The sequence below is a fragment of the Ramlibacter alkalitolerans genome, from assembly GCF_016722765.1.
In the GTDB taxonomy this organism is placed as follows: domain Bacteria; phylum Pseudomonadota; class Gammaproteobacteria; order Burkholderiales; family Burkholderiaceae_C; genus Ramlibacter; species Ramlibacter alkalitolerans.
This window is the reverse complement of the sequence record NZ_JAEQND010000010.1, coordinates 120,001-233,853: the sequence shown is the minus strand read 5'-3', so window position 1 is coordinate 233,853 and position 113,853 is coordinate 120,001. Positions and strand designations below refer to the sequence as shown.

Sequence of the window (113,853 nt, the reverse complement as noted above, 5' to 3'; positions counted from 1 at the left end):
TGTCCGACCAGGATGCCGAAGCGCTGCTCTCCGGCCTCGCCCCGGGCTGCTGGGTGGACCTGCACGCGCGCCACCAATGGCGCCGCGCGCACCTGAAGTGGGCTTCCGACAAGCGCACGCTGTTCCTGTTCGTCAGCCACGGCGGCCAGCCCCACTCGATGACGCGGCGCAGCCTGCACAAGCTGGTGAAGGACCGCCTGGTGCGCCCGGTCGACAGCCAGGCGGTGGTGCCGCGCGCGCTGGCGCAGCTCGTCGTCCCCTCGGGCAGGGTGCCGCTGGCCTGAGCGGCGCCGCCCGCGGCGCACCGAACCCGCTACGATGCGCCGGTGAACGACGCCCCCGCCTTCGCCGCAACGCTCTGCCCCCTGTGCGGCCAGCCGAACCGCTGCGCCATGGAACTTGAACGGGAAACCGGCGTGAAGCAGCCGGCCTGCTGGTGCACGCAGCTGCACTTCAGCGCCGAACTGCTGGCGCGCGTGCCTGCGCAGGCGCAGCGCCGCGCCTGCCTGTGTCCCGCCTGCGCGCGCAGCGGCGCCGTGGCGTGACGGATCCGGGATCGAGCACGGCCCTGCGCGAGCGGCACGGCCCGCGCTACCGCTGGCTGCTGATGATGGCGCTGATGGTCGGCGTGATGGCCTCCATCATGTCGTCGACCGTCGTGAACGTCGCGATCCCCGGCATGAGCCACTACTTCACGCTCACCCAGGAGCGCGCGCAGTGGGTCAGCTCCGGCTTCATGGTGGCGATGACGATCTCCATGCTCACCACCCCGTGGCTGCTGTCGCGCTTCGGCTACCGGCGCACCTACGTCGGCACCATGATCCTGCTGATGGCCGGCGGCATCGGTGGCGGCGTGGCCATGCAGTTCCCGCTGGTGCTCGCCGCGCGCGTGGCCGAGGGCCTCGCCGCCGGCGTGGTGCAGCCGATTCCCGCCATCATCATGCTGCGCGCCTTCGAGCCGCACGAACAGGGGCGCGCCAGCGGCATGTTCGGCATGGGCGTGGTGCTGGCACCGGCGCTCGGGCCCAGCATCGGTGGCCTGCTGGTGGATGCCTTCGGCTGGCGCTCGATCTTCTTCATGGTGGTGCCGTTCTGCCTGGTGTCGATCTGGCTCGCCTACCGCTACGTGCCCACCTCGGCGCCGGGCGGTGCCAGCGCGGCGGGCGGCGGTCCGCGCCTGGACTGGCGCGGCCTCGTGCTGGGGAGCGTCGGCACGCTGTGCCTGCTCAATGGCCTGCTGGAGGTGCGCGGCGGCGACCCGCGCCTGGCCGGCGGCCTGCTGCTCGCGGCGCTGGCGGCGCTCGGCGTGCTCATCGCGTGGCTGCGGCGCGCCCGCCGCACCGGCCGCGAGGCACTGATCAACCTGGACCTGTTCGGCTACCGCACCTACACCATGGGGACGCTGGTGGCGTTCATCTACGGCATCGCGCTGTTCGGTTCCACCTACCTGCTGCCGGTGTACATGCAGATGGCGCTGGAACTGCCGGCATCGCACGTGGGCACCATCCTGCTGCCCTCGGGCATCGTGCTGGCGATCACCATCGGCCTGGCCGGCCGGCTCACGACACGCCTGCCCACCCGCGTGCTGGTGGGCGGCGGCCTCGTGCTGCTGGCCCTTTCCTTCGCGCTGATGCCGACGGTCGGATTGCACACCGGCCTGTGGGTGCTGGTGGCCTGGGCGACGCTGGGGCGCATCGGGCTGGGCTTCATCCTGCCCTCGCTGAACCTAGGCGCCATGCGGCCGCTGGCCAAGGCGCTGATTCCGCAGGGCGCCAGCGCGATCAACTTCCTCCGCATGCTCGGGGGTGCGGCCGGCGTGAGCCTGTGCGCCATCGTGCTGGAATGGCGGCTCGCCGTGCACGGCGACGCGCTCACGCGCCCCGGCACCAGCCTGGCACGCCTGGCGGCCTTCAACGAATCCTTCCTGCTGCTGGCCGCCATCTGCGGCATTGCGGTGATCGCGGCCTGGCAGTTGCGCGATCCCCCCGGCCACGTGCCTGTTGACCAATAATCGCCGCATGTGCCAGTTGCTGGGGATGAACTGCAACACGCCGACCGACGTGACCTTCAGCTTCGCCGGCTTCGCCCAGCGCGGGGGCCGCACCGACGAGCATGTCGACGGCTGGGGCATCGCCTTCTTCGAGGGGCTGGGGCTGCGCCATTTCGTCGATCACCAGCCGGCGGCCGATTCGCCCGTCGCCGAGCTGATCCGGCGCTACCCGATCAAGAGCCGCAACGTCATCGCGCACATCCGCAAGGCCACGCAGGGACAGGTGGCGCTGGAGAACTGCCATCCCTTCGTGCGCGAGCTGTGGGGCCGCTACTGGGTGTTCGCGCACAACGGCGACCTGCAGGACTTCCATCCGCGCCTGCATGCCAGCTTCCGCCCCGTCGGCACCACGGACAGCGAGCGTGCCTTCTGCTGGCTGCTGCAGGAACTGGCGAAGTCGCATGCAGGCGTGCCGAGCGTGGCGGAACTGACGCTGACGCTGCGCGAGCTGACGCCGCCGATCGCCAGGCATGGCCGCTTCAACTACCTGCTGTCCAACGGCGACGCGTTGTGGGCGCACTGCTCCACCAACCTCTGGTACGTGGAACGCAAGCACCCCTTCGCCCATGCCCACCTGGCCGACGAAGACCTGAGCGTCGACTTCGCCCAGCACACGACGCCGGACGACAAGGTCGCCGTGATCGTCACCGCGCCACTGACGCTGAACGAGTCCTGGGTGCAGTTCGCGCCTGGGGAACTGAAGGTGTTCGTGGATGGACAGGCAGTCTGAAAATTCCCGACAACCGAACGCAAAGGCCGCAAAGGTTTCGCAAAAGCCGCAAAAGGGGGCAAGAAAATCAAGGATTTCCTTTTCCCCGAAGGATGTCCTTTCGCGGCTTTTGCGTTGCTTTTGCGGCTTCTGCGTTAGGGGTATCTACAGCACCGTCCGATCCCGATCCACGGCCTCTTCAAGCGCATCGACGAACATCGCCGGGACGTCGAAGCCGGTCTGCTGCGTGATTTCCTGGAAGCAGGTGGGGGACGTGACGTTGATTTCGGTGAGGCAGTCGCCGATCACGTCCAGGCCGATCAGCAGCAGGCCGCGTTCGGCCAGGCGCGGGCCGATGGTTTCGGCGATCTCGCGGTCGCGCTCCGAGATCGGCTGCGCCACGCCCTTGCCGCCGGCCGCCAGGTTGCCGCGGATCTCGCTGCCTTGCGGGATGCGCGCCAGGCAATAAGGCACCACCTGCCCCCCGATCACCAGCACGCGCTTGTCGCCCTGCGAGATCTCCGGCACGAAGCGCTGCACCATGATGGTCGTCGTGCCCTGCTGGTTGAGCGTCTCGATGATCGAGCCCAGGTTCATGCCGTCCGGCCCGACCCGGAAGATGCCCATGCCGCCCATGCCATCCAGTGGCTTGAGGATGATGTCGCCATGCTCCTCGTGGAAGCGCCGCACCTCGTCGGCCGAGCGCGTGACGAGCGTGGCGCTCACGAACTGCGGGAACTCCATGATCGCCAGCTTTTCCGGATGATCGCGCAGGGCCGCCGGCCGGTTGAAGACCCGGGCACCCTCGCGCTCGGCCTGCTCCAGCAGGTGCGTGGCGTAGAAGTACTCGCTGTCGAAGGGCGGGTCCTTGCGCATGACCACCGCGTCGAAGTCCTTCAGCGGCTTCACGCTCGTCTGGCGCACCTGGAACCACTCCTCCTCGACGCCCGTGAGCGCGATCTCGCGGATGTCGGCATGCACCCGGTCGCCGGAGCGCCAGGTGAGGTGGCGCGGCTCGCAGGCCGCGATGCGGTGGCCGCGCCGCTGCGCCTCGCGCATCATGGAGAAGGTGGTGTCCTTGTAGATCCGGAAGACCTCGAGCGGGTCGGCGACGAAGAGGATGTTCATCGCCGGCTACTTTGGCACAAAAGCCCGCGGGGAGCCCGGCGCCCGCCGGAAAGCCTCAGATCTCGACCTTGGAACCCAGCTCCACCACCGAGTTGTTCGGCAGGTTCAGGAAGTCCGCCGCGGCGCTGGCGTTGTGGTGCATCTGCGCGAACAGCTTCTCGCGCCAGCGGGCCATGCCGCCGCCGATGGTGGGCACCACGTTGTCGCGCGAGAGGAAGTAGCTGGTTCGCATCGGGTCGAGTTCGCAGCCGCGGTTGCGGATCTGGTCCAGCGCCCGGGGCACGTCGGGGTCGTTCTTGAAGCCGTAGTGCAGCGTCACCTGCCAGCAGTCGTGCCCCAGCGGCTCGATCTCCGCCCGCCGGTCGAGGCCGATCCACGGGACTTCGTGGTTGCGCACGGTGACGAACAGGTTGTGCTCGTGCAGCACCTTGTTGTGCTTGAGGTTGTGCAGCATCGCATTCGGCACCGTTCCGGGCTCCGCGGTCAGGAACACGGCGGTGCCGGGCACGCGCACCGGCGGCTGCGAGAACACCGATTCCAGGAAGCTCTTGAGGTCGATCGCGTCCGTCTTGAGCTTGTCGTTCAGGATGTTGCGGCCGCGCTTCCAGGTCGTCATCAGCGTGAAGATGCAGCTGCCGATCAGCAGCGGGAACCAGCCGCCTTCCAGCAGCTTGAGCAGGTTGGAGCTGAAGAAGGCGAAATCCACCAGGAAGAAGGAGCCGGTCGCCGCGATGCACAACGGCAGCGGATAGCCCCAGCCATAGCGGATCACGAAGAAGGTCAGCGTCGTCGTGATCAGCATGTCCAGCGTCACCGCGATGCCGTAGGCCGAGGCCAGCGCGCTGGAGGAGCGGAACATCACGACCGCCACCACGATGGCGACGAACAGGCCCCAGTTCACTGCTGGAACATAGATCTGGCCGGTGTCGCGCACGCTCGTGTGCTGCACGTTCAGGCGCGGCAGGTAGCCCAGCTGCACGACCTGCTTGGTCACGCTGAAGGCGCCGGTGATCAGCGCCTGCGAGGCGATCACGGTGGCCATGGTGGCCAGCAGCACCAGCGGCAGCAGCGCCCACTCGGGGGCCATGCGGAAGAAGGGGTTCTTGACCGCCTCCGGGGTGGCCAGCAGCAGCGCGCCCTGGCCGAAGTAGTTGAGCGTGAGCGCCGGCATCACGGCGCTGAACCACGCCAGCCGGATCGGCTTCTTGCCGAAGTGGCCCAGGTCGGCGTAGAGCGCCTCGGCGCCGGTCACGCACAGCACCACCGCCCCCAGGATGATGAAGGTGGTGCCCGGGTGGTGCCACATGAAGGACAGCGCGTAGCCCGGCCACAGCGCCTTGAGGATCTCCGGGTGGCGCACGATGTGCGAGACGCCGAGCACCGCGATGGTCATGAACCACACCAGCGTGATCGGCCCGAAGAAGCGCCCGATGCCGCCGGTGCCGCGCTTCTGCACGGCGAACAGCATCAGCAGGATCACCAGCGTGAGCGGGATCACGTACTGCTTGAAGCGCGGCGAGACCACCTCCAGGCCCTCGACGGCCGACAGCACCGAAATGGCCGGCGTGATCACGCCGTCGCCGTAGAACAGCGAGGTGCCGAAGATCCCGATGATCAGCAGCCGGTGGCGCAGCTGGGGCTTGTCCTTCACGGCCTGCGAGGCCAGGGCCAGCATCGCGATCAGGCCGCCTTCGCCGTTGTTGTCCGCCCGCAGCACGAGCACGACGTACTTGAGCGAGACGATGACCGTCAGCGTCCAGAAGAAGATGGACAGCACGCCATAGACGTTGTCGGGCGTGAAGGGAACGTGGTGGCCGCCGAAGACTTCCTTGACGGCATAGAGCACGCTGGTTCCGATGTCACCGTAGACGACACCGATGGCGCCGAGCGTGAGCGCCGCAAGCGAGGATTTCGAGGTCTGCACGACAGCCCCGTCCCGGACGCGGGGTCCGGCAGGGTCTTGAACTTGGGACCGCTATTGTGCGCCCGAGCGCGCTTGCGGATGGGCGCATGTCGCCGGCCGGCGACTCGTCCGGGCGCATCCGTCAGTCATAGGTTTCCGCTTCGGGATCGGTCGCTTCCAGTTCGTAGCTCGCGGCCAGCATGGCCAGCCGGCCGATCACGCCGTACATGTAGAAGCGGTTCGGCGCACTCGCGCCCGGCTTCTGCGCGGGCTGAGGTAAGTGCGTACTCTCGGCGAACGCCAGTGGCACGAAAGTGGCGCCGGGCGCGTTGAGGTTCTCGTCGATGCCGCGGTCGGCATGCACGCGGTAGAAGCCGCCGACCACGTAGCGGTCCATCGTGTAGACCACCGGTTCCGCCACCGCCTCGTGGATCCGTTCGGCCGTGAGCACCCCTTCCTGGATGATCACGTCGGTGATGGCCTTGCCGCCCTTGACCACCGGCGGCTTGTTCTTCGGCCGCTGCCGGATCTGGTCGAGGTCCTTGACGTCGCGCACCGTCATGATGCCCATGCCCTCGCTACCGTAGTCGGCCTTGACGATGACGAAGGGCTTCTCGTTGATGCCGTATTCCTTGTACTTCTTGCGGATCTTGGCCATCAGCGCATCGACGTTGGTGCGCAGGCACTCCAGGCCCTCTTCCTTGCCGAATTCGAGCTCGCCGCAGCGGTTGAACAGCGGATTGACCAGCCAGGGGTCGATGCCCAGCATCTTGCCGAAGCGCTTGGCGACGTCCTCGTAGCTCTGGAAGTGGCGGCTCTTGCGCCGTACCGACCAGCCGGCGTGCAGCGGCGGCAGCAGGTACTGCTCGTGCAGGTCCTCCAGGATGCCGGGCGGGCCGGCCGTGAGGTCGTTGTTCAGCAGGATCGTGCAGGGGTCGAAGTTCTTCAGGCCCAGGCGCCGCTTGCTGCGCACCACCGGTTCCAGCGTGATCGGGTCGTCGTGCGGCAGCGCGATCGTGGTCGGCTTCTTGATGTCGGGGTCGATCGAGCCCACCCGCACGTTGAGGCCGGCCATGCGGAAGATGCGCTGCAGCTGCGCGATGTTGCTCAGGTAGGAACTGCTGCGCTTCTCGTTCTCCGGCACGATCAGCAGGTTCTTGGCCTCGGGGCAGATCTTCTCCACCGCGGCCATGGCGGCCTGCACCGCGAGCGGCAGCATCTCCTCGGTCAGGTGGTTCCAGCCGCCGGGATAGAGGTTGGTGTCGACCGGGGCCAGCTTGAAGCCGGCGTTGCGGATGTCCACCGAGCAGTAGAACGGCGGCGTGTGCTCCATCCATTCGAGGCGGAACCAGCGTTCCACCGCCGGCATGGATTCGAGGATGCGCTGCTCGAGCTCGTTGATCGGGCCGGTCAGGGCCGTGATGAGATGCGGAACCATGCGGCCTGGGCCTCGTTCTTCTGTGTCTCCGGGCGGACGCCCACCCGGGGGATTCTAGGAGCTGAGGGCAGGCGACCGGGTTGCAAGAGGCACGGCCGTCAGGTCCGCACCTCGCCGTTGCCCAGGACGATCCACTTCAGCGAGGTCAGGCCCTCGAGGCCCACCGGCCCGCGCGCGTGGAACTTGTCGGTGCTGATGCCGATCTCCGCGCCCAGGCCGTACTCGAAGCCGTCGGCGAAGCGCGTGCTGGTGTTGACCATCACGCTGGCCGAGTCCACCTCGCGCAGGAAGCGCTGCGCATGCACGTGGTCGCGCGTGAGGATCGCGTCGGTGTGGTGCGAGGAGTAGCGGTTGATGTGGGCGATGGCCTCGTCGATGCCGGCCACCACCTTCACGCTGATGATGGGCGCCAGGTATTCCTCCGACCAGTCCTGCTCGGTCGCCTCCTGCACGTTCGCGTCCGCCACCTCCCGCAGGATCGCCCCGGCCTCGGCGTCGCAGCGCATCTCCACGCCCTTGGCCGCGAACACGGCGCCGATCTGCGGCAGGAAGGCACGCGCCACGCCGCGTGCGACCAGCAGGCCTTCGCTCGCGTTGCAGGGGCTGTATTTCTGCGTCTTGGCGTTGTCGGTGACGCGCACGGCGAGCGCGAGGTCGCAGGGATCGTCGACGTAGGTGTGGCAGTTGCCATCGAGGTGCTTGATGACGGGCACCTTCGCCTCGCGGCTGATGCGCTCGATCAGGCCCTTGCCGCCGCGCGGGATGATCACGTCCACCGATTCGGGCATGGCGATCAGGTGCCCGACCGCTTCCCGGTCGGTGGTCTGCACCAGTTGCACCGCCTCGGACGGCAGGCCCGCGTCGGCCAGCGCCTGCTGCACCAGGCGGGCCAGCGCCTTGTTCGATTCGATCGCCTCGGAGCCGCCGCGCAGGATGCAGGCATTGCCGCTCTTGATCGACAGGCTCGCGGCCTCGATCGTCACGTTGGGGCGGCTCTCGAAGATCATGCCGAACACGCCGAGCGGCACGCGCATCTGGCCGACGCGGATGCCGCTGGGCTGCTGCTTCATGCCGATCACCTCGCCGATGATGTCCGGCATGGTGGCGAGCTGCTCGCAGCCGACGGCGAGGGTCTCGATGATCTTGGGCGTGAGCTTGAGGCGGTCCACCATGGGCGCGGTCAAGCCCGCCGCGGTGGCGCGCTCGATGTCCTTCGCGTTGTCGGATTGCAGGCTGGCGACGTTGGCGCGCAGCAGCGCCGCCAGGGCGCGCAGCGCGCTGCTCTTCTCGGCCGCCGACGCCGAAGCCATGCGCGCGGACGCCTGCCGGGCCTGCAGGCCCAGGGTGTGCATGTATTCGGCGACGTTCAGGGCGTTCATGGGTGGATTATCCCCGTTTGTCTTTTTCCCTCCCCCTCCGGGGGAGGGCAGGGTGGGGGCGCTCCCACTCCCCTCTCCTCTCCCGCTTGCGGGAGAGGGCCGGCGTGAGGGCTGCCTCGCCCCGGCGCAGCTCAGGTGCGAGCGCCCGGGCGCCCCCACCCCGGCCCTCCCCCGGAGGGGGAGGAAGGAACCACCGCGACAGCCAGGCAGAGGTCCATCGCCAGCCGGTGCAGCGCCTGCCACGCATCCGTCGGCCACTCCGGCTGCTTCAAGCCCTTCACGATGCCGTCCACCAGGTGCGCCGCATGCAGCAGCCGCTCCATGACTTTCGCGTCCAGCCGCGGCAGCACCCGCTCGAACAGCTTTTCCCTGGGGCCCCACACCCGCTGCTCCCGCAGCGCCATCGGCAGCGGCCGGCCGGCCGCCATCGCGTCCTTCACGCGCTTCAACGCCCGGATGTCCTCAGCCAGCGTGTAGTGCACCAGCACCGCCGCCTCGCCTTCCGCCTCCAGGCCTTCGAGCATGCGCTGCACGCGTGCCGCATTGCCGGCCAGCACCGCCTCCGACAGCTTGAACACGTCGTAGCGCGCCACGTTCAGCACCGCCGACTCGACCTGCTCGAAGCGCAGTTCGCCGGCCGGATGCAGCAGCGCGAGCTTCTGGATCTCCTGGTGCGCGGCCAGCAGGTTGCCTTCGACGCGATCGGCGAAGAACTGCAGCGTGCGCTGCCCTTCCTCGCCGGCGGCCACGCGCTGGCCCTGCTGCGCCAGGCGCTGCGCGATCCATTGCGGCAGCGCGCCGCGTTCCACCGGGGGCAGTTCGATGGCCACGCCGTTGCCTTCGAGGGCGGCGAACCATGCGGTCTTGCGGGTCTGGAAATCGAGCTTAGGCAGCAGCACCAGGGTGAGCGTGCTGTCGTTGCCGGCGGCGCCTTCGGCGATCTGCTGCAGGGCCGCCCCGCCCTCCTTGCCGGGCTTGCCGGAAGGAATGCGGATCTCCACGACCTGCTTGTCGGCGAACAGGCTCAGCGAGCCGCCCGCGGCCAGCACGGCACTCCAGTCGAAATGCGCGCCCGCCACCGTGTGGACGGTGCGCTCCGCGAAGCCCTGCGCCCGCGCCGCCGCCCGGATCGCATCGGCAGCCTCCTGCACCAGCAGCGGCTCGTCGCCGTGCAGCATGTACAGCGGCCGAAGTCCCCGCTGCAGGTGTTGCGTGAGTTGCGCGGGGCCGAGTTGCATGGCGGCAAGTTTAAGCGTCGCAGGGGACGGACAACCGAACGCAAAAGCCGCAAAGGTTATGCAAAAGCCGCAAAAGGGAACCCACTCAGGATGGATGTTCTTCTGCGGCTTTTGCGTAACTTTTGCGGCTTCTGTGTTCGGCTGTCTGGCTGTTACACCGTGGCCTTCGCCCCATTCGACGACGACGCCCTCCTCCCCAGCCCCAGCTCCTGGTACTTCTCGCGGGCGACGCGGTGGAAGATGTCGACGGCGCGGTCCATCAGGTCGAAGGGGATCGTGAGCGGGGGCGCGAAGCGGATCACGGTGTCGTGCGTCTCCTTGGACAGCACGCCATGCGCGGCCAGGCGCTCCACCAGGTCGCGCGCGGTGGTGCAGGAGGGCTCGATGTCGACGCCGATCCACAGTCCGCGGCCGCGCACGTCGCGGATCAGGGGGGCGAGTTCCGCCTGCACCTCGCGCAGGCGCCGGAACAGGTACTCGCCCTTCTCCGCGCAGTGCGCGACCAGGCCCTCCTCCTGCAGCACCTTCAGCCCCTCCAGGGCCACCGCCGCCGCCAGTGCGTTGCCGCCGAAGGTCGATCCGTGGCTGTTCGGCACGAACACCTGCATCACCGCGTCGTCGGCACAGAAGGCGCTCACGGGCAGCAGGCCGCCGCCCAGCGCCTTGCCCAGGATCAGTGCGTCGGGCCGGATGCCTTCATGCTCGAAGGCGAACCACTTGCCCGTGCGCCCCAGGCCCGCCTGCACCTCGTCGTCGATCAGCAGCACCTGGTTGCGCGTGCACCAGGCCCGCAGTTGCTGGAAGAACCCGGGCGGAGGCACGATCACGCCGGCTTCGCCCTGGATCGGCTCGATCAGCACCGCGCAGGTGTCCCCGGTGGCCGCAGCCTTCACGCTTTCCATGTCGCCGTAGTCGAAGGGCTGGAAGCCGCCGTCGAAGGGGCCGAAGCCGCTGCGGTAGTCCTCCTCGCTCGAGAACCCGATGATGGTGGTGGTGCGGCCGTGGAAGTTGCCGCGCGCCACCAGGATCTTCTGCTGGCCGTCGGGAATGCCCTTGACGCGATGGCCCCAGCGGCGCGCGCACTTGATCGCCGTCTCCACCGCCTCGGCGCCGGTGTTCATCGGCAACGCGCGCTCGAAGCCGGTGACCTCGCTCAGTTTCTCCAGCAACGGGCCGAGCGTGGTGCCGTAGTAGGCGCGGGACATCACGGCCACCTTCTGAAGCTGGCGCTGCGCCGCGGCGACGATGCGCGGATGCAGGTGGCCGTGGCTGACCGAGGAGTACGCGCTCATCATGTCGATGTACTCCTTGCCATCGACATCCCAGACCAGGCAGTCCTTCGCATGGTCCACCACCACCGGCACCGGCGCATAGTTGCGCGCACCGTAGCGCGCCTCCTTCTGGATGAAGTCCTGCGAAGCAGGCGATCCGATGGCATCCATGCGACAGCTCCCGACGACGTTCCTGTCCGAGATGGGCCGCGGCACGGCGCGCACGCAAGCGCGTCGGCACGGCAACGTACACGCAAGGTTCCCACCGCCGGGGCAGCGCGGGCGTAGGAGGCGCCGGGCACGCCGTGCAGGCGCCCGGCGACAGCCGTCCGGAGGTGTCTTACAGGGTGCGGATGGCCGCGAGCCGCCGCATGAGCTGCTGCACGAGGTCGGCCTGCATGTCGCGGTACAGGAGCGCCTCCTCGGCTTCCTTGGCCAGCACCGCCGACTCGTTGAAGCTGATGTCGCGCTGCTGCAGCAGTTCCGTGTCGGGGATCAGCTCCTTGCCCCGGCCGGTGCGCACGCGGAAGTGGATGCGCGTGCGCAGCTGGAATTCGCGCACCTGCCCGCTCGCGTTGAGGCCCACCACCACCTTCTCGCGCAACTCGGTGGGCACCTCCAGCACCACGTTCGCCTGCGCGGCGTCCGTGCCCGCGGGCAGCACGCGCACGCGGCCGTCGGCGGCCAGGCTGCGCCGCAGTTCGTTCGCGAGGGGCGAGGTGGACGGGGCATTGATCGCGATCGAATCGAACACGAAGTCCGGCGCCTGGCGCAACTGGAAGCCGCAGCCGGCCAGCAGCGCCGCGGCGACCGCGGCAAGAAGCAGCCGGCGCTTCATACGACGACGTTGACCAGCCGTCCCGGCACCACGATCACCTTCTTCGCCGCCGCGCCGTTGGCGAACTTCTGGAACGGCTCGCTGGCCAGCGCGATCTTCTCGATCTGCGCCTTGTCCGCGCCCGCCGGCACCAGGATGGAGCCGCGCATCTTGCCGTTCACCTGCAGCACGAGTTCGACCTCGTCCTGCTTCAGCGCGCCCTCGTCGACCTGCGGCCACGGCGCGTCGAGCAGCTCGCCCTGCGTGCCGGCGTAACCCAGCTCCTTCCACAGCGCGTGCGTGACGTGCGGCGTGACCGGATACAGCACCCGCAGCAGGATGCCGAAGCCTTCCCGCAGCGCGGCATCGGCGCCGGGCTCGTCGGCCCCCTTGAAGTCCTCCAGCGCGTTGAGCATCTTCATCGCGCCGGAGACGACCGTGTTGTATTGCATGCGCTGGTAGTCGTAGTCGACCTGGCGCAGCACCATGTGGATCTCGCGCCGCAGGGCCTGCGACTGCTTGCCGGCCGCCCCCGCCTGCGACTCGCCCGGCGCCCCCAGCCGCAACCCGAAGTTCCACACCCGGCGCAGGAAGCGATAACTGCCTTCCAGCGCGGCGTCGTTCCACTCCAGCGTCGCTTCCGGCGGGGCCGTGAACATCGTGTACAGGCGCGCCGTGTCGGCGCCGTACTTCTCGATCAGGTCCTGCGGGTCGACGCCGTTGTTCTTGGACTTGGACATGGTCGTCCAGCCCTCGTACAGGACCGGCTGGCCGTCCGCCTTGGCGGTGGCGGAGATCACGTTGGCGTGCTCGTCGCGCGCGATGTCGAGTTCGTGGGCCCAGAAGTACTGCTTGCCGGTGGCGGTGCGCGAGAACGCCTCGTTCAGCACCATGCCCTGCGTCAGCAGCTTCGTGAAGGGCTCGGCGATCTGCACCAGGCCGACGTCGCGCATCACCTTGGTCCAGAAGCGCGCGTACAGCAGGTGCAGGATGGCGTGCTCGATGCCGCCGATGTACTGGTCCATCGGCATCCAGTACTGCGTGCCTTCGGCGACCATCTTCGCGTCGTTCCTCGGGTCGCAGTAGCGCATGAAGTACCACGACGAATCGACGAAGGTGTCCATCGTGTCGGTCTCGCGGCGCGCCGGCTTGCCGCACACCGGGCAGCTGCAGGCCAGGAAGTCCTCGCGCTTGTTCAGCGGGTTGCCGGTGCCGTCGGGCACACAGTCCTGCGGCAGCACCACGGGCAGATCCCGTTCCGGCACGGGCACGGCGCCGTGCTCGTCGCAGTGGATGATCGGGATCGGCGTGCCCCAGTAGCGCTGGCGGCTGATGCCCCAGTCGCGCAGGCGCCAGGTCGTCTTCTTCTCGCCCAGCCCCTTCTGCTCCAGGTGGTGCGCCACCGCCTTCACGGCGTCCTTGTAGTTGAAGCCGCTGAAGATGTCGGAGTTGATGGTGACGCCGTTCTCCTTGTCGGCATACCACTCCTGCCAGCGCTTGTAGTCGTAGGCCTGGCCGTCGACGTGGATCACCTGGATGATGGGCAGGCCGTACTTCAGCGCGAAGGCGAAGTCGCGCTCGTCGTGGCCCGGCACGCCCATCACGGCGCCGTCGCCGTAGCCCATGAGGACGTAGTTGCCGACCCAGACCTCCACCTTCTCGCCGGAGATCGGGTGCATCACCTTCAGGCCGGTGGGCATGCCCTCCTTCTCGCGCAGCGCGAGTTCGGCCTCGGTGGTGCCGCCCTTCTTGCACTCCTCGATGAACTGCGCGAGTTTCGGATTGGTTTTCGCGGCATGCAGCGCGAGCGGGTGTTCCGGTGCCACGGCGCAGAAGGTCACGCCCATGATCGTGTCGGCGCGCGTGGTGAACACGTACATGCGGCCGTCGCCGATCAACTGGCCGTCGTCACCGCGGATGTCGTGCGGGAACGCGAAGCGCACGCCCTCGCTGCGGCCGATCCAGTTCTCCTGCATCAGCTTGACGCGCTCGGGCCAGCCCTCCAGGTCCTTCTGCACGTAATCGAGCAGTTCCTGCGCGTAGTCGGTGATCTTCAGGTAGTAGCCGGGGATCTCGCGTTTTTCCACCACCGCGCCGGTGCGCCAGCCCTTGCCATCGATCACCTGCTCGTTGGCCAGCACCGTCTGGTCCACCGGGTCCCAGTTGACGACCTGGGTCTTGCGGTAGGCGATGCCCTTTTCCAGCATCTTGAGGAACAGCCACTGGTTCCACTTGTAGTAGGACGGGTCGCAGGTGGCGATCTCGCGCGACCAGTCGATCGCCAGGCCCATGGCCTGCATCTGGCCCTTCATGTACGCGATGTTCTCGTACGTCCACTTCGCCGGGGGCACGCCGTTCTTCAGCGCCGCGTTCTCCGCCGGCAGGCCGAAGGCGTCCCAGCCCATGGGCATCAGCACGTTGTAGCCGTTCATGCGCAGGTAGCGCGTCAACATGTCGTTGATCGTGTAGTTGCGCACGTGGCCCATGTGCAGCTTGCCGGAGGGATAGGGCAGCATGGAACAGGCGTAGAACTTCTTCTTGCGCGGGTCCTCGGTCACGCGGTAGGCATCCCGCGCGGTCCATTCGTCCTGCGCGGCCTTTTCGACGGCGAGGTGGTTGTACTTTTCGTCCATGGTCGGGGAATTCTAGGGGTTCGTCCCCGTCATGCCCGGCGCCAGCCGGGCGTCATTTCGCCGGTTCCGCGACGAAGCCGATGCGGCTCAGGCCCGCCTTGTGGGCCACGCCCATCACCTCGACCACCCGGCCGTAGGCGACGGTCTGGTCGGCGCGCAGCTGGATCTCGGTTTCGGGGTTCTGCTTCGCCGCCGCGGCGAGCTGGTCGGCCAGTTGCGCGGGATTCACCGGCTTGTCGTTGAGGAAGACCTGGCCCGAGCGGTCCAGCACCACCGTGACGAAGCGCGGCGCGTCGCCCGGCTGCGTGCCTTCGGCGCGCGGCAGGTCGAGGCGGATGGAGCTGGCCAGCAGCGGCGCCGTGATGATGAAGATCACCACCAGCACCAGCATGACGTCGACCAGCGGCGTGACGTTGATGTCGCTCATGGGCGGCTCGCCCTGCGTGCGCTCCAGTCGCCCGAATGCCATGCCGGCCCCCTCAGGCCGCCGCGGCGGCCACCGCCGGGTGGACCAGCAGTTCGCGCAGGTCGCGCGCGAAGCCTTCCAGGTCGGCCTCGATCCGGCCGATGAGCCGGCCGAAGATGTTGTAGCCGAGGACGGCGGGAATGGCGACCGCCAGGCCGGCGGCGGTCATGATCAGCGCCTCGCCGACCGGGCCCGAGACCTTGTCGATCGTGATCTGGCCCGCATTGGCGATGCCGGTGAGCGCGTGGTAGATGCCCCAGACCGTGCCCAGCAGCCCGACGAAGGGCGCCGTGGAGCCCACGGTGGCCAGCAGGACCTGGCCGAACTGCAGCTTGAACAGCACCGCATGCAGCGCATTGCGCAGCACGCGCGTGAGCTGCTGCGACTTGTCGCCGGCCGAGGCGAGCGAGCCCGGCGCCGGCACTTCCGCGGCCGTGATCAGGGGCAGCACCAGGCGCTCGCGGTCGAAGGCCTCGACCTTCTGCCGGCCTTCGCCGACCGAACCGGCCTGCCAGAAGGCCGCCGTGCTGCGGGCGACGTCGGAGCCGGCCCGGTGCAGGACCCAGCCCTTCCAGAGGATGACCACCCAGCTCGACACCGACATGGCCAGCAGGAGGATCGCCACCACCTGGGTGACGGCGTCGCCCTGGCGGAAGAGATCGAGGAAGCTCATTGGTCCCGGTCCCGCAATCCCAGCACGTCGAACATGTCGAACAGGCCGTTGGGCTGTTCCGCCAGGAAACGCACCGCCCGCAGGCTGCCTTGTGCGTAGGTCGCGCGGCTGGCCGACTTGTGGGTGATCTCGATGCGCTCGCCGGTGCCGGCGAACAGCACGGTGTGGTCGCCCACGATGTCGCCGCCGCGGATGGCGGAAAAGCCGATGGTCGACGGGTCGCGCTCGCCCGTCACGCCTTCGCGCGCGAACACCCCGCACTGCTTCAGGTCGCGGCCGATCGCCTGGGCGATCACTTCGCCCATCTTCAGTGCCGTGCCCGAGGGCGCGTCCACCTTGTGGCGGTGGTGGGCCTCGATGATCTCGATGTCGTAGCCGGTGGCCAGGGCCTTGGCCGCCAGCTCGAGCAGCTTGAGCGTGACGTTGACGCCCACGCTCATGTTGGGCGCCATCACGATCGCGATGTCCTTCGCGGCCGCGGCGATCTGCGCCTTCTGCGCCTCGCTGAAGCCGGTGGTGCCGATCACCAGCTTCACACCGCGCTCGCGGCAGACCTGCAGGTGCGCCAGCGTGCCTTCCGGGCGGGTGAAGTCGATCAGCACCTCGGCGTGCTCCAGGCCCTTGGCGATGTCGGCGGTGACCGGCACCCCGCTCGCATGGCCCAGGAAGGCCGCGGCGTCGTTGCCGATGGCGGGGCTGGTGGCGACGTCGAGGGCGCCGGCCAGCCGGCAGTCCTCGGAGGCGCGGATCGCCTCGATCAGCATGTGGCCCATGCGGCCGGAGGCGCCGGCGACGGCGACGCGGTGTTCGGTGCTGCCCTGCGGCGGCCGCTGCACGGCGCCCGCCACGGCCACGTTCTTCAGTGCCTGCGTGCCCTTGGTCATGCGGTCCTCAGCGGGCAGGGGCTTCCAGCGGCGGGTAGTTCGTGGCCGCCGCCGGGGCGGCCGGCGTGGCGGCAGGCTGGGGCGCGGGCGCTGCCGGGGCCTGCCTGGCGCTGGCGGCGCGCAACTCCTCTTCGGTCGCCTCCAGCCTGGGCACCTTGCCGGACTTGCGCTTGTCGAGAGTGGAGACGAACTCGGCCTCGCTGGGCATGGTCTCGCCGCCCTCGACGCGCTCCATGGCATCGCCCTTGAAGAACACGGCCAGGTGGCGCTGCTGCGGCTCCACTCCCTGGCGGCGCAGGGTGAAGACGTAGTCCCAGCGGTCGGCGTGGAACAGGCTGCTCACCAGCGGGGTGCCCAGGGCCTGCCGGACCTGCTCGCGGCTCATCCCGGGCTGCAGCGACTGCACCTGCTCGCGCGAGACGAAGTTGCCCTGCACCACCTCGGCGCGGTAGGGCGTCAGCGCGGTGCTGACGCGGCGGCCGATGTTGTCGTAGGAGCCGCAGCCGGCCAGTAGTGCGAGGGCCACAGTGGCGAACGGGATTCGCGACTGGCGCAAAGTCTTGACGAGCATGAGACAGGCGGGGGGAAGGCCAGGCGATATGATCGGGGCATTGTAGCGGCAGCACCATGTCCAACATCGACGAACTCAAGAGCACCGGGCTCAAGGCCACGCTGCCACGGCTGAAGATCCTGGACGTGTTCCAGAAGGGCGAACAGCGGCACATGACGGCGGAAGACGTCTTCCGCGTGCTGCTGGAGGAACGCTCGGACATCGGGCTGGCCACGGTCTACCGGGTGCTCACGCAGTTCGAGCAGGCCGGCATCCTGACGCGCAGCCACTTCGAGAGCGGCAAGGCGGTCTACGAGCTCAACGAAGGCACCCACCACGACCACCTGGTGTGCCTGGACTGCGGCCGGGTGGAGGAGTTCTACGACGCCGAGATCGAGAAGCGCCAGCACGCGGTCGCCAAGACCAAGGGCTTCCAGATCGCGGAGCACGCCTTGAGCCTGTACGCGCATTGCACCAAGGTGAATTGCCCGAACAAGGGCAAATGACCGCCCGGCGCTGCCGGGCATGACCTTGCCGCTGCGCGGCTGCGATGATTCCTCGGCTTCGCCTCGATGACAAAATGAAGAAAGGAGCGGACGGGCCCTTTCTTTCTCCTGTCATTCCGTCATCGACGCCGCGCCAGCGGCGAGGTCATGCCGGCGCAGCCGGCGTCATCCGCCCTTTTCCATCGCCCGCCGGTGCCGCTCCACGAACTCCTGGTACGTGTCCACCCCGCGCAGCTGCAGGATCGTGTTGCGCACGGCCGCCTCCACCAGCACGGCCATGTTGCGGCCGGCCACGACCGGGATCACGGCCTTGCGCACCGGCACGCCCAGCACGTCCTGCGTGAGCGGCTCGTAGGGCAGGCGCTCGTACTCGCGCTCCATCGTCTCGCGCCGCACCAGGTGCACGATCAGCCGCAGCCGCATCTTGCGCCGCACCGCCGTCTCGCCGAAGATGGCCCGGATGTCCAGCAGGCCGATGCCGCGCACCTCCAGCAGGTTCTGCAGCAGCTCGGGGCAGCGGCCCTCGATGGTGGTCTGGTTCACCCGGTACAGGTCCACCGCGTCGTCGGCCACCAGGCCGCTGCTGCGGGTGATCAGTTCCAGCCCCAGTTCGCTCTTGCCCAGGCCCGACTCGCCCGTGATCAGCACGCCCAGGCCCAGGATGTCCATGAACACGCCGTGCATCGAGGTGCGCTCGGCGAAGTGCTTGGACAGGTAGGCCCGCAGCACGTCGATCACGAAGGCCGAGGGCTCGTGGGTGGCGAACATCGGGATCTGGGCCCGCTCGCACATCGACAGCAGGGCCTCGGGCGCGGTCTGGTTGTCCGTCAGCACCAGCACCGGCGGCTCCAGCGTGACGATGCGGGCGATGCGGCGGGCGCAGTCCTCCGCCGTGGCGTTGGTCAGGTAGGCGACTTCGCGCGCGCCCAGGATCTGCACCCGGTACGGATGGATGTAATTCAGGTAGCCGACCAGGTCGGCGCCGGAGCGGGCGGCGCGCACGGCCACTTCGTCGAAGCGCCGTTCGGACGCACCGAGGCCGGCCACCCATTCCCATTTCAGGTGGGCACGATGGTCCTCGAACAGGACGTCGGCACTGACGACGGTCGGCTTCAAGCCTGGGCGAACCTCTTTACTGCGACTGCGCGGATTGCCAGGTCGCGATGAGCTGGTGGAGCTGCGAAGCCTCCATGCTGGTCTTCATCTTCTCGCGCAGCGGGGCGTCGCTCAACAGCTCCGCGATCTCGGACAGGATTTCCAGGTGCTTCTGGGTGGCCGCTTCGGGCACCAGCAGGAAGATCAGGACGTTCACGGGCTGTTCGTCCGGGGCGTCGAAGCCGATCGGGTGCGCCAGCTGGAACAGGGCCGCCATCGGCGCCTTCAGGCCCTTGATGCGGCCGTGCGGGATCGCCACGCCGTGGCCGAGACCCGTCGACCCGAGACGCTCGCGGGCGAACAGGCTGTCGGTGATCAGCGCGCGCGACAGGCCGTGGAGGTTTTCGAACAGGAGCCCGGCTTCCTCGAAAGCCCGCTTCTTGCTGGTGGCGTCGACGCCGACCAGGACCTGGGCGGGCGGCAGGATGGACGCAAGGCGGTTCATGATAACTGGACCGGATTATGCACGCGGGATGTAACCGGCCCTAGAAACGAAGGTGCCGCGTCAATCGCCCCAACGGACGAGGCCCGCAGGGAGCGGGCCTCGTCGGGGTGGTCATGAGCGGCGGGATCCCTGCGTCACATGACGCGTTTGGCCGCTTCGTGGTGGTGGGCCTGCACCAGGGTCTTGTGGCGGCAGACCTGCCGATCCAGCTTGTCGACCAGTTCGTCGAGGGCGGCGTACAGGTCGTGGTGGGCGCTCTCGGCAAAGATGTCGTTGCCCTTCACGTGGATCCTGCATTCGGCGCGTTGCCTTCGTTCCTTCTCCTTCTGCTTCTCGACGGTCAGTAGGACCTTGATATCGACGACTTGCTCAAAGTGACGGGTGATGCGATCGAGCTTGGTGGTCACGTAGTTCCGCAGGGCGGGGGTTACTTCGAGGTGGTGACCGCTGATCGTCAGGTTCATGGAGCCTCCTGTTGCACTTCGCTCGGATGGGTGGCGCCGGTGCTTGGCGCCCGGAAGGATGCTTCGAATCTGCAATAGCTTGCGATTCACTATGCCCCTCGTTCTTCCAAAAGGCAATTGATTTCCCTCAAGGCCGAGGCGTGAATGGAAACCGCTTGAAATGCACTACGCAAGTGCGCGGACTTGCTCGTGTTTTCTTCCGATGTACGAGGGAAATCGCGCGCCGCGGGAGGAAATGAAAAGCGGCCCCCGAGGGGGCCGCGCAAAGTTCGCAGGGCGGCCTTCAGCCCACCCCTTGACAGGAATTCAGGTGGTGCTCAACGCAGGCGCCACAGGGCGGCGGCATCGAGGCGGTTCCAGCCGCCGACGGCGGCCTTCGGGTGCGCCTGGGCGCCGGGGCGATCCAGGTTGGCGTGCTCCACGCGCTCCGCCTGCGGCTTGTCGCGCGGGGTATCGTTGTAGCGGTTGGTCGACTTGGCTTCCTTGAACATATCGGGCTCCTGGCCGTGACTTCAGCTGCCGCTCTCGGTGCTGGTGGGGGTACGTTTGTGATCCTGCGAAGCGTTGCTGCGCTCGGCGTGCCGCACGATGAAAGGCCACGCGTGGCTGCGGGGCCGGCGGGCCGCCACGGTGCTTTCCCTGGCATCGCCGGAGGGACGCCAATTCGAGCGGCTGGCGTTCGGGTCGGTCGCTAGCTGGATCATCTCGGCTCCTTGCAGGTACATGGGCGGGGCCTGGCAGCCCTGCGATGAAGTCAATGTAGGGCCGGCTCCTGAGCTGTGGTGTCGGACGTTCTGGCCCAGCCGTGTAGGACTTGTCCTGCGAAAGTGCCTCATCCATTAAGGGTCGCACCCGATGGACAACGAGCGCTGGCGACTCCTCCGCAAGGCCGAGTTCACGCCGGCAGCGGCACCGCGCGGCATAATCGCCCATCCTTTTTCCTGGAGAGCGTTCCCTTGGAAACCAGCCCTGGTCGGCGGCTTCTGGGGTGACTGGCGGCGGTTCCGGTCGCCCGGAAGCTGACCCCCTCGCCTCAGCCCGATTCGACCCATTGGATCCGTAGCCCGATGCTCAATATCTTCACGCTCGCCAACGGCCGCCTCTTCCAGGAAGAGATCGAGTCCCTGGAAGAGCTTTCCCGGTTCCAGCCGGTCTGGGTCGACCTCGAGGCGCCGACGCCCGAGGAGAAGCGCTGGATCAAGCAGTACTACGACCTGTCCATCCCGGAAGACGCGATGGACGAGGACATCGAGGAGTCGGCCCGCTTCTATGAGGAAGACAACGGCGACCTCCACATCCGCAGCGACTTCCTGATCGCCGGCGACGACGAGCCCCGCACCGTGCGCGTGGCGTTCATCCTGAACCTGATGAACCAGTCGCTCAAGAGCCATGGCGTGCTGTTCTCCATCCACGACGAGGACGTTCCGGTGTTCCGCCTGCTGCGCCTGCGGGCGCGCCGCGCCCCCGGCCTGATCGAGGACGCCAAGGAAGTGCTGCTCAAGCTGTTCGACGCCGATGCCGAATACTCCGCCGACACGCTGGAAGGCATCTACGACGAGCTGGAGAAGGTCAGCCGCCAGGTGCTGGCCGGCGAAGTGACCGACACGCTGGCCGGCGAGGCCCTGGAAGCCATCGCCCTGCAGGAAGACCTGAACGGCCGCATCCGCCGCAACGTGATGGACACGCGGCGCGCGGTCAGCTTCATGATGCGCAGCCGCATGCTCAGCGCCAGCCAGTTCGAGGAAGCGCGCCAGATCCTGCGCGACATCGAATCGCTGGACAGCCACACCGCCTTCCTGTTCGACAAGATCAACTTCCTGATGGACGCCACCGTCGGCTTCATCAACATCAACCAGAACAAGATCATCAAGATCTTCTCGGTGGCCAGTGTGGCGCTGCTGCCGCCGACGCTGGTGGCCAGCCTGTACGGCATGAACCTGCAGTTCCCGGAGCTGCAGTTCCTGGGCCGCGCCTCCTATCCGTATGTGCTGGTGGTGATGGCCGCGAGCGCGCTGGTGCCGATGTGGTACTTCCGTAAGCGCGGCTGGCTGCGCTGAGGCCGCGCCTAGGGTTTGACCTAGCTCGGCGGCCGCGCTCGCGCCGGAAGAATCGTTGCCAACTACAACGACCGGGGCGCAACCCATGGGACGGACAACGAGATCAGGGTGGATCGCGTGCGTGCTGCCTTTGCTGGGGGGGCCCGCGGTCGCGCAGGGCCAGGGCGAACGCGAAAGCACGCTGCCCGAGGTGCGCGTGATCCCGCGCACGCCGCTGCCCGGCTTCGAGACGCCGCGGGCGCTCTATCCCGGCAACGCGCAGCAGGCGAGCGACCTCGAGATCGAGCGCGCCGGCGCACCCAACCTGCCCGAGTTCATGAACCGGCGCCTGCCGGGCGTGATCGTCAACGAGGTGCAGGGCAGCCCCTACCAGGTGGACCTCACCTACCGCGGCCAGCGCCTGTCGCCCCTGCTGGGAACGGCCCAGGGCCTGTCGCTGTGGCTGGATGGCGTGCGCCTGAACCAGCCCTTCGGCGACGTGGCGAACTGGGACCTGCTGCCGGAGTCGGCGATCGCCGGGCTGGCGCTGGTGCCCGGCTCCAATCCGCTGTACGGGCTCAACACGCTGGGCGGCGCCCTGGTGCTGACCACCAAGTCGGGGCTCACGCACGAAGGCACCGAGGCGGACGTGTCGGTCGGCAGCGCAGGGCGGCACCGCATCGGGGTGGGGCATGGTCGCCGGTTCGCCGACGGCTGGCACGCCTACGTGGCCGCGAGCGCCTTCGAGGAGCGCGGCTGGCGCGACTTCTCGCGCGGCTCGCTGGCCAACCTGTTCGTGAAGGCGGGCCGGCAGCAGGGCGAGGACGGCTGGAGCGCCACCCTGCTCGATGCCGGCAGCCGCCTGAACGGCAACGGCCTGGTGCCGGAGCCGCTGTTCCAGGCCGATCGCTCCGCCATCTACACCGCGCCCGACGCGAGCCGCAACCACGACACGCTGGTGTCGCTGCAGGCCACCCGCGGACTGCCCGGCGCCGCACGCCTGGTCGTGCAGGGCTGGTGGCGCCATGGCCGGCGCCACGGCAGCACCGGCGACGTGAGCGACGAGGAAGATGCCGACGCGCTGGAGGCGGCGATCAACACCACCCGTTCGCGCCAGAGCGAAGCGGGCCTGGGCGTGCAATGGTCGCAGCGGCGCGGCGCGCACCAGTGGGTGCTGGGCGCCGACGCCGCCGTGGCGCGCATCTCGCACGACCAGTTCGACCAGCCGGGCACCTTCGACGCCCGCCGCTTCGCGATCGCGTCGCCCGCCGACGAGCCCGAACACGAGGTGGCCCTGCGCGGGCGCACGCGCCGCTTCGGCCTGTTCGCCGGCGACACCTACGAGATCCGGCCCGGAACGCAGCTGTCGCTGTCGGCCCGCTGGGGCAGCACCCGGGTGCGCAACGCGCTCGGCCAGCCCGAGCCGCTGCTGCCGGAGTCTTTCACCTACCGCAAGCTCAATCCGGCCCTGGGCATCACCCACGCGCTCGATGCGCGCACGACGCTGTTCGCCAGCGCCTCCCAGGGCAACCGCGTGCCGACCGCGCTGGAACTGGGCTGCGCCGACGCCGAGCGCCCCTGCGTGCTGCCGACCGGCCTGCAGGCCGATCCCTTCCTGCAGCAGGTGGTGGCGCGCACGTACGAGATCGGCGCGCGGGTGCAGCCCGCCGGCGGGCCGAGCTTCAGCGGCGCCCTGTTCCGCACCGACACCCGCAACGACATCGTGTTCCTGCGCTCCGGCCTGTCGCAGGCCGGCTTCTTCGCCAACGTCGACCGCACCCGGCGCCAGGGAGCGGAGCTGTCGGCGCAGGGCCGCAACGGCGCGCTGGAATGGCAGGCGGCCTATACCTTCCTCGATGCCACCTACCGCTCACCGCTGGTGCTCTCGGGCCCGCTCTCCACCGAGGAGCAGCCGAACGCCGTGCGCAGCGGCGACCGCATCGCCGGCCTGCCGCGCCAGGTGCTGAAGCTCTCGGCCGACTGGACGGTGCGCCCGCGCCTCACCGTGGGGGCGGACTGGCTGGTCGCCGCGTCGCAGACCGTGGCCGGCAACGAGGGCGGCAGCCGGCCCGAGCTCGGGCGCCTGGGCGGCTACGCGGTGCTGCATGCGCGGCTGCGCTGGCAGTTCACCGAGCGCTGGCAGGCCTACCTGCGGGTGCACAACGTGTTCGACCGCCGCTATGCCACCTTCGCCGCCGGCAGCCTCGACCTGTTCCCGGGCGGCGCGCCGCTGGCGCCCGGGGCCGAGGCGGCGCCGGAGCGCTTCCTGGCGCCCGGCGCGCCGCGGCTGGCGGTGGTCGGCCTGCGCTACGTCTGGGACTGAAGCGCCCCGCGCTCAGGCGCTCGCCGGTGCGAGTTCGACCTGCTCGGCTTCCTCGTCGCGCAGGTGGGCCCACCGGTACAGGATCGGCAGCACCAGCAGGGTCAGCACGGTGGACGACAGGATCCCGCCGATCACCACGGTGGCCAGCGGACGCTGCACCTCCGCCCCCGTGCCGGTGGCCAGCGCCATGGGCACGAAGCCGAGCGAGGCCACCAGCGCCGTCATGAGCACCGGCCGCAGGCGGCTGAGGGCCCCCTCCTCCACCGCCTGTTGCAGCGGCCGCCCTTCCTCGCGCAACTTGCGCACGAAGGTGATCATCACGAGTCCGTTGAGGACGGCCACACCCGAGAGCGCGATGAAACCGACCGCGGCGGAGATCGACAGCGGAATCCCGCGCGCCCACAGCGCCAGCACCCCGCCGGTGAGGGCGAACGGGATGCCGGTGAACACCAGCAGGCCGTCCTTGAGGTTGCCGAACACGGCGAACAGCAGCACGAACACCAGCAGCAGCGCCACCGGGATCACCAGTTGCAGCCGCTGCGTGGCGGACTGCAATTGCTCGAAGGTGCCGCCCCAGGTGATCCAGTAGCCGGCCGGCACCTTCACCCAGCCCTCGATCGCCGCCTGTGCGTCGGCCACGAAGGAGCCCAGGTCGCGCCCGGTCACGTTGGCGCTGACCACGACGCGGCGCTTGCCGTCCTCGCGCGAGACCTGGTTGGGGCCGGGGGCCAGGTCCAGCGTGGCCACCTCCGCCAGCGGGATGTAGCTGGTGCGGCCGGATTCGCCGCTGCGCGGCAGCGGCACCGGCAGCCGGCCGAGCGCCTGCAGGTCGCCCCGCACGGCTTCCGGCAGCCGGACCAGCAGCCCGAAGCGCCGGTCGCCCTGGAACACGGTGCCGGCTTCGCGCCCGCCCACCGCGGTGGCCACCACGTCCTGCACGTCGCTCATGTTGAGGCCGTAGCGCGTCGCCTTGACGCGGTCGATCTGCACCGTGAGCATCGGCAGGCCGGTGGTCTGCTCCACCTTCACCTCGGTGGCCCCGGGCACGCGCTCCAGGACTTCGGCGATCCGGCCGGCAGTCGTGCCCAGGACCGCCTCGTCGTCGCCGAACACCTTGACCGCGACGTCGGAGCGCACGCCGGAAATCAGTTCGTTGAAGCGCAGCTGGATCGGCTGCGAGAACTCGTACAGGTTGCCCGGGATGGTGGCCGTCTCGTCGCGGATCGCCTCGATCAGTTCCTCGCGCGTCTTGCGCGGCGCGGGCCATTGGTCCAGGGGCTTGAGCATGATGTAGCCGTCCGAGATGTTGGGCGGCATCGGGTCGGCCGCGATCTCCGCCGTCCCGGTGCGGGCGAACACGCGCTCGATCTCGGGGAACTTCGCCTTCAGCCGCGTCTCGAGCTGCTTTTGCATCTCCACCGACTGCGTCAGGCTGGTGCCCGGGATGCGCAAGGCCTGGATCGCGAAGTCGCCTTCGTTCAGGTTCGGCACGAATTCGCTGCCCAGGCGCGTGCCCACCGCGAGGCAGAAGAGGACCAGCACGCCGGCGAAGGTCAGGACCACCGGCGCATTGGCCAGGGTGGACTTGAGCAGCGGCTGGTAATGCCGCTGCGCCCACGCCATTGGCCGGCTCTGCTTTTCCGACACCTTGCCGCCCATGAACAGCGCCACGGCGGCCGGCACGAAGGTGATCGACAGAAGCATCGCCCCCAGCAGCGCGAGCAGCACCGTGTACGCCATGGGATGGAACATCTTGCCCTCCACGCCCGTGAGCGCCAGGATGGGGACGTACACCACCATGATGATCAGCTGGCCGTAGAGGAGCGGCCGCCGTGCCTCGCGCGCGGCGGCGAACACCTCGTGCAGGCGCTCGGCCCGGTTCAGCGGCCGGCCATGGTGGGCCTGCGCATGCGCCAGGCGCCGCACGCAGTTCTCCACGATCACCACCGCGCCGTCGACGATGATCCCGAAGTCGAGCGCGCCCAGGCTCATGAGGTTGGCGCTGATGCCGCCCTTGACCATGCCGGTGAACGTGAACAGCATGGCCAGCGGGATCACCATCGCGGTGATCACCGCCGCGCGGATGTTGCCGAGGAACAGGAACAGCACCGCGATCACGAGGGCGGCGCCTTCCAGCAGGTTCTTCTGCACGGTGGCGATCGCCTTGTCCACCAGCACGGTGCGGTCGTACACGGTGACCGCCTTGACGCCGGCCGGCAGGCTCTTGTTGATCGCCAGCATTTGGCGGTCGACGGCGCGCGAGACCGCGCGGCTGTTCTCCCCCATCAGCATGAACACCGTCCCCAGCACCACCTCCTGCCCGTTCTCGGTGGCCGCGCCGGTGCGCAGCTCGCGCCCGAGGTCGACGTCGGCGATGTCGCGGATGCGCACCGGCTGCCCCTGTGCCTTGCCGACGATCACCTCGCGGATGTCGTCGATCGAGCGCACCTGGCCGGGCGCGCGCACCAGGTACTGCTCGCCGCGGCGCTCGATGTAGCCGGCGCCCTGGTTGGCGTTGTTCTTCTCCAGCGCGCCGACCACGTCGGCCAGGCTCAGGCCGTGCGCCGACAGGCGCTCCAGGTTCGGCGCCACCACGTACTGCTTCTCGAAGCCGCCGATCGAGTTGATCTCGGTGACGCCGGCCACGTTGCGCAGCTGCGGCTTGATCACCCAGTCCTGGATCTCGCGCAGGTCCATCGGGGTGTAGGCGGTGCCGTCGGCCTTGCGCGCGCCGGGTTCCGCCTCGACGGTCCAGAGATAGATCTCGCCCAGGCCGGTCGAGATCGGTCCCATCACCGGCGTCACGCCGGGCGGTAGCCGGTCGCGCGCCTCCTGGATGCGCTGGTTCACCAGCTGGCGCGCGAAGTAGATGTCGGTGCCGTCGCGGAAGATCGCGGTCACCTGCGACAGGCCGTAGCGGGAGAGCGAGCGGGTCTGCTCCAGGCCCGGCAGGCCGGCCAGCACCGTCTCCACCGGGTAGGTCACGCGCTGCTCGATCTCCAGCGGCGAGTAGCCGGCGGCCTGCGTGTTGATCACGACCTGCACGTTGGAGATGTCGGCCACGGCATCGACAGGCAACCTGGAGTAGCTGTAGACGCCGAGCGCCGCCATGGCCAGCACGGACAGCATGACGAGCCAGCGCTGCTCGATGCAGAAGCGGATGATGCGTTCGAACATGGCGGGCTTCAGTGGGTGTGTTCGGCGCTGCCCTTGCCGATTTCGGCCTTGAGCACGAACGCGTTGGTGGTGGCGACCTTCTCGCCGGCCTGCAGGCCGCCGAGGATTTCCACCGTGCGGCCATCGGAGCGCCCCGGCTGCACCGGCACTGCCTGGAAGCCGCCCCGCACCGAGCGGAACACCATGGGCAGGTTGTCGATGTTCTGCAGGGCCTCGGCGGGCACCGTCAGCGGCACCGGCTGGTCGGCGCCGAGCACGCTGACGGTGACGAACAGGCCCGGTCGCCATGCCCCTTGCGGGTTGGCCAGCGTCACCCGCGCCCGCGCCGTGCGGGTCTGCTCGCCGAGCAGCGCGCCCACATAGGAGATCACGCCCTGCGCCTTGGTCGGCGAGGCGGTGGAGGAGACCACCACCCGCTGGCCGACGCGCACGACATCGAGGTCCCGCGGCCCGACGGCGAACTCCGCCCAGACCGAATTCAGGTCCGAGAGCGTGAACACGTTGGCGTCCTCCTTGACGGACTCGCCCAGCGTGAGGTGCTTGTCGACCACCGTGCCGTCGAAGGGCGCACGCAGCTCGAAGCGGTTCAGGGCGGCGGACTTGCCGGAGGCGCCCACGGCAGCGAGCTTCTGCTGCGCGTTGGCGTGCGCGATTTCCGCGTCGCGCAAGGCGCTCTGGGCCTGCAGGTAATCCTGTTCGGCGGAGATCTTCTGCTGCCACAGCTTGCGTTCGCGCTCGTACGTGACGCGCGCCGCCTCCAGCCGGCGTTCGGCGGCGAGGAATTCGCTGCGCTGCTCGGACACGGTGGTGCTCGCGAACACCGCCAGCACCTGGCCCCGGCGGACGAACTGCCCCAGGTTGGCCGGCACGCTCTCGGCCACGCCGGCGACGCGCGGCACGACATGCGCCGTGCGGTCTTCGTTGAAGCGGATCTCGCCCTGGTAGGCCTGCGCCGACTGCAGCGTGCCCGGCCCGGCCGGCGACACGCCGACGGCCGCCGCCTTGGCCTGGGCTTCATTGAGCTTCACGAGCCGCGGCGCCGCGTGCGGCTCGCCCGTGTGCTCGTGCCCGGCGTGGGCTTCGCCCTTGTGTTCGTCCTTGTGTTCGTGCGCGGCGCCGGCGTGCGCTTCGTCCTTGTGCTCGTGCCCCGCGTGGGCTTCGTCCTTGCCTTCGCCCTCGTGTTCGTGGGCGTCGCCGGCGTGCGCTTCGTCCTTGTGCTCGTGCTCGTGCCCGTGCCCCTCTTCGTGCTCGTGCTCGTCGCCGTGGCCATGGCCGTGCGCGTGTTCCTCGCCGACCGGGGCGCGCCGCTCCGTCATCAGCACGGCGCCGCCGGCGGACAGGCCCAGTGCCACGATCGCGGCCATGAGAAGGCCCTGCTTCCTCGAGATGTTCATTGCGTTCCCCTCACTCGCCGACGATGCGGTCAATGGATGCAGCGGCCTGCCAGGCCGCGGACAAGGCGTTCAGGTGGCGTGCGCGCGCCGCCAGCAGCGAGCGCTGCGCGTCCAGGACTTCCATGAAGCTGAACTTGCCGGCCTCGAATCCGATGGTGGCGGCCTGGTGGGCCGCCGTCGCTGCCGGCAGCACCGCGTCCTGCAGCGTGGTCGCGGAGGCCCGGGCCACGGCCAGGCGGCTCGCGGCCTGCTGCAACTCGGAGGCCAGCCGCAGCCGCGCGGCCTGCAGTTCATCGCCCGCCCGCTCGGCAAGCTGCGCGGCCTCGTAGATCGCCCCTTCGTTGCGATCGACCAGCGGCAGCGGCACGGAGATTCCCACCACCGCCTGGGTGCGCCCGAGTGCGTTGTCCCGTTTGGCTCCGACGCTGAGGGTGAGGTCGGCGTGCCTGCGCGCACGCTCCACGTCCACCAGCGCCCGCCGTCGTTCGATTTCGAGCCGGGCGGCCTGCAGGGCCGGCGCGGCATCGAGCCTGGCCAGCAGCTCGGGCACCGCGCCACGCTGCGGCATGCCGGCCGCGATGGCAGCGACTTCGTTGAAATCGGGCGCCAGCTCCCCCAGCGCCGCGGCCAGCACCAGCCGGGCGGCCTGCAACTCCGCCGCCGCTTCGGCGGCTTCGAGCCGCGCGTTCGCCAGGTCGACCGCCGCCCGCGTCTCTTCGACCGGAGAGACCTTGCCGGCGGCGACCCGCTTGCTGGCCGCCTCGGCCCCCCGCGCGGCCAGCTCGACCGAGCTGCCCGCGATGCGGGTGCGCTCCTGCGCGACCAGCACCTGGAAATAGGCGGCGATCACGCCGGCGCGTACCTGCGCCCGGGCGTTGGCTGCCTCGGCCTGCGCCACGTCGCGGGCGCGCTCGGCGGCGGCGATGCGGGCCGATCTCCTGGCGCCCGATTCCAGCGGCAGGTCGAGCGTCGCCGTGGTCGTCCGCGCGTCGCGCCGGAAGTCCTCGACCGAGGCGTTCAGGGTCGGATTAGGCCGGGCACCGGCCTGCCGGACCGCGCCCTCGGCGGCCTCGACACCCCGGCGTGCGGCGGCGATCTCCGGGCTGCGCGCCGCGGCGCGTTCCAGCGCGCGCTCCAGCGTGAGCGCAGGCAGGACGGCCTGGGCGGGTGCGGCCAGGGGCTGGAGGAATGCGGCTGCCCCTGCGAGCAGCAAGACGAGTCTTCTCATCGAATCTCATGGTTGGAACCGAGGATTCGGCGAGACGAGAGTGACGCTTCAGGTCAGTCGCCCCGCCGGCCAGGCGAGGCGTGCCCACTGCGGGCGTTCGGGAGGTTCCTGTTCGGGCGCGGCCGCGGGGTGCGCCATCGCGGCGATGGGTGCGGCGTGCAGGAAAGCGGGCGCCGCGCTGGGCACCGCGCCGGTCAGCGCCGCCAGGGCGGCGGCGTGGCAGATGCCGCAGTCGTTGTCCTGCGCCCACTTGCCGCTGTCCGCCTTCTTGACGGTCTGCGCGTTGTGGACGTGCTCGTGATGGCCGAAATGCGCGCTGGCCGGACCTTCCTCGTGCTGGCAATAGGCGGTCACCGCTCCCCACGCGAACTGCAGCGGGAGCAGGAGGGTGACGAGCAGGAGGACGAATCGGCGCATCGAAACGTCTTTTTACAGATGAGGACGCAAGTCTGCAATGGGTTCATGCATCCGGCCGCCGCTTGGCGCCCGGATCGGTGAAGAAAGCGACAGTCGGTGTCGCATTCGCGTAGTGTTGCGCGGGGGAGTGCAACGGGCGCCGCCCGTCCTGGGCTGCCGCCCGCCGGTCGCGCCTCACGCGGCCACATGTGACATTTCGTTTCAGTATCGCCATCATTTTCCCATGACCCGAGCCAGAGCCTCCCGCACCGCAGCGCTGCTGATCGCGGCTTCGGCCGTCTCGTGCAGCACCTGGGCCGCCGGGGGGCACCACGGCGTCGACGACGCCACCATCCTGCCCCAGGGCGAGTGCGAGCAGGAAACCTGGTTCACCCGGCAGGTGGGCGGCGATCGCCTGCTGCACGCCGGCTTCAACTGCCGCGTCGGCCCCGTGGAACTGGGGATCGCCGCGGAGCACCCCCGGGCCGTCGCCGACTCGGGCACCGGCTGGAACGCAGAAGCGAAATGGGCCGCCGAAGTCGCGGCTGGCGTCAGCGTCGGCATCGACCTGCAGCCCGTGTGGCAGCCGGGGCAGCGGCCCCGCTTCGTGGGGACCCGCGCCGTGGCGATCGCCACCTGGGTGGCCAGGCCGGAGCTGGCCCTGCACCTCAATGTGGGGCGCGACTTCCTTCGCTCGGCGACCAACGTGCCGCGGCATGGCGTCGGCGCGGACTGGACGCCCCTGGAACGCTGGACCTTCACCGCCGAACGCTACCTGCAGGACCGCACGCAGCAGCTTCGCGCGGGGGTGCGCTGGGAGGCCGGGCGCCTGTGGAAGGTGGACTTCAGCCGCGCGCAGCGCCTGCACGGGCCTGCGCCCTCGAACTGGACGATCGGGCTGACCCTGGACTTCGGCGAGGAATGAATCAGGCGGCTTCGAGCAGCGCCTGCACGATGGCCGCCGAATGGCGGCTCGCGACCTGGTCGATGAAGCTGAGGAAGTCACCGTGCGCTGCGTCGTCGGCGCGGTCGGACACGGTGCGCACCGCGGCGAACGGCACGCCGTAGTCGCGGCAGACCTGCGCGAACGCCGCGCCCTCCATCTCCACGGCCAGCGCTTGCGGCAAGGCGCGCTGCAGCGCCTGGCTCTCCAGCGCGCTGGCCACGAAGCGGTCCCCGCTCACCACCAGCCCGCGGTGCACGTGCGCGCCGTGCAGGGCCTTGCGGACCGCGGCGGCCAGTTGCTCCGTGAGCGTCGGATCTGTCGCGAAGCGGTCGGTGCCATAGAGGGGCACTTCGTAGCGCGGGAACAGCGGCGAGGCATCGAGGTCGTGCTGCAGGAAGTCCTCCGCGATCACCACGTCGCCCCGGTTCACGCCGGCCGCGAGGCCGCCGGCGACACCGGTGAACACGATGCGGTCCACGCGGAAGCGTTCGATCAGCGCCGTGGCCGTGGTGGCTGCCGCCACCTTGCCGATGCGCGAGAGCACCGCCACCACTTCCTGTCCGTGCAGGTGGCCGACCCAGTAGTCACGCCCCCCGGCCGCCTGCTTCTGCTCGTCGGGCAACAGCGCAAGGACGGCGGAGAGTTCCTCCTGCATGGCGGAGACGATGGCGGTGCGCATGGCGGGATTGTGGCACCCTCTCGCGTCGTTCTCCGTACGCATCCCGCGTCATCCGCAGCGCCCTCACGTCATCCCCCGCTCCCCCTCACGTCATCCCCCGCTCCCCCTATGTCATCCCCCGCGAAGGCGGGGGACCCAGAAAGAAGGGCCGCTGCGCGGCCCTTCTCATGGGAAGCCCTGGGCCCCCGCCTGCGCGGGGGTGACGGTCCTTACTCCTTGATGTCCACCCCGTAGAACACATGCCGCCCGAACGGGCTCAGCTTGAAGTCGACGACTTCCTTGCGCACCGGCTTGAGCTGCACGGCGTGGGCGATCGTCAGCCACGGCTCCTGCTGCTTGAAGATCACCTGCGCCTGCTTGTACAGCGCGTCGCGCTCGGCGGGCTTGGTCACCGTCTTGGCCTTCAGCACCAGGTCCTCGAAGGGCTGGTAGCAGAACTTCGCGACGTTGGAGCCGTTGCTCTTGGCCGAATCGCATCCGAGCAGGGTGTGCAGGAAGTTGTCGGGGTCGCCGTTGTCGCCCGTCCAGCCCAGCATGCCCATCTGGTGCTCGCCGTTCTGCATCCGCTTGCGGTACTCGCCCCACTCGAAGGTCTTGATCTCCGCCTTCACGCCCACCTTGGCCAGGTCGGCCTGCATCAGTTCGGCGATGCGCTTGGCGTTCGGGTTGTAGGGACGCTGCACCGGCATGGCCCACAGGTCGGTGCTGAAGCCGTCCTTGTAGCCGGCCTGCGCCAGCAGCTTCTTCGCGCCTTCCGGATCGAAGGGATCGTCCTTGATCGCGTCGTTGTACGCCGACATCGTCGGCGGGATCGGGTTCTTGGCGATCACGCCCGTGCCCAGGTACACGCCGTCGAGGATCGCCTTGCGGTTGATCGCCATGCTCACGGCCTTGCGCACGCGCACGTCGTCGAAGGGCTTCTTCGTCACGTTGTAGGCGAGGTAGCCGATGTTGAGGCCCGGCTGCTCCAGCACCGTCACCTTCGCGTCCTTGCGGATCGCGTCGAGGTCGGCCGGGTTCGGGTAGGGCATCACGTGACACTCGCCCTTCTGCAGCTTGGCCCAGCGCACGGAGGCGTCGGGCGTGATCGAGAACACCAGGTCGTCGATCTTCGCCTTGCCGCCCCAGTACTGCGGGAAGGCCTTGTAGCGGATCACCGCGTCCTTCTGGTACTGGATCAGGAAGAACGGGCCGGTGCCGATCGGCTCCTGGTCGATCTTCTCCGGCGTGCCGGCCTTGAGCATGGCGTCCGCGTATTCCTTCGACTGGATCGCGGCGTAGGGCATCGCCAGGTTGGCCAGGAAGGGCGCCTCGGGCTTGTTCAGCGTGATGCGGATCGTGGAGTCGTCGACTTTCTCCACCGACTTCAGCAGCTTGGGCAGGCCCATGTCGTTGAAGTACGAGTGGTTGGAACTCGTCACCTTGAAGAAGGGATGGTCCTCCTTCCACTGGCGGTCGAACGCGAACATCACGTCGTCGGCGTTGAAGTCGCGCGTCGGCTTGAAGGCGCGGTGGCTGTGCCACTTCACGCCCTTGCGCAGGTGGAAGGTGTAGACCAGGCCGTCGGGCGAGATGTCCCACCGCTCGGCCAGCCCCGGCACGACCTTGGTGCCGCCCCGCTCGAATTCGACGATGCGGTTGTAGACCGGTTCGGCGGCATCGAAGGACGTGCCGGTGGTGTTGACGCCGGGATAGAAGTTCTCGGGGCTGCCTTCGGAGCAGAACACCAGGGTCTTGGCGTGGGCGCCGGCCGCGGCGGCGAGTGCGAGGGCGGCGATGGCAAAGTGCTTGCGCAAGGGGATTCTCTTCATACGGACTCCTTGATTCGATTCCGGCCGTGCCGGAAGGTCCACATTCTCAGGCGGCCACTGCCGCGCTTGCCGCATCCTGCTCCTCGGGGAAACCCTTGGCGAGCCAGTCTTCAGCGAAGTGACAGGCGACCAGGCGCTCGTCGACGGGACGCGCCGGCGGCCGCTGCGCATGGCACACCTCCTGCGCGTAGGGGCATCGGCTCGAGAACACGCAGCCGGCCGGCGGATGCAGCGGCGAGGGCAGCTCGCCCTGCAGCACGATGCGCTTGCGGCTGCGCGAGCCGATGCCGGGCGTGGACGCCAGCAGCGCGTGCGTGTACGGATGCAGCGGCTGCGCGAAGATCTTCTCGCGCGGGCCCTGCTCCATCACGTGGCCCAGGTACATCACCAGCACCTCGTGCGCGATGTAGCGCACCACCGCGAGGTCGTGCGAGATGAACAGGTAGGCGAGCTTGAACTCCTGCTGCAGGTCGGACAGCAGGTTGAGCACCTGGGCCTGGATCGACACGTCGAGCGCGGACACGGGCTCGTCGGCCACCACCAGCTTCGGCCCGGGCATCAGCGCCCGGGCGATCGCGATGCGCTGGCGCTGGCCGCCGGAGAACATGTGCGGATAGCGGTTGGCGACCTCGGGCCGCAGGCCCACCTGGGCCAGCATCGCGCGGGCGCGTTCTGCGCGTTCGGCGGGCTTGAGGTCGGTGTTGATCGCCAGCGGCGCCTCGAGCACGGCGCTGATCTTCTTGCGCGGATTCAGCGAGCCGTAGGGGTTCTGGAACACCAGCTGCACCGCCTGCCGCAGCCGCCTGCGCTCGCTGGCGGGCGTGTCGACCGCGTCGGTGCCATCGAGCATCAGCGTGCCTTCGGTGGGCTTCTCGATCAGCGACACCATGCGCGCCAGCGTCGACTTGCCGCAGCCGGACTCGCCGACCACCGCCAGCGTGCGGCCCGCCTCGAGCGTGAACGACACGCCGCCCACCGCCTGCAGTTGCGCCGGCTCCTTGAACATGCCGCGCCGGATGGGATAGAGCTTGCGCAGGTTCTTCGCTTCGACGACGACCTTGCTGCCGTCGTCCCCGCGGAGGCGGGGACCCAGGGCGTTCTGGATCCCCGCCGGCCCGGGAATGACACGCTCTGCACTCATGCCACGACCTCCATCTTCAGCGGCTGATCCTGTTCGATGCGCGCCTGCCGCTGCGGATCCCCCAGCGGATAGTGGCAGCGCACCTCGCCGCCGTTCCACGCGCGCAGCTCGGGGCGCACGTTGCGGGAGTGCGCGGTGGCATAGGCGCAGCGCGGCGCGAACAGGCAGCCGGCGGGGCGGTCGAACACCCCCGGCACCACGCCGGGAATGGTGGCCAGCCGCTGGCCGGCCTCGCCCTGCTCCGGCAGCGCCGCCAGCAGGGCCTCGGTGTAAGGGTGCTGCGGGTGCGCGAACAGCTGGTCCACCCGCTGCTGCTCCATCACCTGGCCGGCGTACATCACGGCGACGCGCTGCGCCATCTCGCTCACCACGCCCATGTTGTGCGTGATCAGCACCAGGGCCATGCCGCGGTCCTTCTGCAGTTGCCGCAGCAGGTCGAGGATCTGCGCCTGGATGGTGACGTCGAGCGCGGTGGTGGGTTCGTCGGCGATCAGCAGGCGCGGGTTGCAGGAGATCGCCATCGCGATCATCACGCGCTGGTTCATGCCGCCCGAGAGCTGGTGCGGGTAGTCGTTCATGCGCGCAGCCGCGGCCGGGATGCCGACCTGTTCCAGCAGCTCGATGGCCTGGCGCTGCGCGCTCCGCTTGTCCAGTGGCGAGTGCTGGCGCAGCGCCTCGACCAGCTGGTAGCCGATGGTGAAGCAGGGGTTGAGGCTGGTGGTGGGCTCCTGGAAGATCATGGCCATGTCCTTGCCCACCAGCCGCCGCCGTTCGCGGTCGCTGATGCCCAGGAGGTCGTTGCCGGCGAAGCGCAGCGTCTTCGCGCGCACCCGCCCCGGCCAGGCGATCAGTCCCATGAGCGCCATCATGGTCACGCTCTTGCCCGAGCCCGACTCGCCGACGATGCCCAGCACCTCGCCCTGTTCCAGCGTGAGGCTCACCCCCTCCACGGCATGCATCACGCTGCCCTGCGTGGGGAATTCGACGTGGAGGTCTTCGATTTCTAGCAGTGGCATGGGGGACAAATACCTTTAACGCAAAAGCCGCGAAAGCGACGCAAAAGCCGCAAAAGAACAGCCTTCGAAGGATTCATTCATCTTGTACTTTTTGCGGCTTTTGCGAAACCTTTGCGGCTTTTGCGTTAAGACCGGACTCCCGATCCGTCACCGCTTCAATTTGGGATCCAGCGCATCGCGCAGTCCATCGCCCAGCAGGTTGAAGGCCAGGACGGCGAGCAGGATCATGAGGCCGGGGAAGGTCACGACCCACCAGGCGCGCAGGACGAATTCGCGCGCGTCGGCCAGCATCGTGCCCCACTCGGGCGAAGGCGGCTGCGCGCCCAGGCCGAGGAAGCCCAGCGCCGCCGCATCCAGGATGGCCGTCGACACACCCAGCGAGGCCTGCACGATCAGCGGCGCCGCGCAATTGGGCAGCACCTCGCTGAACATCAGCCGCAGCGTGCCGGCGCCGCTCACGCGCGCGGCCGTCACGTAGTCGCGCGAGGTTTCGGCGATCACGGCGGCGCGCGTGATGCGCACGTAGTGCGGCAGCACCACGACGGCCACGGCCAGCATCGCGTTCACCAACCCCGGCCCCAGGATCGCCACGATGACGATCGCCAGCAGCAGGCTGGGCAGCGTCAGCAGGATGTCCATGAAACGCATGATGGCGATCTCGGTGATGCCGCGCGCGAAGCCCGCCACCAGCCCCAGCGCGATGCCCACCGCCACCGCGATCAGCACCACCGCGATGCCGATCGACAGCGACAGCCGCGAGCCGAAGATCAGGCGCGAGAGGATGTCGCGGCCGATCGCGTCGGTCCCCAGCAGGAACTGCGACGAGCCGCCCTCCTGCCACGCCGGCGGCTTCAGGAAGGCCGCGCTGTTGGTCGCGTCCGGCGCATGCGGCGCGACCCAGGGGGCGAACAGAGCGAGCAGCAGCAGGAAGGTGACGATGGCGAGACCGGCGACCGCTCCCTTGTTGGCCGAGAACGCGATCCAGAATTCGCGGAACGGGCCGGGGGGGGCCGTGGGGGCGGAGGGGAGGACGGCGCTCATGGGTGGACTTTCGACAGCCCCGGGCCCTCTTCCGTCATCCCCGCGCAGGCGGGGACCCAGAGCACGCGCGCAGCGCGTGTCATCGGGAGCCCTGGATTCCCGCCTTCGCGGGAAGGACGGCGGCGGCGGTCTTCGCGGGAACGACGGCAGCGGTCAGATGCGGCGGAAGGACGGACAGTCATCTCAATGCCCTCCTTGCCGGATCCGCGGGTTGATCAGGCCGTAGGTCACGTCGACCAGCAGGTTCACCGACATCACCACCACGCCCAGCAGCAGCATGCCGCCCTGCAGCACGGGATAGTCGCGGCGGTTGATCGCCTCGATCAGCCACTTGCCGACGCCGGGCCAGGAGAAGATCGTCTCGGTCAGGATGGCGCCCGTGAACAGCACGCCCACCTGCAGGCCGATCACCGTGATCACCGGGATCAGCGCGTTGCGCAGCGCATGCACGCCGATCACCCGCAGCGGCGGCAGCCCTTTGGCGCGCGCGGTGCGGATGTAGTCCTCGCCCAGCACCTCCAGCATCGCGGAGCGCGTCATGCGCGCGATCACCGCCAGCGGGTTGGTTCCGAGCACGATCGCGGGCAGCACCAGGTGCTTGAGCGCGGAGAGGAAGGCGCCCTTCTCGTCCGACATCAGCGCGTCGATCAGCAGGAAGCCGGTCTTCGGCTCGATGTAGTACTGCACCGCCAGCCGGCCGGACACCGGCGTCCACCCGAGCTGCACCGAGAACAGCAGGATCAGCAGCAGGCCCCACCAGAAGATGGGCATGGAATAGCCGGTGAGCGAGGTGGCCATCACGCCGTGGTCGAAGACGGAGTTGCGCTTGACCGCGGCGACGATGCCGGCCGGGATGCCGAGCAGCAGCGCGAAGACGATCGCGCAGACGGCAAGCTCGATCGTGGCCGGGAACAGCGCGCCGAATTCGCTCACCACGGGCGCCTGCGTGATGATCGACTTGCCCAGGTCGCCGTGCAGCACGCGGGCGATGTAGATGCCGTACTGCACCAGCACGGGCTTGTCGAAGCCGTACTCCTGCACCAGCTTGGCGTGCCGCGCCGCGTCGATGCCGCGCTCCCCGGCCATCGTCTCGATCGGATCGCCAGGCACCAGCCGGATCAGGAAGAACGCCAGCAGCGTCATCCCGAAGAAAGTCGGGATGACCAGCGACAGGCGGGTCAGGATGAAACGGAGCATGGTCGCGATTGTCGCGCAAGCATCGAACTGCCTTTAACGCAAAAGCCGCAAAGGAAACGCAAAAACCGCAAAAGAACCATCCGCAAGGAACTCCTCCATCGGCTGTTCGTTTCGCGGCTTTTGCGTTTCCTTTGCGGCTTTTGCGTTCGGCTGTCCGGTCCCTACTTCCTGTCCCGCAACTCGCGCCGCAGGATCTTGCCCACGGGGGTCTTCGGCAGGTCGGTGCGGAACTCGATCACGCGCGGCTGCTTGTAGCCGGTGAGGTTGGCCTTGCAGTACTCGCGCACCTTGTCCTCGGTGAGCGAGGCGTCCTTCTTCACGATCACCAGCTTCACCGCTTCGCCGGTCTTTTCGTCCGGCACGCCCACCACCGCGCATTCGGCCACGCCGGGCAGCATCGCCACCACGTCCTCGACCTCGTTCGGGTACACGTTGAAGCCGGACACCAGCACCATGTCCTTCTTGCGGTCGACGATCTTGAAGTAGCCGCGCGCGTCCATGGTGCCGATGTCGCCGCTCTTGAAGTAGCCGTCGGCGGTCATGACCTTCGCGGTCTCGTCGGGCCGCTGCCAGTAGCCCGCCATCACCTGCGGGCCCTTGATCGCGATCTCGCCCGGCTGGCCCTGCGGCACCTCGCGGCCCTCGTCGTCGATGCACTTCATCCAGGTCGAGGGCAGCGGCACGCCGATGGTGCCGGTGAATTCGGTGCTGGTCACCGGGTTGCAGCTCGCCGAGGGCGAGGTCTCCGAGAGGCCGTAGCCCTCGCACACCGGGCAGCCGGTCTTCTCCAGCCACAGCTTCGCCACGGCGCCCTGCACCGCCATGCCGCCGCCCACCGAGACCTTCAGGTTGGACCAGTCCACCTTGTTGAAGTCGGGGTGGTTGGCCAGCCCGTTGAACAGCGTGTTGACGGCCGGGAAGGTGTGGAACTTGTACTTCGACAGCTCCTTGAGCACCGCCGGCAGGTCGCGCGGATTCGGGATCAGGATCAGTTTCGCGCCGGTGCGCATCGACAGCATCATCCCCACCGTGAAGGCGAAGATGTGGTACAGCGGCAGCGCGCAGACGCCGGTGGGCTGCTCGCTGGAGGGAACCTTGCCCATCATCGGCTGGTTCCAGGCTTCCGACTGCAGCACGTTGGCGACCACGTTGCGGTGCAGCAGCACCGCGCCCTTGGAGACGCCGGTGGTGCCGCCCGTGTACTGCAGCACGGCGACGTCGTCGCCCTTGATCTCGGGCTTGCGCACGGTGCTGCGGCTGCCCTGCTTGACGGCCTCCGGGAAGCGCACGGCGCCCGGCAGGCTGTAGGCCGGCACCATCTTCTTGACCTTGCGCACCACGTAGTTCACCAGCGCGCCCTTCGCGCCGCCCAGCATGTCGCCCATGCTGGCCAGCACCACGTGCTTGACGGGCGTGGCGGCGATGCACTGCTGCAGCGTGTTGGCGAAGTTCTCGATGATGATGATGGCCTTGGAGCCCGAGTCCTTGAGCTGGTGCTCCAGTTCGCGCGGCGTGTACAGCGGATTGACGTTCACCACCACGAAGCCGGCCCGCAGGATGGCGGCCACGGCCACCGGGTACTGCGGCACGTTGGGCATCATGATCGCCACCCGGTCGCCCTTGGCCAGGCCCAGCCCCTGCAGGTAGGCGGCGAACGCGCGGCTGAGCGAATCCGTCTCGCCGAAGCTCACTTCCTTGCCCATGAACACGTAGGCCGTGCGGGCGGCGAACTTGACGAAGCTTTCCTCCATCAGTTGCACCAGCGAGTGGTACTGCGAGGCATCGATGTCGGCCGGCACGCCCTGCGGATACGCCGCGAGCCAGGGGCGGTTCTCCATGCTGTCTCCTGTTCTTATGACGAAATGACTTCGCTGCGCCTCGATGACGCGCGGCGCGCATGACGGGCGGATTGTGTCATGCGCTCAGCGCGTCATCGAGGCGCAGCGAGGTCATCGAGCGCAGCGAAGTCATGGGCGCCGAAGGCGCGCGGTCATGCCTTCAGCGCGACCAGCACCTCGTCCAGCATCTTCTTGGCGTCGCCGAACAGCATCCGGTTGTTCTCCTTGTAGAACAGCGGGTTGTCCACGCCGGCGTAGCCCGAGGCCATGCTGCGCTTCATGACGATGGAGGTCCTGGCCTTCCAGACTTCCAGCACCGGCATGCCGGCGATGGGGCTGGTGGGGTCGTCCTGCGCCGCCGGGTTCACGATGTCGTTGGCGCCGATCACCATCGCAACGTCCGTCTGCGGGAAGTCGTCGTTGATCTCGTCCATCTCCATGACGATGTCGTACGGCACCTTGGCTTCGGCCAGCAGCACGTTCATGTGGCCCGGCATGCGGCCGGCCACCGGGTGGATGCCGAAGCGCACGTTCACGCCCTTCTCGCGCAGGTGCTTGGTGATCTCGTAGACCGTGTGCTGCGCCTGCGCCACGGCCATGCCGTAGCCCGGCACGATGATCACGCTCTTGGATTCGCGCAGCAGTTCGGCCGTCTCGCCGGCGCTGATAGGCACCACTTCGCCCGCCGGTTGCGCCGCGCCGCCCGCGGCCGCCGGTGCGCCGCCGCCGGTGCCGAAGCCGCCCGCGATCACGCTGACGAAGTTGCGGTTCATCGCCCGGCACATGATGTACGACAGGATCGCGCCCGAGGAGCCCACCAGGGCGCCGACGACGATCAGCAGGTCGTTGCTCAGCATGAAGCCGGTGGCCGCGGCGGCCCATCCCGAGTAGCTATTGAGCATCGAGACCACCACCGGCATGTCGGCGCCGCCGATGGCCATCACCATGTGCACGCCGAACAGCAGTGCGATCACGGTCATGACCAGCAGCGCGCCCATGCCGGCCTGGATGCCTTCCGCATGCAGGAACACGCGGCCGAACCAGATCACGATCAGCAGCCCGAGCAGGTTGATCCAGTGGCGCCCCGGCAGCAGCAGGGGCTTGCCGCCGATCTTGCCCGAGAGCTTGCCGAAGGCGATCAGCGAGCCGGAGAAGGTCACCGCACCGATCAGGATGCCGATGTAGATCTCCATCTCGTGGATGGACTTCTCGGCTTCGGTGGCGAACACGGTCGACGTGTCGACGTAGCTGGCGAAGCCGACCAGGCAGGCGGCCAGGCCGACCAGGCTGTGCATCAGCGCGACCAGCTCGGGCATCTGCGTCATCTGCACCTTCTTGGCCGCGAACAGCCCGATGCTGCCGCCGACGACCAGCGCCCCGATGATCCAAGCGTAGCCGGCGCCCGTGACGCGCGGGCCGAACACGGTGGCCAGCACGGCCACCGTCATGCCGATGATGCCCAGCAGGTTGCCGCGGCGCGCCGTCTCCGGGTTGGCCAGGCCGCCCAGGCTCAGGATGAACAGGATGGTCGAGCCGATGTAGGAAACGGTGGAAAGGCTTGCGTTCATGTCCGTCCCCTTGTTATTTGCGGAACATCGCCAGCATGCGCCGCGTGACCGCGAAGCCGCCGAACATGTTGACGGCCGTCAGCGCGAGGGCGAACACGGCCAGCCCGAGGATCAGCGCATTCGGGCGGTTGACGGCGTCGCCGCCGGTGAGCGGGGGCGCTACCTGGATCAGCGCGCCGATGGCGATGATCGAGGAGATCGCATTGGTCACGCTCATGAGCGGCGTGTGCAGCGAGGGCGTGACGTTCCACACCACCATGTAGCCCACGAAGCAGGCCAGCACGAACACCGTGAAGTGCGACAGGAAGCTCGCCGGCGCGTACAGCCCCACCAGCAGGAACAGCAATGCCCCGACGCCGAAGACGATCGCCAGCGATTTCGCGGACATCGGCTCGCTGCTGCCGTGGCCGTGCCCCTTGGGCGCCGGCGGCATCGCGGCCGGCTTGGCCTGCGGCGCCGCGGCCGGGATCTTGGGCGGCGGCGGCGGCCAGGTGATGCCGCCTTCCTTGATCACGGTCAGGCCGCGGATCGCGTCGTCTTCCATGTTGACGTCGATCACGCCGTCCTTGGTCTTGCACAGCTCCTCGGTCAGGCGCAGCAGGTTGGTCGAGTACAGCGTGGACGACTGCTTGGCCAGCCGGCTGGCCAGGTCGGTGTAGCCGATGATGGTCACGCCGTGCCGCACCACCGCTTCGTTGGGCACGGTCAGCTCGCAGTTGCCGCCCTGTTCCGCCGCCATGTCGACGATCACGCTGCCCGGCTTCATGGACTTGACCATGTCGGCGGTGATCAGCTTGGGCGCCGGCTTGCCGGGGATCAGTGCGGTCGTGATGATGATGTCGACCTCGCGCGCCTGCTTGGCGTACATCTCGCGCTGGGCCTGCTGGAAGCCTTCGCTCATGACCTTGGCGTAGCCGCCGCCGCCGGAGCCTTCTTCCTCGTAATCGACCTTGACGAATTCGCCACCGAGCGAGACCACCTGGTCGGCCACCTCGGCGCGCGTGTCGTTGGCGCGCACGATGGCGCCCAGGTTGGCCGCGGTGCCGATCGCGGCCAGTCCGGCGACACCGGCCCCGGCGATGAAGACCTTGGCCGGCGGGATCTTGCCGGCGGCGGTGATCTGGCCGTTGAAGAAGCGGCCGAAGGCGTTGGCCGCCTCGATCACGGCGCGGTAGCCGCTGATGCCGGCCATGGAGGTCAGCGCGTCCATCTTCTGCGCCCGCGACAGCTGCCGCGGCAGCGAGTCGATGGCCAGCACGGTGGCCCGGCGCGCGGCCAGCTGCTGCATCAGCTCGGGGTTCTGCGCCGGCCAGATGAAGCTGATCAGGGTGGCGCCTTCGCGCAGCAGGCGCACTTCGTCCGGGCTGGGCGCGCGCACCTTGAAGACCATGTCGGAACGCGACCAGACTTCGGCTGCCGTCGGCAGCACCTCGGCCCCGGCGGCGCGGTAGGTGTCGTCGGCGAAGTTGGCGGCGTCGCCGGCGCCGCTCTGCACGGCCACCCGGAATCCGAGCTTCACGAGCTTCTCGACCACCTCGGGGACCGTGGCGACGCGCTTTTCCAGCGGCGCCGTTTCCTTCGGGACTCCGATCAGCAAGGGTTGGCTCGCGCGTTCCGGCGTGGCGGCAACTCGGGTTTCACCTGCCGGCTCGGCAAGCACGTCAGTCTGCATGGACGTTTCTCCTCTGTGCGGAGTTGTTGATCTCGTGGATCGGGGGAAGCTCTTGGCCTGACCGCGAGCTTACATGAAAGGCTGATGAGCACCGCCAGACGCCGGCGGCCTCACACTCACGCGAGTCCGCTCCCAGCATGTCACTGCCCGTCGTCCTCGCCCTGTCCTGCGCGCTGCACCTGTATATCGGTGCGCGCATCGTGCCGCAACTGCCATGGCCCGCAGGGCTCGCGCTGGCGGGCCTGCTGCTCGCCTCCGCGCTGCTGGTTCCCATGGCCATGCTCGCACGGCGGCTGCTGCGCCCGCCGCTGTCCGACCGCGTGACCTGGGCCGGCATGCTGTGCCTGGGATTGTTCTCGTCGCTGCTGATCCTGACCTTCATGCGAGACCTGATGCTGCTCGTGCTCGGCCTGGCAAACCTTGACGCGCCGCAATGGGACGAGCACACGGCCGCCGCGGTGCCCTTGTTGGCGCTGGCACTGTCGCTGATCGGCCTCATCAACGCGCGCCGCACCGCCGCCGTCGTGCACGTCACGGTGCCGATCGCCGGCCTGCCGGAGGCGCTGCACGGCTTCCGGATCGCGCAGATCAGCGACATCCACGTCGGGCCGACCATCAAGCGCGAGTACCTGGAAGCGATCGTGGAACGCGTGAACGCGCTCGACGCCGACGTGGTGGCGATCACGGGCGACCTGGTCGACGGCTCCGTCACCGAACTGGCGCAGCACGTGGCGCCGCTGGCGAAGCTGAAATCGCGCCACGGCAGCTTCTTCGTCACCGGCAACCACGAGTACTACTCGGGCGTGCATGGCTGGCTGGCCGAACTGCGGCGGCTGGGCATCCACGTGCTGCACAACGAGCACGTGCTGCTGCAGCACCGGGGCGCGGCCCTGGTGCTCGCCGGCGTGCCGGATTACAGCGGCCACCATTTCGACCCGGCGCACCGCAGCGATCCGCAGACGGCCCTGCGCGGGGCCCCGGACGGCGTGCCGCGCGTGCTGCTCGCGCACCAGCCCCGCACCGCGCCGGCCGCGGCTGCGGCGGGCTTCGACCTGCAGCTTTCGGGGCACACGCACGGCGGCCAGTTCCTGCCCTGGCGCTTCTTCGTGCCGCTGCAGCAGCCGTACACGGCGGGGCTGCACCAGCTCGGCCGCCTGTGGATCTACGTCAGCCGTGGCACCGGTTACTGGGGTCCGCCCAAGCGGATCGGTGCACCATCCGAAATAGCCGAGTTGCGTCTGGCGCGCGCAGGTTGAGTCCTACAGCCCGGCGAGGTGCCGTCCGACGCGGCTGAGCTTCACCCCTACCGAACACTGGCCGCATGGCACGAACGGCTTTCCTTCCCTATCCCCTCACCGGCGCCGGCGCTTCGAACGTCATCTACCTCGGCGCCGCCCTTTGCCGACGCAAATTCGAGCTGTTCTATCCCGATGGCTTCGAGGACGAGACCTACCTGGTGGCCGAGCGTTCGCACAAGGAGCGCGCCCATCTCGAATGGGAGGCCGAGCTCGGCCCCGCCTCCTTTCGCAAGCTGCTGGCGCGCGGCGAGTTCCGCGCCATCGCGGATGCGGCGGTGCGCATCGAAGCCCGGGCGAACCTGCTGTTCTCGTTCGAGCGCATGGCCTTGCGCGACGCGGTCAAGAGTCCGGCCGGCGCGCGGCTGTTCGCCAGCGAGCTGTACGCATGGCTTTACGGACCCGGCTCGCCGCAGCGGCGCTTCAACGACTGGATCGAGGCCCTGCGGGACCTGCCCCAGCGCAAGAGCCGGGTGCTGACCTGGCCGGTGGCGACGGTCTTCGGCTTCGTCGCCCGGCCCGACCGGCACCTGTTCTTCAAGCCGCGGGCCACGCGCAAGGCGGCGCGCAGCTACGGCTATGCGCTGGCGTACGACGCGGTGCCGTCGTGGGCGCTGTACCAGGACCTGCTGACCTTCGCCGCCGTGGTGCGCCGCGACCTGGACCGCAAGCCGGGCTTCAAGGCGCGCGACATGATCGACCTGCAGTCGTTCATGTGGGTGCAGGGGGCGCCGGAGTATGAGACGTAGTCGGCTGATGCGATCCGCGTAGGCTGGCGGTGAGCCGCGAAGCGCGCGAACCCCAGCGATCGCGCGAAGCGCTGGGGCTCACGGCGCGCTGCGCGCGCGTTCACCACCAGCCTACATCCGCGCCCGCACGCAGCGCCAGCTCTCCTCCGCCATCGGCAGCAGGTTGAACACCCCCACCGCGGCCGCAGCCCCGGCGAGATAGACGGGCGGCCACGGTTCGCGAGCCGGCGCCGCGGCGAGCACCGCCAGCAGCCCGAGCAACGCCAATGGCAGCAGTTCCATGAAGCTGTGCACCATCTGCTCGAACGGCCGGATCTCGCGCCGGGGCGCCGTGTAGCGCAGCTCCACGTACGTGGTCAGCTCGTGGGCGAGGAAGGCGCCGAGCACGACCAGCAGCAAGGCGGCGCCGGCCTCCAGCAGGGCGGTGGCGACCAGGGCCGCGCCGCCTTCGGCCAGCAGCAGCCAGTGGAAGGCGTTCTCCCGCCAGCCGCTGGTGCGCTCGATGGAGGTCCGCCGGTGGCAGGCCCAGTCCACCAGCCCCGGGCCGATCCACAAGGGGACCACCCCGTACATCACCCCCAGACGGGCGACCTCGGCGGGGGTCACTGCGCGAACTGCTCCGTGCCGACCAGCCCGATCTTGACCAATCCGAGCCGCTGCGCACTGGTCAGCGCCGCCGCCACCGCCTCGTACTTCGCGCGCGGGTGCGGCCGCAGGTGGATCTCCGGCGGATCCGGCTCGGCGGCGGCTTCGCGCAGGTGCGCCTCGAGGGCGCCGCGGTCGGCCAGCGCCTCGCCGTTCCAGACGAAGCGCCCCGCGGCGTCGACCTCGAGCTGCACGATCGCGGGCTGCACCCGCGGCGTCGGCGCGTTGCGCCCCGGCATCTCCAGCGACACGGCATTCAGTTGCACCGGGATCGTGATGATCAGCATGACCAGCAGCACCAGCAGCACGTCCACCAGCGGCGTGGTGTTGATGTCCACCAGCGGCTCGGGATCGGGTTCGGTGCCGGCGCGGATGTGCATCAGCGCCCCGGCGGTTCGGTCAGGAAGCCGATGCGGGCGATGCCCGCCTGCTGCGCGGCGAGCACCACGCCGCCCACCGGAGCGTAGTCGGCCCGCACGTCGCTGCGGATGTGCACCTCGGGCTGCGGCTGCATCGCGGCGATCTTCTGCAGCAGCTGCACCAGGGCGGCGCGGTCCGGCAGCGGCGTGTCGAACCAGTAGACGGCGCCCTGCGCATCGACGGTGACGATCACGTTTTCCTGCTGCGCGGCTACGCGCTGGTTCTGCTCGCGCGGCAGCGTCACGGCGATCGAGCTGTTCACGACCGGGATGGTGATCAGGAAAATGATCAGCAGCACCAGCATCACATCGACCAGCGGCGTGGTGTTGATCTGCGCCATCAGCGCGTCCTCGCCGGCCTGCGCGTCGCTGTAGCGGATCGCCATCAGCTGCCCTTTTCGCCGCTGGCCAGCAGGACGGTGTGCAGGTCCGAGCCGAAGGCGCGCACCGTGTCCATCGCCACCTTGTTGCGGCGGACCAGCCAGTTGTAGCCCAGCACCGCCGGCACGGCGACGGCCAGGCCGATCGCCGTCATGATCAGCGCCTCGCCGACCGGACCGGCCACCTTGTCGATCGAGGCCGCGCCTGAAGCGCCGATGCGCACCAACGCGTTGTAGATGCCCCAGACGGTGCCGAACAGCCCCACGAACGGCGCCGTCGATCCCACCGTGGCCAGCACCGCCAGCCCTTCCTGCGTGCGGCTGTGCACCGTGGCGACGGCGCGCTCGATGCTCTGGGCCACCCAGGTATTGAGGTCCACCTTGCCGATCAGGCCTTCGTGCTTGCGCGTGGCCTCCAGCGCCGACTCCGCGATGAAGCGGTAGGGGCTGCCGGGTTGCAGGGCCCGGGCGCCCTGGCGCACGGTATCGGCTCGCCAGAAATTGGCGTTGGCCGCCCGGCCCTGGCCGCCCATGCGGCGCTGCGCCAGCAGCTTGGCGATGAGGACGTACCAGCTCGCCAGCGACATGAGCACCAGGATCACGATGGTGGCACGCGAGACCAGGTCGCCCTGCGCCCACAGCGCGCCGAGGCCGTACGGGTTGGCGGCGGCCGGAGCCTGGATGGCGGGCAGCTGCCCCTGCGCCGGCGCAGCGGCGGGGAGCAGCAACGGGGACAGCGCGAGGAGCCGTATCAGCATGAAGGATGGAGCGGAAGCCGCAAGCGCCCCATTCTGTCTCAAACAATCAATAATCCACCATGAGCAACCGTTGGCGACCCAGCGTGACCGTGGCCGCAGTGATAGAGCGGGACGGCCGCTTCCTGATGATCGAGGAAGAAACCTCGGAAGGACTCAAGATCAACAACCCGGCGGGCCACCTGGACCCCGGCGAGACGCCGGCCGAAGGCTGCGCCCGCGAGGCCCTGGAGGAAACGGCCTGGCGCTTCCAGCCGACCGCGCTGCTCGGGGTGTACATCTCGCGGTTCCAGCGCTCCACCACGGGCGAGGACATCACCTACCTGCGCTTCGCCTTCACCGGCGTGCTGGGCGAACACGTGGCCGGCCGCGCGCTGGACCACGGCATCGTGCGCACGCTGTGGATGACGGCCGACGAACTGCGGGCCACCGCCGACCGCCACCGCAGCCCGCTGGTGCTGCGCTGCCTGGAAGACTACCTGCAGGGCGTGCGGTATCCGCTGAGCGCGGTGTACTGCGATGCCAGCGTCCATGCACTGCAGGCCCACGACGCGCGGCGGCAGGCGGTCGAAGAGCCGGATTGACCCGTCGTTCCGGCGAAAGCGGGGGTTGATCCGTCGTTGTGGGTCCCGTCATTCCCGCGCAGGCGGGAACCCAGGGCGTCCGGGTTTGCGCGCGCCGCGCGCGCTCAATCCGCCAGGTTGCGCAGTTCCTCCCCCGCGCACCAGCGACGCAGGTTGTCCAGGAACAGCCGCTCCACGCGTGCCGCGTTGCCGTCCGAGAACCCCGCGCTGTGCGGCGTCACGATCACGTTCGCCAGGCTCCACAGCGGCGAATCCGCCGGCAGCGGTTCGTGCGCGAACACGTCGAGGAAGGCCCCGGCCAGCCGCCCCGATTCCAATGCCGCGGCCAGCGCCGGCTCGTCGACCAGCTCGCCGCGGGCGACGTTGACCAGCCGGGCGTGCGCCGGCAGCAGCGCCAGCGCGCGCGCATCGATCATTCCGCGCGTTGCCGGCGTCAGCGGGCAGGCCAGCAGCAGCCAGTCGGCCGCCGGCAGCACCTCGTGCAGGCGGTCCGCAGCGACGGTCGCGAACCCTTCCCCGGCCGCCCGATCCTGCTGCCGCACGACCGTCACGCGCAGGCCGAACGCCAGCAGCAGCCGGCCGATCGCCTGCGCGATCGGCCCCCAACCCACCAGCACGGCGTGCTGGCCGTCGAGGTCGCGCGGCAGCCCGGAGCCGATCAGCGGCGCCCAGCGCCGTTCGCGCTGCGCCGCCGCCAGCAGCGGCAGGTGCCGCGCCAGCGCCAGCACGCCGGCCAGCGCGCTGTGCGCCACCACCCTCGCATTGGCGCCCGAGGAAGTCGACACCCGCACGCCGCGCGCCAGCAGGCGCTGGTAGACCGGCCGGTCCACGCCCGCGGAGTGGATGTGCACCCAGCGCAGCGCCGATGCGCCCTCCATCGCCTCGTAGAAGGCCTGGGTGGCCGGCTGCAGCTCGAACTTCGTGGACAGGCCGGTGACGTCGCGGCTGACGAAGGCGATCTCCGCGTCGACGCCGCGCTCCGGCCCCACCAGCACGTGGGCACGCGCGCCGAGGACGGCCGCGATCTCGCCACCGAGCCGCTCGCCGGCCGCCCGCGACAGCAGGATGCGCAGCGGCGCGTTCACTCCGCGGTCGCCCGCGATTCGCGCACCACGCCCTTCCACTTGTCGTGTTCGCGCCGCACGAACAGGCCGAACTGGCCGGGCGAGCCGCCGACCGGATCGGCGCCCTCCCGCACCATCTGCTGCTCCAGGCCCGGCAGCGCTTCGTTGACGGCCTTGTTCAATTCGGCGATCACCGCCTCCGGCGTGCCCCGCGGCGCGAAGAAGCCGAACCACGATCCGGCCTCGAAGCCGGGGAAGCCGCGCTCGGCCACCGTCGGCACCTCCGGCATGGACCGCGAGCGGTGGGCGCTGGTCACGGCCAGCGGGCGCAGCTTGCCGGCCTGGATGTGCTGGATCACCGAAGGGATGGTCGCGAACATGAACTGCACCCGGCCCGCCAGCAGGTCCTTCAGGGCTTCGGCGCCCTTGTAGGGCACGTGCTGCATGTCGACCGAGATGCGCTGCCCCAGCATGAAGCCGGACAGGTGCGAGGAGGTGCCGACGCCGGTGGAGCCGTAATTCAGCTTGCCCGCCTGCGCCCGCGCATGGGCCACGAATTCCTCCAGCGTCTTCGCCGGCACGTCGGGATGCACGACCAGCACGTTGGGCACATCCGCGATCTGCACCACCGGAACGAGGTCCGTCAGCGGATCGATGTTGAGCTTCTTGAACAGCGAAGGATTGACGGCGATCGGCCCCACCGATCCCACCAGCAAGGTGTAGCCGTCCGGCGCCGCCTTGGCCGCCATCTCGGTGCCGATGTTGCCGCCGCCGCCCGGCTTGTTGTCGATCACGAACGGCTGCCGGAATTTCTCCGTCAGCTTCTGGCCGACGGCGCGCGCCAGCAGGTCGGTGGTGCCGCCGGCGGTGAAGGCCACCAGGATGCGCACGGGCCTATTTGGATAGTCGGCCCCCTGGGCGCGGGCGAAGCCGCCCGGCAGGGCGGCCGCGCCGGCGGCAAGGACCAACTGGCGGCGGCGCAGCGCGAGCAAGGAACGGGGCATGGCGATCTCCTGGATCGGGAAAGATTCAGTCGCGGTAACCGGGGTCCAGCCGATCGAGCTGGCGCAGCAGGGCGGGCCACTCCATCAGGCCGTAGGGCCGGCGCGTGCCGGGCTGGTAGTTGTTCCAGGTCTCTTCCAGCACCTGCTGCGGCACGGCGCGCAGCGGGCTGTTGCACGACATGGCCGCGAGCTGCGCGCGGCAGGCCAGCTCCAGCCGGTGCGTCCAGTTGAAGGCCTCGCCGCAGGTGCGGCCCACCACCAGCACGCCGTGGTTGCGCAGGACCAGCGCCTCGCGCGTGCCCAGGTCCTCGATCAGGGAGGCCTGCTCCGCGGTGTCGAGCACCACGCCCTGGTAGTCGTGGTAGCCGATCTTCAGGAAGCGCATGGCCGTCTGCGTGATCGGCAGTAGGCCGCAGTCCAGCGCCGAGACGGCCATCGACGCCCAGCTGTGCGTGTGGATCACGCAGCCCACTTCCGGCCGCGCGCGGTGCACCGCGCTGTGGATCACGTAGCCCGCCTTGTTGACGCCGTAGTTCAGGGCGCCGAAGTCGGGGCTCGCGAGGATGCGGCCTTCCAGGTCGACCTTCAGCAGGCTGGAGGCGGTGATCTCCTCGTACATCATCCCGTAGGGGTTGATCAGGAAGGCGTTCTCGTCGTCCGGCACGCGGGCGGAGATGTGGTTGGCCATCATGTCGGCCATGCCGTAGAGCGCGACCAGCCGGTAGCACGCCGCGAGATCCACCCGCGCCTGCCATTCGGCGGGCGAACACCGGTCCTTCATCGAAGGAATCTCGAGCACCCCTGGCTTCTTCTGCACGGCGCAACTCCTGGGCGGGAAGCGCGCAGCGTAAGGGCCGCTGCCGGCAGCGGCAACCGGGTTACTTCGGACAGGTCCCGGACAGCGCGCGGCCCACCACCGAGGGCGCGTTGAGCAGTCCCCCGACATTGCCCTGCCGCTCGCCGCCGCGCAGGCAGTCCTGCCGCGCGGCGTCCTGCATGCCCTCGGCCAGCGGGTCGCGCGGCTTGCCGCGGCCCAGCTGCTCGTTGGCCATGTCGGCCAGGCTGCGACGCTGCGGCGGACGGTACGGTCCCTGCAACGAGGGCAGCGGCGAAGGCGGCAGGATCAGCGGCGCCGGCGGCAAGGCCGGTGGGCGCGCGACGGTGGGCGGCGCGACGCCCGGCGCCCCCCAGCCGGGGCCGGGAGATGGGACGGGGACGGCCGATCCGGAGCCGGGTGTTCCCGGAGCGACCGGCACGTCGACGACCGGACCGGGCTCGCGGGCCGGGGCCGGCGCAGCGGCCGCGGGAGGTGCGGGCGCGGCGACCGGCGGGGCGGGCGCGGGTATCGGCGGCACCACCGGGGCAGCGGGCGCCGGCGCCGGTGCGGGCGCCGGGACCGGCTCCGGCGCAGGTGCGGGAGGCGCCGGGACGGGGGCCGGAACAGGCGCCGGTGCCGGAACAGGCACGGGCGCCGGGGCGGGAGCGGGCGGCACCGGTACGGGCGCCGGTGCGGGCTCGGGCACCGGGGCCGGTTCCGGCACCGGGACGGGTGCAGGCACGGGAACCGGCGCGGGAACGGGAACGGGCGCAGGGACCGGCACGGGTTCCGGCGCAGGCGCCGGCACCGGGGCCGGAACCGGCGTCGGCACCGGCATCGGAACGGGGATCGGCGGCGGATCAGGCGCAGGCGCGACGGCCTGCGGCGGCGGCTCGACGGGCGCAGGCGCCGGCTCCACCGGCAGCGGCGTCGGCTCGGGCGCCGCCGGCTGCGGCGGCGTGGGCTGCGGTTCGGCGCGCTGCCGCGCGGCGGGCGCCGCCTCCGGCCGCGGCGCATCCGGCTGCTGGCGCCGCGGGCGCTGCTTGCGGCTCGTGTTCGGCTCGGGCAGCGTGGCGGTCGTGCGCAGCGGCAGGCTGGAATTCGGCCGCATCGTGAACACCGACAGCGGGTCGCCCTGCATCCCGCGCGCCGGCGGCAAGGTGATGGCGCGGCTGCCGGGCGCATTGGCCGCCGGGGCCGGCGCCGCCGACGGCTTCACCGCCTGGTAGATCACGTAGCGCACCGCCTGCTGCACGGGCGCGTACTGCAGCAGCATCCAGACGAGCGCGACGTGCAGCGCCCCCGTGGCGGCCAGCGCCTGGGGCGACATCCGCTGCCGGGGCAGGCGCGCGTGGAAGGGCCGTTGCAGCATGGGGAAACCGTGGTCCAACGATAATCGCACACATGGGTCGCAAGCCACGCGTCGTTGTCGGTCTGAGCGGGGGCGTGGACTCCGCGGTCAGCGCGTATCTGCTCAAGGAGCAGGGCTACGAGGTGGTCGCCCTGTTCATGAAGAACTGGGAAGACGACGACGACAGCGAATACTGCTCCTCGAACCAGGACTTCGTCGACGCCGCCAGCGTGGCCGACGTGATCGGCATCGAGATCGAGCACGTCAACTTCGCCGCCGAATACAAGGACCGGGTCTTCGCCGAATTCCTGCGCGAATACCAGGCCGGCCGCACGCCCAACCCCGACGTGCTGTGCAACGCCGAGATCAAGTTCAAGGCGTTCCTCGACCACGCGATGCGCCTGGGCGCGGAGAAGATCGCCACCGGCCACTACGCGCGGGTGCGGGAACGCGCCGGCCGCTTCGAGCTGCTCAAGGGCCTCGACGACAGCAAGGACCAGAGCTACTTCCTGCACCGGCTCGACCAGGCGCAGCTTTCAAGGACGCTGTTCCCGGTGGGCGAACTGCGCAAGACCGAAGTGCGGCGGCTGGCGCAGGAGATCGGCCTGCCCAACGCGAAGAAGAAGGACTCGACCGGCATCTGCTTCATCGGCGAGCGGCCCTTCCGCGAGTTCCTGAACCGCTACATCAGCAAGGAACCGGGCGCTATCAAGGACCCGCGGGGCCGGGTGATCGGCCGGCACGTCGGCCTGTCGTTCTACACGCTGGGGCAGCGCCAAGGACTGGGGATCGGCGGCATCCGCGAAAAGGGTGCGCAACGGGGCGGCGGCGAGCATGCGCCGTGGTTCGTCGCCCGCAAGGACATGGCGAAGAACACGCTGTGGGTGGTGCAGGGCCACGACCATCCGTGGCTGCAGTCCTCGGCGCTGGAAGCCGACGACACGAGCTGGATCGCCGGCGCGCCACCGCCCCCCGGCGCCTACTCCGCCAAGACGCGCTACCGCCAGGCGGACGCGCCCTGCACGCTGGCGCGCACGGACGCAGGCTTCCGGCTCGCGTTCGACGACCCGCAATGGGCGGTGACGCCGGGCCAGTCGGCCGTGCTCTACGACGGCGAGGTGTGCCTGGGCGGCGGCGTGATCGCGGCCGCCGAGGCCATCGAGGTCACGCGCCCGGCCGTGCCGGTGTGAGGAGGTCTGCCTGACCAGCGCCTGACCCCGTCCTAAGTGGAACCACTTAGCGCCGCGCAGCCGCAGCCGCGCTACACCCTTCGGATGCGTGTGTTGCTCGTGGAAGACGATCCGACCCTGCGGCAGGTGATCCGGCGCAGCCTGGAGGACGCGGGCTGCCGCGTCGACGAAGCCGGCGACATCTCCGCCGGCGACCACATCTGGCGCGTGCAGTCGTTCGACGTGGTGGTGCTGGACCTGAACCTGCCGCACTCCGCCCATGCCCTCAGCGGCCTCGGCAGCGGGCTGTCGCTGCTGCGCAGCGCCCGCGCCCGCGGCGACCGCACGCCGGTGCTGGTGCTGACGGCGCGCAACCGCACCTCGGAACGCATCGAGGGGCTCGATGCCGGTGCCGACGACTACCTGGGCAAGCCCTTCGACCTCGACGAGCTGGAGGCGCGCCTGCGCGCGCTGGTGCGCCGCAGCCAGGGCACGGCGGACCACGTCGAGGTCGGCGCGCTGGCGCTGGACCGGCGCGCGCGGCGCATCCTGCTGCACGGCGAGCTGCTGCAACTGCCGGCGCGCGAGTTCGAGGTGCTGTGGGAGCTGATGTCGCCGGCCGGGCGGGTGGTGAGCAAGCGCGAGCTGTCGCTCAAGCTGTCCGAGCTGGGCGAGCTGCTGACCGAGAACGCGCTGGAGGCTTTCATCTCGCGCCTGCGCAAGCGGCTGGTCGATTCGGGCGTGCAGATCCGCACCCTGCGCGGGCTCGGCTACGTGCTGGAGGAAGCCCGGTGAGTTCCAGGCGCGGACCGCCGTCGCTGCGCCAGAACCTGCTGCGCCACATCCTCCTGTGGCTCGGGCTGGCCTGGCTGTTCGGCTCGGCGGTGACGGTCGGCGTGGGCCAGTGGTTCACGCAGCAGGCCTTCGACCGCGCCCTGCTGGACGACGCCTACCTGCTCGCCTCCAAGGTGCAGGTCCAGGGGCGGCGGCTCGCGCTGCAGGCGACGGAGCGGGAACTGCAGGACTTCCTGTTCGACCAGAACGAGACCGTGCTGTTCGCCATGCACGGCACCGACGGCGCGCTGCTGGCCGGCGAGGCCGCCCTGCCGCGGCCGCCGCGCCTTTCGCCGCCGGACCGCCTGTTCCGGGACCAGGACATCGCCGGGCGGCGCTTCCGCGTCGTGATGCTGGGGGTGGCGCAGCCCTCGCCCTTCGTGGTCTCGGTGGCCCAGAGCACGAGCGAACGGGCGCGGCTGCTGCGCGAGCTGCTGGCCTTCTCGCTGGCGCCGCAACTGCTGCTGCTGCTGGTGCTCGCCTGGCGCCTGCACCGCTCCATCGCGCAGGACATCGCGCCGCTGGCGCAACTGCGCGCCGCGGTGGAGCAGCGCCAGGCGGGCGACTTCACGCCGGTGCCGGTGCAGGCCGATTCGGCGGAAGCGCACGACCTCGCCCGCGCCATCAACCTGCTGCTCGGGCGGCTGGAGGAAAGCGCGCGCGGCCAGCGCGAGTTCACCGGCAACGTCGCGCACGAGCTGCGCACGCCGCTGGCCGGCATCCGCGCGCAGGCGGAATACGGCCTGCGCCACCGCGATCCCGAGGTCTGGCACGAGCAGCTGCAGGGCATCGCCGCCAGCGAGACGCGCGCCAGCCAGGCGCTCGACAAGCTGCTGGCCCTGGCCCTGGCCTACGAGGCCGGCACGGCGCTGCAGCTGGTACCCGTGCGGCTCGACGAGGCGGTGCAGGAGGCGGTGATGCGCTTCCTGCCGCGCGCCGACAAGCAGGGCGTGGACCTGGGCGCGGAAGGCGTCGACACGCCCAGCACGGTGCAGGCGGACCTGACGCTGGTCGAAGGCATCCTCAACAACCTGCTGGAAAACGCCTTGCGCCACGGCACCGCCGGCGGCGACGGCCGGCCGGTGGTGACGGTCGCCGTGCAGCAGGAGGATGGCCGCACGGTGCTGTCGGTGCAGGACAACGGCCCCGGCATCCCGCCGGAGCGCCGCTCGGAGATGCTCAAGCGCGGCGTGCGCGGCGTCGGCCAGCCGGGCGCCGGCAGCACCGCAGGCGGCGTCGGGCTGGCCCTGGTGACCTTCTACGCGCAGTTGCTCAAAGCGCCGGTGAGCTTCGGCAGCGGGCCGGACGGGCGGGGGTGGCGCTGCGCGATCGTGTTCGGCGCCTGAACGCGCCCTCGCCGCTCACGTGGCGCCGGACGCGACGGCGCGGACCTCCAGCAGCGGGATCCCCAGTTCCACGCTGGTGCCCTGGCCGGGCGCGCTGCGCAGCGTCAAGTGCAGCCCGGCCTCCTCCGCCCGCCGGCGCATGCCGGTGAGGCCACGCCCGGCCGGCGCGCCTTCAGCGTCCGGCGGCGTGGCCATGCCGCGCCCGTCGTCGACCACGCGCAGCTCGATGCGTCCGGCTCCGGGCAGGTGCCGGCACGACACGCTCAGGCGGGTCGCGCCGGCATGGCGCATCACGTTGGCGATCGCTTCCTGCACGATCCGCAGCGTGTGGGTGAGCGCGAGCGGCGGCAGCGCATCCAGCGCCGGCAGGTCCTCCACTTCCCATTGCAGCGCGATGCCCAGGCGCTGCAGGCTCGGCTGGATCCGGTAGCGCAACATGGCCAGGCTCTCCAGCAGCGAGGGGCTGTCCAGCGACAGCGAGTCCACGGTGATCTTGAGGTCCAGCAGGCACTGCTCCAGCGACAGGGCCAGCGCCCGCTGCTCGGGGTTCTTCAGGTCGAGCGAGGAAAGGATGGACACGAGATGCGAGCCGACGCCGTCGTGCACGTCCTGCGCGATGCGCTGGCGGTCCAGGCCGCTGTCGTGAACGGCGGCTTCCGCCGCACGCGCGCGGCGCCGGGCGGACACCAGGAACCAGAGCGCGAAGAGCACGCTCGGGTAGATGAACATCCCGGCCGTCCCCAGCCGCGAGGTGGGGTGGTGCCACAGGTCCGCCAGCACGCAGAACACCAGCAGGCCCATGGACAGCAATGCCGCCGGCAGGGCACGCTCGCGCCGGTACACGGGCCAGCGCACCACGAGGACCAGCAGGAAGGAGCCGAGCACCACCGCATTGAGACGCTCCCACAGGCGGAACCACTCGTCCTGCCCCGACCCCGTCCAGGCCAGCAGCACCGCCCCGCCGCCTGCAATCTGCAGCGCCCAGGCGGTGACCGTGAACCGCCGCCCGAGCCGCGCGCCGGTGAGGGCGAGCTCGCAGGCCGCTGCCACGCACAGCTGGTAGGCCATGTGCTCGATGAACTCGTCCACGGCGCCCGGCGGTTGCGGCGAGAAGCGCACCTGCCACACGAGGAACACCATCCACGAGAGCAGGCCGACCGCCATGGCGAAGTCGAGCGCCTTGTGTTCGCGCCGGGGCCCCGACAGCAGCAGGCCGCCGACCGTAAGGGCGGCCGCGGCCAGGCCGATCAGGGCACCGGTTTGCGCCGTTGCCAGCTGCATGACTGCGATCCGGTAGCGTCCGCTGGACTGGCCCCCCGGCTCAGATCAGCCGCTGTTGCGTGGCCTGCGCCACCGCCTGGGCGCGCGACCTGACCTGGAGCTTGCGGTAGATGTTGCGCACGTGGGTGTTGACCGTCTGCACGCTCAGCGCCATGCGCTCGCCGATGTCCTGGTTGGTGTAGCCCTTGGAGATCTCCCGCAGCACCTGGGACTCGCGCTCCGACAGTGCGGCACCGCGATCGGATGCCGCCGGCGCGGGGGCCGGCGTGGAGAAGCGTTGCAGCAGCCGTCGCGCGAGGTTCGGGGCGATGGACGCGCCGCCGCTCCAGACCTGCAGCACCGCCTGGGGGAAACTGCCGAACCACGTGCTCTTGACCAGGTAGCCGGTAGCGCCCAGCTCGAACGCGCGGATCGCGCGCTGTTCGTCATCGAGCACCGACACGACGATTGCCTCGGCGTGGCTGCGCACGTGCTTCATGTGCTCGATGAGCTCGAAACCGGAGCCGTTGCCCAGGTGCAGGTCGACGATCATCACGTCGAATTCGGTGCTCGAGATCAGCCGCTTGCCACTGCGCGCGCAGTGGGCCTGGCCGACGAAATCGATGCGCAGGTCCGAGCACAGCTCGCCGGCGATGACGCGGCGGATGTGCGGGTCGTCGTCGATCAGGATCACCCTGACCTGGCGGCCCGGCTCCGAATTCAGGAAATCCGGCCAGACCGATACGGCGTGGTGGCGTGTCTCGTAGCCGTGGCCGCCGCGCGACTCGCGCAGGCGCTCCGGCTCGGGGCCGAGCACGTCGTCCAGCGAGGAATTCTTCATCCACTTCCTTTCGCTACCCGGCGGGCCATAACCGCTATGACCTCGACCACTGCGTGCAAGGCAAGCATAGGGGGAAAGCGTCTGGATACATATCGAGATTTGTCGTCATCACGGCCTTCCACTGCCCGATGGACGAATGGCACGAACGCCAACGTTCGCATATCCGACATGGATGCAACCATTCGACTGCATCACAACATGCGCGCCGAGCGGCGCAAGGTGTTCACGACGGGTTCGGCGAGGAATTCCAGCGGCGTCTTCTCGCCGCCATCCAGGTACACCTCCGCCGACATGCCGGCCTGCAGCCTGAAATCCCCGCCCAGGTTCGCCAATGCATCCGCGTCGGCGACGATGGCCACGGCGTAATAGGGCTGCCCATCCTGCCGGTCCACCAGCCGGTCGGCCGAGACGTAGGTCACCTTGCCCTCCACCATCATGCTGTTGCGGTAGCGCAGGGCGGTGAACTTCAGGCGCGCGGACTGGCCCTCGTGCACGTTGGCGATGTCCTCGGGGCGCACCCGCGCCTCCACCGTGAGTTGCGTCTCGCTCGGCACGATGTCCGCGATCGGCTCGCCGGGGCGCACCACCGCGCCGGGCGAGTTGACCTTGAGGTCGATGACCTGGCCGGTGGCGGGTGCCACCACCACCTGCCGGCGGGCCGCGTCGTCCGACTTGCGCTGCTCCTGCTCCAGTTCGCTCAGGCGCTGCGTCGCTTCCTTGAGCTGGTCGCTGGCCGCCTTGACGTAGTCGTTGCGCAGGGACCCGATCTTGAGGTCCAGCTCCACCAGGCGCTGCTGGGCGCGGGCGAGTTCGCTGCGCCGTTCTTCGAGCCGGGCCGCGTAGTCGATCACCACCGCTTCCAGCTGCGCGATGCGGCTGGCGCTGATGAAGCCCTCGCCGACCAGCCGGCGGTTGGCCTCCAGGTCGCTGCGTTGCAGCTGCATCGAGCGCTGCGCCTGCTCGATCTGCGCGCGCACCGCCAGGATCTCCTGCTCGACGCGCTCGCGCTGCGCGCGCAGCAGGGCCGAGCCGCTGTCCAGCGCATGCCGCTGCGCCCGGAAGTGGCCGCCTTCCTTCTGCAGCGCCTGTTCGATGCGGGCATCCTGGCGCGCCTGCGCCAGCAGGTCGGCCGGGAAGCGCAGCACGGGTGCGAGGGCGTGCTCGGCCTCCAGCCGCACCAGCGCGGCGCGCTCCGCCAGCACCCGGTAGTCCAGCCGGTTGCGGTCCGCTTCCACGCGCACGTCCCCGAGCACCAGGACCGGTTCGCCGGCGCGCACCTGCTGGCCGTCGCGCACCAGCACCTCGCGGACCGTGCCCCCTTCGAGATGCTGCACCGGCCGCCGGTCGAGGTCGACCTTCACCACCGCGGGGGCCACCACCGCGATGGAGAGGGGCGCGAGCCCCATCCACAGCGCGATCGGCAGCAGCGCACCGCCAAGGATCCAGAAGCCCGCGCGGACCAGCCCGCGGGCGTGCTGCTGGCTGCCCTCGCCCCCAGCGGCCGGCAGTGCCCGCGCCGCGATGCCCGTCGTCTCTTGCATTCCGTGTCTCCTCCTGCGACTTGCACCTGCACTCAGGCGGCCTTGCGGTCCACCATCGCCTGGGCCTGCCGCTGCATGTCCATCCGCACCTCCGCGGCCGGGCCGAACTGCTGGATGCGGCCGGCAGCGAGCACCATGATCTTGTCGACGTGGGCGATCAGCGAAGGCCGGTGGGTCACCACCACCGTGCTCACGCCGGCCGCGCGCAAGCCGCCCATCGCCTGCGCGAGGGCGGCCTCGCCGGCGCCATCGAGGTTGGAGTTGGGTTCGTCGAGCACCACCAGCCGCGGGCTGCCGTAGAGGGCGCGCGCCAGGGCGACGCGCTGGCGCTGGCCGGGCGACAGGCGCATGCCGTGCTCGCCCAGCGGCGTGTCGTAGCCCTGTGCCAGGCCGAGGATCATCTCGTGCGCGTTGGCGCGCTGCGCGGCCTGGACCACCAGGTCGGCGTCGACCGGGCCGAGCCGCGCGATGTTCTCGGCCACCGTGCCCTCGAACAGTTCCACGTCCTGCGGCACATAGCCGATGTGCGGCCCCAGCGCCTCGCGCGGCCACTGGGTCAGGTCGGCCCCGTCGAGGCGCACGCGACCGGCGCTGGGCGACCACACGCCGGTGAGAAGCCGCGCCAGGGTGGACTTGCCCGCGGCGCTCGGGCCCACGATCGCCAGCGCCTCGCCCGGGGCCAGCTGGAACGAGATCGCCGACAGCGAGGCGGCCTCGACGCCGGGCGGGCGGAACGACACGCCGTCGGCCACCAGCCGGCCCTCCGGCGTCGGCAGCGCAAGCCGGGGCTCGTCGCGGGCGAACTCCTGCGACAGCGCCGCCAGCCGGCCATAGGCCGCGCGGGCCTCCACCAGCAGCCGCCAGTTGCCCACCAGCTGTTCGACCGGCTGCAAGGCCTTGCCCAGGAGAATGCTGGTGGCGATCATGATGCCGGGGGAGGCCTGCTGCGTCAGCGCCAGCCAGGCGCCCAGGGCCAGCATCAGGATCTGGATCGCCTGGCGCGCCGAGCGGCTCAGTGCAGTGAAGGCCACGGTGCTGCGCCCCACGCTGCGCTGCGTGGCGGCGATCTGGTCCTGCAGCGCACGCCAGCGCGCGAGCAGCCGTCCGGTCATGCCGAGTGCCTGCAGGATCTCGGCGTTGCGCAGCGAGTTCTCCACGTACTGCGTGGCGCGCCGGCCCTCCTTCTGCAGGTTCTCCAGCGGCCGCCGGCTGAGCCGGTCGTTCAGCCAGGCGAGCACCACCATCACCAGCGTGGAGGCGAGCGCGCCCAGGCCCAGCCACGGGTGGAACAGCCAGATCACCGCCACGTAGACCATCACCCAGGGCGCGTCGAACAGGGCGATCAGCGCGCCGGCGGAGAACATGCCGCGCAGCGCCGCGACGTCGCGGATGCCGTCGATCCGGCTCGCGCCCGCCGGTGAACGGGCCGCACGCTCGACCACCGCGTGCACCACCGGCGGGGAGAGCTGCTCGTCCAGCAGGGCGCCCAGCACGCCCTGCAGCCGCGTGCGCACGTAATCGAGCAGCAGCAGGATCAGCAGCGCCACGCCGGTTCCGAGCAGCAACACCAGCAGCGTCTCGCCGCTGTTGGTGGAGATCACCCGGTCGAAGACCTGCAGCGAGAAGAAGGCCGGCACCAGGAACAGCAGGTTGATCGCGAAGGAGAACGCCGCGATGGCCGCCAGCAGCGGGCGCAGGAGGGTCCACAGGGGCTTCACGATCTTGCGCTCCGGTTCGGAACCCGAAGCGCTTCGTCGTCGGACGGCGGCTCAGGCGCCGCCGCCTCCAGCGCGCGCACCCGCGCCCGCAGCCGCTCGATGGTCTCGAGCTGCACGCGGTACGAGTGCGCGAGCTGGCGCGCGATGTCGTACAGGCTGGCCAGGGTGCTCGCCAGTTCCTGCTTGCGCGCGCCGACCTGGTGGATGCGCGCCAGCAGCACGGCCTCGACCTCCCGCGCATCCGTCACCGCGCGCAGGGTCCTGGCCGGCGGCGGCGCCACCACCCTGCCCACCGGCTCCCTCTGGCTTGCCTGCTCCTGCATGTCTCCGCTCCCTTTTCTTGGTGGTGATGCCGTCGTGACTCAGGCCAGGAGGAAATCGGCCTGCGTGATCGCGTTGACGCCGGTGCCGTCCACGCCCAGCAGCTCGATCACGCCGCCCCCCACGGACACCAGCGTGTCCAGCGCGCCGGCGCCGTCGAGGTCGAGGACCGAGATGGACACCTGCGCATCGAAGTCGGCTTCGGTGATGCCCAGTGCGCGCAGGTCCAGCAGGTCCTGGCCGCCGACGGCGTTGGCATCGAAGCCGACGATGCGGTCGGTGCCGAAGCCCGCCTCGAACACGAAGATGTCGGTGCCGGCACCGCCGTCGAGGAGGTCGTTGCCGGCGCCGCCGGCGAGGGTGTCGTTGCCGGCACCGCCGGAGAGCGTGTTGTCGCCGGCATCGCCGATCAGGACGTCGCTGCCGCTGCCGCCCGTCACGTTCTCGACGCCTGCGATCGCGGCGAAACCCGAAGCGGTTCCTGCCCCCAGGTCCACGGAGACGGCCTCCGTGGTCCCGGCGTAGCTCAGGGTGTCGATGCCGCCTCGCGTGTCGGCCGTCACCGATTCCACGTTGACGACGGTGCCGTTCGCGATCGTCGCCAGCTTGCCTCCGGACACCAGCACCCGCAGCATCTCGTTGGCGTCATTGCCCGTCACGACCAGCGTGTCCACGCCGTCGCCACCGTCGACACTGTCCGCCCCGTGGCCGATGGAGCGGAGGATGGTGTCGTTGCCCGCACCGGCAGCGATGTCGTCATTTCCCAGGCCGCCATCCAGGATGTCGTCGCCGTCGCCGCCCAGCAGCGTGTCGTTGCCTGCGCCCCCGATCAGGACGTCGTCGCCGGCGCCGCCGGTCAAGGTGTCGTTGCCGGCGCCGCCATCCAGGATGTCGTTGCCCGCGCCGCCGACGACCACGTTGGCGGCGGCATTGCCCGTCCCCGTGAAGTCGCCCGCACCGATGAAGGTGAGGTTCTCGACGTTGACGTTGTTGATGGCATAGCGGTTGGTGAAGGAGCGCACTTCGTCGGTGCCGACGCCGGAATCGCTGACGACGTCCGTGGTGTCGTGGACGACGAAGACGTCGTTGCCGCCACCTCCGGTGAGAACGTTGTCGACGCCGGCCGCCCCGATCAGCAGGTCGTCGCCGCTCGTGCCGATCACGTTCTCGATGCCGGCGACGGACGCGAAGCCCGACGCCGTCCCGGCGCCCAGGTCAACGACGACGGCATCGGTGCTTCCGACGTAGCTGAGGGTGTCGACACCGGCCCCCGTGTCGGCCGAGATGGCCTCCACGCCCTGCACCGTTCCACCCCCGACGGAAGCGATGCTGCCCCCCGCCACGACGACGCGCAGCATCTCGTTGGCGGCGTTGCCCGTCAGCACCAGGGTGTCGTCCCCGTCGCCGCCGTCGACGCTGTCGATGCCGTGCCCGACCCCGGCCAGGATCGTGTCGTTGCCGGCACCACCGTCGATGGTGTCGTTGCCCAGCCCTCCGTCCAGGATGTCATCGCCGTCGCCGCCGACCAGGGTGTCGTTGCCGGCGCCGCCGTCCAGGGTGTCGTCGCCGTCGCCGCCGGAGATCACGTCGTTTCCGAGGCCGCCAACGAGCACGTCGCTCGCGCCCATGCCGAACAACTGGTCATCGCCGCCCAGGCCGTAGATGCGCTCGTAGCGGTCGTCGCCGACCAGCACGTCGTTGCCGGCGGTTCCCTGGATGTCGCGCTGGCCGATCATCATCGTCTGGTCGGCGAAGACCAGCCGCTCGATGTTGAACAGGCGATCGATGCCGTCGTCGATCGCCTCGTCCGACGGATCCACGTGGGCCACCGTGAACGAGCCGTCCAGGTTGGCGGTGATCGTGTACTCCTCGCGGTTGCCGCGGTACACCGCCTCGTCGATGGCGGCGTCGGTGGGATCCCCGTCGAGGATCTCACGCACGATGCTCAGGCGCCCCGGATCCAAGGTGCGGTCGAACATCAGCTGGTCGAGCGTGCGGCCGCCGAACAGCACCTGCCCCGTCGGGGAATAGACCTTGCCCCCCAGGTCGTCGCTCCAGCCAAGCTCGCCGCCGGCGCCGTCTGCGATGCGGATGCGCACGTTCAGCCAGCGGTCGCCGTCGATCACGTCGTTGCCGGCCTTGCCCATGAAGCGGTCGCTGCCTGCGCCGCCCAGCAGGATGTCCGCCGGCGTGTCCTCCAGGGAGACGGCGTTGCCCGCCTCGTCGTAGCCGATCGCTTCCGGGTCGAACACGACGGCCGTGTGCTGCTTGCCGGCCACATGGAGCGTGACGCGACCGAGGTGCGCCACCAGCGGCGCCAGGCCGTCGATGCGCGCGACGCCCTCCTCCAGCAAGGCGTTGGAGTAGGACGTGAAGGGCATGGTCGGATCGGAAATGGCGGCGCCCCCGCTGCCGCCGATGGCGCCCGTGACGAAGTCGCGGCCGGTGAGGATGTCGTCGTGCACCCAGCCGGACAGGCCCTCCACCAGGTCGAAGCGGTCTCGCAGGATGAACTCCTGCTGGTTGACGAAGAGCGGGATGCCCAGGTCCGAGTTGGCGCCCTGCGCCTCGCCCTTGTGGATCGCCCAGTCGAAGCCGGCCATGCCGTTGCTGCGCTGGATTCCCAGGCCCTGGAACATGATGTCGTCGCCCGACTCGGCGTCGTAGTCGTTGTCGTTGCCGCGGCCGTTGAGCACGTCGTGGCCGATGATGGGGCTGTTGAAGAACAGCTCGGAGTTGTCGCCGGCCAGGGTGTCGAAGCTGTCGCCGCCTTCGAGCCAGTCGTCGCCTTCGTTGCCGAGGATGAAGCTCAGGCCGTCCGGCCCGCGCACGAAGTCGTTGCCTTCGCCGCCGTTGATGGTCTTGCCGTCGACGCCGCCGTAGATGAAGTCCTGGCCGGTGCCGCCGAAGATCAGGTCGAGGCCGTTGCCGCCGTTGATCACGTCGTCGCCGCCGTCCCCGTGGATCACGTCGGCCGCGCCGGAGTCGGTGCCCGAGTCCGTGATGATGTCGTTGCCGTCGCCGCCGAACAGGTGGTCCACGCCGAAGCCGCCTTCGAGCCGGTCGTCGCCGCCGTCGCCCCAGAGCGTGTCGTCGCCCTCGCCGCCGATCAGGGTGTCGTTGCCCTCGGTGCCACCGAGCACCACGTGGTCGACGCCGGAGTAGCGCAGGTAGTCGTCGATGCCATCGCCGTCGGTATCGCGCCGCTCCACCATCGGCCGGAAGCTGGCCAGGATCGGATCGGAATGGTTCGGGTCGTCGACGTTCTGGCGCGTGCGATCGAGCTCCAGGATGTAGGCGGCCGTGAGGAAGGCGGCGCCCGGCAGGTGCGTGGCGCCGGCGTTTCCGAGGTCGGTGTTGCGCATCACCAGCTCGGCGAAGGAATCCGCTTCCAGCTGGTTGAGCAGGTTCATGCCCTGCGCCCGGCTCAGGTAGTAGAAGCGGTCGCCTTCCTGCAGGTTCTCCATCTGCACTTCGAAGACGAAGTTGAAGGTCGTGCCCAGCAGGCCGCCGAAGGGCATCTTCTTCTCGGCCAGCCCGCCGATCCACAGGTCGACGTTCTCCAGGCCGCCCAGGGCGCCGCCGGCCCACTCGCCGGTGGCGTTGAGGAAGTCCGTGCGGTCGGCCGGCGCGCCGGCACCGCCCATCACCAGCAGGCTCGCGGCCGCGCGCTTGTCTTCGACGGTGGTGGCGTCCGTGATGCTTTCGTGCGTGCCGTAGGCCGCGATGAAGTTGATGATGGACGCCGGGTTCTTGATGGCCAGGGCGAAGTCGTACCAGCTGTCGTAGGGCTTGAGCGTGCTGTCCTGCGTCTGCTCGAAGAACTGGCGGCGCGCCACGTTCAGCGAGGGCACGCCGGTGTCGCGGCCGCGCGCGATGTTCACCGCGCCGAGGTCCAGGGGCAGGCCCACGAGGTTGTTGCGCAGCGCCTCGGTGAGGAACTCGTCGATCTCGTTGCCCACCTGGCGGGTCATCCCGCGCAGGATGGCGCCGGCCGCTTCCTCCGCCGTGGCGCCGCTGGCGGCGAAGGCGAGCGGGTTGAGGAAGGCGTCGATCAGGCCGATGTCGCTGGAGGTCTGGCCGTCGGCGTCCAGTCGGTCCACCGTCTCGCGCAGCATGGAGTGGCCGAAGCGGTACACCACGTGGGCGAATTCGGCGACGATGGCCGCGTCGATCTCCACCGTGTTGGAGAACAGGAAGGGATCGACGTCCGGCGAGACCAGCCGGGCGAACTCCTCGAACACCAGGTGCTGGTACACCATCTCGGTGCTGAAGCGCGCCGCCTGGAACAGCCGCTCCCCGTTCCACGCCAGGGTGCTGGTGTCGGCCGGCAGCGTTGCGCCTTCGATGGGCGCGAGCAGCCACTGGTTGATGAAGGCGATGTCGCCGCTGGCCAGGATCTCGGCCTGGATCTGGTCGATGCGGTTGTTGTGCTCGCCGTGGAACACGGCGTGCACCGAGGTCAGGCCGATGTTCTCGTTGCCGCGCCCGTCACCGACGATGTAGTGGCGATCGAGCAGCTCGTTGTCGTACGTGGTCGCCTGGCCGAAGGCGTTCAGCGGGATGCCGTTGCCGGCCACGTCGTCTTCATCGGCCAGCTTGGCCACTTCGGGCGTGAGGGGATTGCGGTCGTCGTCCACCAGCCCCGGCACCGCGTTGTGCGCGATATCGGCCAGGAAGGCGCGGCCGGCGCCGAGGGCGAGCGAAGCCTCGACGGGCGCGGCCGGATCGCCTTCGATCAATCCGGTGGCCGTGACCAGCTGCGCATAGCCGTTCGCGCCCGGTTCGAAGTTGCCGTACAGGTCGGATGCCACCAGCGGCACGCGCAGCACGTCCATGTCGGCGAGCTCGATGCCCAGCATCTCGCGCGCCTGCTGCTTGACGTCCGCCCAGGTCGGCGGGCCGCCGTTCCCGCCCTCCAGCATCCGGCCGGTGGCCACGGTCTTCGGCACGCCGTCGACCTCCACCCGCACGTATTCGCGCAGGAACACCTGGTGCGATTCGTGCGACCCGTAGACCTGGTTGAGGTCCACGTAGGGCGTGGTCTCGTTGCGGTGCTCGCGGATGTCGTCTGCCGTGCCGAGCACGCCGTCCGGCCCGGGCTGGTTGGTGGCGCGCGTCAGGACCATGAAGTTGGTCGGGCTGCCTTCCACGTAGAGCGGATCGTCCGGCTGCAGAGGCATGTAGACCGTGCCGCTGCCGCCCTTGCCGACCAGGTCCAGGCCGTGGTCGAAGAACTGCCCGAAGAGCGTGAGGAAGCCGTTGAAGGGCGCCGTGTCGCCCAGGTCCGGCATCACGTTGGGCACGAAGATCGACTTGTCGTGCACGTCGAACTGCAGGCCGAGCTGCGCCGGCAGCGCTTCGAACGCAGCCGCGGCATCGTCGGCGCGCGCCTGGGCCAGCGCCACTGCGGCGGGGTCCGGGGCCGGGTCGGTGCCGGCGGCGATGGCATCGAGCAGTTGCTGCAGGTCGGCGGCAGCCTGCTCAGTGGCCTGTCGCGCCGCCGCGTACTTCGCCGAATCGCCCCAGGGGTCGGTGGAGCCGATCGCCGCAAAGGCGGCGACGAACACCGCCGGGTTGCCGGTGGACTGGTCGGAGATGAGGTTGCTGATCGTGCGCGGCTGCGAGTCGTAGACGCTGCCGGCGGTCTGGGCGTACGAGGTCGGCTGGCCGGTGCGCGGGTTGGCCTCCGCTTCCTGGAACTCGGGCGTCAGCAGCCGCGGCATGAGCTCGTCGGCCGCGCCGTAGGTGGTGTGCACCAAGTTGTTGTACTGGCCGCTCACGGTGCGCAGCCCGAAGGGCACGAGGTTGCCGAGGGGGGTGCCCACCTCGTCGGTGAGCTGGGTGTAGCCCGATTCGACGTGCCGCTCGGCAATCCGGATGTGGCCGAGGATGCGGGTGAGGTCGTCGAGGTTGAGGCGGAAAGACATGCTGGCTCCTCCGGGGAAAGGTCAGGGCTGGTGGACAGCTCGGCGACAGAGGTCTGTCATGAGCTGTAAACCAGTGTGTCCACCGGAAACTTGTGCAGCAATACCTAGGATTTGGCGCGCAAAAGGCAGCTCAGCAGCGCCGAAGGCACCGATGGCGGGTGAGCAGTACCCACTGCCCCGTTGATAACGAGGTAGTTGTCAATTGCATCCTGAGTAACGCGATGTAAATGCGCTCAGGATGACTCCCGCGCCGCGGGCGTCAGGCCACCAAGGCACCTCGGGTGCGGCGGCTGCGCGGTGCGCGGAGTGACCGGAAAGGGGACGTTGTCCCGCCGCTGTCGGTGACAGCAGCCCTGGACTCGAAAGTAGCGGCAAGGCCTGGACCGGGCATCGCCGGAACGGGCCGAAAGGTCGGCACTTTGGTGCCGAACGCCGGCCGCCAGCGGGGAGGCGCAACGCAAGCCGCCACGGGGAGCGCGCGGCTGCGCGCCGCGAATCAGAACGGGATGTCGTCGTCCATGTCGTCGAAGCCGCTGGCGGGCTTGGCGGCCGGACGCTGGCCGCCGCCACCGCCTCCGCCCGCAGGCGCGCGGCTGGGGGGCGCGGAACGGCGCGGCGCGCTGTCGTAGCCGCCGTCGTCGTCGCCCGAGGGCGAGCCCATGCCTTCGCGCTTGCCCAGCATCTGCATCTGGTCGGCGCGGATTTCGGTGGCGTACTTCTCGACGCCGTCCTTGTCGGTGTACTTGCGGGTACGGATGCTGCCTTCGATGTACACCTGCGAGCCCTTGCGCAGGTACTCGCCCGCGATCTCGGCCAGCCGGTCGTTGAAGACGACGCGGTGCCACTCGGTCGCCTCGCGCATCTCGCCGCTCTGCTTGTCCTTCCAGCGGTCGGTGGTGGCGACCGTGACGTTGCACACGCGGCCGCCACTCGGGAACGTGCGCGTCTCGGGGTCGCGCCCCAGGTTGCCGACGATGATGACCTTGTTCACGGATGCCATGGAAACTCCTCTAAGGGGTCGATTATCGGGCCTGCACCGAAGCCCTCAGCCGGCCTCGGCCTCCTCGGCGAGCACTTCTTCCGCCGTCTTGCGGGGCTGCGGCGCCTGCATCGGCCAGGCGGCGACCAGCCACACCAGCATCAGGCCCGCCCCGGCGCCGAACAGCCCTGCCGGTCCAACGTTCTTGGACAGCCAGCCGCCGACGGCCCCGCCGGCAAAAAATCCCAGCGATTGCAGTGTGTTGTACACACCGAGCGCGGCGCCGCGCGACTGCGGCGGCGCCAGGCGGGAGGCCAGGCTCGGCTGCGTCGCCTCCAGGATGTTGAAGCCGCAGAAGAACAGGAACAGCAGCATGGCCAGCGCCGGCAGGCTCGGCGTGGCCGCCGTGGCGAGCAGCCCGAGCTGCACCAGCATGACGAGGCCGATGGCCGCGAGGAACACCCCGCGCAGGTAGCCGCGCCGCTCCAGGGTGAACATGCCGCCCATGACCACGAACGAGGCGAGCACGGCCGGCAGGTAGACCTGCCAGTGGCGGTCCTTCGCCAGCCCGGACTGCACCAGCATCGCCGGCACCGCCACCCACATCGCCACCTGGACGGCATGCAGCACGAACACGCCGATATCCAGCCGCACCAGCGGCGGGTGCTTCAGCACGTCGGCCAGGCGGCCGCGCGGCACGTTGGCGTGCTGCACGGGCTCGGCGGGCGTCCACCACAGCACCACCGCGATGCAGCTCAGCGCCAGCACCCCGGTGACCGTGAACAGGCCATGCAGGCCGATGCGCGCCGCCAGCAGCGGCGCGGCCACCAGCGAGACGGCGAACACCAGGCCGATGCTGGCGCCGACCATGGCCATGGCCTTGGTGCGCACGATGTCGCGCGTCTGGTCCGCCAGCAGCGCCGTCACCGCCGCCGACACGGCCCCGGCGCCCTGCACGGCGCGCCCGATCAGCAGCCAGTGCAGGCTGGGCGCCGCCGCGGCGATGAAGCTGCCGACCGCGAACACCAGCAGGCCCAGCACGATCACGCGCTTGCGGCCGAAGCGGTCGGAGGCGAGCCCGTAGGGGATCTGCAGCACGCCCTGCGTGAGGCCGTAGATGCCCATGGCCAGGCCCACCAGCGCCGGATCGCTGCCGCCCGGGTAGCGGGCGGCCTCCAGCGCGAAGACCGGCAGCACGAGGAACAGCCCGAGCATGCGGGCTGCGAAGATCATCGCGAGCGAAGCGCTGGCGCGGCGCTCGGCCGGCGTCATGCGGCTGGCGCCGGCGGGAACAGGGATGGAATTCACGGAGGGGGAGATCTGCTGGCGGACGCACCGTCCGGCTCAAGGCAGGATTCTCCCCGATCAGGGACTTCCCGGCGCCAAGGCTTCGGGAAGCGGGCTCGCCAGCAACGGACGCTCAGTTCTTCGGAATGCCGGCGGCGAACCACGCGCCGCCCGTGTTGACGATCAGCAGGATGGGGTTGCCGCAGGACGGCGGCACCTGGGGCGTCAGGGGCTCGTTGAAGCTGAAGTCGCCGTCGGCCTCCAGGGCCTTGGCGGGCGTCGTGTGCCTGGAGGTGACGGTCGTCCCGTCGTTGCACAGGAGCAGCGGCCGGACGCTCTGCCCGCCGGTGCGGCCGACGGCGTTGCCGCCACCCAGCAGCAGGCCGCGGCCGTCCACCTTGATGTTGCTGTTGATGTCGATGGTGGCGGTCAGCCGTTCGATCACCCACGGGCGCCCGCCCGGGTTGACGTCGAAGACCGCATTGGGTACGGCGCCCGCCGCCAGCGGCTGGGAGCCGATGCCGCCGTCGAATTTCAGCAGCGGCTGCGCGGCATGCGCCATGTCGGTGGTGAGCAGCGTCGTGGCCGCCACGGCGGCCAGCGCGGTGCCGGCCAGCAGGCGCAGCAGGGCGCCCTGGGCGGGGAAGTGGCGGCTGGCGATGGGCGAGGCGGGATCGTAGGGACGGGTCATGCGTGTCCTCCAGTGGTGGTACGCCATGAACGATGAGCGGTACCCGTTCCTTCCCCGATGGAAACAAAAGGCTGCGGTCGTTACGGCTCGGCGCTCCGGCCGCGCTGGACGGGCGACCCGTGCGCGCAGGAGCGCCGCGGCCTATCATTTCGGGTTTTCCCTTGATGGGCGCGAGTTTGAACGACAGCAGCGACGGCAAGTACCTGCATGGGGCCCTGGGCCAGCGGATCAGCATCCGCGGGGCGCGCACGCACAACCTGAAGAACATCGACCTCGACCTGCCACGGTACCGGCTGGTGGTGATCACCGGCCTGTCCGGCTCCGGCAAGTCCTCGCTCGCCTTCGACACGCTCTATGCCGAGGGGCAGCGGCGCTACGTCGAGAGCCTCTCGGCCTATGCCCGCCAGTTCCTGCAGTTGATGGACAAGCCGGACGTCGACGTCATCGAGGGCCTGTCGCCCGCGATCTCGATCGAGCAGAAGGCCACCAGCCACAACCCGCGTTCCACGGTGGGCACGGTGACCGAGATCCACGACTACCTGCGCCTGCTGTTCGCCCGCGCCGGCACGCCCTATTGCCCGATCCACGCAATCCCGCTGCAGTCCCAGACCGTCTCGCAGATGGTCGACGCCGTGCTGGCGCTGCCCGAGGACACCCGGCTGATGGTGCTGGCGCCGGTGGCGCGCGAGCGCAAGGGCGAATTCAGCGACCTCTTCGCCGAGATGCAGGGCCAGGGCTACGTGCGCTTCCGTGTCGCCGGCGAAGTGTTCGAATTCGACAACCTGCCGAAACTGAAGAAGGCCGAGAAGCACGACATCGACGTCGTCGTCGACCGGCTGAAGGTCAAGGCGGAGGTGCAGCAGCGCCTGGCGGAAAGTTTCGAGGCGGCGCTGCGCCTGGCCGACGGCCGCGCGCTCGCGGTGGAGATGGACAGCGGGCGGGAGCACCTGTTCAACGCGAAGTTCGCCTGCCCGATCTGCCACTACTCGATCGCGGAGCTGGAGCCGCGCCTGTTCTCGTTCAACTCGCCGGTCGGCGCCTGCCCCGCCTGCGACGGCATCGGCACCATGGAGTTCTTCGACCCGACCCGGGTCGTCGCCTTCCCCGAGCTGTCGCTGGCCGGCGGCGCCATCAAGGGCTGGGACCGGCGCAACCCGCACTACTTCAACCTGATCGAGAGCCTGGCGCGGCACTACAAGTTCAGCGTCGACACGCCGTTCCAGGAGCTCGAGCCGCACGTGCGCAAGGCCTTGCTGCACGGCTCGGGCGAGGAGGAGATCCGGTTCACGTATTCCACCGAGGCGGGGACCTCCGGCGGCCGCAAGGTCTCGAAGAAGCACCCTTTCGAGGGCGTGCTGCCCAGCATGGAGCGGCGCTACCGCGAGACCGATTCGCCGGCGGTGCGCGAGGAGCTCGCCCGCTACCGCAGCCTGCAGCCCTGCCCCACCTGCGACGGCACGCGCCTGCGCACCGAGGCACGCCACGTGAAGCTGGGCGAAGGCGAGCAGGCGCGCGCGATCTACGAGATCGGCCACATGACGCTGCGCGACAGCCATGCCTGGTTCCACGACCTGAAGCTGCGCGGCGCCAAGGCGGAGATCGCCGACAAGGTGATCCGCGAGATCGGCGCGCGCCTGCGCTTCCTCAACGACGTCGGCCTGACCTACCTGTCGCTCGATCGCAGCGCCGAGACGCTGTCCGGCGGCGAGGCGCAGCGCATCCGCCTGGCCTCGCAGATCGGCTCCGGCCTCACCGGCGTGATGTACGTGCTGGACGAGCCTTCGATCGGCCTGCACCAGCGTGACAACGACCGCCTGATCGGCACGCTGCAGCACCTGCGCGACCTGGGCAACAGCGTGCTGGTGGTGGAGCACGACGAGGACATGATCCGCGCCGCCGACTACGTCGTCGACATGGGCCCGGGCGCGGGCATCCACGGCGGCCAGGTGGTGGCGCAGGGCACGCCGCCGGAGGTGATGGCCAACGAGGCCTCTCTGACCGGCCGCTATCTCTCGGGCACACTGAAGATCCCGGTGCCGGCGAAGCGCAACCGCCTGGGCGAGCAGCCGGACCCGCAGGTGATCCGCATCGTCACGGCGAGCGGCAACAACCTGAAGGACGTGACGGTGGAGATCCCGGTCGGCCTGCTCACGTGCGTGACGGGCGTCTCCGGCTCGGGCAAGTCCACCCTCGTGAACGACACGCTCTATGCCGCCGTCGCGCGCGAGCTCTATCGCGCCCACGAGGAGCCGGCGCCGCACGAGGCGATCGAAGGCATCGAGCACTTCGACAAGGTGATCAACGTCGACCAGTCGCCGATAGGCCGCACGCCGCGCAGCAACCCCGCCACCTACACCGGCCTGTTCACGCCGATCCGCGAGCTGATGGCCGACACGACCCTGGCCAGGGAACGCGGCTACGGCCCGGGGCGCTTTTCCTTCAACGTGCCGGGCGGCCGCTGCGAGGCCTGCCAGGGCGACGGCGTGGTCAAGGTGGAGATGCACTTCCTGCCGGACGTGTACGTGCCCTGCGACGTGTGCCGCGGCCAGCGCTACAACCGCGAGACGCTGGAGGTGCAATGGAAGGGCCGCAACATCGCGCAGATCCTCGACTTGACCGTGGAGGATGCATATGCCTTCCTCAAGCCGGTGCCGGCGATCGCGCGCAAGCTGCACACGCTGCTGGACGTGGGACTCTCGTACGTCAAGCTGGGGCAGGCAGCGACCACGCTCTCGGGCGGCGAGGCGCAGCGCGTGAAGCTGGCGCTGGAACTGTCCAAGCGCGACACCGGGCGCACGCTGTACATCCTGGACGAGCCGACCACCGGCCTGCACTTCGCCGACATCGCGCTGCTGCTGAAGGTGCTGCACCAGCTGCGCGACGCCGGCAACACCATCGTGGTGATCGAGCACAACCTGGACGTGATCAAGACGGCCGACTGGATCATCGACATGGGGCCGGAGGGCGGCGATGGGGGCGGGACGGTGGTGGTGGCCGGCACGCCGGAAGATGTGGCGGCGCATGCGCAAAGCCACACGGGGCACTACCTGAAGCGGCTGCTGTGAGCGGCCGGGGTGGCGTACGGTTGCGCTGGACCTGCCCCTGCCTACGCAGGAACTCCTGCTGGCCTACAGAGCCGCCCCGGTGCGCTCCCTAGCATGCTCCCCACAAGCAAACTCGTCTGGAGATCCACATGTCGATCATCGGCACCATCATCGTCGGCTTCATCGTGGGCCTGATCGCCCGCGCGGTGAAGCCCGGCAATGACCGCATGGGCATCATCATGACCACGCTCCTCGGCATCGCCGGCGCGTTCGTCGCGCGCTTCATCGGCCAGGCCATGGGCCTGTACGGACCGAACGATCCGGCCGGCTGGATCGCCTCGGTGATCGGTGCGGTGCTGCTGTTGTTCATCTTCGCGATGGTGCGGGGGCGCAGGCGGTATTGAGCCTCCGATGCGGCTCGCGGCCGGTAGGCTGGCGGTGAGCCGCGCCAGCGCGCGAACCCCAGCGATGCGCGAAGCGCTGGGGTTCCGGCGCTGACGCGCGTCACCACCACCAGCCTACGACCTCCCGCTACGGCAGATCCGACATCACCGGCAACCCCGACCGCAGCAGCAGCTGCGTGCGCAGCGCCTCCGCCCGCGCGGCCTCCGCGAAATCGAGGCCGCTCGACGCATACAGGATAGAGCGCGAGGAATTGACGATGATCGGCCCCTTCGCGCGCCAGCCCGCCTGCACGGTCGCCACCGCATCGCCGCCCTGCGCACCCACGCCGGGAATCAGCAGCGGCATGGTGGGCGCGATGTCGCGCACCCGCTCGATCTCGTTCGGGTAGGTCGCACCGACCACCAGCCCGAGCTGCCCGTTCAGGTTCCATGCACCTTGCGCCAGCCGCGCGATGTGCTCGTACAGCAAGGGCTGGCCCTCGACGGAGGCGAGCCGCTGGTTCTGCAGGTCGTCGCCACCGGGGTTGGACGTTCGGCACAGCAGGAAGGCGCCCTTGTCGGGGTATTTCAGGTAGGGCTGCACCGAATCGAAACCCATGAAGGGCGACAAGGTGACCGCGTCGGCGCCGTAGCGCTCGAACGCCTCGTGCGCATACTGCTCCGCGGTGGAGCCGATGTCGCCCCGCTTGGCGTCCAGGATCACCGGCACGTGCGGGAAGTTGGCGCGCAGGTGGCGCATCAGCTGTTCGAGCTGGTCCTCGGCCCGGTGCGCCGCGAAGTAGGCGATCTGCGGCTTGAAGGCGCAGACCAGGTCGCCGGTGGCGTCGACGATGCCGGCGCAGAAATCGAAGATGCGGGCCGTGTTCGCCGTCATCCCGTGCGGGAAGCGGGTCGGCTCCGGGTCCAGCCCCACGCACAGCATGGAACCGTTGCGCACCTGCGCCGCCTGCAGCATCTCGAGGAAGGTCATGGGCCGATTCTAGGAGCCTGACCCGGGCTTGCCACAATGGCGCCCATGCACGCACTGTCGCGCCAGCAGTTCGCCATCCTCGTGGTCCTCACCCTCGTCTGGGGCATCAACTGGCCTGTCATGAAGCTGGGGGTCACCAGCTATCCGCCGCTCACCTTCCGCGCACTCTCGATGTGGCTCGGGCTGCCGGTGCTGGCGCTGGGCATGCGGCTGCTGAAGGTGCCGTTCCGCATCCCGCGCCGGCACTGGCGCGAGCTATTCTGGCTGGCTGTGACCAACATGTTCATCTGGCACGTGTGCATCATCCTGGCGGTGCGCACGCTCTCCAGCGGCCGCGCCGCCATCCTGGGCTACACGATGCCGATCTTTTCGGCCGTCATCGGGGCGCTGTTCTTCGCCACGCCCCTGAGCCGCCGCGGCTGGATCGGCGTGAGCGCCGCCGCCCTCGGCGTTCTCCTGCTGCTCTGGCACGAACTCACGCACCTCGCCGGCCGCCCTTTCGGGGTGGTGCTGGCCCTCGTCTCGGCGGCTTCGTGGGCCCTGGGCACGCAGCAGTTGCGCCGCACGCACCTGCAGGCGCCCGCGCTGGCGATCTCGTTCTGGATGACGGTGCTGACGGCCGTCGTCATGGCGACGCTGGCGGCGCTCTTCGAAGCGGACCAGTGGCGCGCACCGGACCGCAACGCCACGGGCGCCATCCTGTACAACGCCATCCTGATCTTCGGCTTCGCCCACGCGGCGTGGACCTTCCTGGCCAAGGGCCTGCCGGCCGTGGCGTCGACACTCAGCGTGATGCTGATCCCGGTGCTCGGCGTCTTCACCGGCGCCCTCTGGCTCGGCGAAGCCGTGCACTGGCAGGACTGGACGGCGGTGGCGCTCATGATGGTCGCCATCCTCTCGGTGCTCTGGCCGGCATCCATGCCGGCGCCGCGGACGGCCGTATCATCGAACGGCCGAACAGGATGACCGACTCCCAGCCGCCCCTGCCCTCCGAAGAGAGCCTCGCCAGCGCAGCGGGCGCCGCGGCCCTCCTGCGCGCCACCCTGGAGGCCACGGCCGACGGCATCCTGGTCGTGAACCCCCGGTTCGAGATCCTGCTGCGCAACCGGCAGTTCCTGCGCATGTGGAAGATCCCGCAGCGGCTCGCGCAGGCGCAGACTCAGGAGCTGCTGCCCTACATCCGCGACCAGCTCAAGGACCCGGAGCAGTCCATGCGCCAGCTCGACGCGCTGTTCCGCTCGCCCGATGCCGAAGGCTTCGCCGCGATCGAATGCGCCGACGGCCGCGTGTTCGAGCGCTACACCACCGTCATGCAGCTGGAGCACGGCGCCAGCGCACGCGTCCTGAGCTTTCGTGACGTCACCGCCCGGGTGGCGGCCGAACAGGAGGCGCGCGAGGCCAAGGAAGCGGCCGAGACGGCCAACCGCGCCAAGAGCGATTTCCTCGACAACGTGAGCCACGAGATCCGCACGCCGCTCAACGGCGTGCTGGGGCTCACGCGGCTGCTGCTGGCGGAGGGTCTCACGCCGCGCCAGCGCCACTACGTGGAGCTGGCCGATGCCAGCGCGTCCTCGCTGCTGGAGCTGATCGAGGACCTGCTGGACCTGGGCAAGATCGAGTCCGGCCGCATGGAGCTCGAGCCGGCGCCGTTCCGCCTCGACGAGCTGCTCGACGAACTGCATGACCTGTACCGCCTGCGGGCGCAGGAAAGCGAGCTGCGCTTCGTGCTCGAAGTCGATCCCAAGGTGCCGCAGGCGGTGCGCGGAGACGCCGGCCGGCTGCGCCAGATCCTGAACAACCTGCTGTCGAATGCGCTGAAGTTCACCGCGCACGGCGAGTTCGGTCTGATGGTCGGCCGCAGCGTGGTGGGGGCCGCCAGCGGCATGCTGCGCTTCACGGTCTACGACACCGGGATCGGCATTCCCTTCCCGGTGCAGCAGCGCCTGTTCAGCCGCTTCAGCCAGGCGGACCGCGCCACCGGCCGGCGCTATGGCGGCACCGGGCTCGGCCTTGCGATCGTCAAGCAGCTGACGGACATGATGGGCGGCACCATCCTGCTGCAAAGCGAGCCCGGCCGCGGCACCTCGGTGCGCTTCGAGCTGCCGCTGCCGGAGGTCGCCGCCGGGAGCGTTCCTGCGCGCACGCACGTGCAGCAGGCGGCGCCCTCGCCGCCGCCGCCGCGCCCCACGCGCGTGCTGGTGGCCGAGGACAACGAGACCAACCAGGTGGTGGTGCGCGGCCTGCTGGCGCAGGCGGGCTACCACGACGTGACCATCGTGGGCGACGGCGAGCAGGCGGTCGATGCCGCCGCCCTGGCCGACTACGACCTGGTGCTGATGGATTGCCGCATGCCGCGCATGGACGGCTACGAGGCCTCGCGCCAGTTGCGCGCGCAGGGCTTCACCCAGCCGATCATCGCGCTCACCGCCAATGCCGCCGCCGGCGAACGCGAGCGCTGCCTGGCGTGGGGCATGAACGAATACCTCGCCAAGCCGATCGACGCGGCGCGGCTGGCGCAGGTGCTGGCCGAGTGGACCGGGCAACCGGCGCCCGCGAACGTCCAAGCGCCTGCCGCCAAGCCCGCTGCGGCGCCCGCCGCCGACCGCGTGTTCGATCGCGCGCAGGCCCTGGAGCGGCTCGGCGGCGACGAGGAACTGCTGCGCGTGGCGCTGGACGCGTTCGCCGACAACGCGCCGCAGGTGCTGCAATGGGCCCGCACCGCGCTGGCCACCGGCGCGGCCACCGACCTGCGCCGGCACCTCCATTCGCTGGCCGGCTCGGCCTCCATGGTGGGCGGCATCCCGCTGCATCGGCTGGCGAAGGAACTCGAGGGGCAGGCCGAAGCGGGCGCGCTCGAGGAGGCGGGGTCGGGCCTGGAGGAACTCGCGTCGCTGCTCTCGCGCTTCCTGGCCGAGGCCGCCCTTGCCGCCGAAGGTTGAGCGAAAGGTGCTAAGAACGCGGATTACGGTGTAGGACGAGATCCCGTTTACGGCTTGGGCCTGGCGGTTGCGCGGACCCCCCTGCGGATAATGGGCCGGCGCCCATGACCATGCTTGCCGAGTCCCGCCCGGAAAATTCGCTCGAGCAGCGTCTGCAGCTGCTCATCGAAGCGGTCACGGATTACGGGATCTTCATGCTCGATCCCGAGGGCCGCATCGTCTCCTGGAACAGCGGCGCGCAGAAGCTCAAGGGCTACCGGCGCGACGAGATCCTCGGCCAGCACTTCTCCATCTTCTATCCGCCCGAGGCCGTGGACTCGGGCTGGCCCCAGGAGGAACTGCGGCTCGCGCAGCTGCGCGGTCGCTTCGAGGACGAGGGCTGGCGCCTGCGCAAGGACGGCACGCGCTTCTGGGCCAACGTGACCATCACGGCCCTGTACGGCCCGATGGGCGAGCTCACCGGCTTCGCCAAGATCACGCGCGACTTGACGGAACGGCGCCGCCACGAGGACGAACTGCGCGCCAGCGAGGAGCGCTTCCGCCTGCTGGTCGACTCGGTGCAGGACTACGCGATCTTCATGCTCAGCCCCGAGGGCATCGTCGAAAGCTGGAATGCCGGCGCCGAGGCGATCAAGGGCTACCGCGGCGAGGAAATCATCGGCGCCGACTTCCGCACCTTCTACACCCCGGAGGACCGCGCGGCCGGCAAGCCCGAGGCCGCTCTCGGCAAGGCGCTGGAGCAAGGCCGCTTCGAAACCGAAGGCTGGCGCGTGCGCAAGGACGGCAGCCTGTTCTGGGCCAACGTGGTGATCACCGCGGTGCGCGGCCCGGGGGGCGACCTGCGCGGCTTCGCCAAGATCACGCGCGACATGAGCGAGCGCCGGCGCCTGGAGGAACTGGAAGAATCCAGCCGGCGCATGAACGAGTTCCTGGCGATGCTGGCGCACGAACTGCGCAACCCGCTGGCGCCGATCCGCAACGCCGTCACCATCATGCAGCTGGAGACGCTCTCCAGCCCGGTGCTGCGCAACTGCCGCGACGTGATCGACCGGCAGCTCACGCAGGTCACGCGCCTGGTCGACGACCTTCTCGATGTGGGCCGGCTGAGCACCGGCAAGATCAAGCTGCGCAAGGAACTGCTGCGCCTGTCGGACGTCGTGGCGCGCAGCATCGAGACCGTGCGGCCGCTGGTCACGTCGCGGCGCCACACCCTGGACGTGGAGCAGCCGCAGGAGCCGGTGTGGGTCAACGGCGACTCCACCCGGCTGTCGCAGGTGCTGCAGAACCTGCTGGTGAATGCCGCCAAGTACACGCCCGACAACGGCCGCATCGCGCTGAAGGTGCGGGCCGACGAGAGCTTCGCGTACGTGACGGTGCAGGACAACGGCCGCGGCATCGCCGCCGACGACCTGCAGCGGATCTTCCAGCTGTTCGCCCAGGCCGAGACGGCGCAGTCCGCCGCCTCCGAAAGCGGGCTCGGCATCGGCCTGACGCTGGCGCGCTCGCTGGCGGAAATGCACGGCGGCAGCATCGAGGCCGCCAGCGCCGGCCGCGGCCGCGGCAGTACCTTCACGCTGCGCCTGCCGGTGGCCGGCCAGGCCGCGGCGGCGGCCGCGGAGGAGGAACGGCAGGAGGAGGCCGCCGGCGGCCTGCGCGTGCTGGTGATCGACGACAACCGCGACTCCGCCGACAGCGCCAGCGACGTGCTGCGCCTGCTGGGCAACCAGGTCGAGTCGGCCTACGACGGCGAGAACGGCATCCAGGTCGCGCAGCGCTTCCGCCCCCACATGGTCCTGCTCGATCTCGCCATGCCGGGCATGGACGGCTACGAGGTGCGCCGGCGCCTGATCGCCGAGGCCGACGCATCGGCCACCTACCTGGTGGCCATGACGGGCTTCGGCAACGAGGACGACAAGAAGCGCACCCGCGATGCGGGCTTCGATGCGCACCTGACCAAGCCGGTGGAACTCGATGCGCTCATCGCGCTGCTGAACGAGGCGCGCGCGCGCTTCGGCAAGCCGGCCGGCGCCACCAGCTTCTAGCCAGTCGCCCCTGGGTGCCCCGGCTCCTACGAGACGGTGAACTGGCCCATCATGCCGGCGTCCTCGTGTTCGAGGATGTGGCAGTGGTACATGAAGGGCACCGTCGGCCCCGGCTGCGTGAAGTGCACCAGCAGTTCGACCGGCGCGTCGACCAGCACGGTGTCGCGGCGGCCGGCATCCAGCGCATCGGGCGCGCGGCCGTCGCGCCGGATCACCTCGAAGTGAACGCCGTGCATGTGGAAGGGATGGGCCTGGTCCATCATCATCCCGGGCAGCGCCGACACCTCCCAGATCTCCACCGCGCCGAGCTTCACGCGCTGGTCGATGCGCGCCATGTCGAAGGGTCGACCGTCGAAGCCGTGCGGCATGGGCATGCCCTGCATGCCCGGCAGGCCGGACATGCCGTCCATGGCACCACCGTTGCCCATGGTCAGCGTCAGGCGGCGGCGCTGGGTGGCGGCCTCGCGCGGCGGCGACTGCCACTGGGCCAGGCGGGCCGGCAGCGCGTGCGGCCGGCGCTCGCCCGCTGGCGCGAAATGCAGCAGCGGCTGGCGGCCGGCGGTCGTGCGGTTCACCAGCACGGCGGGGCGCGCATCGCCGAAATCGACCAGGAGTTCGGCGCGCTGCCCCGGCGCCAGCGCGATGCGCTGCAGCGCGACCGGTTCGCGCAGCAGTCCGCCCTCGGTGCCTATCCAGTGGAAAGTGCGCCCGTCCTCGAAGGCCAGGTCGTACACCCGCGCGTTCGCACCATTGAGCAGGCGCAGCCGCACCAGCCCCGCCGGCACCGCCGCGCGCGGCTCGCGCACGCCATTCACCAGCATCACGCTGCCCAGCGCGCCGTGCATCAGGGCCATGTGGCCGCGCGGATAGACCAGGTGCTGCTCGCGGTCGAACACGCGGTCCTGCAGGATCAGGGGCAGGTCGTCCACGCCGTAGCGCGAAGGCAGCCCCAGCGCCTGTTCCTCGCGGTCGGTCACGATCAGCATGCCGGCCAGGCCGCCGTACACCTGCAGGCCGGTGCGGCCGTGGGGATGGGGGTGGTACCAGCAGGTCGATGCGCCTTGCTGCACCGGCAGCTCGGCCTTCCAGGTCTGGCCGGCCGCGATCTCGTTGTGCGGCCCGCCGTCCACCGCGGCCGGGATCAGCAGCCCGTGCCAGTGCACCGTGGTCATCTCCGGCAGTTCGTTGCGGACGTTCAGCGTGACCTCGTCGCCGCTCCTCACGCGCAGCGTCGGGCCCAGCAGGTGGCGGTTGTAGCCCGCGGTGGGGCTAGGCTTGCCGGGGAAGAATTCGGTTTCGCCCACGCGGGCCGTGAGCGTCACCGGAGTGCCGGGGCGCAGGTCCTGCAGCGGCGGCACCGGCAGGCTCGGGCGCTCCTGCGCGGCGCTGCGGCCGACGACGGCGCTCAGGCCGGCCAGCGATGCGGCCTGGAGGAAATGCCGGCGGGTACGGCCCATCGCGCGACTCTAATTCAGATGCCCAGGTAGCGGTGCCAGACGGCGCGGTCGGCATCGAGCGCCGCCGACGATCCGTGCCAGACCACCCGGCCCTTTTCCAGGATCACGTGGCGGTCGGCCAGCCCGAGCAGGCGCTGCACGTACTTGTCGATCACGATCATGGCGTGCCCGGCCTCGCGCAGCACACCCAGCACGTGCCAGATCTCCTCGCGCACCAGGGGCGCCAGGCCCTCGGTGGCTTCGTCCAGGATCAGCAGGCGCGGATTGGTGGCCAGCGCGCGCGCCATGGCCAGCATCTGCTGCTCGCCGCCCGAGAGCTGGTTGCCCAGGTGGCCGCGGCGCCGGGCCAGCGCCGGCAGCAGGTCGAACAGCTGCGCCGGCGTCCAGCGGCCGGGCCGCGCGAAGGCCGTGAGGTGCTCCTGCACCGTGAGGTTGGGAAAGAGCTGCCGCCCCTCGGGCACCAGGGCGATGCCCAGCCGCGCGACCTGGTGCGGCTTCAGGCCGGTGAGCGCCTGGCCGCCGAACTCCACCCGGCCCTGCAGCGTCGGCAGCAGGCCCATCACCGTGCGCACGAGGGTGGTCTTGCCCATGCCGTTGCGACCGAGCAGGCCGAGGATCTCGCCGCCGCGCAGGTCGAGGTCGACGTCGAACAGGACCTGGCTGCGCCCGTAGCCGGCGCAGAGGCGGCGCACGGCAAGATCCGCGTTCACGCCACCACCTCGTCGCCCAGGTAGGCCGCAACCACGCCGGGATCCGCGCGCACCGCCTCCGGCGGGCCGCTCGCGACGACGGCGCCGGCCACCAGCACCGAGACCCGTCCGGCGAGCCGGAACACCGCCTGCACGTCGTGCTCGATCAGCAGCACGGCGCATTCGCCGCGCAGGCCGGCGATCAGTTCGGTCATGGCGCGCGACTCCTCCGGGCCCATGCCGGCCAGCGGTTCGTCCAGCAGCACCAGGCGGGGCTGGCTCGCCAGCGTGAGGCCCACCTCCAGCGCGCGCTGTTCGCCGTGGGAAAGCTGGTCGACCCCGGCGTACCCGCGGTCCGCCAGCCCGACGCGGGCCAGGACGTCCTCGACCGGCCGGCCGCCGGCGCCGCGCGCCTGCACCGCGAAGGCGACGTGCTCGGCCACCGTGAGGCTGCGGAACAGGCGCGTGATCTGGAACGAGCGCACCAGGCCGGCGCGCGCGCGCTGGTGCATGCGCAAGTGGCTGATGTCGCGCCCGGCCAGGGACACGCTGCCGGCGTCGCTGGCCAGTTCGCCGGCGAGCTGCGCGACCAGCGTCGTCTTGCCGGCGCCGTTGGGGCCGATCAGGGCGTGGATCTCGCCGGCCTGCACGTCGAGGTCGACGCCGTCGGTGACGACGAGCGAGCCGAAGGATTTGCGCAGGCCACGGATGTCCAGCAGGGGACCATCGGCGCTTTCGTAGGCTGGTGGTGACCGCGCGCAACGCGCGCCGGGAACCCCAGCGCTTCGCGCATCGCTGGGGTTTCGCTGTCGCTCCACCGCCAGCCTACGCTCCCCCTCCGCCGCGAACAAGCCCGCCAGCCCCCTCCGCGCGAACAGCACCGCCGCCAGCAGCACCAGCCCGGTCCAGAACTCCCAGTGCTCGGTCCAGGCGCCGAGCGCCTCCTCCAGCAGCAGCAGCGCCACGGCACCGGCGACGCCGCCCCACAGCGTGCCGGCGCCGCCCAGGATCACCATGACCAGCAGCGTCCCCGATTGCGTCCAGTGCAGGTTGGAGGGGCTGACGTAGCCCTGCAGGTTGGCGCCCAGCGCACCGGCGAGGCCCGCCACCACGCCCGCCACGACGAAGATCGCGAGCTTCCAGCGGTAGGTGGGCAGCCCCAGCGCCTCGGCCCGCAGTTCGTCGTCGCGCAGCGCCCGCACCGCCAGCCCGATGCGCGAGCGGGCCAGACGCCACAGCGCGAGCAGGCACAGCGCCAGCGCCGCCAGGGCCGTGTAGTACAGCGTGGGGCCGTCGTGCAGGTCGGCACCGGAGGGCAGCCGCACGCGCGAGCGGATCCGCAGGCCTTCGTCGCCGCCCCAGCCCTTGATCGAGTTGGCCAGGTAGAACAGCATCTGCGCGAAGGCCAGCGTGATCATGATGAAGTACACGCCGCGGGTTCGCAGCGAAATCGCGCCGATCACGAGGGCGGCGCACGCGGTCACGGCGACGGTGACCGCCAGGTGCAGCGCCAGGCCCTGCTGCCCCTCCGAGAGCAGCAACCCGCTCGCGTACGCGCCCAATCCCATGAAGGCCGCGTGCCCCAGCGACACCATGCCGGCGTAACCGAGCAGCAGGTTGAGGCTGGTCGCCGCGATCGCGAACACCAGGATGCGCGTCGCGAGGCTGAGGTAGAAATCCATGCCCACGGCGCGCAGCAGCCAGGGCATCGCCAGGGCCGCCACCAGGGCCAGGGCCGTGGCGATCCGCGCCGGCCTCATCGGCCCCGCACCGGCAGCAGCCCCTGCGGTCGCCACACCAGGACCGCCGCCATCAGCACGTACACGGCGACCGAGGCCAGCGCCGGACCCGCGGCGCTGGACCACTGCGGCGGCAGCGTTTCGCGCAGCGCCTGCTGCAGCAGCGTGCGCCCCAGCGTGTCGACCAGCCCCACCAGCAGCGCGCCGACCAGCGCCCCGCGCATCGAGCCGATGCCGCCGATCACCACCACGACGAAGGCCGGGATCAGAATCGTCTCGCCCATGCCGACCTGCACCGCCAGCAGCGGGCCGAGCAGCGCGCCCGCCACGGCGCACAGGGCCGCACCGAGCCCGAACACCGCCGTGAACAGCGTGGGCACGTCCACGCCCATGGCGCTGCTCATCTCGCGGTTGGAGGCGCCGGCCCGCACCAGCGCGCCCAGGCGCGTGCGCTGCACCAGCAGGTACAGGGCCAGCGCGAGCACCAGGCCGGTGGCGATGATCACCAGCCGCCACGCCGGGTACTGGAAGCCGAGCGGCAGCATCACGGGATGGTCGAACGCTGCCGGCACGGAGAGCGGCCGGTCGGTGCCGAACACCATGCGCACGCCGTCGTTCAGGATCAGGATCAGGGCGAAGGTGGCGAGCACCTGCGAGAGGTGGTCGCGCAGGTAGAGGCTGCGCAGCACCGCCACCTCCAGCAGCATCGCGGCCAGGGCCGTGAGCACGACGGCGCCGAGCAGGCCGAGCCAGAACGATCCGGCGAGCTGCGTGATCCACGCGGCGAGGAAGGCTCCCACCATGTACAGCGAGCCGTGGGCGAGGTTGATCATGTCCATCACGCCGAACACGATCGTCAGGCCCGCGGCCAGCAGGAACAGCATCAGGCCGTATTGCAGGCCGTTGAGGAGTTGTTCGAGGAAGAGGGTCAGGCCCATGGCGGCTACCCCGCCACGCCGTCATCCCCGCGCAGGCGGGGATCCAGGGCACGCACGCAGCGCGTGCACGAGGGCGCCCTGGGTCCCCGCCTGCGCGGGGACGACGCATGGGCGCGCCTCACCGAGGCATCTTGCACTGCTGCGCGTAGGCGTCGCCGTGGTCCTTCAGGATCGGTTCGTTGAAGGACTTGTTCACCAGCCCGCCCTTGCCGTCGCTGCCGACCGTGCGCACGTAGTAGTTCTGGATCGGGTACTGGTTGGTGTTGAACTTGAAGGCGCCGCGCACCGACTCGAAGTGCGCCGCCCGCAGCGCCGCGCGCACGGCCTGCTTGTCCTCCAGCTTGCCCTTGGTGTCGCGCACGGCGGCGTCGATCAGCCGCGCCGTGTCGTAGCCCTGGGACGCATAGAGCGTCGGCGTGCGCTTGTATTCCTTCTCGAACTCGGCGACGAACTTGCGGTTCGCGGCATTGGCCAGGTCGGGCGACCAGTGCGCCGTGTTGAACAGGCCCGCCATCGGCGTGCCGACGGCGCCGATCACGTCCTGGTCGGCGCTGAAGCCGGGCAGCAGCAGCATGATGTCCCTGGACAGGCCGGCGGCAACGAACTGCTTGATGAAGTTGATGCCCATGCCGCCGGGCAGGAAGATGTACAGCGCCTGCGGCTTGGCAGCGCGGATCTCCGCTAGCTCCGGCGCGTAATCGAGCTGCCCCAGCTTGGTGTAGACCTCGCCCGCCACCTGGCCCTTGAAGGTGCGCTTGAAGCCGCCCAGCGAGTCCTTGCCGGCCTGGTAGTTCGGCGCTACCAGATAGACGTTCTTCAGCCCGCGCTGGTTCGCGAACGCGCCGGCCGCCTCGTGGTAGGCGTCGTTGGGCCAGCTCACGGCGAAGAACAGCGGATTGCATTCCTTGCCCGCCATCGGCGAGGGCGCCGCGTTGGGACTGAGGTAGATCACCTGGTTGTCGATCGCCTCGGGCAGTGCCGCCAGCATGATGTTGGAGAACACCACGCCGGTCATGAAGTCGACCTTGTCGCGCTTGACGTTGCGCTCGAACAGCTGCCGCGCCACGTCGGGCTTGAACTGGTCGTCGCTCACCAGCACGTCGGCGGGCAGGCCACCGAGCTTGCCGCCATTGAGCTTCACGGCCAGCAGGAAGCCGTCGCGGATGTCGACGCCGAGTGCCGCCGACGGGCCGGACAGGGTGCTGACGAATCCGACCTTGACCTTGTCGGCGGCCTGCGCACACAACGCAGTAGCCGCCAGGGCGCAGGCGAGGACGAGGGGACGCAGGACATCCATGGCGCGGCTCCTTGGAACGGTTCAGACCCAGATCTGCAGGACGTAGTCGTAGCTCGCCTGGCTGTTGAACAGGTCGACGCGCTGCAGCCGGATGCGCAGGTGGCCAGCCCCGTCGCGCACCAGCGTGTGCCGGTAGCTGCCGCCGAAGTGGCGGATCTGGTCGCGCCGCAGCTCCATCAGGTGGAAGCGCGATCGCACCTGCACCTGCTGCCCGTCGGCCGACTCGATGCTCACGTGGCTCACGAGGTGGTTGGTGGCCCACTGCGGCGCCTGCGACCAGGCGTTGGGATGCGTGACCCGGCCCTTGCGGATCTCCATCATCAGCTTGTCCTCGGCGAAGATCGAGGGCGAGCCTTCCCAGTCGGTCTGCTCCGGCGCGATCGGCATCCAGTACACGCCGGCCTCGTCGAACAGGTCGATCCAGGCCTGCCATTGCTTGCCATCGAGCAGTTCGGCCTGGGCGTAGAGGAACTGCTCCACCTCGCGCTGCAGGTCCAGGCCGGTGGCCGTGCCCATGCGCAGCGCGGTCTCGATGGGACGCACTGCGCCGGCCTGCGGCGCGCGCGGCGAGTGGTCCGGCTCGATGGCCTGCGCGCCGGTGGGCACCGCGGCGTCGCCGGCGATCACCACGTCCTGCGCCAGCAGGTGCTCGAAGTCGGGACCGGCGTTGGGGATCGCACGGCTATCGCTCATCGCTCGCTCCTCATTCCGCCATGTAGCGCGCCCAGGCGCGGAACTGGTTGCGCATGACGGCCTCGGATGTGCCGTGGTTCGAATACGTGATGCCGTTCTCCTCGCGGTCGTCGCCGTACCAGCGGTGGAAGCTCACCCAGTCCAGGCCCTTGGACTGCAGGCCCCACTGGCCCTTGGTCCAGTTCTCCAGGTCGTCGGCATTGATCATCGTGGCCGGCGAGTTGACCAGGTTGAAGTACCAGAGGCTGCGGCGGTAGATCGCCTCGGGCGCACCCTTGAGGCGGAAGTGCCAGATCTCCGACAGCGTCTTGTCGGGGGAGATCGGCCGCAGGCAGCGCAGCTGCTGCAGCGGACTCTGCACCGAGAGGTAGGGGTACACCAGCACGTGGTGGATGCTGCGCGAGAGGTACTCCTCCATCTTCTCCTTGCCGTACGCCTGCTCCAGCAGCGCCTCGTGGGCCTTGGTGTCGGGGTCCTGCGGCCGCAGGCCCATGTAGGCCTTCAGGATGCCGTGGCCGCGCGGGAAGTTGATGGTCTGGACGTTGTCCCACTGCTCGAAGCTGGACGCGAAGGCCGACAGGTAGTGGTAGTACAGGGGCGCCGCGCCGCGTTCCGCCTTCAGGCGCCGCTCGACCCGGCCGGCGGCGATGCCGGTGGACTGGTGCGTGACCGAAGGATGCAGCGCATCGAGCTGGTTCTCCATGAAGAACTTCCAGTTCGACTGCTGGACCACGCGATGGCAGTACGGCACGACCTCCACCTCGCCTTCGGGCGAGCGGTCGCACATGTCGTCGAAGGCGACCTTCGCCTCGCCGAGGAATTCGGACAGCGAAGGCCCTTCTGCCGCCAGGCTCGCGAACACGAAGCCGCGGTAGCTGTCGACACGCGCCGCGCGCCGCATCGAGCAGTCGGGGTTGTCGCGGGTCATGCGCGTGTTCTCGTAGCCCTGCGCCAGCGGGATGGCGCGCACGCTGCCATCGAGGTGGAAGCTCCACGCGTGGTAGGAGCAGACCAGGGCGCTGCCGGTGTTGCCGCACTGGTTGCCCACCACCTGCACGCCCCGGTGCGGGCAGCGGTTGTAAAGCACCTGGATGCTGCCGTCCTTCTGCCGCACCATGATCATCGGTTGGCGGCCGATCGTGATGGCGTGGTAGTCGCCCGGCGCCTTGACCTGGGACGCGTGCCCGCAGTAGACCCAGATGCGCTCGAAGATCTTCTCCATCTCCGCGTCGAAGATCGCCTGGTCCGTGTAGACGCTGCGGTGGACGCGATCGGGTTCGACGAGGTGGGCAACGTTCATCGGGGCAATCCTGCTGCGAAGGGCCGAGAGTGCGCAGGCTGCTCTCGCGGCCCCCGCGCCAGCAAGCGGACAAACCCTGAACCCCTGCGCAGCGCGGGGTGCGCGCCGATTCCGTACAGTGCCGCGATGGCAGAACGATCGTTCACGCAGGAGGTGCAGCAGCTGCGCCTGGGCAGCGGCGAGGAATTTCGCGGCGAGGGCATCCTCGCCGTGACCAAGGCGCTGCTGCAGTCCGGCGTCTCCTACGTCGCCGGCTACCAGGGCGCGCCGATCTCGCACCTGATGGACGTGCTGACCGACGCGCGCGACATCCTGGGCGAGCTGGGCATCCGCTTCGAGCACAGCGCCTCCGAGGCCGCGGCCGCGGCGACGCTCGCCGCCTCCGTCAACTATCCCTTGCGCGGCGCGGTCACCTTCAAGTCCACGGTCGGGACGAACGTGGCCTCGGACGCGCTCGCCAACCTCGCCTCGGGCGGCGTCACCGGCGGCGCGCTGCTGATCGTGGGCGAGGACTACGGCGAAGGCTCCAGCATCATGCAGGAGCGCTCGCATGCCTTCGCCATGAAGTCGCAGGTGTGGCTGCTCGATCCGCGGCCCAACCTGCCCAGCATCGTGCGGGCGGTGGAACAGGGCTTCGCACTGTCGGAGGCGAGCCGCACGCCGGTGATGCTGGAACTGCGCATCCGCGCGTGCCACGTGCACGGCAGCTTCACGGCGCGCGACAACGTGCGGCCGGAGTTCACCCTGAAGGACGCGCTGGAACAGCCGCGGCGCGACACCGGCCGCATCGCCCTGCCGCCGGCGACCTACACGCACGAACAGGAGAAGGTCCGCGAGCGCTGGCCGGCGGCGGTGCGCTTCATCGAGGAGCACGGGCTCAACGAGTTCTTCGCATCCGACGCGCGCGATGTCGGCATCGTGCTGCAGGGCGGCATGTACAACGCCGTGGTGCGCGCGCTGCAACTGCTCGGGCTGTGCGATCCCTTCGGCGCCACGCAGGTGCCGCTGTACGTGCTGAACGTGACCTACCCGCTGGTGGATGCGCAGCTGCTGCGTTTCTGCGCGGGCAAGCGCGCGGTCCTGCTGGTGGAGGAAGGGCAGCCCGACTTCATCGAGCAGGCGGTCAACGCGATCCTGCGCAAGGCGGGCGTGGCCACGCGCGTGCACGGCAAGGACGTGCTGCCGATGGCCGGCGAGTACACCGGCGGCGTGGTGCTGCAGGGCGTGCGCGGCTTCCTCGCGCAGGTGGCGCCCGAACTGCTGCCGGCACCCGCCGCCGCCGCGCCGATGGATGCGGCCTCGGCCAGGGCGATCGAGCAGGCCGTGGCGCAGGTGCACGGCCGCCCGCCCTCCTTCTGCACCGGCTGCCCGGAGCGGCCGATCTTCACCGCGCTCAAGCTGGTGGAGCGCGAGCTGGGCTCGCACCACGTGAGCTGCGACATCGGCTGCCACCTGTTCTCCATCCTGCCGCCGTTCGAGATCGGCGCGACCACCATGGGCTACGGCCTCGGCTGGGCCGGAGCTTCGGCCTTCAACACGCCCGAAACGCCCAGGCGCGCGCTGGCCGTGATGGGCGACGGCGGCTTCTGGCACAACGGCCTGACCAGCGGCGTCGGCAACGCGGTGTTCAACAAGACCGACAACGTGCTGCTGGTGGTCGACAACGGCTATTCGGCCGCCACCGGCGGGCAGGACCTGCTGTCGTCGCAGGCGAACAACCCGATCCGCAGCACGCAGCACCCCATCGAGCGCGCGGTGCGCGGCGTGGGCGTGGACTGGGTGCGGACCGTCGGCCACACCTACAGCCTGGACAAGATGCGCGGCGCCTTGCGCGAGGCGCTCACCACGCGCGCGCAGGGCCCGAAGGTGATCGTGGCCTCGTCGGAATGCATGCTGAACCGGCAGCGGCGCGTGCGCCCGCTGGCCAGGCAGGCGATCGCCCGCGGCGAGCGGGTGGTGCGCGAGCGCTTCGGCGTCGATCCCGACACCTGCACCGGCGACCACTCGTGCATCCGCCTTTCCGGCTGCCCTTCGCTCACGATCCGGCCCAATCCGGACCCGCTGCGCACCGATCCCGTGGCGGCGGTGATCGACAGCTGCGTGGGCTGCGGGCTGTGCGGCGAGGCGGCCGATGCGGCGGTGCTGTGCCCTTCGTTCTATCGCGCTTCGATCGTCAACAACCCGGGCCGCTGGGATCGCTTCAAGCAGCGCGTGCGCGGCGCCGTGATCGGCTGGCTGCAGTCGCGCATCGAGCGGCGGCTGGAAGGACTCGCGGCATGAGCGCCAGACCCGTCATTCCCGCGGGGTCCGGCACTCCCGCGGGATCCGTCATTCCCGCGCAGGCGGGAATCCAGAACGCGCCGCGCGCGATCAGCATCGCCCTGCTCGCCATGGGCGGCGAAGGCGGCGGGGTGCTGGCCGACTGGCTGGTGGACCTGGCGGAGCACAACGGCTTCGTGGCGCAGGCCACCTCGGTGCCGGGCGTGGCCCAGCGCACCGGCGCCACGCTCTATTACATCGAGATGTTCCCGCGCGACGCGGTGCCGCCGGGCGCGCAGCCGGTGCTCGCGCTCGCACCCGTGCCCGGCGAGGTCGACGTGGTGATCGCTTCCGAGCTGATGGAAGCCGGGCGGGCGCTGCAGCGGGGATTGGTGACGCCCGCCCGGACCACGCTGGTCGCGTCGACGCATCGCGTGTACTCGATGACGGAGCGCACGGCGATGGGCGATGGCCGTGTCGATGCGGACAAGTTGCTGCAAGGGGCGCGGGCGGCAGCGAGGCGCTTCGTGCAGGCGGATTTCGCGCAACTGGCGGAGCAGGCCGGGGCGCCCATCACGCCGGCCTTGTGCGGCGCGCTGGCGGCTTCGGGGGCGATGCCGTTCACGCGCGAGCAGTTCGAGGAGACGATCCGGCGCGGCGGGGTGGGGGTGGAGGGGAGTTTGCGGGCGTTCGCGGCGGGGTTCGATGCGGGACTGGATTCCCGCCTGCGCGGGAATGACGGGAAAGGGCGCGGGAAGGACGGAGACGGGGGCGGGAAGAGCGAAGCCGTGGCCACCCGCCTCGGCCCGCGCCTCGCTGACCTCGAGACACGCATCACGGCGGAATTTCCCGCCAGCGCACACGCCATCCTGCGCGCGGGCGTTCTGCGCCTGGCGGACTACCAGGATCCGCCGTACGCCGCGCAGTACCTGGACCGCCTGGCCGCGCTGCGCGACGCCGCGCCGGAGCTCCTGCAGGACACCGCCCGCCACCTCGCACTCTGGATGAGTTACGAGGACGCGATCCGCGTTGCCGACCTCAAGACGCGGCGCAGCCGCTTCGCCCGCGTGGCCTCCGAAGTGCGCCTCGACGGGAAGCAGGTCCTCGAGATCGGCGAGTTCATGCATCCGCGGCTGCAGGAGATCGCGGACATCCTGCCGGCCGGCGTCGGCCGCTGGCTGCTGTCCTCGCCCTTCGCGCGCGGGGTGGTGCAGCCGTTCACCCGCAAGGGCCGGGTCGTGCGCACCAGCACGCTTTCGGGCTACCTGCTGCTGTACGCGATCGCGGCGCTGCGCCCGCTGCGTCCGCGCTCGCTGCGCTTCCAGCAGGAACAGGAGCGCATCGCCCAGTGGCTCGCCCACATCCAGCGCCTGGCCGGCACGCAGCCCGCACTCGCGCTCGAAGTCGCGCGCGCCCAGCGCCTGGTGAAGGGCTATGGCGACACCCACGCGCGCGGCTGGGCGAGCTTCGAGCGCCTGATGGCGACGCTGCCGCGCCTGGAGTCCAGCGCCGATGCCGGCGCGCGAATGCGCAACCTGGCCCAGGCCGCGCTGGCGGACGAAAGCGGTGCCGCGCTCGAACGCGAACTCGCGTCTCTCTGAATTGACCCGCGCGGCCCCTCCCGCTAACGTCCCCGCATCCCAAGGAGACCCCAGATGGAAAGACGCATGTTCGCCCGCGCCGCAGCCGCCGTGCTCGCGGCCGGCATCGCCGGCGGCGCCGCCGCGCAGGAAGTCACCCTTCGCCTCGTGAGCGCGTTCGCCGAGAACGGCATCTACGTGCAGCGGCTGCTGCCCTGGGTGCAGAAGGTCAACGCCGAAGGCAAGGGCGTGCTGCAGATCAACTTCATCGGCGGCCCGCGCGCCATCCCCACCTTCGAAGTCGGCAACGCGGTGAAGACCGGCGTGGTGGACATGGCCCTGTCCACCGGCGCGTTCTACACCAACGTCATGCCGGAGGCGGACTTCCTCAAGCTCACGCAGGTGACGGTCGCCGAGCAGCGCAGAAATGGCGCCTTCGCGGCCATCAACCAGGTGTGGAACGACAAGGGCAACATGCAGTACCTGGCGCGGATGGTGGAAAACCAGCCGTTCCACATCTACGTGAACAAGCCCGTGAGCAAGCCGGACCTCACCGGCCTGAAGATCCGCATCACGCCGGTGTACCGCGACTTCTTCCAGGCGCTCAACGCCAACGTGATCACCACGGCGCCGGGCGAGGTCTACACCGCCCTCGAACGCGGCGTGGTCGACGGCTACGGCTGGCCGATCGGCGGCATCTTCGACCTGAACTGGCAGGAGAAGACCAAGTACCGCGTCGACCCCGGCTTCTACGACGCCGAGGTCTCGCTGGTGATGAACCTGCCCGCGTACCGCAAGCTCACGCCAGCGCAGCGCGACTTCCTGCAGAAGCACCTGCTGGCGCTGGAAGCCGAGAACACCTTCTGGACGAAGTACGCGGCCGATGAAGCGGCGCGCCAGGAGAAGGCCGGCATCCAGGCGATCCGCTTCGATGCGGCCAGCTCCAAGGCCTTCGTCGACCAGGCCTATGCCGTCGCCTGGGCCAGCGCCGAGAAGCAGAGCCCGGAGGTGGCGAAGCGCTTCCGGCCGCTGTTCGCGCCGAAGTGAGCGCCGCACGGCCGCCCCTCGAGCGCGCATTCGGCTCCTTCCTCGCCGGCCTCGCGTGGGCCGGCTGCGCCCTGCTCTTCGCGATGCTGATGGTGATCGTGGGCGACGTGGCGCTGCGCAACATCCCGGTGCCGGGCCTGCCGCGCGGGCTGGCCTGGAGCAACGAGATCTCCGAGCTGATGCTGTACCTGATCACGATGTGCGTCGCGCCCTGGCTGCTGCGCCGGGGCATGCACATCCGCGTCGACGTGCTGCTGCAGGCCCTGCCGCCGCGCCTGGCCTGGGCGCTCGAATGGGTCGGCGATGGGCTGGGGCTCCTGTGCTGCCTGGTGATGACATGGTACGGCGCGCGCGCCGCATGGGCGAGCTACACGGCGGGCGCGGTCAACATCAAGACCCTGGTCACGCCGGAGTGGTGGTCGCTGGCTCCGCTGCCGGTCGCCTTCGCCCTGCTCTCGCTGGAGATGCTGTTTCGCATGCGGCGCCTGCACGCCGGGCCGCGCCGGCCGCGGCACGATGCGGTGAGTGCGGGATGAGCGGCTGGGGCATCGCCGCCTGGCTGATGCTGGGGGGCTCCACGCTGCTGCTGTTCATCGGCATGCCGGTCGCGCTCACGTTCATGAGCGTGAACATCGTCGGCGCCTGGCTCTACATGGGCGGCGAGGCCGGTCTGGCGCAGCTCGCGCGCAGCAGCGTGAGTTCGGTGGCGGCGTTTTCGCTCACGCCGATCCCGCTGTTCATCCTGATGGGAGAGATCCTGTTCCACAGCGGCCTGGCGGTGCAGGTGATCGAAGGCATCGAGCGGCTGATCCGCCGCCTGCCGGGGCGGCTCGCGGTGGTGGCCGTGGTGGCGGGCACGGTGTTCTCCGCGATCTCCGGCTCCACCATCGCGACCACCGCCATGCTCGGCTCGCTGATGCTGCCGGTGATGCTCTCGCGCGGCTACCACCCCACGCTCGCGGCCGGGCCGATCATGGCGATCGGTGCCGTCGACATGCTGATCCCACCCTCGGCCTTGACCGTGCTGCTCGGCTCGCTCTCCGGCATCTCGATCTCCAAGCTGCTGGTGGGCGGCGTGCTACCGGGCCTGATCCTCTCGCTCGCCTTCGTGCTGTGGATCGTCGCGCGGGTCAAGGTCAGCCCGGCGCTGGCGCCCAACGAGGAGGACCAGCCCGCGTACGCCGGCTGGGAGCGCTTCCGCCCCTTCGTGCGCTACGTGCTGCCGACGCTCTCGATCTTCGGCGTGGTGGTCGGCGCCCTGGCCGGGGGCTGGGCCACGCCGACGGAGTGCGCCGCGGTGGGCGCTTTCGCGACGATGGTGCTGGCCGTCGCCTACCGTGCGCTCTCGCTCGAGGTGTTGACGAAGTCGCTCAAGGGCACCGCCGGCATCTCGGGGATGATCCTGTTCATCATCGTCGGGGCCACGACCTTCTCGCAGATCCTGTCGTTCTCCGGTGCGAGCAGCGGGCTGGTGCAGGCCATCACCGGCCACGGACTGTCGCCCGCCCTGATCGTGGTCGGCATGATGCTCACGCTGGTCTTCCTCGGCGTGTTCGTCGACCAGGTGAGCATGATGATGATCACGCTGCCGATCTTCATGCCGGTGGTGCAGAGCCTGGCGATCGACCCGGTCTGGTTCGGCGTGATGTTCCTGATCTGCATGCAACTGGGCCTGCTGCTGCCTCCGCACGGCCTGCTGCTGATGACGATGCGCGGCGTGGCGCCGCCCAGCGTCACCATGGGGCATATCTTCCGCGCGGTGGTGCCTTATGTCGCCATGAGCCTGCTGCTGCTGGCGGCGGTGTTCTGGATCCCGGCGATCGCGACGTGGCTGCCGGCGCGGGTGGGGTAGCAGACCTCACGGCGTGATTGCAGATGAGCACCGCTCCAGGACGCACCCCTTGAACTTTGGTATGCACGGGACTAGCCTGCAGCTTCCGCACCCCGCGTTCTGGAGGTCCCCATGCGCCGCGTCCATGCAATGAACACCGCCGTCGCCGCCGGCGCGCTGCTGCTGTCGGGCGCCGTTGTCGCCCAGCAAAGCCTGCCGCAGGGGCCGGGGCGCGACATCGTGGCGGGCAAGTGCTACGCCTGCCACACCTTCGAAGCGCGCGTGGGCAACGGCTACACCGCCGAGGGCTGGAACACGGTGCTGCGCATGATGAGCAACCACGGCGTGGTGCTCACGCCAGCCGAGGTCGCCCAGGTCACGCCTTACCTGGTCGCGAACTTCCCCGAGAAGAACAAGGTGCCGGCGGTGATCGTGCCCGGCCCGCTGAACGTCACGATGACGATGTTCAAGGCCGGCATCACGCCCGGGGCGCGGCCGCACGATCCGCTGGCCACGCGCGATGGCGCCCTCTGGTACACGGGCCAGATGGTGAATGCGCTCGGCCGCGTCGACCCGAAGACCGGCCAGGTCCGGGAGTACCCGCTCAAGACCGCGCACTCCGGGCCGCACGGCCTGGTGGAGGACCGCCAGGGCAACATCTGGTACACGGGGAATGCGGGCGCGCTGGTCGGCAGGCTCGATCCGCGCAGCGGCGCCGTCACCGAATACAAGATGCCGGACGGCAAGGGCGATCCGCACACGCTGCAGTTCGACCGCAGCGGCATGCTGTGGTTCACGCTGCAGAACGCCAACCAGGTCGGCCGGCTCGACCCGCGCAGCGGCGGGCTGAAGTTCGTGACGATGCCCACGCCGGGCGCGCGGCCCTACGGCATGGCCTTCGATCCGCGCGGCAACCTGTTCGTGGTGGAGTTCGGCACCAACGGCGTGGCGATGATCAACCCCGACAACATGGCGGTGCGCGAATACAAGTTGCCCGATGCCGGCTCGCGGCCGCGCCGCATCGCGATCACGCCGGACAACAAGGTCTGGTACACCGACTACGCCAAGGGTCGCCTCGGCCGCCTCGACCCCGGCACCGGCGAAGTCAAGGAATGGCAGTCGCCCAGCGGCCCCGGCTCGGCGCCCTACGGCATCTCCGCCATCGGCGACACGATCTGGTACAGCGAGTCCGAAGCGGCGCCGAACACGGTCGTGCGCTTCGAGCCCGGCACCGAAACCTTCCAGAGCTGGGCGATCCCGGGCGGCGGCAACATCGTGCGCAACACCTCCGTCACGACGGAGGGCGACTTCGTGCTGGCCAACAGCCTGGTCAATGCGGTGACGCTGGTGAAGCTCCCGAAGTGATGCGGCGCCGCCGGCGTCTTGGAGCACGGCTGCATTTCGTAGGCTGGCGGTGGAGCGCCAGCGAAACCCCAGCGATGCGCGAAGCGCTGGGGTTCGCGCCATCGCGGCTCACCGCCAGCCTGCGATCGGCCGGCAGCGCGCCTCAAGCCGCCCTGTGCCTGCGCTGGTTCAACACGCGCCGCAGCAACGCCACCACCACGCCGCCCGCCACCGCCGCCCCACCCGCCATCGCTGCCTCCACGCCCGGCTTGTCCCACCAGGCGCGCGGCGCCAGCACGTCGTGCCGCACATCCTCGTCGCGCAGCACGGCGCGGTTCTCGTCCAGCCGCACGGCGCCTGAGGGGCGGGGCACCGGCACCGTATCGGGCGGCGTCGACTGCTTCGCGGCCGCCGCGGCAGCCGCCCCCGCGATCGATGCGGAGTCCGTCGGTTCGCCGGTGGCCGCCGTCGCCTGCGTGGCCTCCATCGCCACCTGGCCGGAATGCGAGCCGTGCTCCTGTGCGTACACCTTGGTGAACTCGGCCCCCAGCAGGAAGATCTGCGCCGCGTAGTAAACCCACGCGATCAGGATCACGAGCGAGCCCGCGGCGGCGAAGCTCTCCGTCATGCTGCTCTTGCCCAGGTACAGCCCGATCAGGAACTTGCCCGCCTCGAACAGCACTGCCGTGGTGAAGGCCCCGACCCACACGTCGCGCCAGTCGATCTTCGTCGAGGGCATCAGCTTGAAGATCATCGCGAACAGCACCGTCGCGATGCCCAGCGAGACGACGAAGTTCAGCACCTGCAGCAAGGTCTCCGCCCCCGGCATCAGGCCGCTGGTGAAGGCACCGAAGGCGGCCACAGCTGCGCTCACTGCCAGCGAGACCATCAGCAGGAACACCATGCCGAGGATCAGCCCGAAGGACAGCAGGCGGGCCCGCAGCGTGGCCCAGATGCCCTTGGGTTTCTGTGACGGCGGCACGTGCCAGATGCGGTCGAGCGCGCTTTGCAGCTCGGCGAACACGGTCGTCGCGCCGACCAGCAGCACGCCGGTGCTGATGATGCCGGCGATGAGGCCCTTGTCCTTGTCGCTGGAGGCGGCCACCAGGCTCTGCACGAAGGAAGCGCCCTGCTCGCCGATCAGCCCCGAGAGCTGCGCCACGATCTGCCCCTGCACCGCCTCGCGGCCGAAGACCGCGCCCGCCACCGCGATCACGATCACCAGCAGCGGCGCCAGCGAGAACACCGTGTAGTACGAGATGGCGGCGCCCATGCTGGGCGCGTAGTCGTCCGACCAGGCCTTGGCGGCCTTGAGGAACAGGCGGAACAGGCGGGCGGGCTGGAACTTGATCATGGCGGGCGTCCTTCGGTCCACCGTGGTTTGTAGCCCGGGCACGCCGACCGCTCGTGTCGTCCAGCGCAGGCAGACCGCGTCGGTGCGCAGGAAGCTCTGCCGCCGGCGGGGTAAACCCGGTTTGCGCGACCTTGCCGGGCCCGCAGGATGCCGTGCCATGAAGATCACCTCCATCACGGCCATTCCCGTGTCGTACCGCCTGCCGGAAGGCAGGACGGTGACGATGGGCATCGGCAGTACCCTCAAGCGCGACGCGGTGATCGTGCGCGTGCAGACCTCCGACGGCATCACGGGCTACGGCGAAGCCCACCCCGGCCGCAGCCCGGGCGCGATCGCCAGCCTGATCCAGAACACGCTGGCGCCGCTGCTGGTGGGCATGGAAGCCACCGACGTGGTGGGCGCCTGGCAGCGCGTGCACCGCATGCAGCTGTCCAGCCACGGCGTCGGCAGCGGCGCGGCGCTGGCGCTCTCCGGCATCGACATCGCCCTGTGGGACATCCGCGGCAAGGCCGCCAACCTGCCGCTGTACGCACTGCTGGGCGGCAGCCGCAGGCGCGTGCCGGCCTATGCCGGCGGCATTTCGCTCGGCTACCAGCCCAAGGAGTCGCTGGCCGACGAGGCCGCCGAGTACGTGGAGCGCGGCTACCGCGCGCTCAAGCTGCGCATCGGCGACAACCCGCGCGACGACATCGCCCGCGTGCAGCACGTGCGGGCCCGCGTGGGCGACGAGATCGACATCCTCACCGACGCCAACACGGCCTACACCATCGCCGACGTGCGCCGGGTGCTGCCGGTGCTGGAGGAGATCCGCGCCGGCTGGCTGGAAGAACCCTTCGCCTGCAACGATTTCGCCTCCTACCGCGAGGCCGCGAAGATCAGCGCGCGGGTGCCGATCGCGGCCGGCGAGAACCACTACACCCGCTTCGAGTTCGCGCAGTTGCTGGAAGCCGGCGCGGTGAAGATCTGGCAGCCGGACCTGTCCAAGTGCGGCGGCATCACCGAAGGCCTGCGCATCGCCGCCATCGCTTCGGCCTGGCGCATTCCGGTCAACGCCCACAGTTCCGCCACCACGATCAACCACGCGGCCACCATGCATTTCCTGGCCGCGATCGAGAACGCGGGCTACTACGAGGCCTGCGTGTCGAAGTTCAACCCCTTGCGCGACCTGCTCGGCGACATCGCGCAGATCGGCCGCGACGGTTGCGTGCAGCCGCCGGAGGGCCCCGGCCTCGGCCTCGAGATCGACGAATCCGTCTTCGCGCAGTACCCGCTGATCGACGGTCCCGGCTACGTCGTCAAGTTCTGAACCTTCAGGAGATTCCTTCATGCACCCTGTGAGCAGGAGAACCTTCGCCCTGGGCGCCGTGGCCCTGGCCGCCGCGCCCGGCGCCTTCGCGCAGAACTTCCCGGAACGCACGGTGAAGTTCGTCGTGCCCTACCCGCCCGGCGGCTTCAACGACACGCTGGCGCGCGTCTCCGCCGACAAGCTGACCAAGATGTGGAACCAGCCGGTGGTGGTGGAGAACAAGCCCGGCGCCAACACCACGCTGGGCAACAGCATCGTCGCCAAGTCGCCGCCCGACGGCTACACGATCCTGATCACGCCGCTGCCCTTCTCCGCCCTGCCCGGCCTCTACGGCGCCAACCTGCCCTACGACGCGCTGAAGGACTTCACGCCGCTCGTGTGGGCCGGCAGCACGCAGAACGCGCTGGTGGTGCGCAACGACCTGCCGGTGAAGGACGTGAAGGAACTGCTGGAGCTGGCGCGCAAGACCCCGGGCAAGCTCAACTACGGCTCCACCGGCTCCGGCTCGTCCAACCACCTCTCGATGGAACTGTTCATGCGCATGACGGGCGTGAAGCTCGCGCACATCCCGTACAAGGGCAGCGCGCCGGCGGTCACTGCGCTGCTGGGCGGCGAGATCGACGCGCTGTTCGACAACGTGCCGAACGTGGTGCAGCACATCAAGGCCGGCAAGATGAAGGTGCTCGGCGTCAGCGGCCTGCAACGCGCGCCCCTGCTGCCCGAGGTGCCGACGGTGGCCGAGTCCGGCGTGCCCGGTTACGAGGTGAACGTGTGGTTCGGCATGCAGTTGCCGGCCGGCACGCCCAGGCCCGTGGTCGACCGCCTGAACCACGACATCGTGCAGCTGCTCAAGGAACCGGACACGGTGCAGCGCTTCCGCGCGCAAGGCGTGGAGGTGGTGGCCAGCACGCCGGAGGAATTCCGCGCCCTGGTGAACAAGGAAGTCGTCAAGTGGACGCAGTTGATCAAGGACGCCAACATCCGCATCGAATGAGGATCACCGACCTCACACTCACGCTGTTCGCCTGGGACGGCATTCCGGCGACCAGCTATGGCGCGCACACCGGGAAATTCTCCGGCGCGAGCCAGCTCGGTCTGCTGAAGATCCAGACCGACGAGGGCCTCACCGGCCACGCCTTCCTCGGCTCCGCGTTCCACGCGGCGGACATGGACGGCCCCGCCCTGGTCCGCAACCTCAAGCCGGTGCTGATCGGGCAGGATGCGCTGGCGCGCGAGCGCCTGAACAAGGCGATGTGGAAGCGCGTGCGCACGGCCAGCGTGCGCGCCATCGGCGCCGTCGACATCGCGCTGTGGGACCTCGCGGGCCAGGCGGCGGGCTTGCCGATCCACCAGCTGCTCGGCTCGTACCGCGATCGCATCCCGGCCTACATCAGTTCGGCGGTGCTCGCGGGCGCGCAGGCGTACGTGGAGGAAGCGCAGCACTATCGCGCCGCCAAGCTCGCCGCGTACAAGATCCATCCCCCGCAGCAATGGCGCGAGGACATCCGCGTCTGCGAAGCCGTGCGCCAGGCGGTCGGCGACGACTACCTGCTGATGCTCGATTCGACCTGGAGCTACGACTACCCGGCGGCGCTGCGCGTCGGCCAGGCGATCCAGGACCTCGGCTTCTACTGGTACGAGGACCCGCTGGCGGACGCCGACATCTACAACTACCTGGAATTGAAGAAGCACCTGCACATCCCGATCATGGCGACCGAGTACCCGGCGGGCGGCCTGGACGCGTACACGCCGTGGGTGAAGCAGCGCGCCACCGACTTCCTGCGCGGTGACGTCGCGGTCAAGGGCGGCATCACCGGCTGCATGAAGGCGGCGCACCTGGCCGAAGCCTTCCACCTGAATTTCGAGGTGCACCACGGCGGCAACTCGCTGAACAACTTCGCCAACCTGCACGTGATCATGGCGCTGCAGAACACCGAACTGTTAGAGGTGCTGCTGCCGTCCGGCTCGCAGAAGTACGGGCTGGTGCAGGACATCGACATCGACGGCGAAGGCTTCGTGCATGCGCCCACGGGCCCCGGCTTGGGCGCGCAGATCGACTTCGAACTCGTCGAACGAAAGAAAGTCGCCGTGCTGAGCTGAGCGGCACGCCCGCGGCGGGGCGGCCGGTGATAGATTGGGCCGCCCGAACCCGTGGCATGGCATGGCCGAATCGAAGATCGCGATCTACGGTGCGATCGCCGCCAACGTGGCGATCGCGACCACCAAGTTCATCGTCGCCGGCGCCACCGGCAGTTCCGCGATGCTGTCCGAAGGCATCCACTCGCTGGTGGACACGGGCAACGGCGCGCTGCTGCTGGTGGGCCTGCGGCGCAGCCAGCGGCCGCCCTCGCAGCAGCATCCCTTCGGCCACGGCAAGGAGCTCTATTTCTGGAGCCTGATCGTCGCCGTGCTGATCTTCGGCGTCGGCGGCGGCGTCTCCTTCCTCGAGGGCGTGCTGCACGTGAAGAACCCGAACCCGCTGGAGGACCCGCACTGGAACTACATCGTGCTCGGCTGCGCCTTCGTGTTCGAGGGGATCAGCTTCGCGATCGCGTTCCGGCAGTTCACGCGCGAGCGCGGCGACACGCCGTTCTGGAAGGCGCTGCACACCAGCAAGGACCCGGCGACCTACACGGTGATGGCGGAGGATGCGGCGGCGCTGCTCGGGCTGGTCATCGCGGCGATCGGTGTGTTCTTCAGCCATCGCCTGGACATGCCGCGCGTGGACGGCGTGGCCTCGATCGCGATCGGCCTGCTGCTCGCCGGCGTCGCGATCCTGCTGATCCGCGAATCGCGCGGGCTGCTGGTGGGCGAAGGCGTCAGCCCGGAGACGGCGCAGGCGATCCAGGCAATCGCCCGCGCCGAGCCGGGCGTGCACGAAGTCGGGCCGGTGCTCTCGATGTACGTCGGGCCGGAAGACGTGCTGGTCACCTTCTCGCTCGCCTTCGCGCCCGACGTGCCGGCCAGCGACGTGGCCGCCAGCATCCGGCGCATCGAGCAGACGGTGCGCGAGCGCTTCCCCAAGGTGCGGCGCATCTTCCTGGAGCCGGTGCGCGCGACGGCGCAGGAGCGTGCGCGATGATCTCCGCCATCGACTCTTGCTTCCTGGCGCCCAGCGCGCCCGTCGCCGCCGCGCAGGCCGCGGGCCGGCCCGTCGTGGCGCTGGAATCCACCATCATCGCCCACGGCATGCCGTATCCGCAGAACGTGCGCACGGCGCGCGAGGTGGAGGCGATCATCCGCGAGCTGGGCGCCGAGCCGGCCACCATCGCGCTGGTCGACGGGCGCATCCGCATCGGCCTGTCCGACGAGGAACTCGAACGGCTCGGGCGCTCGGGCCAGGCGCACAAGGTGAGCCGGCGCGACCTGCCGGCGGTGCTGGCGAGCGGCGAACTCGGCGCCACCACGGTGGCCGCCACCATGATCTGCGCCGCGCTGGCCGGCATCGAGGTGTTCGTCACCGGCGGCATCGGCGGCGTGCACCGCGGCGCTGCGCAGACCTTCGACATCTCGGCCGACCTGCAGGAACTGGCGAAGACCTCGGTGGTGGTGGTGTGCGCCGGTGCCAAGTCCATCCTCGACATCGGCCTCACGCTGGAGTACCTGGAAACGCACGGCGTGCCCGTGCTCGCCTGCGAGCAGGACAACTTCCCCGCCTTCTACACGCGCGACAGCGGCTTTCGCGCCGACCTCCGCATCGACGACGCCGCGCAGCAGGCGCGCTTCGTGCGCACGAAATGGAGCCTCGGCCTGGCCGGCGGCGTGGTGCTGGCGACCCCGGTGCCGGAGGCGGCGGCAATGCCGCGCGAGGAGATCGACACGATCATCGCGCAGGCCCTCGCCGAAGCCGCGCAGCAGGGCATGGGCGGCAAGGCCCTCACGCCTTTCCTGCTCGATCGCATCCAGGCGCTCACCGGCGGGCGCAGCCTGGCCACCAACATCGCTCTCGTGAAGCACAACGCCGAAGTGGGCGCGCGGCTGGCGCTGGCGCTCGCGGCCGCATAGGACGAAGGGAAGGAACGACGCCATGGACGCAGGCAGGATGTTCGCGATCCGCACCGGCCGGCCGGTGACGCTGGGCACCAACGGCATGGTGAGCTCGCCGCATGCGCTGGCATCGGCCGCCGGGGTCGACGTGCTGCGCGCCGGCGGCTCCGCCATCGACGCCGCGATCGCGACGAGCGCCGTGCTGGCCGTGGTCTACCCGCACATGACCGGCGTGGGCGGCGACGCGTTCTGGCTCATTCACGACGGCGCGAGCGGCGAGGTGAAGTACCTCAATGGCGGCGGCAAGGCCGCGGCGGGCGCCACGCTGGAGGCGCTGGCGCAGCGCGGCCTGCAGGAGATCCCCCTCACCGGCATCGTGCCGGCCACGCTCACGGTGCCGGGCTCGGTGGCCAGCTGGATCGCCGCCCACGAGGCGCACGGGCGGCTGCCGCTGCAGCGCGTGCTGGCCAGTGCCATCGGATACGCGCGCGACGGCTTCCCGGTGAGCGCGCGGCTGGCGGGCTTCGCCGCCGCGATGCGCGCCGAACTCGCGCAGCAGCAGCAGGCGGCCGCCATCTTCCTGCCCGGGGGAGCGCCGCCGCCGGCCGGCAGCCGCCTGCGCAATCCGGCCCTGGCCACCACGCTGCAGGCCATCGCGGAACAGGGCTGGCGCGGCTTCTACCAGGGCGCGGTGGCGCAGGAGATGGCCCGCTTCGCGCAGGAGGCGAACGGCTTCTTCGGCGCCGGCGACTTCGAGCAGCAGCGTGCGACGTGGGACGCGCCGCTGGTGGGCCAGTACCGCGATGCGACGATCTACAACACGCCACCGCCGACGCAGGGCTTCACGGTGCTGCAGATGCTCCAGCTGGTCGAGCCGCATGCGCCGCACCGCATGGAATTGCTGGGGCCCGACCGCGTGCACCTGCTGGTGCAGGCCAAGCAGATCTCGTATCACGACCGCGACCGCGTGCTGGCCGATCCCGCGTTCGCAGCCGTGCCGATCGCGCGCCTGCTGTCGCAGCAGCATGCGCGCGAGCGCGGGCGCCTGATCGACATGGGGCGGGCGCTGCGCTGGGACGAGGTGCCCTCCTGGGGCAGCCTGGCGGGCGACACCGTCTACGTGGCGGCGGTGGACCGCGACGGCAACGCGGCCTCCCTGATCCAGAGCCTGTACGGCGTGTTCGGCTCCTGCACGGTGGCGGGCGCCACCGGTGTGCTGCTGCAGAACCGCAGTGCCTATTTCTCGCTCGACCCACAGCATCCCAACCGGCTGGAGCCGGGCAAGATCCCGCTGCACACGCTGATCGCCTCGATCGCCAAGCGGGCCGGCAAGCTGTGGGCGGTGCTCGGATGCATGGGCGCGGACGGCCAGCCGCAGATCCAGCTGCAGCTCTATTCGGGGCTGGTCGACCACGGGCTGGACATCCAGGAGGCCATCGAGATGCCGCGCTTCCTCTCGGGCCGCTTCGCCCTGGGCGAGGCGCGCGACACGCTGCACATCGAGGGCCGCTTCCCGCCCGAGACCGTGCGCGAACTGGAACGGCGCGGGCACCTGGTGGACCGCTGGGGCGCGTGGAACGAGCTCGCAGGGCATGCGCACGGCATCACCGTGGACGCCGCGCACGGCGTGTTCAGCGGCGGCTCGGATCCGCGCAGCGACGGTGCGGCTGTCGCTTACTGAATGGGGATGACCCTTAGGCGGATTGCAGGATGCGCATCGCCCGTCGGTCGCGCTTTGGGTGGAACGAAGGTGCCTTTGGGTGGGCGATGACCCCCACCATTGGGGCTTTGCCGCCGCTGAGCAGGAGGCACAAAGGCAGCACCACGCACGCGCGGTACTGCCAAAGTAGAGGTCACGGGAAGATGGGCGAGGCGTGCCCGCCAGGGCGCAGGCGTCAAGCCTCGCGCGTCAGGCGTCAAGCCTCGCCCGGAGGGGCGCCTCTCGCGTCGGGGTATCAGGCGTCGTGGGTGCCGCAGGTGCAGGTGCTGGAGGCGGCCAGCAGCCACTTCTCCATCTCGGCCAGCGGGAACGGCTTGTGCAGCACATGCTGGACCTGCTGCTCGCCGGCGCGCCAGACCACGGATTCGCTGGTATGCGCCGTCATCATGACGCAGCCGCACACGTCCTCCCGGGCGCGCATCGCGCCCAGGATCTGGAAGCCGTCCATGTCGGGCAGCTCGTAGTCCATCAGCACCACGCAGGGCCGCGTACGCTCGTATTCGGCCAGGGCATGTTCCCCGGTGCGGGCGAGCTGGGCATTCCAGCCGCGGCGACGCAGGTACTCCTGGAGATTGCTCCCCAGGAAGTGCTCGTCTTCGACGATGAGAACGGACCCGCGCGACACGATGGCTTCCCCTGGAATGGCGTTTTCGATACTTTGGGGTGAGCACGACGCGTGCCAGTAACCGCTGGATGCATCCTTCGGCTGGCCCAGCAGGAAGATTCCGTGTGCATGGAACGCACATCAGATGGCAAGCCCCTAGGCTTTCCGAAACCGCTGCCTCAGCCGTCCCACCACCCCTTCTGTGCAGGCTCGCCGAGCACCACGTCGCTGGTCGGCACGGCCACGCAGGGCAGCACCCAGCCTTCGCTGCGCTCGTCGAGGGTGAGGCCCGGCCACGGGATGCGGTACTTGACGGTGCCGGACACGAGCTTGCGCATGCAGGTGCGGCAGGTGCCGTTGCGGCAGGAGCTCTGCATCACGAGGCCCGCTTCCTGGGCGGCTTCGAGCAGGGAGGCGTCGGCGGCAGCCTCGAAGGCGGCGGCGGGCTCCAGGAGGATCACGGTATGGGACATACGGCCGCCAGCATAGGCCTGCGCACCGCCGCTGACCCGCGGGTTGGGCGCGGATTCCCCGACTGTGGGGGGCGCAGACACCCGCCCCGTGCGCGATCAGCTCAACCGTAGCGCGAAATTCCTTGCTCATCGCGTGACATCGGTACGTCAGCAGGCCAAACCCGGGTCGGCGCTCGGCAATCCAACCTGACTACGGGAGCGGCGAAGCACCCGGGCGGCCGGGGAGCACTCCCCGCGGTTCCTGATGGGACACGGTTGATGCAACTGACGCAACACGACCTGATCTACGACGACTATTCCTGGGCCGACCTGCGCCGGGACGATCCGAAGCGCACGGGCCGGCCCGACCACGTGCTGTTCAACCGGCGCGACGGTCGCGAGATGGTCGCCTTCCTGGCGTGCAACTTCCCCGACGCGGAAGATGCGCAGCGGGCGGAATGGGCGATCCGCCACCATGTGCCGGGGCGCCTGCACAGCCGCAAGGAGGTGCGCGACTGGCTCAAGCTCAACTGGGCGTTCATCCGCAACGTGTGCCAGGCCCGCTGAGGAAGGACTATCGTTCGCGCGGGTGACGCGCGGCTGGAGGTCGACATGGAATGGCAGGAGCGCACGGTGATGATCACGGGGGCCGCGGGCCATCTCGGGCAGGCGCTGGCGGCGGACCTGCGCGCACGCGGCGCGCGGCTCGCGCTGCTGGGCCACGACGTGGCCTCGCTGCGGCGCGCCTATGTCGAAGCGCCGGACCTGCTGCTGCTGGCCGCGGACCTGCGCGATGCGGCTCAGGTCGGCGCCGCCACGAGCGAGGCCATCGCGCGATTCGGTCGCATCCATGCCTTGTGCCACATTGCCGGCGGCTTTCGCATGGGCGACGCGGTGCACGAGACTGCGCCCGCCACCTGGGACTTCCTCATGGACGTGAACGCCCGCAGCCTGGTGAACGTGGCCCGCGCCGTGGTCCCGCACCTGATCGAGCACGGGGGCGGCCGCATCGTCACCGTCGGGGCCACCGCGGCGCTGCAGGGCGCCGCGCGCATGGGCGCGTACAGCGCCTCGAAGAGCGCGCTGATGCGCCTGAGCGAGAGCATGGCGGCGGAATTGAAGGCGCACGGCATCAACGTGAACTGCGTGCTGCCCTCGATCATCGACACGCCGGAAAACCGCGCTGCGATGCCGGACGGCGACCCCACGCGCTGGGTCGCACCGCAAGCCCTGGCCGACGTGATCGCCTTCCTCTGCTCGGACGCGGCAAGGGCGATCCATGGCGCGACGATCCCGGTCCGGGGTCTCGCGTAGGGCTGCGTCCCTGGCCGCGCGTAGGAAAAAGTAGGAAACGCTGCACGTACGGCACAGGCGGCGGCCTGCCTGCCTGTGCTGTCGGCGCCGACGAAGGCGGATGCGGCAGATCGTCGTAATCCGGGGGCAGCCCTGTGCTGCCTCCACACCGCCGGAGCCGCGGCGGTTGCCACCACATCCACATGTACAAGCTCTCTGCCATCCTCCTCGCCGCAGCGGCGCTCGGCGCCTGCACCTCCACGGGTACCAGCACGATGGGCAACAGCGGCAACCCCGCCGAGACGCGCAACAGCAGCGACGCGAACAAGTCCGCCAATCCGGCCGCCGTCAGCCCCGGCGGCGGCTCGCCCGGTGGTGCCTCCGGCTCGGGCTCGGGAACCCGCTGATCGCAATGCGCCGCACTCCGGGGTGGATTTGCAACACCCCGGACCCGGCGGCTGCCGCACAGTCCCCTGTGCCCTGCTCCTACGCCAGCTCCTACCTCCAGCGCACGGCCCGACCCGGGGGCTCTTCCTAAGCTGGGAACCGTCGCAGGAGGGCCGACATGGACAAGCAGGAAGACGCGGAGCCGCAGCGTTCCGAATTCGTGAGATGGGCCAGGAACGGCGTTGCACTGGGCATCGCCGCCATCGTGCTGGTGCCCATGCTCACCGCAGCATGGAAGCGCCAGCACCCGCACGCGCCACAGCCTGCGCCCGTCGCGCAGCAGATGGCACCGGCGGGACAGCAGCCACGCATGCAGCTCGCCGACTTCGGCGGCGACGAGGCTTCGCCCGATGCGCGCCTGATGGCCAACTGGGTCGTCGCGACCCATGACAACCGCAAGCGCGCCTTCATCCTCGTCGACAAGAAGGACGCGCGCGTCTACGTGTTCACGCCCGAGGGGCGACTGCAGAACAGCGCGCCGGTGCTGCTGGGCGAAGCGCACGGCGACGACGTGCTGCCGGGCGTGGGGGACAAGCCCTTGTCCGAAGTGAAGCCCGAGGAGAAGACGACGCCCTCGGGCCGCTTCGTGGCCGAGCCCGGCATGAACGCCGACAACGAGGACGTGATCTGGGTCGACTACGACAACGCCATTTCGATGCACCGCGTGCGGCCCTGGGTCGCGCAGGAGCGCCGGCTCGAACGGCTGGCGACGCTGACGAACGACGACAACCGCATCTCGTTCGGCTGCATCAACCTGCCCGTGACCTTCTACGAGGATGTGGCCAAGCCCGCGGTGACGAAGTACGGCGCCGTCATCTACGTGCTGCCGGAAGTCAGGAGCGTGCAGCAGGTGTTCGGGGCCTACGACGTGACCGATCCGGCGCAGGTCGCCGCGGCACGCCAGCCCGCCGCGACGCGGCCCGCAGCGCAGGGCTGAGCGCCCGCGCGCGCCGGACCGCGGCGCCCCAGCCGCGGCCAATTGACATTCCTCAAACCATTCGCGCTGCCGGCCCTTAGTCTGCCTCCATTCAAAAGGAGAACGACGTGGCCAAGATGCCGTCCGCGCAGGCGAAGAACCATCCGGTGGAAGCCGAGCCCTGGGAACTCCAGGCCGTGGGCCGTCATGGACGCCCGGTGCTGCACCGCATCGAGGAGATCAAGACCCAGGCGCGCCGGCTGGCCGGGCGCAACGACGACCGCTGCTTCCTGCTGTTGCTGGAGGAGCGGCTCCTCAACGACCTGGTGGTGGACATGGCATCCGCCTACCTGGACATGGAGCGCGTGGCGCGCCATATCGAGGCAGGCAGATACCGGGTGGGCGAAACCGGCACGGACCTGTACCGCGCGATCGTCCACTGAGGCTGCGAGAGGTGGGGCGGATGCCGGTAAGCCACCCGCCCCGGGTCGGGGACCTGCTTGCCTCAGGCTCCGACGCAACGGCTGATGTAGCTCGCCACCTGGATGACGGTGTTGTTGATGCTGCTCTTGCTGCTGTTCTTGCCGTTGCCGCTGGCGCCACCCTTGCCGGCGCGCAGGTTCGTCTTGATCTTCATGGAGCTTCCTTTCGAGGGTTGAACTGTTTGCTGTTCCAGCTTCACGGCACCATGCCGATCGATGTGCTGGCCCTGAAAGGAGTGCAAGACATGCGCCCGTAAGGGCAAGCCCGCTTCTGAAACGGTTCGACCTAAGTTGCGACGGCCGCGCTGGGGAAACAGGGGCGCGCCGCGGGTGAGAAGCCCCACGGCCCACCCACGGATGACCCACCGGTCTACCCGCCGGATTAACGCCAAAGGCGCTGCGGGGGACCGGCAGGAAGGACGCCGCGGCGGCGAATTGCCTTGCCACCTTGAGCTGCATCAAGGGGATGGATGCGAGCCTCTCGCATCGCCACCTAGAATGAAGCAACATCTTATTACATGATGTGCATCTTGCAAAGTCTTGATCGCGCTGAACAGGGACGCCAGTACCAGGTGCGCGAGGTTGCCGACGATCCGCGGGTGCCGGAACGCGCGCGCCAGCTGGAAGAAATCGGCTTCCTGCCCGGGGAACACGTCATGGTGATGACGCGCGGCTTTCCCGGCGGCGATCCGCTGGTGGTGCGCATCGGCCAGTCCACGTTCGCGCTGCGCGGCGCCGAGGCGGCCTGCGTCCACGTCGAGGCGGTCGCCGCCGGCAACGCATGAACCAGGCCGTCATCCACCTGCATCCACCGGGCCGCCTGGCAGCGCTGGTCGGCAATCCCAACGCAGGCAAGACAGCGCTCTTCAACCGGCTCACAGGAAGCCGGCAGAAGGTGGCCAACTACGCGGGCGTCACCATCGAACGCAAGGAAGGGCGGCTCACGCTGGCCTCGGGCAAGACCGTGCGCGTGCTGGACCTGCCCGGCACCTACAGCCTGCATCCGCGCTCGCCCGACGAACGCATCACCTGCCAGGTGCTGCAAGGCAACGCCGCCGGCGAGAAGCGCCCCGACCTGGTCGTGTGCGTGGTCGACGCCACCAACCTGCGCCGCGGCCTGCGCCTCGTGCTCGGGGTGCGGCGCATGGGGCTGCCCTGCGTGGTGGCGCTGAACATGGCGGACCTCGCGGCCAGCCGCGGCATGCACGTCGACGCGGACGCGCTGGCGCGCGAGCTGGGCGTGCCGGTGGTGAGCACGGTGGCGGTGCGCAGCGACGGCGACGCGCCGCTGCGGGACCTGCTGGAGCGGCCGGAGATCTGGAAGGGCTTGCCGGCCGGCCCCCCGCTGCCGCCGGACGCGGAGAACGAACTGCCGGACCACCAGGCGGTGCGCGGCATCCTGGCGCGCCTGGGGCTGGACCACGCGATGCCGCACTTCGCGAGCGACCGCATCGACCGCGTGGTGCTGCATCCCGTGGTCGGTCCGCTGCTGCTGGCCGCACTGCTGTTCCTGATGTTCCAGGCGGTGTTCGCCTGGGCCGAGGGGCCCAAGGCGCTGATCGAAGCCGGCACCGGGTGGGCCGGGCGGCTGGCCGGCAGCGCGTTGCCCGAAGGGCCGCTGCGCAGCTTCGTGGTCGACGGCCTGATCGCGGGCGTCGGCGGGGTGGTCGTCTTCCTGCCGCAGATCCTGATCCTGTTCTTCTTCATCCTGGTGCTGGAGGAATCGGGCTACCTGCCGCGGGCGGCCTTCCTGCTCGATCGGCTGATGGGCGGCGTGGGACTGTCCGGGCGCTCGTTCATCCCGCTGCTTTCGAGCTTCGCCTGCGCCATCCCCGGCATCATGGCCACGCGCACCATCGCCAATCCGCGCGACCGGCTGGTCACGATCCTGATCGCGCCGCTGATGACGTGCTCGGCGCGGCTGCCGGTGTATGCGCTGCTGATCGGCGCCTTCATCCCGCAGCGCCGCGTCGGCCCGGGCCTGGAATTGCAGGGGCTCGTGCTGTTCGCGCTCTACGTCGCCGGCATCCTCGGCTCGCTGGGCGTGGCCTGGGCGTTGAAGCGCACCACCGCGCACGGCCAGGTGCGCGCCCTCATGATGGAGCTGCCCACCTACCACCGGCCGCACGTGCGCAACGTGGCGCTGGGCCTGTGGCAGCGCACGGTGATCTTCCTGCGCCGCGTCGGCAGCATCATCCTGCTGCTGACGGTGATCCTGTGGCTGCTCGCCAGCTTCCCCGCGGCGCCGCCCGGCGCGACCGGCGCGGCGATCGAATACAGCCTGGCCGGCATGCTGGGCCACGGCCTGTCCGTGCTGCTGGCCCCGATCGGCTTCAACTGGCAGATCAGCATCGCGCTGGTGCCGGGGCTGGCCGCGCGCGAGGTGACGGTCAGCGCGCTGGGGACGGTGTATGCGCTGTCGGCCAGCGGCAAGGCCGATGCCGCGCAGGCCCTCGCTCCGATCCTCGCGCACGGCTGGAGCCTGGCCACCGGGCTGTCGCTGATGGCGTGGTTCGTGTTCGCGCCGCAGTGCATGGCGACGCTGGCGACGGTCAAGCGCGAGACCGGCGGCTGGAAATGGGCGCTGGTGATGGCCGGCTACCTGTTCGCGCTGGCCTACGTGGCCTCGTTCCTCACGTACCGGGTGGCGCTGATGCTGGGCTGGGGCTGAGCGCGCCACTCAGGTCGCGCACGAAGTCCTCGAAGGCCTGCGGCTGCTCCTGCGGCGGCAGCCGCAGCAGCGCGGAGGGATGCAGCGTGACCAGCACCCGCAGGCCGTCGGCGCGCTCCAGCCAGCGCCCCCGCTCCTGCAGCACCGCCACCGGGTAGCCGAGCAGGGAACGGGCAGCGGTGCCGCCCAGCGCCACCAGGGCCCGCGGCCGCACCAGCGCGATCTCCTCCTCCAGCCAGTGGCTGCAGGCCAGCGCCTCCTGCTGCGACGGCGTCTTGTGGATGCGGCGCCGGCCGCGCAGCTCGTACTTGAAGTGGCGCACGGCGTTGGTGACGTAGACCGCCGTGCGCGCGACGCCGAGCGCCTGCAGCGCCCGGTCGAACAACTGGCCGGCCGGGCCGACGAAGGGGCGCCCGCGCAAATCCTCCTGCTCGCCCGGCTGCTCGCCGACGAACATGAGCGACGGCTGCATGGGGCCTTCGCCCGGCACGGCCTGCGTGGCCGCGGCACCGAGGGGACAGGCGCGGCATTGCTGCATGCCGGCGGCCAGGCCGGAGAGCGCATCGGCGGGCACGGCATCCGCCTGCACCACGACCGGCGGCAGGCGCCGCAGCGGCACGGTGGCCGGCTGCGCGACCATCCGCGCGCTGCGCTCCCGGGCGGCGGCGGCCAGCGGCGCGATGCACTGCGCCTCCGGCAGGTCGGCCCAGTAGCGGCGCGGCATCTCCTTGCGCAGCATGGGCAGGTTCAGGCGCGCCGGATTGAAGATGCTGGCGTAATAGGTCAGCCACAGGGCCTCGCCGGCGTCGGGCGGCGGCGCCTCCTCGCGGCGCGCGCCGGCACGCAGGTGCAACTGCTGGCCGTCCCAGTTCGCGCAGCATTCGGGGCTGAGCAGCGCCCAGCGCATGTTGGCGAAGCGGCGGGCGAACCACGGCGCGTTGGCGGCCACGATGCGGTGCTCGGGCTCGAACCAGGCGACGTGCAGCGGCCCGCGCGCATCGCCGTCCTCCACCGGCCGGAAGCGCACGAAGGCGCGCATCTTGTGCAGCTCGCGCTGCACCGCGCGGGCCATGCGGCGCGCCTGCAGCACGTCGGGGTCGAGCGGGTCGTGCCGCACGCCGGGTTCGTGCACCAGTCGCCACAGCAGCCGATAGAGCAGCGCGAAGCGTTGCGGCTCGCGGTGCAGGACGACCGATTCGCACAACGCCAGGAAGGCGGCGGGGACGCTCGCCTGGCGCCCGCTCGCCGGCACAGCGGCCGGCGCGGTGCCGGCGAACAGGTCCTCCTCGCCGGCGCCGGCCGACCACGTGACTTCCTGCGGCGGCACGCCCGCGGCGAGCAGCCGGCGCGCCTCGCGGCGGAAGCCGGCGAGGTCGGTCTCGTGCGCGAGCCGCACCTGCATCAGAACAGCGCCGCCTGTTGCGGCTCGGCGGCGCGTGCGGGCGCCAGCAGCCGGCGCGGATCGGGGGCGCGCGCCGGGCGATGGTCGGCCAGCAGCACGAAGGGCAGCACCTTGCGCACCGGCACGTGCAGCCGCTGCAGGTCGTCGCTGCGCAGACGCCGCACGCGCCGCGCCAGCAGCAGGCGGTCGACCGCCTTGACACCCAGGCCCGGGACGCGCAGCAGCAGTTCACGCGGCGCGCGCTCCACGTCGACCGGAAAGCGCTCCGGGTGCGCCAGCGCCCAGGCGAGCTTGGGATCGACTTCCAGCCGCAGCATGCCCCCGGTGCGCGGCGAGGCGATCTCGTCGGCGGCGAAGCCGTAGAAGCGCATCAACCAGTCGGCCTGGTACAGCCGGTGCTCGCGCACCAGCGGCGGCGCCTTCAGCGGCAGGGCCGCCGAAGCGTCGGGGATGGGGCTGAAGGCGGAGTAGTAGACGCGCTTGAGCCGGTAGGCGCCATAGAGCTGCGCGCTGGTGGCGAGGATGGTCGCGTCGTCCGTCGCGTCGGCGCCGACGATCATCTGCGTGCTCTGCCCCGCGGCGGCGAAGACCGGCGCGGGCGCCGGTGCCGGCCTGGCCTGCGGCAGCGAGCGCACCGGCTGGCGGCCGGCCTCCTGCGCCTGCGCGCGCGCCTCGTCGATGTGCACGCGCAGGCGCGCCATCGAGCGCCGGATCGCGCCGGCGTCCTTCTCCGGTGCCAGCGCGCCCAGGCCGCGCTCGGTCGGCAGCTCGATGTTGATGGACAGCCGGTCGGCGTAGCGGCCGGCGCGCTGCAGCAGGTCGGCGGCCGCGTCGGGAATCGTCTTCAGGTGGATGTAGCCGCGGAAGTCGTGTTCCTCGCGCAGGCGCCTGGCCACCTCCACCAGCTGCTCCATCGTGTAGTCGGGGCTGCGGATGATGCCGCTGGAGAGGAACAGGCCCTCGATGCAGTTGCGGCGGTAGAAGTCCAGCGTGAGGCGCACCACCTCGTCGATGGTGAAGCGCGCCCGCGGCACGTTGCTGCTGGCCCGGTTGACGCAATACAGGCAGTCGTAGCGGCAGTGATTCGTCAGCAGGATCTTGAGCAGCGAGATGCAGCGCCCGTCCGGTGCATAGCTGTGGCAGATCCCCATGCCTTCGTTCGAGCCCAGGCCGCGGCCCTGGGTCGAATCGCGCCGCACGCCGCCGCTCGACGCGCAGGAAGCGTCGTACTTGGCGGCGTCGGCCAGGATGGCGAGCTTGTCATTCAGGTCCACTGGATAATCGTACAGTGGTCGGGCGGCCGGTCGGTGGCTTGCCGGCACCAGCGCGTTCAAAAAAAGACCGCAAAACCGGCAAGAATGACAATGTCGTCCGGGAATCTCCCCTTGACCGCTCGTCCGGGGACTGGTGGGGGGAACTTTTCCCCAATGCTGGGCAGGGCATTTTCGGCGTCCCCCGGCGAATGTCGCCCGCTGAGGCTGTTTTTCGGCTGCC

99 protein-coding genes (1 of these 99 only partly in view) are annotated in these 113,853 nt (G+C 69.9%); 38 read left to right on the top strand and 61 right to left on the bottom strand.

The window, feature by feature from the left end:
- From JI746_RS18885 to JI746_RS18870, 4 genes are all read left to right on the top strand, one after another.
- On the top strand, window positions 1–284 hold the 3' end of the coding sequence (locus tag JI746_RS18885) for a DUF1631 family protein (protein ID WP_201691806.1). It extends 2,266 nt beyond the left edge of the window; the window shows 284 of its 2,550 coding nt (coding positions 2,267–2,550); its start codon lies off the left edge, out of view; it ends in the stop codon at window positions 282–284.
- A gap of 42 nt (window positions 285–326) precedes the next feature.
- The gene (locus JI746_RS18880; RefSeq protein ID WP_330893031.1) at window positions 327–545 is read left to right on the top strand and encodes a cysteine-rich CWC family protein; all 219 of its coding nucleotides are present in this window, start codon (window positions 327–329) and stop codon (window positions 543–545) included.
- Window positions 546–607: 62 nt separating this feature from the next.
- Window positions 608–2,011, top strand: coding sequence for an MFS transporter (locus JI746_RS18875; RefSeq protein WP_201691863.1), 1,404 nt, complete (start codon window positions 608–610; stop codon window positions 2,009–2,011).
- Window positions 2,012–2,018: 7 nt separating this feature from the next.
- Window positions 2,019–2,780 (top strand): class II glutamine amidotransferase, encoded by a 762-nt coding sequence (locus JI746_RS18870; protein ID WP_201691805.1) that lies wholly within the window; start codon window positions 2,019–2,021, stop codon window positions 2,778–2,780.
- 144 nt (window positions 2,781–2,924) lie between these two features.
- Here JI746_RS18870 and gshB read toward each other — a convergent pair whose 3' ends face one another.
- The 12 genes from gshB to JI746_RS18810 all read right to left on the bottom strand — a co-directional run bounded on the left by gshB (window position 2,925) and on the right by JI746_RS18810 (window position 17,160).
- Window positions 2,925–3,887: a glutathione synthase gene (gene gshB, locus JI746_RS18865; RefSeq protein WP_201691804.1), complete on the bottom strand. Its 963-nt coding sequence runs from the start codon at window positions 3,885–3,887 to the stop codon at window positions 2,925–2,927.
- 55 nt (window positions 3,888–3,942) lie between these two features.
- A complete protein-coding gene (locus tag JI746_RS18860; protein ID WP_201691803.1) occupies window positions 3,943–5,811 on the bottom strand; it encodes a potassium transporter Kup in 1,869 nt (622 codons plus the stop codon).
- A 121-nt stretch (window positions 5,812–5,932) separates the two neighbouring features.
- Window positions 5,933–7,228, bottom strand: coding sequence for a glutamate--cysteine ligase (gshA, locus tag JI746_RS18855; protein ID WP_201691802.1), 1,296 nt, complete (start codon window positions 7,226–7,228; stop codon window positions 5,933–5,935).
- Between the two features lie 98 nt (window positions 7,229–7,326).
- Entirely contained in the window at window positions 7,327–8,607 is a 1,281-nt protein-coding gene (locus JI746_RS18850) for a glutamate-5-semialdehyde dehydrogenase (protein ID WP_201691801.1), read from the bottom strand.
- A 131-nt stretch (window positions 8,608–8,738) separates the two neighbouring features.
- Window positions 8,739–9,845: a DNA polymerase III subunit delta gene (holA, locus tag JI746_RS18845; RefSeq protein ID WP_201691800.1), complete on the bottom strand. Its 1,107-nt coding sequence runs from the start codon at window positions 9,843–9,845 to the stop codon at window positions 8,739–8,741.
- 152 nt (window positions 9,846–9,997) lie between these two features.
- A complete protein-coding gene (gene rocD / locus JI746_RS18840) occupies window positions 9,998–11,287 on the bottom strand; it encodes an ornithine--oxo-acid transaminase (protein ID WP_201691799.1) in 1,290 nt (429 codons plus the stop codon).
- Between the two features lie 169 nt (window positions 11,288–11,456).
- Window positions 11,457–11,954, bottom strand: a complete 498-nt coding sequence (locus JI746_RS18835; RefSeq protein ID WP_201691798.1) for an LPS-assembly lipoprotein LptE — start codon at window positions 11,952–11,954, stop codon at window positions 11,457–11,459.
- Complete coding sequence (gene leuS, locus JI746_RS18830) at window positions 11,951–14,566, bottom strand: leucine--tRNA ligase (RefSeq protein ID WP_201691797.1); 2,616 nt, start codon at window positions 14,564–14,566, stop codon at window positions 11,951–11,953. Before leuS ends, JI746_RS18835 begins: the two co-directional genes overlap by 4 nt.
- 52 nt (window positions 14,567–14,618) lie before the next feature.
- Complete coding sequence (locus JI746_RS18825) at window positions 14,619–15,035, bottom strand: ExbD/TolR family protein (RefSeq protein WP_201691796.1); 417 nt, start codon at window positions 15,033–15,035, stop codon at window positions 14,619–14,621.
- A gap of 10 nt (window positions 15,036–15,045) precedes the next feature.
- The gene (locus tag JI746_RS18820; protein ID WP_201691795.1) at window positions 15,046–15,705 is read right to left on the bottom strand and encodes a MotA/TolQ/ExbB proton channel family protein; all 660 of its coding nucleotides are present in this window, start codon (window positions 15,703–15,705) and stop codon (window positions 15,046–15,048) included.
- The gene (gene dapB, locus JI746_RS18815; protein WP_201691794.1) at window positions 15,702–16,589 is read right to left on the bottom strand and encodes a 4-hydroxy-tetrahydrodipicolinate reductase; all 888 of its coding nucleotides are present in this window, start codon (window positions 16,587–16,589) and stop codon (window positions 15,702–15,704) included. The genes JI746_RS18820 and dapB overlap by 4 nt, the downstream gene beginning before the upstream one ends.
- Before the next feature lie 7 nt (window positions 16,590–16,596).
- A complete protein-coding gene (locus JI746_RS18810) occupies window positions 16,597–17,160 on the bottom strand; it encodes an outer membrane protein assembly factor BamE (protein ID WP_201691793.1) in 564 nt (187 codons plus the stop codon).
- Between the two features lie 56 nt (window positions 17,161–17,216).
- Here JI746_RS18810 and fur point away from each other — a divergent pair, with 56 nt between their 5' ends.
- Window positions 17,217–17,645 (top strand): ferric iron uptake transcriptional regulator, encoded by a 429-nt coding sequence (gene fur, locus JI746_RS18805; protein WP_201691792.1) that lies wholly within the window; start codon window positions 17,217–17,219, stop codon window positions 17,643–17,645.
- 165 nt (window positions 17,646–17,810) lie between these two features.
- Here the strand turns inward: fur and hprK are convergent, their stop codons facing one another.
- The 5 genes from hprK to JI746_RS18780 form a co-directional block, all read right to left on the bottom strand.
- The gene (hprK, locus tag JI746_RS18800; protein ID WP_201691791.1) at window positions 17,811–18,761 is read right to left on the bottom strand and encodes an HPr(Ser) kinase/phosphatase; all 951 of its coding nucleotides are present in this window, start codon (window positions 18,759–18,761) and stop codon (window positions 17,811–17,813) included.
- A gap of 16 nt (window positions 18,762–18,777) precedes the next feature.
- Window positions 18,778–19,245: a PTS sugar transporter subunit IIA gene (locus JI746_RS18795; RefSeq protein ID WP_201691790.1), complete on the bottom strand. Its 468-nt coding sequence runs from the start codon at window positions 19,243–19,245 to the stop codon at window positions 18,778–18,780.
- A gap of 134 nt (window positions 19,246–19,379) precedes the next feature.
- Window positions 19,380–19,709: a ribosome hibernation-promoting factor, HPF/YfiA family gene (gene hpf / locus JI746_RS18790; protein ID WP_201691789.1), complete on the bottom strand. Its 330-nt coding sequence runs from the start codon at window positions 19,707–19,709 to the stop codon at window positions 19,380–19,382.
- A 317-nt stretch (window positions 19,710–20,026) separates the two neighbouring features.
- Window positions 20,027–20,200 carry a hypothetical protein gene (locus tag JI746_RS18785; RefSeq protein ID WP_201691788.1) on the bottom strand — a complete coding sequence of 58 codons (174 nt, stop codon included), beginning with the start codon at window positions 20,198–20,200 and terminating at the stop codon, window positions 20,027–20,029.
- A 21-nt stretch (window positions 20,201–20,221) separates the two neighbouring features.
- Complete coding sequence (locus JI746_RS18780) at window positions 20,222–20,413, bottom strand: hypothetical protein (RefSeq protein WP_201691787.1); 192 nt, start codon at window positions 20,411–20,413, stop codon at window positions 20,222–20,224.
- Between the two features lie 363 nt (window positions 20,414–20,776).
- On the opposite strand from JI746_RS18780, the gene JI746_RS18775 reads away from it, so the two are divergent.
- On the top strand, window positions 20,777–21,766 hold the full coding sequence (locus JI746_RS18775) for a magnesium and cobalt transport protein CorA (protein ID WP_201691786.1): 990 nt from the start codon (window positions 20,777–20,779) through the stop codon (window positions 21,764–21,766).
- A gap of 121 nt (window positions 21,767–21,887) precedes the next feature.
- A complete protein-coding gene (locus JI746_RS18770; RefSeq protein ID WP_201691785.1) occupies window positions 21,888–24,068 on the top strand; it encodes a TonB-dependent receptor in 2,181 nt (726 codons plus the stop codon).
- Between the two features lie 12 nt (window positions 24,069–24,080).
- On the opposite strand, the gene JI746_RS18765 is transcribed toward JI746_RS18770, so the two are convergent.
- Genes JI746_RS18765 through czcI form a run of 4 tightly spaced genes read right to left on the bottom strand, consistent with a single transcriptional unit; the run spans window position 24,081 to window position 30,284 of the window.
- Window positions 24,081–27,245, bottom strand: coding sequence for a CusA/CzcA family heavy metal efflux RND transporter (locus JI746_RS18765; protein WP_201691784.1), 3,165 nt, complete (start codon window positions 27,243–27,245; stop codon window positions 24,081–24,083).
- Between the two features lie 8 nt (window positions 27,246–27,253).
- Complete coding sequence (locus JI746_RS18760; RefSeq protein WP_201691783.1) at window positions 27,254–28,639, bottom strand: efflux RND transporter periplasmic adaptor subunit; 1,386 nt, start codon at window positions 28,637–28,639, stop codon at window positions 27,254–27,256.
- A 10-nt stretch (window positions 28,640–28,649) separates the two neighbouring features.
- Window positions 28,650–29,867: a TolC family protein gene (locus tag JI746_RS18755; RefSeq protein ID WP_201691782.1), complete on the bottom strand. Its 1,218-nt coding sequence runs from the start codon at window positions 29,865–29,867 to the stop codon at window positions 28,650–28,652.
- A 48-nt stretch (window positions 29,868–29,915) separates the two neighbouring features.
- Window positions 29,916–30,284 (bottom strand): cation efflux protein, CzcI family, encoded by a 369-nt coding sequence (gene czcI / locus JI746_RS28240; RefSeq protein WP_201691781.1) that lies wholly within the window; start codon window positions 30,282–30,284, stop codon window positions 29,916–29,918.
- Between the two features lie 223 nt (window positions 30,285–30,507).
- Between czcI and JI746_RS18745 the strand changes: the two genes are divergently transcribed.
- Window positions 30,508–31,188: a hypothetical protein gene (locus JI746_RS18745; RefSeq protein ID WP_201691780.1), complete on the top strand. Its 681-nt coding sequence runs from the start codon at window positions 30,508–30,510 to the stop codon at window positions 31,186–31,188.
- Between the two features lies 1 nt (window position 31,189).
- On the opposite strand, the gene JI746_RS18740 is transcribed toward JI746_RS18745, so the two are convergent.
- The 9 genes from JI746_RS18740 to JI746_RS18700 form a co-directional block, all read right to left on the bottom strand.
- Window positions 31,190–31,888 (bottom strand): 5'-methylthioadenosine/adenosylhomocysteine nucleosidase, encoded by a 699-nt coding sequence (locus JI746_RS18740; protein ID WP_201691779.1) that lies wholly within the window; start codon window positions 31,886–31,888, stop codon window positions 31,190–31,192.
- 209 nt (window positions 31,889–32,097) lie between these two features.
- The gene (locus JI746_RS18735; RefSeq protein ID WP_201691778.1) at window positions 32,098–33,699 is read right to left on the bottom strand and encodes an ABC transporter substrate-binding protein; all 1,602 of its coding nucleotides are present in this window, start codon (window positions 33,697–33,699) and stop codon (window positions 32,098–32,100) included.
- Window positions 33,700–33,745: 46 nt separating this feature from the next.
- The gene (locus JI746_RS18730) at window positions 33,746–34,840 is read right to left on the bottom strand and encodes a dipeptide ABC transporter ATP-binding protein (protein ID WP_201691777.1); all 1,095 of its coding nucleotides are present in this window, start codon (window positions 34,838–34,840) and stop codon (window positions 33,746–33,748) included.
- On the bottom strand, window positions 34,837–35,856 hold the full coding sequence (locus JI746_RS18725; RefSeq protein WP_201691776.1) for an ABC transporter ATP-binding protein: 1,020 nt from the start codon (window positions 35,854–35,856) through the stop codon (window positions 34,837–34,839). Before JI746_RS18725 ends, JI746_RS18730 begins: the two co-directional genes overlap by 4 nt.
- A gap of 147 nt (window positions 35,857–36,003) precedes the next feature.
- Window positions 36,004–36,897, bottom strand: a complete 894-nt coding sequence (locus tag JI746_RS18720; RefSeq protein WP_201691775.1) for an ABC transporter permease subunit — start codon at window positions 36,895–36,897, stop codon at window positions 36,004–36,006.
- A 183-nt stretch (window positions 36,898–37,080) separates the two neighbouring features.
- Window positions 37,081–38,094, bottom strand: a complete 1,014-nt coding sequence (locus JI746_RS18715; protein ID WP_201691774.1) for an ABC transporter permease subunit — start codon at window positions 38,092–38,094, stop codon at window positions 37,081–37,083.
- A 161-nt stretch (window positions 38,095–38,255) separates the two neighbouring features.
- Window positions 38,256–39,932, bottom strand: coding sequence for a long-chain-fatty-acid--CoA ligase (locus JI746_RS18710; RefSeq protein ID WP_201691773.1), 1,677 nt, complete (start codon window positions 39,930–39,932; stop codon window positions 38,256–38,258).
- Between the two features lie 152 nt (window positions 39,933–40,084).
- Entirely contained in the window at window positions 40,085–41,500 is a 1,416-nt protein-coding gene (gene pntB / locus JI746_RS18705; protein ID WP_201691772.1) for a Re/Si-specific NAD(P)(+) transhydrogenase subunit beta, read from the bottom strand.
- Window positions 41,501–41,513: 13 nt separating this feature from the next.
- On the bottom strand, window positions 41,514–43,172 hold the full coding sequence (locus JI746_RS18700; RefSeq protein ID WP_201691771.1) for a Re/Si-specific NAD(P)(+) transhydrogenase subunit alpha: 1,659 nt from the start codon (window positions 43,170–43,172) through the stop codon (window positions 41,514–41,516).
- A 137-nt stretch (window positions 43,173–43,309) separates the two neighbouring features.
- Between JI746_RS18700 and JI746_RS18695 the strand changes: the two genes are divergently transcribed.
- Both JI746_RS18695 and JI746_RS18690 read left to right on the top strand, forming a co-directional pair.
- Entirely contained in the window at window positions 43,310–44,428 is a 1,119-nt protein-coding gene (locus JI746_RS18695; RefSeq protein WP_201691770.1) for a metallophosphoesterase, read from the top strand.
- Window positions 44,429–44,493: 65 nt separating this feature from the next.
- Window positions 44,494–45,216 carry a hypothetical protein gene (locus tag JI746_RS18690; protein WP_201691769.1) on the top strand — a complete coding sequence of 241 codons (723 nt, stop codon included), beginning with the start codon at window positions 44,494–44,496 and terminating at the stop codon, window positions 45,214–45,216.
- A gap of 111 nt (window positions 45,217–45,327) precedes the next feature.
- Here JI746_RS18690 and JI746_RS18685 read toward each other — a convergent pair whose 3' ends face one another.
- From JI746_RS18685 to JI746_RS18670, 4 genes are read right to left on the bottom strand one after another with little or no spacing between them, the layout of a single operon-like run.
- Complete coding sequence (locus JI746_RS18685) at window positions 45,328–45,822, bottom strand: diguanylate cyclase (protein ID WP_330893030.1); 495 nt, start codon at window positions 45,820–45,822, stop codon at window positions 45,328–45,330.
- Window positions 45,819–46,241, bottom strand: a complete 423-nt coding sequence (locus JI746_RS18680; RefSeq protein WP_201691768.1) for an ExbD/TolR family protein — start codon at window positions 46,239–46,241, stop codon at window positions 45,819–45,821. Before JI746_RS18680 ends, JI746_RS18685 begins: the two co-directional genes overlap by 4 nt.
- On the bottom strand, window positions 46,241–46,666 hold the full coding sequence (locus tag JI746_RS18675) for an ExbD/TolR family protein (protein WP_201691767.1): 426 nt from the start codon (window positions 46,664–46,666) through the stop codon (window positions 46,241–46,243). The genes JI746_RS18680 and JI746_RS18675 overlap by 1 nt, the downstream gene beginning before the upstream one ends.
- Window positions 46,666–47,418 carry a MotA/TolQ/ExbB proton channel family protein gene (locus JI746_RS18670; protein WP_201691766.1) on the bottom strand — a complete coding sequence of 251 codons (753 nt, stop codon included), beginning with the start codon at window positions 47,416–47,418 and terminating at the stop codon, window positions 46,666–46,668. Before JI746_RS18670 ends, JI746_RS18675 begins: the two co-directional genes overlap by 1 nt.
- 59 nt (window positions 47,419–47,477) lie before the next feature.
- On the opposite strand from JI746_RS18670, the gene JI746_RS18665 reads away from it, so the two are divergent.
- Window positions 47,478–47,999, top strand: coding sequence for an NUDIX hydrolase (locus JI746_RS18665; protein ID WP_201691765.1), 522 nt, complete (start codon window positions 47,478–47,480; stop codon window positions 47,997–47,999).
- 104 nt (window positions 48,000–48,103) lie between these two features.
- Here JI746_RS18665 and JI746_RS18660 read toward each other — a convergent pair whose 3' ends face one another.
- From JI746_RS18660 to JI746_RS18645, 4 genes are all read right to left on the bottom strand, one after another.
- Window positions 48,104–49,084, bottom strand: coding sequence for a D-2-hydroxyacid dehydrogenase (locus JI746_RS18660; protein ID WP_201691764.1), 981 nt, complete (start codon window positions 49,082–49,084; stop codon window positions 48,104–48,106).
- Window positions 49,081–50,067, bottom strand: coding sequence for a Bug family tripartite tricarboxylate transporter substrate binding protein (locus JI746_RS18655; protein WP_201691763.1), 987 nt, complete (start codon window positions 50,065–50,067; stop codon window positions 49,081–49,083). The genes JI746_RS18660 and JI746_RS18655 overlap by 4 nt, the downstream gene beginning before the upstream one ends.
- Window positions 50,068–50,092: 25 nt before the next feature.
- Window positions 50,093–50,848 carry a class II aldolase/adducin family protein gene (locus JI746_RS18650; protein ID WP_201691861.1) on the bottom strand — a complete coding sequence of 252 codons (756 nt, stop codon included), beginning with the start codon at window positions 50,846–50,848 and terminating at the stop codon, window positions 50,093–50,095.
- Between the two features lie 97 nt (window positions 50,849–50,945).
- A complete protein-coding gene (locus JI746_RS18645) occupies window positions 50,946–52,256 on the bottom strand; it encodes a hypothetical protein (protein ID WP_201691762.1) in 1,311 nt (436 codons plus the stop codon).
- Between the two features lie 32 nt (window positions 52,257–52,288).
- On the opposite strand from JI746_RS18645, the gene mnmA reads away from it, so the two are divergent.
- From mnmA to JI746_RS18630, 3 genes are all read left to right on the top strand, one after another.
- Entirely contained in the window at window positions 52,289–53,425 is a 1,137-nt protein-coding gene (mnmA, locus tag JI746_RS18640) for a tRNA 2-thiouridine(34) synthase MnmA (protein WP_201691761.1), read from the top strand.
- A gap of 84 nt (window positions 53,426–53,509) precedes the next feature.
- Complete coding sequence (locus JI746_RS18635) at window positions 53,510–54,199, top strand: response regulator transcription factor (RefSeq protein ID WP_201691760.1); 690 nt, start codon at window positions 53,510–53,512, stop codon at window positions 54,197–54,199.
- Window positions 54,196–55,584 carry a sensor histidine kinase gene (locus tag JI746_RS18630; protein ID WP_201691759.1) on the top strand — a complete coding sequence of 463 codons (1,389 nt, stop codon included), beginning with the start codon at window positions 54,196–54,198 and terminating at the stop codon, window positions 55,582–55,584. The genes JI746_RS18635 and JI746_RS18630 overlap by 4 nt, the downstream gene beginning before the upstream one ends.
- Before the next feature lie 15 nt (window positions 55,585–55,599).
- Here the strand turns inward: JI746_RS18630 and JI746_RS18625 are convergent, their stop codons facing one another.
- The 9 genes from JI746_RS18625 to JI746_RS18585 form a co-directional block, all read right to left on the bottom strand.
- Window positions 55,600–56,865 (bottom strand): sensor histidine kinase, encoded by a 1,266-nt coding sequence (locus JI746_RS18625; RefSeq protein WP_201691758.1) that lies wholly within the window; start codon window positions 56,863–56,865, stop codon window positions 55,600–55,602.
- Window positions 56,866–56,905: 40 nt separating this feature from the next.
- On the bottom strand, window positions 56,906–57,685 hold the full coding sequence (locus JI746_RS18620) for a LuxR C-terminal-related transcriptional regulator (protein ID WP_201691757.1): 780 nt from the start codon (window positions 57,683–57,685) through the stop codon (window positions 56,906–56,908).
- A 191-nt stretch (window positions 57,686–57,876) separates the two neighbouring features.
- Window positions 57,877–59,226 (bottom strand): HlyD family type I secretion periplasmic adaptor subunit, encoded by a 1,350-nt coding sequence (locus JI746_RS18615; protein WP_201691756.1) that lies wholly within the window; start codon window positions 59,224–59,226, stop codon window positions 57,877–57,879.
- Between the two features lie 32 nt (window positions 59,227–59,258).
- Entirely contained in the window at window positions 59,259–60,944 is a 1,686-nt protein-coding gene (locus JI746_RS18610) for a type I secretion system permease/ATPase (protein ID WP_201691754.1), read from the bottom strand.
- Window positions 60,941–61,267 carry a hypothetical protein gene (locus JI746_RS18605; RefSeq protein WP_201691752.1) on the bottom strand — a complete coding sequence of 109 codons (327 nt, stop codon included), beginning with the start codon at window positions 61,265–61,267 and terminating at the stop codon, window positions 60,941–60,943. Before JI746_RS18605 ends, JI746_RS18610 begins: the two co-directional genes overlap by 4 nt.
- 39 nt (window positions 61,268–61,306) lie before the next feature.
- Complete coding sequence (locus JI746_RS28050) at window positions 61,307–67,195, bottom strand: peroxidase family protein (protein WP_201691750.1); 5,889 nt, start codon at window positions 67,193–67,195, stop codon at window positions 61,307–61,309.
- A gap of 496 nt (window positions 67,196–67,691) precedes the next feature.
- On the bottom strand, window positions 67,692–68,195 hold the full coding sequence (ssb, locus tag JI746_RS18595) for a single-stranded DNA-binding protein (protein WP_201691748.1): 504 nt from the start codon (window positions 68,193–68,195) through the stop codon (window positions 67,692–67,694).
- 45 nt (window positions 68,196–68,240) lie between these two features.
- A complete protein-coding gene (locus JI746_RS18590) occupies window positions 68,241–69,446 on the bottom strand; it encodes an MFS transporter (protein WP_201691860.1) in 1,206 nt (401 codons plus the stop codon).
- Between the two features lie 148 nt (window positions 69,447–69,594).
- Window positions 69,595–70,152, bottom strand: coding sequence for a hypothetical protein (locus JI746_RS18585; protein ID WP_201691746.1), 558 nt, complete (start codon window positions 70,150–70,152; stop codon window positions 69,595–69,597).
- Between the two features lie 164 nt (window positions 70,153–70,316).
- Between JI746_RS18585 and uvrA the strand changes: the two genes are divergently transcribed.
- Together uvrA and JI746_RS18575 are read left to right on the top strand one after the other, a co-directional pair.
- Window positions 70,317–73,217: an excinuclease ABC subunit UvrA gene (gene uvrA / locus JI746_RS18580; RefSeq protein WP_201691859.1), complete on the top strand. Its 2,901-nt coding sequence runs from the start codon at window positions 70,317–70,319 to the stop codon at window positions 73,215–73,217.
- A gap of 128 nt (window positions 73,218–73,345) precedes the next feature.
- Entirely contained in the window at window positions 73,346–73,600 is a 255-nt protein-coding gene (locus JI746_RS18575; protein ID WP_201691744.1) for a GlsB/YeaQ/YmgE family stress response membrane protein, read from the top strand.
- Window positions 73,601–73,727: 127 nt separating this feature from the next.
- On the opposite strand, the gene pyrF is transcribed toward JI746_RS18575, so the two are convergent.
- Window positions 73,728–74,570: an orotidine-5'-phosphate decarboxylase gene (gene pyrF / locus JI746_RS18570; RefSeq protein WP_201691742.1), complete on the bottom strand. Its 843-nt coding sequence runs from the start codon at window positions 74,568–74,570 to the stop codon at window positions 73,728–73,730.
- Between the two features lie 45 nt (window positions 74,571–74,615).
- Here pyrF and JI746_RS18565 point away from each other — a divergent pair, with 45 nt between their 5' ends.
- The 3 genes from JI746_RS18565 (at window position 74,616) to JI746_RS18555 (ending at window position 79,551) form a co-directional block, all read left to right on the top strand.
- A complete protein-coding gene (locus JI746_RS18565; protein ID WP_201691740.1) occupies window positions 74,616–75,536 on the top strand; it encodes a DMT family transporter in 921 nt (306 codons plus the stop codon).
- Window positions 75,533–77,509, top strand: a complete 1,977-nt coding sequence (locus tag JI746_RS18560; RefSeq protein ID WP_201691738.1) for an ATP-binding protein — start codon at window positions 75,533–75,535, stop codon at window positions 77,507–77,509. Before JI746_RS18565 ends, JI746_RS18560 begins: the two co-directional genes overlap by 4 nt.
- Before the next feature lie 110 nt (window positions 77,510–77,619).
- Window positions 77,620–79,551: a hybrid sensor histidine kinase/response regulator gene (locus JI746_RS18555; RefSeq protein ID WP_456239078.1), complete on the top strand. Its 1,932-nt coding sequence runs from the start codon at window positions 77,620–77,622 to the stop codon at window positions 79,549–79,551.
- Between the two features lie 26 nt (window positions 79,552–79,577).
- On the opposite strand, the gene JI746_RS18550 is transcribed toward JI746_RS18555, so the two are convergent.
- The 7 genes from JI746_RS18550 to JI746_RS18520 form a co-directional block, all read right to left on the bottom strand.
- Window positions 79,578–81,008 (bottom strand): multicopper oxidase family protein, encoded by a 1,431-nt coding sequence (locus JI746_RS18550; protein WP_201691734.1) that lies wholly within the window; start codon window positions 81,006–81,008, stop codon window positions 79,578–79,580.
- 14 nt (window positions 81,009–81,022) lie between these two features.
- Window positions 81,023–81,718, bottom strand: coding sequence for an ABC transporter ATP-binding protein (locus JI746_RS18545; protein WP_201691728.1), 696 nt, complete (start codon window positions 81,716–81,718; stop codon window positions 81,023–81,025).
- A complete protein-coding gene (locus tag JI746_RS18540; protein WP_201691726.1) occupies window positions 81,715–83,457 on the bottom strand; it encodes a branched-chain amino acid ABC transporter ATP-binding protein/permease in 1,743 nt (580 codons plus the stop codon). The genes JI746_RS18545 and JI746_RS18540 overlap by 4 nt, the downstream gene beginning before the upstream one ends.
- A complete protein-coding gene (locus tag JI746_RS18535) occupies window positions 83,454–84,374 on the bottom strand; it encodes a branched-chain amino acid ABC transporter permease (RefSeq protein ID WP_201691725.1) in 921 nt (306 codons plus the stop codon). The genes JI746_RS18540 and JI746_RS18535 overlap by 4 nt, the downstream gene beginning before the upstream one ends.
- A 118-nt stretch (window positions 84,375–84,492) precedes the next feature.
- Window positions 84,493–85,671, bottom strand: coding sequence for an ABC transporter substrate-binding protein (locus JI746_RS18530; RefSeq protein ID WP_201691724.1), 1,179 nt, complete (start codon window positions 85,669–85,671; stop codon window positions 84,493–84,495).
- A 21-nt stretch (window positions 85,672–85,692) separates the two neighbouring features.
- A complete protein-coding gene (locus JI746_RS18525; protein ID WP_201691723.1) occupies window positions 85,693–86,364 on the bottom strand; it encodes an aromatic-ring-hydroxylating dioxygenase subunit beta in 672 nt (223 codons plus the stop codon).
- Between the two features lie 10 nt (window positions 86,365–86,374).
- Entirely contained in the window at window positions 86,375–87,664 is a 1,290-nt protein-coding gene (locus JI746_RS18520; RefSeq protein WP_201691722.1) for an aromatic ring-hydroxylating dioxygenase subunit alpha, read from the bottom strand.
- A gap of 126 nt (window positions 87,665–87,790) precedes the next feature.
- Here JI746_RS18520 and JI746_RS18515 point away from each other — a divergent pair, with 126 nt between their 5' ends.
- From JI746_RS18515 to JI746_RS18490, 6 genes are all read left to right on the top strand, one after another.
- Window positions 87,791–89,944, top strand: coding sequence for a thiamine pyrophosphate-dependent enzyme (locus JI746_RS18515; RefSeq protein WP_201691716.1), 2,154 nt, complete (start codon window positions 87,791–87,793; stop codon window positions 89,942–89,944).
- 110 nt (window positions 89,945–90,054) lie between these two features.
- Entirely contained in the window at window positions 90,055–91,524 is a 1,470-nt protein-coding gene (locus JI746_RS18510) for an indolepyruvate oxidoreductase subunit beta family protein (RefSeq protein WP_236599960.1), read from the top strand.
- Window positions 91,525–91,578: 54 nt separating this feature from the next.
- Complete coding sequence (gene dctP, locus JI746_RS18505; protein WP_201691712.1) at window positions 91,579–92,550, top strand: TRAP transporter substrate-binding protein DctP; 972 nt, start codon at window positions 91,579–91,581, stop codon at window positions 92,548–92,550.
- Window positions 92,547–93,086 (top strand): TRAP transporter small permease, encoded by a 540-nt coding sequence (locus JI746_RS18500; protein WP_330893029.1) that lies wholly within the window; start codon window positions 92,547–92,549, stop codon window positions 93,084–93,086. The genes dctP and JI746_RS18500 overlap by 4 nt, the downstream gene beginning before the upstream one ends.
- On the top strand, window positions 93,083–94,402 hold the full coding sequence (locus tag JI746_RS18495) for a TRAP transporter large permease (protein ID WP_201691710.1): 1,320 nt from the start codon (window positions 93,083–93,085) through the stop codon (window positions 94,400–94,402). Before JI746_RS18500 ends, JI746_RS18495 begins: the two co-directional genes overlap by 4 nt.
- Window positions 94,403–94,513: 111 nt before the next feature.
- Entirely contained in the window at window positions 94,514–95,746 is a 1,233-nt protein-coding gene (locus JI746_RS18490) for a virginiamycin B lyase family protein (protein WP_236599948.1), read from the top strand.
- Window positions 95,747–95,888: 142 nt separating this feature from the next.
- On the opposite strand, the gene JI746_RS18485 is transcribed toward JI746_RS18490, so the two are convergent.
- Window positions 95,889–97,079 (bottom strand): YihY/virulence factor BrkB family protein, encoded by a 1,191-nt coding sequence (locus tag JI746_RS18485; RefSeq protein WP_236599947.1) that lies wholly within the window; start codon window positions 97,077–97,079, stop codon window positions 95,889–95,891.
- Between the two features lie 157 nt (window positions 97,080–97,236).
- Here JI746_RS18485 and JI746_RS18480 point away from each other — a divergent pair, with 157 nt between their 5' ends.
- The 6 genes from JI746_RS18480 (at window position 97,237) to ggt (ending at window position 104,053) form a co-directional block, all read left to right on the top strand.
- Complete coding sequence (locus tag JI746_RS18480) at window positions 97,237–98,385, top strand: mandelate racemase/muconate lactonizing enzyme family protein (protein WP_201691707.1); 1,149 nt, start codon at window positions 97,237–97,239, stop codon at window positions 98,383–98,385.
- Between the two features lie 19 nt (window positions 98,386–98,404).
- Window positions 98,405–99,379 (top strand): Bug family tripartite tricarboxylate transporter substrate binding protein, encoded by a 975-nt coding sequence (locus JI746_RS18475; RefSeq protein ID WP_201691705.1) that lies wholly within the window; start codon window positions 98,405–98,407, stop codon window positions 99,377–99,379.
- The gene (locus JI746_RS18470; protein ID WP_201691703.1) at window positions 99,376–100,485 is read left to right on the top strand and encodes an enolase C-terminal domain-like protein; all 1,110 of its coding nucleotides are present in this window, start codon (window positions 99,376–99,378) and stop codon (window positions 100,483–100,485) included. The genes JI746_RS18475 and JI746_RS18470 overlap by 4 nt, the downstream gene beginning before the upstream one ends.
- Before the next feature lie 61 nt (window positions 100,486–100,546).
- On the top strand, window positions 100,547–101,467 hold the full coding sequence (locus JI746_RS18465) for a cation diffusion facilitator family transporter (RefSeq protein WP_201691701.1): 921 nt from the start codon (window positions 100,547–100,549) through the stop codon (window positions 101,465–101,467).
- Window positions 101,464–102,390, top strand: coding sequence for a pseudouridine-5'-phosphate glycosidase (locus JI746_RS18460; protein WP_201691699.1), 927 nt, complete (start codon window positions 101,464–101,466; stop codon window positions 102,388–102,390). The genes JI746_RS18465 and JI746_RS18460 overlap by 4 nt, the downstream gene beginning before the upstream one ends.
- A 22-nt stretch (window positions 102,391–102,412) precedes the next feature.
- Entirely contained in the window at window positions 102,413–104,053 is a 1,641-nt protein-coding gene (ggt, locus tag JI746_RS18455; protein ID WP_201691697.1) for a gamma-glutamyltransferase, read from the top strand.
- A gap of 274 nt (window positions 104,054–104,327) precedes the next feature.
- On the opposite strand, the gene JI746_RS18450 is transcribed toward ggt, so the two are convergent.
- Window positions 104,328–104,717, bottom strand: coding sequence for a response regulator (locus JI746_RS18450; protein WP_201691695.1), 390 nt, complete (start codon window positions 104,715–104,717; stop codon window positions 104,328–104,330).
- Between the two features lie 158 nt (window positions 104,718–104,875).
- The gene (locus tag JI746_RS18445; RefSeq protein ID WP_201691693.1) at window positions 104,876–105,169 is read right to left on the bottom strand and encodes a 2Fe-2S iron-sulfur cluster-binding protein; all 294 of its coding nucleotides are present in this window, start codon (window positions 105,167–105,169) and stop codon (window positions 104,876–104,878) included.
- A 258-nt stretch (window positions 105,170–105,427) separates the two neighbouring features.
- Here JI746_RS18445 and JI746_RS18440 point away from each other — a divergent pair, with 258 nt between their 5' ends.
- The 5 genes from JI746_RS18440 (at window position 105,428) to JI746_RS18420 (ending at window position 108,247) form a co-directional block, all read left to right on the top strand.
- Window positions 105,428–105,715: a hypothetical protein gene (locus JI746_RS18440; protein ID WP_201691691.1), complete on the top strand. Its 288-nt coding sequence runs from the start codon at window positions 105,428–105,430 to the stop codon at window positions 105,713–105,715.
- A gap of 45 nt (window positions 105,716–105,760) precedes the next feature.
- Entirely contained in the window at window positions 105,761–106,462 is a 702-nt protein-coding gene (locus JI746_RS18435; RefSeq protein ID WP_201691689.1) for an SDR family NAD(P)-dependent oxidoreductase, read from the top strand.
- A 182-nt stretch (window positions 106,463–106,644) separates the two neighbouring features.
- Window positions 106,645–106,848, top strand: coding sequence for a hypothetical protein (locus tag JI746_RS18430; protein ID WP_201691679.1), 204 nt, complete (start codon window positions 106,645–106,647; stop codon window positions 106,846–106,848).
- Between the two features lie 158 nt (window positions 106,849–107,006).
- Window positions 107,007–107,825, top strand: coding sequence for a hypothetical protein (locus JI746_RS18425; RefSeq protein ID WP_201691677.1), 819 nt, complete (start codon window positions 107,007–107,009; stop codon window positions 107,823–107,825).
- Between the two features lie 107 nt (window positions 107,826–107,932).
- Window positions 107,933–108,247: a hypothetical protein gene (locus tag JI746_RS18420; RefSeq protein ID WP_201691675.1), complete on the top strand. Its 315-nt coding sequence runs from the start codon at window positions 107,933–107,935 to the stop codon at window positions 108,245–108,247.
- A 62-nt stretch (window positions 108,248–108,309) separates the two neighbouring features.
- Here the strand turns inward: JI746_RS18420 and JI746_RS28045 are convergent, their stop codons facing one another.
- Window positions 108,310–108,441 carry a hypothetical protein gene (locus JI746_RS28045; RefSeq protein WP_269129474.1) on the bottom strand — a complete coding sequence of 44 codons (132 nt, stop codon included), beginning with the start codon at window positions 108,439–108,441 and terminating at the stop codon, window positions 108,310–108,312.
- 375 nt (window positions 108,442–108,816) lie between these two features.
- Here JI746_RS28045 and JI746_RS18415 point away from each other — a divergent pair, with 375 nt between their 5' ends.
- Window positions 108,817–109,071 (top strand): FeoA family protein, encoded by a 255-nt coding sequence (locus tag JI746_RS18415; RefSeq protein WP_408004114.1) that lies wholly within the window; start codon window positions 108,817–108,819, stop codon window positions 109,069–109,071.
- Window positions 109,068–110,957 (top strand): ferrous iron transporter B, encoded by a 1,890-nt coding sequence (gene feoB, locus JI746_RS18410; RefSeq protein ID WP_201691672.1) that lies wholly within the window; start codon window positions 109,068–109,070, stop codon window positions 110,955–110,957. Before JI746_RS18415 ends, feoB begins: the two co-directional genes overlap by 4 nt.
- Here the strand turns inward: feoB and JI746_RS18405 are convergent.
- Both JI746_RS18405 and JI746_RS18400 read right to left on the bottom strand, forming a co-directional pair.
- The gene (locus tag JI746_RS18405; RefSeq protein ID WP_201691670.1) at window positions 110,920–112,359 is read right to left on the bottom strand and encodes a UdgX family uracil-DNA binding protein; all 1,440 of its coding nucleotides are present in this window, start codon (window positions 112,357–112,359) and stop codon (window positions 110,920–110,922) included. The two genes, feoB and JI746_RS18405, sit on opposite strands and share 38 nt — an antisense overlap.
- Entirely contained in the window at window positions 112,359–113,633 is a 1,275-nt protein-coding gene (locus tag JI746_RS18400) for a putative DNA modification/repair radical SAM protein (protein WP_201691661.1), read from the bottom strand. Before JI746_RS18400 ends, JI746_RS18405 begins: the two co-directional genes overlap by 1 nt.
- Between the last annotated feature and the right edge of the window lie 220 nt (window positions 113,634–113,853).

Excerpts from the sequence above, each read along its gene's own strand:
- JI746_RS18875 (WP_201691863.1), top strand. The coding sequence starts at position 608 with ATGATGGCGCTGATGGTCGGCGTGATGGCCTCCATCATGTCGTCGACC.
- JI746_RS18870 (WP_201691805.1), top strand. The coding sequence starts at position 2,019 with ATGTGCCAGTTGCTGGGGATGAACTGCAACACGCCGACCGACGTGACC.
- gshB (WP_201691804.1), bottom strand. The coding sequence starts at position 3,887 with ATGAACATCCTCTTCGTCGCCGACCCGCTCGAGGTCTTCCGGATCTAC.
- gshA (WP_201691802.1), bottom strand. The coding sequence starts at position 7,228 with ATGGTTCCGCATCTCATCACGGCCCTGACCGGCCCGATCAACGAGCTC.
- JI746_RS18850 (WP_201691801.1), bottom strand. The coding sequence starts at position 8,607 with ATGAACGCCCTGAACGTCGCCGAATACATGCACACCCTGGGCCTGCAG.
- holA (WP_201691800.1), bottom strand. The coding sequence starts at position 9,845 with ATGCAACTCGGCCCCGCGCAACTCACGCAACACCTGCAGCGGGGACTT.
- rocD (WP_201691799.1), bottom strand. The coding sequence starts at position 11,287 with ATGGATGCCATCGGATCGCCTGCTTCGCAGGACTTCATCCAGAAGGAG.
- JI746_RS18835 (WP_201691798.1), bottom strand. The coding sequence starts at position 11,954 with ATGAAGCGCCGGCTGCTTCTTGCCGCGGTCGCCGCGGCGCTGCTGGCC.
- leuS (WP_201691797.1), bottom strand. The coding sequence starts at position 14,566 with ATGGACGAAAAGTACAACCACCTCGCCGTCGAAAAGGCCGCGCAGGAC.
- JI746_RS18825 (WP_201691796.1), bottom strand. The coding sequence starts at position 15,035 with ATGGCATTCGGGCGACTGGAGCGCACGCAGGGCGAGCCGCCCATGAGC.
- JI746_RS18820 (WP_201691795.1), bottom strand. The coding sequence starts at position 15,705 with ATGAGCTTCCTCGATCTCTTCCGCCAGGGCGACGCCGTCACCCAGGTG.
- dapB (WP_201691794.1), bottom strand. The coding sequence starts at position 16,589 with ATGACCAAGGGCACGCAGGCACTGAAGAACGTGGCCGTGGCGGGCGCC.
- JI746_RS18810 (WP_201691793.1), bottom strand. The coding sequence starts at position 17,160 with ATGCTCGTCAAGACTTTGCGCCAGTCGCGAATCCCGTTCGCCACTGTG.
- fur (WP_201691792.1), top strand. The coding sequence starts at position 17,217 with ATGTCCAACATCGACGAACTCAAGAGCACCGGGCTCAAGGCCACGCTG.
- JI746_RS18795 (WP_201691790.1), bottom strand. The coding sequence starts at position 19,245 with ATGAACCGCCTTGCGTCCATCCTGCCGCCCGCCCAGGTCCTGGTCGGC.
- hpf (WP_201691789.1), bottom strand. The coding sequence starts at position 19,709 with ATGAACCTGACGATCAGCGGTCACCACCTCGAAGTAACCCCCGCCCTG.
- JI746_RS18785 (WP_201691788.1), bottom strand. The coding sequence starts at position 20,200 with ATGTTCAAGGAAGCCAAGTCGACCAACCGCTACAACGATACCCCGCGC.
- JI746_RS18780 (WP_201691787.1), bottom strand. The coding sequence starts at position 20,413 with ATGATCCAGCTAGCGACCGACCCGAACGCCAGCCGCTCGAATTGGCGT.
- JI746_RS18775 (WP_201691786.1), top strand. The coding sequence starts at position 20,777 with ATGCTCAATATCTTCACGCTCGCCAACGGCCGCCTCTTCCAGGAAGAG.
- JI746_RS18765 (WP_201691784.1), bottom strand. The coding sequence starts at position 27,245 with ATGTTCGAACGCATCATCCGCTTCTGCATCGAGCAGCGCTGGCTCGTC.
- JI746_RS18760 (WP_201691783.1), bottom strand. The coding sequence starts at position 28,639 with ATGAACATCTCGAGGAAGCAGGGCCTTCTCATGGCCGCGATCGTGGCA.
- JI746_RS18755 (WP_201691782.1), bottom strand. The coding sequence starts at position 29,867 with ATGAGAAGACTCGTCTTGCTGCTCGCAGGGGCAGCCGCATTCCTCCAG.
- czcI (WP_201691781.1), bottom strand. The coding sequence starts at position 30,284 with ATGCGCCGATTCGTCCTCCTGCTCGTCACCCTCCTGCTCCCGCTGCAG.
- JI746_RS18745 (WP_201691780.1), top strand. The coding sequence starts at position 30,508 with ATGACCCGAGCCAGAGCCTCCCGCACCGCAGCGCTGCTGATCGCGGCT.
- JI746_RS18740 (WP_201691779.1), bottom strand. The coding sequence starts at position 31,888 with ATGCGCACCGCCATCGTCTCCGCCATGCAGGAGGAACTCTCCGCCGTC.
- JI746_RS18735 (WP_201691778.1), bottom strand. The coding sequence starts at position 33,699 with ATGAAGAGAATCCCCTTGCGCAAGCACTTTGCCATCGCCGCCCTCGCA.
- JI746_RS18730 (WP_201691777.1), bottom strand. The coding sequence starts at position 34,840 with ATGAGTGCAGAGCGTGTCATTCCCGGGCCGGCGGGGATCCAGAACGCC.
- JI746_RS18725 (WP_201691776.1), bottom strand. The coding sequence starts at position 35,856 with ATGCCACTGCTAGAAATCGAAGACCTCCACGTCGAATTCCCCACGCAG.
- JI746_RS18720 (WP_201691775.1), bottom strand. The coding sequence starts at position 36,897 with ATGAGCGCCGTCCTCCCCTCCGCCCCCACGGCCCCCCCCGGCCCGTTC.
- JI746_RS18715 (WP_201691774.1), bottom strand. The coding sequence starts at position 38,094 with ATGCTCCGTTTCATCCTGACCCGCCTGTCGCTGGTCATCCCGACTTTC.
- JI746_RS18710 (WP_201691773.1), bottom strand. The coding sequence starts at position 39,932 with ATGGAGAACCGCCCCTGGCTCGCGGCGTATCCGCAGGGCGTGCCGGCC.
- pntB (WP_201691772.1), bottom strand. The coding sequence starts at position 41,500 with ATGAACGCAAGCCTTTCCACCGTTTCCTACATCGGCTCGACCATCCTG.
- JI746_RS18700 (WP_201691771.1), bottom strand. The coding sequence starts at position 43,172 with ATGCAGACTGACGTGCTTGCCGAGCCGGCAGGTGAAACCCGAGTTGCC.
- JI746_RS18695 (WP_201691770.1), top strand. The coding sequence starts at position 43,310 with ATGTCACTGCCCGTCGTCCTCGCCCTGTCCTGCGCGCTGCACCTGTAT.
- JI746_RS18690 (WP_201691769.1), top strand. The coding sequence starts at position 44,494 with ATGGCACGAACGGCTTTCCTTCCCTATCCCCTCACCGGCGCCGGCGCT.
- JI746_RS18680 (WP_201691768.1), bottom strand. The coding sequence starts at position 46,241 with ATGCACATCCGCGCCGGCACCGAACCCGATCCCGAGCCGCTGGTGGAC.
- JI746_RS18675 (WP_201691767.1), bottom strand. The coding sequence starts at position 46,666 with ATGGCGATCCGCTACAGCGACGCGCAGGCCGGCGAGGACGCGCTGATG.
- JI746_RS18670 (WP_201691766.1), bottom strand. The coding sequence starts at position 47,418 with ATGCTGATACGGCTCCTCGCGCTGTCCCCGTTGCTGCTCCCCGCCGCT.
- JI746_RS18665 (WP_201691765.1), top strand. The coding sequence starts at position 47,478 with ATGAGCAACCGTTGGCGACCCAGCGTGACCGTGGCCGCAGTGATAGAG.
- JI746_RS18655 (WP_201691763.1), bottom strand. The coding sequence starts at position 50,067 with ATGCCCCGTTCCTTGCTCGCGCTGCGCCGCCGCCAGTTGGTCCTTGCC.
- JI746_RS18650 (WP_201691861.1), bottom strand. The coding sequence starts at position 50,848 with ATGAAGGACCGGTGTTCGCCCGCCGAATGGCAGGCGCGGGTGGATCTC.
- JI746_RS18645 (WP_201691762.1), bottom strand. The coding sequence starts at position 52,256 with ATGCTGCAACGGCCCTTCCACGCGCGCCTGCCCCGGCAGCGGATGTCG.
- mnmA (WP_201691761.1), top strand. The coding sequence starts at position 52,289 with ATGGGTCGCAAGCCACGCGTCGTTGTCGGTCTGAGCGGGGGCGTGGAC.
- JI746_RS18635 (WP_201691760.1), top strand. The coding sequence starts at position 53,510 with ATGCGTGTGTTGCTCGTGGAAGACGATCCGACCCTGCGGCAGGTGATC.
- JI746_RS18625 (WP_201691758.1), bottom strand. The coding sequence starts at position 56,865 with ATGCAGCTGGCAACGGCGCAAACCGGTGCCCTGATCGGCCTGGCCGCG.
- JI746_RS18620 (WP_201691757.1), bottom strand. The coding sequence starts at position 57,685 with ATGAAGAATTCCTCGCTGGACGACGTGCTCGGCCCCGAGCCGGAGCGC.
- JI746_RS18615 (WP_201691756.1), bottom strand. The coding sequence starts at position 59,226 with ATGCAAGAGACGACGGGCATCGCGGCGCGGGCACTGCCGGCCGCTGGG.
- JI746_RS18605 (WP_201691752.1), bottom strand. The coding sequence starts at position 61,267 with ATGCAGGAGCAGGCAAGCCAGAGGGAGCCGGTGGGCAGGGTGGTGGCG.
- JI746_RS28050 (WP_201691750.1), bottom strand. The coding sequence starts at position 67,195 with ATGTCTTTCCGCCTCAACCTCGACGACCTCACCCGCATCCTCGGCCAC.
- ssb (WP_201691748.1), bottom strand. The coding sequence starts at position 68,195 with ATGGCATCCGTGAACAAGGTCATCATCGTCGGCAACCTGGGGCGCGAC.
- JI746_RS18590 (WP_201691860.1), bottom strand. The coding sequence starts at position 69,446 with ATGACGCCGGCCGAGCGCCGCGCCAGCGCTTCGCTCGCGATGATCTTC.
- JI746_RS18585 (WP_201691746.1), bottom strand. The coding sequence starts at position 70,152 with ATGACCCGTCCCTACGATCCCGCCTCGCCCATCGCCAGCCGCCACTTC.
- uvrA (WP_201691859.1), top strand. The coding sequence starts at position 70,317 with ATGGGCGCGAGTTTGAACGACAGCAGCGACGGCAAGTACCTGCATGGG.
- JI746_RS18575 (WP_201691744.1), top strand. The coding sequence starts at position 73,346 with ATGTCGATCATCGGCACCATCATCGTCGGCTTCATCGTGGGCCTGATC.
- pyrF (WP_201691742.1), bottom strand. The coding sequence starts at position 74,570 with ATGACCTTCCTCGAGATGCTGCAGGCGGCGCAGGTGCGCAACGGTTCC.
- JI746_RS18565 (WP_201691740.1), top strand. The coding sequence starts at position 74,616 with ATGCACGCACTGTCGCGCCAGCAGTTCGCCATCCTCGTGGTCCTCACC.
- JI746_RS18560 (WP_201691738.1), top strand. The coding sequence starts at position 75,533 with ATGACCGACTCCCAGCCGCCCCTGCCCTCCGAAGAGAGCCTCGCCAGC.
- JI746_RS18555 (WP_456239078.1), top strand. The coding sequence starts at position 77,620 with ATGCTTGCCGAGTCCCGCCCGGAAAATTCGCTCGAGCAGCGTCTGCAG.
- JI746_RS18550 (WP_201691734.1), bottom strand. The coding sequence starts at position 81,008 with ATGGGCCGTACCCGCCGGCATTTCCTCCAGGCCGCATCGCTGGCCGGC.
- JI746_RS18540 (WP_201691726.1), bottom strand. The coding sequence starts at position 83,457 with ATGAGGCCGGCGCGGATCGCCACGGCCCTGGCCCTGGTGGCGGCCCTG.
- JI746_RS18535 (WP_201691725.1), bottom strand. The coding sequence starts at position 84,374 with ATGGGCCTGACCCTCTTCCTCGAACAACTCCTCAACGGCCTGCAATAC.
- JI746_RS18530 (WP_201691724.1), bottom strand. The coding sequence starts at position 85,671 with ATGGATGTCCTGCGTCCCCTCGTCCTCGCCTGCGCCCTGGCGGCTACT.
- JI746_RS18525 (WP_201691723.1), bottom strand. The coding sequence starts at position 86,364 with ATGAGCGATAGCCGTGCGATCCCCAACGCCGGTCCCGACTTCGAGCAC.
- JI746_RS18520 (WP_201691722.1), bottom strand. The coding sequence starts at position 87,664 with ATGAACGTTGCCCACCTCGTCGAACCCGATCGCGTCCACCGCAGCGTC.
- JI746_RS18515 (WP_201691716.1), top strand. The coding sequence starts at position 87,791 with ATGGCAGAACGATCGTTCACGCAGGAGGTGCAGCAGCTGCGCCTGGGC.
- JI746_RS18510 (WP_236599960.1), top strand. The coding sequence starts at position 90,055 with ATGGGCGGCGAAGGCGGCGGGGTGCTGGCCGACTGGCTGGTGGACCTG.
- dctP (WP_201691712.1), top strand. The coding sequence starts at position 91,579 with ATGGAAAGACGCATGTTCGCCCGCGCCGCAGCCGCCGTGCTCGCGGCC.
- JI746_RS18495 (WP_201691710.1), top strand. The coding sequence starts at position 93,083 with ATGAGCGGCTGGGGCATCGCCGCCTGGCTGATGCTGGGGGGCTCCACG.
- JI746_RS18490 (WP_236599948.1), top strand. The coding sequence starts at position 94,514 with ATGCGCCGCGTCCATGCAATGAACACCGCCGTCGCCGCCGGCGCGCTG.
- JI746_RS18485 (WP_236599947.1), bottom strand. The coding sequence starts at position 97,079 with ATGATCAAGTTCCAGCCCGCCCGCCTGTTCCGCCTGTTCCTCAAGGCC.
- JI746_RS18480 (WP_201691707.1), top strand. The coding sequence starts at position 97,237 with ATGAAGATCACCTCCATCACGGCCATTCCCGTGTCGTACCGCCTGCCG.
- JI746_RS18475 (WP_201691705.1), top strand. The coding sequence starts at position 98,405 with ATGCACCCTGTGAGCAGGAGAACCTTCGCCCTGGGCGCCGTGGCCCTG.
- JI746_RS18470 (WP_201691703.1), top strand. The coding sequence starts at position 99,376 with ATGAGGATCACCGACCTCACACTCACGCTGTTCGCCTGGGACGGCATT.
- JI746_RS18465 (WP_201691701.1), top strand. The coding sequence starts at position 100,547 with ATGGCCGAATCGAAGATCGCGATCTACGGTGCGATCGCCGCCAACGTG.
- JI746_RS18460 (WP_201691699.1), top strand. The coding sequence starts at position 101,464 with ATGATCTCCGCCATCGACTCTTGCTTCCTGGCGCCCAGCGCGCCCGTC.
- ggt (WP_201691697.1), top strand. The coding sequence starts at position 102,413 with ATGGACGCAGGCAGGATGTTCGCGATCCGCACCGGCCGGCCGGTGACG.
- JI746_RS18445 (WP_201691693.1), bottom strand. The coding sequence starts at position 105,169 with ATGTCCCATACCGTGATCCTCCTGGAGCCCGCCGCCGCCTTCGAGGCT.
- JI746_RS18440 (WP_201691691.1), top strand. The coding sequence starts at position 105,428 with ATGCAACTGACGCAACACGACCTGATCTACGACGACTATTCCTGGGCC.
- JI746_RS18435 (WP_201691689.1), top strand. The coding sequence starts at position 105,761 with ATGGAATGGCAGGAGCGCACGGTGATGATCACGGGGGCCGCGGGCCAT.
- JI746_RS18430 (WP_201691679.1), top strand. The coding sequence starts at position 106,645 with ATGTACAAGCTCTCTGCCATCCTCCTCGCCGCAGCGGCGCTCGGCGCC.
- JI746_RS18425 (WP_201691677.1), top strand. The coding sequence starts at position 107,007 with ATGGACAAGCAGGAAGACGCGGAGCCGCAGCGTTCCGAATTCGTGAGA.
- JI746_RS28045 (WP_269129474.1), bottom strand. The coding sequence starts at position 108,441 with ATGAAGATCAAGACGAACCTGCGCGCCGGCAAGGGTGGCGCCAGCGGC.
- feoB (WP_201691672.1), top strand. The coding sequence starts at position 109,068 with ATGAACCAGGCCGTCATCCACCTGCATCCACCGGGCCGCCTGGCAGCG.
- JI746_RS18405 (WP_201691670.1), bottom strand. The coding sequence starts at position 112,359 with ATGCAGGTGCGGCTCGCGCACGAGACCGACCTCGCCGGCTTCCGCCGC.